Origin of the sequence: Bradyrhizobium sp. CCBAU 51765, from assembly GCF_015291725.1 — a bacterium.
Taxonomy (GTDB): domain Bacteria; phylum Pseudomonadota; class Alphaproteobacteria; order Rhizobiales; family Xanthobacteraceae; genus Bradyrhizobium; species Bradyrhizobium liaoningense.
Map to the genome: position 1 here is coordinate 7,974,796 of NZ_CP030038.1, position 113,863 is coordinate 8,088,658.

Here is a 113,863-nt window from a genome sequence, read left to right on the forward strand (position 1 = left end):
TGTCGACACGGCCGCAAAGTCCTTCGCGCAGCAGGAAAACAAGCGCTACACGGATCTCGCCAGGACCGGCTATGGCAGCGTGCAGAACGCGCAGCAGGCTCAGGCGCGCGACGCCGGCGCGGACGCAGCGATCGCGCGCGATAACGCCAACCTCATCTCCGCGCAAAAGCAGGTCGATCTCCTCAAGGCCGAGATCGCGCAAGCCAAGGCCGCCGCCGCGCGCGCAGCCGCGATCCGGCAGCAGGCGGAGCTCAATCTCGGCTACACCAAGATCGTCTCGCCGATCGACGGCGTCGTCGGCAATCGGTCCTTGCGCGTCGGCCAGTTCGTGCAGGCGGGCACGCAGCTGATGTCAATCGTGCCGACTGATGCCGCCTATGTCGTCGCCAATTTCAAGGAAACGCAGCTCACCCATGTGCAGGCGGGACAGGCCGTCGATATCGAGGTCGACATGTTCCCGGGCCAGGTCCTGCATGGTCACGTCGATTCCATCTCGCCGGCCAGCGGCCAGGAATTCGCGCTGCTGCCGCCCGACAACGCCACGGGCAATTTCACCAAGGTGGTGCAGCGCATCCCGGTCAAGATTGTGCTCGACGACAGGTATGGGCCTGCGATCGCGCTGCGGCCCGGCATGTCCGTGATCCCCACCATTGCAACACGTTCGACAGCGCCGGCCGCGAATGCGGCCGTGACGCCCAAAGCCAAGCTCGTCTCCGGAGGGTCGTGCCATGTCAAACAGCCTCTCAATCTCGACGCAAGCAACACCGGCCGCGACGCCTGATCGCTCCGCGAGCGATCCCAACCGCGCGAGCCTCGCAACCTGGATCGCCGTGCTCGCCGCCATGATCGGCTCGTTCATGGCGATCCTGAACATCCAGATCACCAATGCCTCGCTGGCCAATATCGAGGGCGGCATCGGCACCGGCGCCGACAACGGTTCCTGGATCTCGACGTCGTATCTCATCGGCGAAATCATCGTGATCCCGCTGACCGATTACTTGAGTCGCGTGTTCACGTTCCGCCGCTACATGCTGGCGAGCGCAACGCTGTTCGCGGCGTTCTCGGTCGCCTGCGCCTTCACTCATGATCTCCCGTCGATGATCGCGATGCGCGGCCTGCAAGGCTTTGCCGGCGGCGTGCTGATCCCGATGGCCTTCACGCTGGTCCTGACCAAGCTGCCGAAACCGCAGCAGCCGGTCGGACTCGCCATCTTCGCGCTGTCAGTCACCTTTGCACCGGCAATCGGCCCGACCATCGGCGGCTATCTCACCGAGACCTATGGCTGGCGCACCATCTTCTTCGTCAACGTGATCCCGACCGCCGTGATGGTCGCTGCACTCTATTTGACGCTGGAGCGGCAGAAGATGCAGCTTGGTCTCCTGAAGGAAGGCGACTGGGCCGGCATCGTCACCATGGCGATCGGCCTGTCGGCGCTGCAAGCGGTGCTCGAGGAAGGCAACAAGGACGACTGGTTCTCCTCCCCTTTCATCGTCAAGCTGGCGATCGTCGCAGCCGTCAGCCTGACGCTGTTCGTCGCGATCGAGCTCAGAATCGAGAAGCCGCTGATCCGGCTGCGCCTGCTGACGCAGCGCAACTTCGGCTTCGGCACCGTCGCGATGACCATGGTCGGCTTCGCGCTGTTCGGTTCGGTCTACATCCTGCCCGCCTATCTCGGCCAGGCGCAGGGCTACAACTCCGAGCAGATCGGCAACGTGCTGGCCTGGACCGGCCTGCCGCAACTCGTGCTGATCCCGCTGATTCCCAGGCTGATGCAGCGCTTCGACACGCGTTATATCGCCATCACCGGCCTTCTGATCTTCGCCTATAGCTGCTTCATGAACACGGCGATGTCGCCGGACTATGCCGGTGACCAGCTCTGGATTCCGAACATCGTGCGCGCGGTCGGCCAGGCCATGGTGCTGACGCCGCTGACCTCGGTGCTGTCAGGCGGCATCGCGCCGCAGGATGCTGCCGCGGCCTCCGGCATCAGCAACATGTTCCGCAACCTCGGCGGCGCGATCGGAACGGCGACGCTCGCGACGATCATCACGAAACGCGAGCAGTTCCATTCCAACATCATCGGACACTCGGTCACCCTCGGCCGCGAGGAGGTCCGCAGCCGCATCGCCCAGATGACGGACTATTTCATGGCCCACGGTGTCCCCGATCCAAACGCTGCACGCGAGCAAGCCATCATCGCGCTCGGCAAGTCCGTAAAACGCCAGGCCCTGGTGATGGGCTATTCCGACACCTTTGCGGTGATCGGCGCCGTGCTGGTCCTGGCCGCGATCGCAGTGCTGCTGACGCGGCGCGTGAAGACAGCCGGGGGGCCCGCGCATTAGCGGGAGGTCGTCGTGCCCGGGGCTTGTTCCGGGCATCCACGTCAGCCGTGCGGCGTGACAAGAGCGCGCCGGCCGCAGCGAGACCGGCCATGACGCGGCGGTGAGATCCATGCCTCACGGCGTACAGGTGAAGCTCGATGCCTCCGTCACCGCACCCACCTTGTAGTGCGGCCAGGCCGGCCAGCGGCACAGCGGCAGCGCGCGCAGCGTCGCGAACGACGGTGCCTCGACCTTCTGCTCGCGGACCTCGAGATCGCCGGGCGCCTTGCCGTTCTCGACCCAGTCGACCAGCACGCTCAGCATGTCGACATTGGCCGGCGCGCCGGAGCCGACATGGTCGACACCAGGCGCGGTGTAGAGCCGCGCGAATTCCGCCGTCTCGGCCTTGCCCATCTTGCGTTCGACGCTCTCGAAATAGCGGATGCCGGCATAGGGGCTCTGCGCATAGTCGGCCATGTGCTCGAGCATGATCAGACGGCCGCCGCGCATCCGGAAGCGGCCGAGGTCGGGATCGGTCGAATCCATCAGCTTCGAGACCTCGAGCAGCCGCGCCTTGTGGTGCTCCACGTTGTAGGTGGTGACATCGAGTTTCGGATCGCGCGCGAAGACATATTGAATGCCGCCGGCTCCGTAGATCCAGGCGATACCGTTGTTGGGCGCAGGCGGCTGCGCCGGCGGCGCGGTGCCGAGCCACCACGCGACCCAGCCGCCGGTCGGCCCGATCGCCGGCGTGTCCTCGCCCGACACGCCCCAGCCCGGATAGTCATCGAGACCATTGGCGAGCGCGAACGGGAATTTGTAGGTCGCGTGCAGCGTGTTGATCGCCTTGATCTGCGCATCGGTGAGACACTGATCGCCGCTCTGGCCCGCCGCGCAGCGCAGCGTCTCAACCTTGAATGCCGCCTTGCAGGCGACCGGATCCTGCACCAGCGCATCGTCGGAGCCGTCGGCCTTGTCGCAGGCCGCCCGCACGGCATCGCCGACCAGCTTCACCTGCGCCGGATTGATCCAGCCCTCCCCCATGGTCACCAGGCCCGAGCGCGTTCCGGCATGCTGCAGGCCGACCCAGTTGATGACGGGCACGCGGGCGAAGATGCCGTCGAAATCATCGGGGTAGCGCTGCGCCATGGTCAGGCCTTCGCGGCCGCCTTCGGACGAGCCCATGAAGTACATCTTGTCCGGCTTCCTGCCGTAGGCGCGCTGCATCAAGGCCACGGCCGCGTCGCGCACCTTCTTGTAGGCGCGATGGGCGAAGTTCTCGAAGGCCTCGTCGTTCAGCGCAAACAACTGCGGCGCCTCGCCCGGCCTGGATTCGTGGCCGGAGTCGGTGCCGTAGGTGACGAAGCCGCGCGCGAGCGGCGACGGCTTGTCGAAGGGATAGGCCGGCGGCAGTGCAAGGCCGGTGATCAGCACGCCGTTGAAACCGCCGCCGCCATATTGCAGCGAGCGCCCATTCCATTCGACGGGAAGGTTGACCTGGAATTTGATCGGCGGCGCCTTGGGGTCGGTGGGATCGATATGGCCGAGCACCTTGCAGAAGGCAGGATTGGCGGGCGTGATGCGCCCTGACGGCGTCGGGCCGCGCTCGGCAACAGCGAGAGTCGATGGCGACTGAAACGTCGCGGCATCGATCTTCACGGCATCGGTGCCGCCGACCAGCCCCTTGCAGACCGTCTCGGCATCCTCCGCCAGCGTCGCCGCCAACGCACCACTCGCGCTCATTGCGGCCGCAGCGCCGACGAGCCATGCACACAGTCTCGCTCTGTTTCGCTTCATCGTTTCCACCCGGCTTGTTCTGTTGCGTTCGGAAGTTGGCCGCATTCAATGCAACCTTCGCCCGTCCGTCAATCGCTGACGCCGGCTTTCCGTCAGAACGAGCCCAGCGCAGTGCCCAGGGCGATCACCGCCGCCAGCGCCAACAGCGAGCTCACGATGCCCACCATGACGATGTCGAAATAGCTGTCACGATGTGTCAGGCCGCAGATCGCGAGCAAGCTGACCACTGCGCCGTTGTGCGGCAGGATGTCGAGGGTACCCGCACCGATCACCGCCACGCGATGCATCAACGCAAGGTCGATGCCGGTCCGCGCGGCAAGCTCGACGTAGGTCGGGCCGAGGGCGTCGAGGGCGATGGTCAGGCCGCCCGATGCCGACCCTGTCAGGGCGGCCAGGATGTTGGTTGCGACGGCGAGCGAGACCAGCGGTCCCCCTTCGATCGCCAGCACCCAGTCGCGCACGATCGTGAACGCCGGCAGCGAGGCCACGACGGCGCCGAAGCCGACGAGGCTGGCGACGCTGAACGCAGGCAGGACCGACGCATTGGCCCCGGCGTCCATGGTCCGGCGCAGCGCCGGCAGGCGCGCCCAGTTCAGCGCGATGGTCGTGACGATGGCGGCAGCCAGCGCCACCGCGACCGACCACACGCCTGCAACGGCTGCAAGCGTCGTCTCACCAAAGCGTTGCTCGGCGAGATAGCTGACATCGAGCCGCGGCAGCACCACCAGCGACATCACCAGATTGACGGTCACGACGACGACGAGCGGCGCCATGGCGTTCAGCACGGGCGATGGCCGCTCGCTGCGATGACCGTGCTGTAGCTCCGCCGGATCGAACTCGCGGGCAGTCGTCGCGCGCTCGCGCACGAACTCGTCGGCAGCGGCCTGCTCGATCGTGCCCTCGGCATCGTCGCCATAGCCTTCTCCAGCGCGGCGCGCCGCAGCTTCAGCGCGATGCAGCCACCACAATCCGGTGCCGAGCATGATGAGCGAGGCGACGATGCCGAGGCCCGGCGCGGCAAACGGCGTCGTGCCGAAGAACGGCATCGGGATCGCATTCTGGATCGACGGCGTGCCAGGCAGGGCCGACATGGTGAACGTCGACGTTCCCAGCACGATCGCGGCCGGGATCAGACGACGCGGAATCGAAGCGGCACGAAACAGCGAGCGTGCCATGGGAACGATGACGAAGAACGCAACGAACAGGCTGACACCGCCATAGGTGACCAGCGCGCCGGCGAGCACGACCGCCAGGATCACGCGCCGTTCGCCGAGGCGCTCCGCCATGAAGCCGGCGACCGACGTCACCGCGCCACTGTCATCCATCAGCTTGCCGAAGACGGCGCCAAGCAGAAAGATCGGGAAGAACTGCGCCAGAAATCCCGCCGCGTTCACCATGAACACCTGGGTCAGGTTCGCGAGCAGCGGCTCACCGCCGAACAACGCGGCAATGAGTGCGGCGAACGGCGCGAGCAGCAGGACGCTCCAGCCGCGGAATGCGAACAGGACGAGCAGGCCGAGCCCGACGAGGAGGCCGAGGAGACCCATGCCTCAGCACTCCGACAGCAGGACATCGAAATCTGCGGTCGAACGACGGCCGATCTCCGCGCCGTGCTCGGCGAGGAAGTCGTCCGCGGCCGTGCGTCCCTCGGCGCGCAGCATCGAGACGAACTCCCACTCCGCGTTGAGCTTCGAGGAAGCCCCGAACTTCGCCAGCATGTCGCTCTTGATCCGGTGTGTGCGCATCTTCGCCCAGCGCGCGCCCTCGCCGCTGCCCGGATCGGCCGCCTGGCGCAGCAGCGCGATCATGCGCAGCTCCTTCATCAGCGGCGAGTTGAATGAGATTTCGTTGAGCCGGTTGAGAATCTCCGCAGCCGTCCGCGGTTCCTCCAGCCGCTCGGTCGGATTGATCTGGACGAGAATGGTGTCGTGCGCGTCGCTCTCCCGAACCAGCGGCGTGATCGTCGGGTTGCCGGCAAAGCCGCCGTCCCAATAGGGCTCGCCGTCGATCTCGATCGCGCGGAACATGGTCGGCAGGCAGGCCGATGCCAGCAGCACATCCGCCGTGATCTCCGCGTTGCGGAAGATGCGGCCGCGCCCGGTGCGCACCCGAGTCGCGGTGATGAACAGCTGGATCGGCGAGCGCGCGAGGCGTTCGAAATCGATACTCTCGGCCAGCACCGCGCGCAGCGGATTGTAGCCGGTCGGATTGAGGTCGTAGGGCGACAGCACGCGCGACATCAAATCGGTGAGGATGTAGAAGGGCGACGTATCGAGGGTCCAGCGCCCCATCAAGCGGTCGAGCGGAGAGCGTTGTAGCGGGCTGAAGGCCGCAGCCTTCGAGACACGGCGCCAGTATCGGTCGAGCGCCTCTCGCGCGCCCTCGGCGCCGCCGGCTGTCCAGCCGTCCGCCAGAACCGCCGCATTCATCGCGCCTGCGGAGGTTCCGGAGATTGCGGCGATCTCCAGCCATTTCTCCTCCAGAAGACGGTCGAGCACGCCCCAGGAAAAGGCGCCGTGCGAACCGCCGCCCTGAAGCGCAAGATCAATCAGTACGGCGTCCCGTTCCATGGCGGACACTCACGCAACTGAAGCTCAAATTCGACGCGATTTTTGACCGGGCCGAATTCGACGACAGTGTGGGAGCAGTTGCTACAAGTTGCAACCGGAACGTGGGGTAGTCTGGAGCTATTTCCGTTCTGATGCGATCGGAACGGAAATGGCTCTAGATTCTGGTTGGCGCGCTTTCTTCATGTCCACTTCGCTCGAAAACGCTTTAGTGCTCGAACACCAGCCGCGCGCCGATGGTGCCGTCAAGGGCGCGGATCTGCTGGAGCAGTTCGCCGGAATCCTGGCCGCCGAGATCGGCGTCGAGCACGACATAGCCGAGGTCGCCGGCGGTCTCCAGATATTGCGCGGCGATGTTGATGTCGCGCTGGAGGAAGACCTCGTTCAGCCGCCGCAGCATGCCCGGCACGTTGCGATGGACGTGGCTGAAGCGCGCGCCGGAGGGGCGAAGATGCAATTGCACTTCCGGGAAATTCACCGCGCCCATGGTCGAGCCGGTGATGAAATAGTCGACCAGCTTGCGCGCCACCTCGCCGCCGATGCGCTCCTGGGCCTCTTCGGTCGAACCACCGATATGCGGGGTGAGGATGACGTTCTCGAGGCCCTGAATAGGACTCTTGAAGCGATCGGAGTTCGAGGACGGCTCGACCGGAAACACGTCGACGGCCGCGCCGGCAAGGTGACCATCGCGCAGGGCGCCGGCGAGCGCGTCGAGATCGACCACGGTGCCGCGGCTGTTGTTGATCAGGAACGAGCCTGATTTCATCGCCCGCAGCTCCTTTTCGCCGATCATGCCCGCGGTCTCCGGCGTCTCCGGCACGTGCAGGCTGACGACGTCACTCTGCGCCAGCAGCTCTTCGAGCTTCTCGACCGGCTCGGTGTTGCCGTGACGGAGCTTGTCGGTGCGGTCGAAGTAGATCACGCGCATGCCCATGGCTTCGGCCAGCGTCGAGAGCTGCGAGCCGATATTGCCGTAGCCGACGATGCCCAGCGTGCGGCCGCGCACCTCGCGGCTGCCGGTCGCCGACTTGTCCCAGCCGCCCTGATGGGCCGACACCGAGCGCGGAAAGATCCGCCGCAGCAACATCACGATCTCGCCGATCACGAGCTCGGCGACGCTGCGCGTATTGGAGAACGGGGCATTGAACACGGGAATGCCACGCTTGCGCGCAGCCAGGAGATCGACCTGGTTGGTGCCGACGCTGAAGCAGCCGACGGCGAGAAGCTGGTCCGATGCCGCGAGCACCTCATCGGTGATCTGGGTCCGCGAGCGGATACCGAGCAGCGATACGCCCTTGATCGCCCGCCGCAAATCCTCGCCGTCCAGCGCCTTGGTCAGCCGCTCGACATTGGTGAAACCCGCACTCCTGAACAGGTCCACGGCACTGTCATTGACGCCTTCGAGCAGCAGCGCCTTGGCGCTTCGCTCGGGGCTTTGGCCTGGGGCTGACATGAAATCTCCGTAAGTCACAGCTTTGCCGCAGCTCATAGACCGTGGAGGATGTGCAGCACAATAGGGGTCGGATACGGGGAGAAGATGGCGAGGCGATGGGTGGACCTGGCATCCCACCAGCTCCGTCAAATCACAAAAAACCCATGCGTGCCGTCGCGGCGGAGCTGCTCGACGAGGCCGTATTCCCAGTCGAGATAGGCCTGCATCGCAGCTTCGGCCACATCAGTGCCTTCATAGGGCCGGCGGTAGCGGTGTGCCGGATCCGGCTTCGGCAGGACGTGCGGCCGTCCGACGTCGAGCGCACCGTCATAGCCGCCCTCGAGCACATAGACTTCCCAGCCCATCTGCGCCAGCCAGGACGCCGTCATGTCGGCGCGGATGTTCTTGTCGTCCGTCAGGAGAATGCGCGCGCCGCGCACGGGCGCGGCCATGTCGGTTTCCTGGACGAGTTGGCCGCCAGGATAGTGGCGGAAGCCGGGAAGATGGCCGGCCGCATAGTCCTCGGCGTCGCGCACGTCGAAACGATAGAGCGTGCGATTGGTCTGCGCGGCCAGCGCCGACATCTCGTTCGCACCGATATGGCGAACACCGGCGCGATAGGCGACGTCGCGGGCATTGGCGGGGCCGTCCTCGAACGGGCCGATCGCGCCGCGCCTGTCGGCGCCGCGATCGAGCGTATGCCGCGCCAGCGTCCAGCCGATCGTGCCATTGCGCAGTGCGCGCACCTTGTTCGGCACGCCGGCATTGATGAGCGACTGCGTGCCGATGATGGAGCGGGTGCGGCCGGCGCAGTTGACGATGATGGTGGTTTCAGGATCGGGCGCGGCCTGCCCGGCCCGCAGCACCAGCTCGGCGCCGGGCACGCTCACCGAACCCGGGATGTTCATGGTCGCATATTCGTCGAAACGGCGGACGTCGAGGATGGCGATGTTGGCTTTGTCGGCGATGAGCTTTGCCACCTCGTCGGCGCTGAGCGAGGGCGTGTGGCGGCGCGACTCGACCAGCTCACCGAACGCCTTTGAATAGGAATTGACGTCCTCGAACACCTCAAAACCCGCCGCGCGCCAGGCCGACAGCCCGCCGTCGAGTGCGCTGACATTGCTGTAGCCGAGTACAGCCAGACGCGCGGCGCCGGGCGCGACCAGCCCCTCCCCGTCATCATAGAGCACGATCGCCACGTCCTTGCGCGGCAGCCTGACCTCGGCCTCGACCGTGATCCGATCCACGGCCATGTTGGCGGCGAACAGCGGATGACCGGTGGCGAAGGCCGCCTCGTATCGGAGATCGAGCAGCGCAATTTCTTCGCGCAGAAGCAGGGCGCGGCGGATATCGGCGGGGCTGACGGTGGGAATCTTCATGGCATGGACCCTGGGAAGGACAGGCCATGGGCTTTTGAACGATTGAGAGCGCGTTGGCTAGCCTTCTCGGCTCACTCGCCCGGAACGAGTTGCCCGAGCGGCGGCTGCGCCGGGCGGCGCAGCTTGCGGCGCGACAGATAGAGCAGGATTCCCGTCACCGAGAACAAGGGCATCAAGACGGCGGCCATCATGAACGCGAGCTTGCCGGGCCATCCCAGGATCGCGCCGCGATGGACGTCGTAGATGGCCGCGATGATCTTCTCGCCGAAGGTCTTGTCGGCATAGCGCTCGGCGGAGACCAGCCGGCCGGTGACGGCATCAATGCGGAATTCATCGCGCGTGGTCTCGAGCAAGGACGCCTTCCCCCACGACCGGATGCGGATCGTCGTGCCCTGCGCCGGCAGCGTCAGCAACGCCTTGGAGAAGCGGTCGCCCTCCTCGCGCTGGAACGTCGTCCAAGCCTGATCGAATCCGATCGGCGGCGCCGGCTCGGAGCTGGCCGTACGCGGCGGCTTCGCCGGCATCTTAGGCTGCATCTTCCCGGCGGCGGCGTGCGGACGTGCGAGCAGCCAGGTCACGCCGTCCTTGTACCATTCGAAGGAGAAATACAGCCCGGTGAGCGTCATCGCCAGATAGATCGGCAGGACCCAGGTGCCGATCACGGCATGCAACGACCGGTGCAGTCCGCGGCCGCTGAGCCCGAGATTTGGCTTCAGCCACATCTTCACGCTGCCGGCCCGGCGCGGCCAGCGCAGCACGAGGCCCGAGACCAGCATGACGATCAGGCCGAATGCGATCGTGCCGGTGATCGGGCGTCCCCAGCCCTTGCCGTCGCCGGGAATGAGCAGCCAACGGTGCAGCCTGCGCACCGTTGCGAAGAACGCCTCGCCGCGCGGCGAGCCCAGCACGCGCGCATCGTAAGGATCGACAAAGAGCGAGGCCGGCCGACCACCGCTTTCGTCCCGCGCGAAGCGGACATGGGCCGCTGCCGCAGGATCGCTCGACAGCGTGACGGCCGAGACCTTGCCGACGTCCTGCGCCGCCTGCAGCCGCGCGACCAGCGCATCCGGCATCAGCGCCGGGATTTGCCGCGGTGCGACCTGCATGATCCCGGCGCTGAGTTGGTCGACGATCTCGTCCTCAAAACTCATGATCGCACCGGTCAGCGCGATCAGGGCGAGCACCAGCGCGAGCACGAGTCCGGCGATGGAATGGACCTGGAACAGGACGGCCTTGACCGTATGCCCGATCCGCACCGTCATCGCTAGAACTTCACCGTTGCCGACAGCGACACCCGTCGCGCATCGCCGATGGCGACGCCCAGATTGTTCTGGGCGGAGGTGTAGTAGACGGTGTCGAACAGGTTCTTGACGTTGAGCTGATAGATGACCGGCAGTGTCTGGTGCTTCGTCTCATACGTCGCGAAGACATCGGCGACGACATAGGACGGCAGCACGAACGTGTTCAACGCATCGCCGGGCCGGTCGCCGACATAGCGGGCGCCGCCGCCGAGCCTGAGCTGGCCGGGAAGCGCTGTGCCAAAATCGTAGACCAGATAGAGCGAGGCTGTGTTCATGGCCACGTTCTGCAACTGCTTGCCGGCATATATCGGATCCTCGGTCACCCGCGCATCGGTGTAACCATAGCTTCCGATCATGCTCCAGTTGTCGGATAGGCGGCCGGTGACGTCGAGTTCGACGCCGCGCGAGCGCGCCTTGCCGGCCGCGGTGTACACGTTGAGACCGGTTGCGGTGTTGAGCTGGCTGACCAGAATGTTCTGCTTCTCGATATCGTAAACCGCGAGCGTACCCGAGAGGCGCTTGTCGAGATCGAACTTCAGACCGGCTTCGTACTGCGTGCCTTCCTCGGGCGCGATGTTCGATCCGAGCACGACGCCGCCGCCGTTGCTGAGCGGAGCAATGGTCGAGTTCGGCTTCAGCGACTGGGTGTAGCTCGCATAGAGCGAAAGCTGGTCGGTGAGCTTGAGGATTGCGCCGCCGAGCGGCAGCACTGCGTCGGCGGACACGTTGGTGTTGGTGATGAAGGGCTTTCCGCGGCCGGCCAGCTGATCGTAATCCATGTAGCGCACCCCGCCGACCAGCGCGAAACGCTCAGTCAGATGCAGCGTGTCCTGGAAGAACAGCGACCACTGGCCGAGCTTGTCGGTCTGGGCGCTGTCGCTATTCGAAACCGTCGTGCCCGGCCCGATCAGGCCGTACACGGGGTCGTAGACATTGAAGGATGGAGCCGTCTGCCGGATTAGCTTGTCGCGGTAGATGGTACGATACTGGCCGTCGCCGCCGAACAGCACCTCGTTGCGCATGTCGCCGAGCCAGAACCCGCCCGATATATAGGACGTCCCATAGCTCGAATTGCTCAGCGAACCCTGCGTGCCGTCATTGCTGCGCGTCTCGACGCCGGTCTTCGCGTTGACGCCGGTGATGCGGAGCTGGTTCGCGCTGAAAGTCTCGGTGTTGTAGCTGTAGCCGGCAAAGAGCTTCCAGTCCTGGTTGATGCGATGTTCGACCGAGGCCTGGATCAGGTCGGACGTCCCCCACATGTTGTTGTAGGGCTCGTCGAGCCTGCGCGTCTTCGGGATCGCCAGTGGCGCACCGTTGATGAACGCCGTGCCGCGGTCAAACGGATAAATGAACTCGCGGTGCTCATAGGTGAGCTGGACCGTCGTGTCCTTTCCGTACCATGCCAGTGACGGCGCAACCAGCATCTCGCGGTGCCGGCCGAAGTTGCGCCAGTAATCCTCACTGACGCCATATCCGATGAAGCGATAGGCAAGACCCTGATCGCCGATCGGGCCGGTGACGTCGAGCGTGCCGTCGGCGCCGCTGCGATTGTTCGCGTAAGTCGAGCCGAGCAGCGTGACCGAGCCATGCTGGTAAAGCTCGGGGCGCTTGCTGATGGTGTTGACGATGCCGCCGGGATCCATGATGCCGTAGAGCAGCGAGGCCGGGCCCTTCAGCACCTCGACGCTCTCGACCGCGGCATTGAGGCTGCGGCCCTGCACCAGCGGCATGCCGTTGCGCATGATCGAGCCGTCGCGATTGTCGCCAAAGCCGCGGCGGATCACGGCGTCCTGGGTGCCGGCCAGGGTGTTGGTCTGGGTGATGCCCGAGATGTTGACGAGCGCATCGTCGATGTTGCGCGGCAGCTGATCCTTCAACACCTGCTCCGGCACGATGTTGACGGCCTGCGAGGTGTCGAGCGGCGAGGCGCCGCTGCGCAGCGTGGTCGCGCTCGGCATCGCGCGGTAGCCGAGCTTTGCGGCTTGCTGTGCGGCGGCTTCCGCAGCGGCGCGCTCCGAGAGCGTCGGCACCGCAGGAGCGGACGTGGCAGTGCGACTGCGCTGGCGCGCGGCGGCTTGCGGGCGGCGTGAAGACTGGTCCGATGCCCGCGCCGGCTTCGGCCGCTGCGCCGGCGCTTCCACCGTCACCGGCGGCAGTGCCGATTGCGCCTGCGCGGTCATCATGTTCGAGGGACATTCAGCGAGCAGCACGGCCGCTCCGATGAGAAGACGGGCACGGCTCTTGCCGGCACGAGTTTTATGGCCGCTGTCGCGGCCATCCGGATGAGCACGCACGTTCGATTCACTTCCAAGTCAGACACTGCATTGAAGCTGGCGCGTCTAACAGGCATGGAGCGCGAGCGGAACCGTAGGCGGGCTTGAATCGCTCTAGTATTGAATGGTTCTAAGAAGGGGTCGGCGCTGAACGGCAATCTCTAATGGCCGTCTCGCCGAGCGCGGCACGCAGCACGCGAATTCGCGGCGGCGCGTCGCGATCTTGCGCGGGCTCACGCGATGGCAGGCGCCATCAACGCGTCGAGCTTCCGCTTGAGCGCGGTGCCGTCGGACAACGCGCGAAGCGGGGGGCGCACGCGCAGCCAGCCTGTATCGCCTGTCTGCGCCGCGAGGATGGCCTTCAACGTCGCGACCAGGGACGGCGTCTTCACCACAACGTCCGCCACTGCCTGCATGCGCGCCTCGACATCCTTGCCGTCAAGCATGCCCTTGACCAGCTCCGGCACGATATTGGCCATGCCGCAAATGGTGCCGGCGCCGCCCGCGGCGACCGCGCGGGCGATGTCGGGCTCATTGCCGACGGTGATGGCGAGCTCGGGCGCGGCCGCGCGGAATGCCTGGAACTGCTTGAAGTCGCCGCTGGAGTCTTTCAAGCCGGCGACCTGCTTGCCGTAGCGCTTGCGCAAGTTCGCGGCGACCGTCGTCGGGATCGCGACGCCCGACACCTGCGGGATGTGATAGAGCGAGGCACGCAGCCGTTCGTCGGCAACACCATCGATGATCGCGGCAAAGGCATCCTCGATGCCCTCGGGCGTGACGTTGCGGTCGAAATAGGGCGGCAGCAGCAGCACGTGGCGCAGGCCGAGGCCGAGCACGGCGCGCGTCAGCGCGATGCTGTCGGTGATGGCGGGGAAGCCGCCGCCGATTCCGATGCGTTCCGGCGCTATGCCGGCCTTGAGCATGGCTTCGATCGTCGCGACGCGTTCGCCGGCATTGAACGAGGTGCCTTCGCCGGTGGTGCCGAACAGGACGACGCCGTCGACGCCCTTGCCGAAGAGTTGCCTGGCGTGGGCGGCGAGCCGGGCGTGATCCACGTTGCCATCGGCCGCCAGCGGCGTCGCCGACGCCACCCAGAACCCGCGAATTGCCTCCGTCATCACACCGCCCTTTGCTGCCGCCCCGAACTAAGCCGCTGATCTCCAACGATCTTCCGCGCTTACCGGGATCCTGTTTTTGCTTTACTTTCCACCTTGTACCTTACATACAAGAAGGATGCAAATCCCGGCGCCATGAGCGCAGCGGAAATATTGAGGAGGTCTCGCATGGACATGGTGACCCCCGCCGGACAGCGCGACCAGCTGCTCGGCGCGTTGCGCGACAGGCTCGGCGCGGCCGCGGTGCTGACCGGCAGCGAGGTGCCCGCCCGCAATTGCAACGACTGGAGCGCGAGCCTGCCGCAGACGCCGCTTGCGGTGATCCGGCCGCTCGATGCGCAGGGCGTGGCCGATGCGATTGCGACCTGCCGGCAGGCGCGGCTTCCCTTCGTGCCGCAGGGCGGCTTGACCGGGCTGTGCCGCGGCGCCTCGCCCGAAGCCGGCTGGGTGGCGATCTCGCTGGAGCGCATGACCGGCATCGAGGAGATCGACCCTGCCTCCGCGACGATGACGGTGAAGGCGGGCACGCCGCTGGAGACGATCCAGAAGGCTGCGGACGAAGCCGGCTTCTTCTTTCCGCTCGATCTCGGCTCGCGCGGCTCCTGTGCCATCGGCGGCAATCTCTCGACCAATGCCGGCGGCAACCGCGTCATCCGCTACGGCATGACGCGGGAGCTGGTACTTGGCCTCGAGGTCGTTTTGCCCGACGGCACCATCATCACCAGCCTCAACAAGCTGATGAAGAACAATGCCGGCTACGATCTGAAGCATCTCTTCATCGGCTCGGAAGGCACGCTCGGCATCATCACCCGCGTGGTGCTCAAGCTGTTTCCCAAGCCGCGCTCGACGATGGCGGCGCTCTGCGCGCTGAAGGATTATGCCGCGGTGGTCGCGCTGCTGGATGCGGCGCGCGGCGGGCTCGGTCCGCTGCTGTCGGCGTTCGAGGTGATGTGGCCGGACTATTGGGACGTGATCACGAATCGCGCCGGCGTGAAGCCGCCGGTCGCGGCAGGTCACGGCCTTTACGTGCTGGTCGAGGCGCAAGGCACCGACGAGAGCCTGGACGCACCGCGCTTTCAAAACTGGCTCGAGGAGCTGATGGAACGCGGGCTGCTCGCCGACGCCGCGGTGGCGCAGTCGCTGGCGCAGACGCAGTCCTTCTGGCGCGTGCGCGACATCTGCGCCGAGTTCGGCCAGGTGCTGGGACCGCACATCTCCTACGACATCGGCCTTGCGGTGGCGCGGATGGACGAGTTCGTCACGCGCTGCAAGGCCGCGCTGGCCTCCGGCATCAAGGGCTGCGAGAGCGTCTATTACGGCCATATCGGCGACGGCAACCTGCATCTCGTCTCCTGGGTCGCCGGCCTCTCGGTCGCGCAGCAGCCGAAGGAGGAGATGGACGCGATCATCTACGGTCTCGTCCGCGACATGGGCGGCAGCGTCTCCGCCGAGCACGGCATCGGCACGCTGAAGAAGCAGTGGCTGGGTCATGCCAGGAGCGAGGCCGAGATCGCGCTGATGCGGACGCTGAAGGCTGCGCTCGATCCCGAACAATTGCTCAATCCCGGCAAGGTGATCTGAGCGCGCCATGCGATCGCTCAGGCTCGATACGCCGAAATCGCTGTCGCAGCGGGTGATGCTGCGGCTGCGCCAGGCGATCATCGAAGGCGAGTTCGCGCTTGGAGCGGCCATCTCCGAGGAGATGGTGGCGAATTCCTTCGGCGTCAGCCGCACGCCGGTGCGCGAGGCGATGGGCCAGTTGCAGGCGCAAGGCCTCGTCGTGATCCGGCCGCAGGTCGGCAGCTTCGTGTTCACGCCGAGCGCCGAGGACATCGATGCGCTCTGCACCTTCCGCATCGCGCTGGAGCCCAAGGCGGCCGAGCTTGCCTTCCGCCACGATCGCGACGGTGCGATTGCGGCCATGAGCGCGGCCATCGCGGCGATGGAGCCGGCGGTCACGGCGAAGGACAACATCGCCTATGGCCGCGCCGACGCCGCCTTCCACGAGGCGCTGTTCGCCCATTGCGGCAACCGCTACCTCGCCGAATCCTACCAGCTCGTCTCCGGCCGCGTCGCCGCGCTCCGCACCAATCTGACCTCGCCGATCGACGTGCGCACCCGCACGTCGTTCGACGAGCATCGCAAGCTGCTCGATTTCTTCGCACGCGGCGACTTCGCCGCCTTCGACGGCCTGATGACGACGCACATCACCAATTCGGGAATCGTCTACGCAAAAGCGCTGAAAGTGGATTGAGCGTGTCTACCGGCCTTCCTTCGCTTCCGGCCTGTCCAGAAAATCCAGCGCGGTGTTGATCTGCTCGAGCTGGTGCTCGATTCTATCGCGGTCCTCGACCGACGGCGCCTTCTCGAGCTGTTCGACGAGCTTCTGCTTCCGCAACAGCAAGTTCTCTATGACCGTGCTCACAAATCCCCCATCGCCAGAGGCGACGTCAGCGGACGCCTGAATGATGCGGACGGGCGCGACGCAGGCCCGCGCCGAACCCTCAACAGAATGTTCGCAGGCGCGGTTGGTTCCTATGGCCGAGATTCGATCGGCGCCGTCGCGAGGATGGAACCTCCGGTTAGCGCATCGCGACGCCAGAACCATGGATTCCGCCCTCGAAAGCGAGGCGAGGATGGCAAGGGCTCGATCGATCGGTGTGTGGGACCGCGCCACGGTCCCGCACGGCATCACAATCGGCGGTGGCAGCACATCGATCGGTTGAATTCGCCGGTCCGGAGTCCTATGCGTAGGCGCCATGGACACCCAGATAATCACCGCCGAAAAGCCGCTGATGGCCCGGGCGCAACCGCGCAAGCCGGCACCGTTCCTGCCCATGAGCCGCGCCGAGATGGATGCGCTCGGCTGGGACGCCTGCGACATCGTGCTGGTGACCGGGGACGCCTATGTCGACCATCCGAGCTTCGGCATGGCGATCATCGGCCGGCTGCTGGAGGCGCAAGGCTTTCGGGTCGGCATCATCGCGCAACCGGACTGGCACTCGGCCGAGCCGTTCAGGGCGCTAGGCAAGCCAAAGGTGTTCTTCGGTGTCACCGGCGGCAACATGGACTCCATGGTGAACCGCTACACCGCGGACCGCCGCATCCGCAGCGACGATGCCTATACGGCGGGCGGCGAAGGCGGCAGGCGGCCGGACCGCTGCACCATCGTTTACGCGCAGCGCTGCCGCGAGGCGTTCAAGGACGTACCGATCGTGCTCGGCGGCATCGAGGCGTCGCTGCGCCGGATCGCGCATTACGACTACTGGTCCGACAAGGTGCGCCGCTCGGTGCTGGCCGACGCCAAGGCGGACTTGCTGCTCTACGGCAACGCCGAGCGCGCCGTCGTCGAGGTGGCGCAGCGGCTCGCCGCCGGCGAAGCGCCGCGCGAGCTCGACGACATCAGGGGCGTCGCGCTGTTCCGCAAGGTCCCTGCCGATTACACGGAGCTGCACGCCGACGATCTCGATTCCGCCGACGAAGGCGCATCGCGCCAACGCGGACCGACCGTGATCCGCCTGCCGGCGCTGGAGCAGGTCGAGCACGACAAGGAAGCCTATGCGCGCGCCTCGCGCGTGCTGCACCGGGAGAGCAACCCCGGCAATGCGCGGCCGCTGGTGCAGCGTCATGGCGACCGCGATCTCTGGCTGAACCCGCCGCCGATCCCGCTGACCAGCGAGGAGATGGACGCGGTCTACGACCTTCCTTACGCGCGCGCCCCGCATCCGTCCTATGGCGATGCCAAGATCCCGGCCTGGGACATGATCAAGTTCTCGGTCACGATCATGCGCGGCTGCTTCGGCGGCTGCACCTTCTGCTCGATCACCGAGCATGAGGGCCGCATCATCCAGAACCGCTCGGAAGGCTCGATCCTGCGCGAGATCGAGAAGATCCGCGACAAGACGCCGGGCTTCACCGGCGTCATCTCCGACATCGGCGGCCCCACCGCCAACATGTATCGGATGGCGTGCAAGGACCCGAAGGTCGAGGCGGCGTGCCGGCGGCCGTCCTGCGTCTTCCCCGAGATCTGCCCGAACCTCAACACCTCGCATGACGACCTGATCCGGCTCTATCGCAAGGTGCGCGAGACCAAGGGCATCAAGAAGGTGATGGTCGCCTCGGGCGTGCGCTACGACCTCGCGGTCGAGAGCCCCGAATACATCAAGGAGCTCGTCACCCATCACGTCGGCGGCTATCTGAAGATCGCGCCTGAACATACCGAGCGCGGACCGCTCGACAAGATGATGAAGCCGGGCATCGGCGCCTACGACAAGTTCAAGCGGATGTTCGACGCCGCGGCCGAGCAGGCCGGCAAGAAATATTACCTGATCCCCTATTTCATCGCGGCGCATCCGGGCACGACCGACGAGGACATGATGAACCTCGCGCTCTGGCTGAAGAAGAACCGCTATCGCGCCGACCAGGTGCAGACCTTCCTGCCCTCGCCGATGGCGACCGCGACCGCGATGTATCACACCGGCGTCAACCCGCTGCGGGGCGTACGCCGCGGCGGCAGCGACAAGGTCGAGGCGATCAAGGGCCTGCGCCAGCGCCGCCTGCACAAGGCCTTCCTGCGCTACCACGACCCCGACAACTGGCCGGTGCTGCGCGAGGCCCTGATCGAGATGGGCCGCCGCGACCTGATCGGCTCGCAGCCGCACCAGCTCGTCCCGGCGCACCAGCCGCCCGGCACCGGCAAGGCCGCCGGCACCAGGCGTCCGCTGCGGCCGGGCGGCAAGACGCAGCGGTTCACGACCAAGGGTCTGCGGGTGATGAAGTAGCGGGCGCCGCGCCTGCTAGATGCTGAGCACGACCGCCCCCGACACGGCATCGGTGACGCCGCGGCCGTTGCCCTGGTCCTCGAGCACAGACCTGAAACTGTCGAGGGTCTTGATCATCGCCGATCGTGCCGCGACCAGCGCGTCCTGACTGGACCAGGTGCCGATGAGGCAGAAGGTCTGCTCGCCGGTCTTGATGATGACGCCATGCTCCAGGCCCGGCCATTTGGCCTTCCCGTCCCGGTGCGCGTCGAGGAAGGCGGCTTCCGCGCCGGGCTTCACCCTGAACTTCACCACATTGTAAACCTGCATGATGGCCCTCCGAAAAATGGATGAATGAAAACGGGCGCCGCGCGAGGTCAGGACGAAACGTCCGCGGGTCGCCCCGACTGATTGTTGTCTCCGCGTGCGGCGGCGTCACCGTGACAAATCGGCATGGCGACACCGGTCGTTTCGGTCCGCTGAAACAAAAACGCGAAAACAACCCCATGCACAGTAGCCGGCCCTCGTGGGATCAATGGCTTAGCGGCATTGCCGAGACGATTGACCCGTCGGGCAGAAATCCGTTGCTGCGTCGGGCAAAACAGGAGCAGAATGCCAGCATCGGAAGGATCGGGATCGGGAGCCCCTTCCGTTGCTCAGTACTGGCGTCGTCGAGCTCGCGACCGCGTCCCGCGCACAATCCGTTCGGCGGCTCGTGGGGCTGCAGGCGGCGGTGCTCCTGATCGCTTGATCACCGGCAGCTCAGCAAGGGCCTGCGATACCCGCTGCGCGCTTTGCCCTGGCCGCACCGGGCTTAAGGTGCCCGGCTTGTGGCCCATCTGCGACGTTGCGTGGGGTCTGACGGAGGTCCGCTCGTCGCGGCAGCGCGGACCAGATTTGCTAAACTTAAGTTCTTCGCGTTTTGACCCAATGCGGCCCCTAACCCGCGCTTGGTTGGCGCGCCAAAGGGCTGCAATGAGGACTAAGCCGACAAGCGGTTGAAAAGCCTCGATGAAATCGATGCTGGTTTATGAGCAGGCAAGGAGTTGGCTGTGGACGTCAATCACGCCGGTCAGACGATTCGATCTTCGACGCGGCACCTACCAGTGTAGTATTGTGCTGTTCTGGAGGCTCAAAACAAAGCCGAGAAGATCAAATCCAAGGTGAGTGACTGTCTCGATCTCGCGCGATCGACCAATCTGCTCGACATAGATATGCGCGTTCTAAGTCCGCGCTAGCGTGACTCATGCCGCATAAATTTCCCCGAGACACATCGAGTTTCCCCACTTAAATCTAAGGTCTCAGCTGGTTGCGGGCAGCCGGGCCATCAGGCTCCCCAGCGATCGAGGGAGTCTCGCACGCATTATCTGTCGCCCCAGTTGGCTCTAGTGTTTCGGCTCCAGATGACGCACTCGCGTGCCGCACCCAGCGGCGAGCCATACGAAATTTGTTCGGCGTAACGTTTGACTCGTGACAGAAGAAGATAAAGTTTCCCTCGAATGTGACATCACCTCATCCCCGGTGTGGCGCATGACGAACGAGTTTACTGCAGTTGATTGAACCGGCCCATACTCAGGAAAATGCGATCAATCACCCTAAGGTGAAATTGCGCGGGAATCCAGAGAACGAGGCTTAGAAGTCCAATTGAGATTCGGCCCACATGTTCGCGAACCAATGGTGATGCCAGGGGAATAACAAGAATAGCCAGCGCAAATATTATCCACCCATTCACCGTAACAGTTACTCGGGGCGGGCCACCATCATAGATAAGCCACGCGGCTGTCACCACAATTCCAGTAGCGGCAAGAAGCAAGGTCATCAGGGGTAGAACACGGGACTGCGACCAAATTCGGAACATTCGGCTACCGGCATTTCTCAGCAGACGCAATAAGCGTCTATAGCTTGTATCCGAGGTTCTGGAATCTCGCAGCACCGACTCGATGGCCAGAAAGTCCCATTCGACACTTTCTTGCGTGTGCGTCGGCAGAACTTGAATTTGAGGTAAGTAGTGCTCGGTCATGCGATAGCCGCTTGCCATCAAGGCGTACGCCTCGACTTCGGAGAAGCTGTCAAGGTCTGTGCGAATTCCTGCAAGAAGTTCCTGAACCTCCTTCCGGACGCCGTATTCCGTGAACGGCTCGTTTGTCTGGTTCGAATCGTCACGCGGCTCTTCGCATCCCACCCAGTCGACCGGCACGACGTCGAGATCCTTCTTTAGGTGGATGAACATCGCGCCTTTGAGTAGCCCGCCCTTTTGCATGGTGTTTAAGCGGGCATATTGTTCCTGCCGCACGCGTTCCATGAGAATCGAATTGCTCCGCGTCAGCGGCGCCAGAGTACCCCCGCCAGGATCTGGCTCAAGCGCGGTTTGCCCTGAGGCGTCGCTCACTAGAACAACGCTGCAGCCTTGTTCGAAGAGGCTTGCGATCCCCTGGTTGTCATGCACACCGCCGTCGACGTGTCTCAATATGAGCGGCTCGGCCCTTCTACCTCTTTCTTCCAGACGGTATAGCCCATCGATTCTAATTGGCTCGAATAAACCGGGCACGCAGGCAGAAGCCACCACAGCCTGAGCTAGACGGGTCTCCCGGTGCTCCAGTGGCGCGTCACCATGGTACATTCTTCGGAGCCGGTTCGTGCCGTCCGCATTGGGATCGATTGCCCAAGGAGACTCACCCATAAAGCTCGTTGTGTATTGCCAAGCATGTCCCGTGTTGAGCGTCGTGGCATTAAGGATTAGCACCGGAACTTTCGTCTGACGGCGCCAATTGTGAATCTTCGGTTCGAAATCCTCTTCCCCTCCTAAAGGGTGGATTCTCAAATCTCTAAGAAGCAACGGACTCTTCGGTTTCCGCTCACTCGTAGCGTTCGTCCACACTCTCGCAAACAGTTCGGTCTCCAGGAGCTCTCCCAGCCGAACAGTTCGCGTGTAGGCGCGGTTAACGATCGAACGCAGAAGAGGAAGCGGGTTGGCAAACACACGCATCCGTATATTTGTCTGCACGCCAGCAAGAAAATCCGCAGCTACGCGCTGAACTAGCTCAATGTAGGCCTCGCGTAGTTCGACCTCGTTCAGTTTCTCGAGTTCATTAGTCTCCATTGCCTCCCGAAGTTGGAGGTAGTAGTAGGCGCCGATGATTGAGCCACCAGAAACACACGAAAGTACCTCGACACGGCGTAGAACATCGAGCTCGGCCAGTTTTGCAAGCACCCCGATATGAAAGAGCGAAGCACGAAAGCCCCCACCAGAAAGGGCAAGGCCGATCTTTCCAATGAACGCGCTTTCGCGTGCGGCGGCGGAGCCAACGAAAGCGTCAAGTGCTTTAGCAGCTTTCGCTACCACGGGCTCATTTGGTGATGGTATGCCTTGGTTTTGGAGCTGACAGAGCGTCGCAAGCTGTGTGGCAGTACTCCGGAATTCCCAGTCAGGGATGCTAGGGAGGGCTTTGGCCTCCAAGAGCCAGCTCTCGGCCTCGTCGTATCTGCCTAGTCCAAACAGCGCATCAGAAACCGTGACTAGATACCACCAGTTTTTGTTAAGCATGGGGTCTATGGTGCATAACGGCAACAGTTTCGCAACTACTGCCTCTCGTATCGCCCTTGCCTCCATTCGGCGTCCGTCGACTGACGGCATCCCTTCAGCAATCTCTATGTCGGCAAGTTGGTCCAAAACGAATGCGGCGTTGATCGCGCTATAGCCGTAATCTTTCTCCGGACCAAGATCGAAGCCACGACGGTAGTAGTGATAGGAACGTTCCAGTTGGTCCTTTTGGCCGGTGGCCTGCCAGCAGCGCTTGTAAATGGCGCCCAGAATACCGAGAGTCTCCTGATCAGAGGTATTCGCGATATCCAAGGCTCCTTTGAGGATAGCAAGCGATTGATCGAGGGCCTTTAACACGGGCAAATCAGGATCTTTGTAAGTGCACAGCGCGTGCTGCTGGGCAAACCAAGCACGAAGAGTAGCTTCAGGGGTTAGTCCTTCACGAACCCTCGCAAGGACTTTCCGTGCCGCGCCGAACCTGTCCTCATTCTTTAGGCGGATCACCAGGTCCTTCACTCGATCGGGCGGGAGCTCATGGCCTCGCAGGTAGTCCTGTGCTTCGTTGACCGAAGAGCGCGTCAGGATTACCCGACCTTCAAAGCCGACCTCGGCGGCTAATTTACGGAACTGAGCGGTTGCATCTCTCCCGGATCTGGCGGACCCCTCCCAGACAACTGCGGCGACGAGCCGATGCAGAGCGCCCCCTTGTGCAAGTTTCTTAGCCTCGGTTATGACCGCTTTGTTTACCGCGGCGTAGGCGTCATCATCATTGGGATAATTGTCAGAGAGCACAACAAGATCTCCTGCTGCTTGAGCAGCTGAGACGAGATGGTCAAACACTCGGCCCCAATCCCCCGGTCGATCGATCACTGAGGTTTCTCGAAATCGTTCCAGCGGAGCCGGCACGATGATGCGCCGACGTAGGCCGAGACGCTCCGCCTCCTCGAGCGCAAGGAGGTCAGCGCCGCAGGCTGCGGAGCTCACGAGGGCAACTGCGTGTTCGCTGGCGAACAGCTCGGCAAGCCGTCGCCGGACAACTGGGATGCTTTCAAGCGGAAAGCGAGAGAGATTGGTATCCGCGCCGTCGATCCGTCGTCCGGCGAGCGCTAGTACTGAGGATTTCTTGCGAAATATCGATCTCAGCAACTTCGCACCTTCGATTGGTTTAGATGACAGTCGATTTTTGCGGCGTTACTGCGCCTTTGGTTCTCTGCACAAGCACTACCGGCTTCAACGGATGCGGTTGCACGAGGGCTAGCGGGGCTGCTCTTTCCAGCCGCTGTCCGCCGAAGGGTCGTCCATATATGCATCTTGCACGTTGTCGAAGATCTGGCAGTTCCTTGCCTGTCCGCCCCCTTTCAAGAAGCTGAATGCCACGCACCGTCGGTCGTTGAAGCATAATGCCTGGCAAGCCTTCAGATCGGAGACGTTTTCGGCTGCAATTGGCTGCGCCAAGAAGCGATGCTTGTACACCGTTCTCAGTTGCACTGGCAGCGTCGAACGGTTCGGCAACGCGGAAGGTTTTTTGACTCCGATTGCGGAACGCGGCTCGAGCAGCGAGGTCACGATTGTCTTCTTGAGAAAGCACATTTTGTTCCAGCGATCGAAGCTAAATGCTGCGCACGACGGATTCCCGTCGCACTGCACGGCGCACGCATTAACGTCCGAACTACGGATGCCTACTTGGCCATCAGGCGCCACGATGTCTTGGCCATCGATGTCCTGGTTAACTTGAAGCGTATAGTTGTTGATTCCTCTCCCCCGAGCCTCCTCGTGGTCTGTCATCTTCTGTGCTTCCTTGATGTCTCCGTTCCGCTGACCTTCGACTCTCGCGGCCTCAACCTCCTTGCCGCCTCCGCTCTGCGCATATACGGGGCCATTCTCATCAACGATCGGGCTATCTCGCGGCCCCACGAACTGATATGCAAACACAGCCCCTATTACGATAATTGCGCCACCAATCGCCAGCGACCGTCGGGTGCGCCATTTCGGGAGCGGTGGCGGAGTTGGTGGTGGTCCTGCGGGGGGTGCCTCTTTGGGCGTCGACGGGGACCCGATGAGCCGCGAAATATCGTCAATCAACCTCTGGAACGCCTGGGTAGGCTCCGTCGCATTCCAATCCGACAGGTCCGCTGTCTGAATACTCCGAAATCCGATAGGAGGCTCAACACCTTCGATTAGCACCGGAACGAGTATCCCTCGTTTTTTTGCATCATCCGCCTCTTCCTGCACCCAGCCCGATGCGATTGAGGCCTTGGACCAGATCACGACGACACAGCGCGCCTCCTTAAGTTCTCGTCCGATAATCTCCCGCCATGTCTTGCCGATCGGGATCGTCCTATCCCAAAAGATTGACCAGCCGCGGCCCTCCAGTGCGCGTGCAAGCATCTGGGCCCATGCTCGGTCTTCGTTCGCATAACTGACGAAAACGTCGCTCATATCGACTTCCGATAGATTGGCATCAGCATCGAGATAAAAGCGCAAAAACGAGATCGCCGCTGGTGATCCCAAGGCCTTAAGCAGGAAAGCGGCCTGATTGGTCGCGGAATGCCGCTTAAGTATTGTCCATGTGGGCACTCTGTCAGCTAGTTCCAGACTAACCCCATTTAGAGCAGCCGCCCCGCACAGCCATTGCGCTAAATCAATATCAGCTGGTATTGCACTTTGAGGTTGTTCGACGGGCAGGTCCGGAAGTGGCCCTGAGCTGACCAATCGCGGCATCGTCCGCGATGGCAGTATTCGACCCTGGCTGTGTAAAAACTCAAAAATCGAAACGCAGCGAAGAATGATATTTTCCAGTTCGCCTCAAAGTTCAATCCGCTTGCGCGTTGAGCGACTAAGGCGGTCTGGGACCAATAACTTCTTCTACCGCGATAGAGCGTCTTCGCGTTTCTACACAACTAAGACCCATACCGGACGTCTTCATCTGACTAGTTGCTCAATCCGTCCCCTGCCTCACGCTCATGTGTCCAGAGAAGGCCGCCGCCGCCATTGAATTACGATCGTAATTTTATATTATGGACATAATGGCATTGGAGCTGAGACCTCTCGTCTACGGCAACAGTGAACTGCCGCACACGCTTTTCGTGAGGACCCCTATGAACGACCTTACCGCCGCTTCACGGCGCATGGCAGCGCAAGAACTTACGGATGACTCGTTGGGCGTCGTGTCCGCGGCAGCAGCTATTCGCAATGGCGAAATCACTTCAGAAGCTTACACCACAGGACTTCTGCAGCGTTCGCGAGCGCTTGCCGAACTCAATGCCTTTATCACCATCGACGAGGACGCGGTGCTGGCGGCCGCGAGGGATGCAGACAAAGCACGTGCTTCGGGATTGCAGGCTCCGCTGCTGGGTGTGCCGCTCGGGGTGAAAGACAGTTATTTGACGGAAGGGCTTGCTACCAGCCTGGGCCTCGCTAGCCTCGCCCATTTCGTGCCGCGCGAAGATGCGGTCGCTGTCCGTGCCATCAAGGATGCAGGCGCCATCGTCTTCGGGAAGAACAACCTTGTCGAGATGTCCTACGGCTTGACCGGCCATAACGCACGTTACGGCCAGGTGAAGAATCCGCACGCATGCGATCGTATGTCGGGCGGCTCATCGAGCGGCTCCGCCGCAGCGGTGGCCGCAGGCCTCGTTCCGGCGTCGCTGGGCGGTGACACCGTTGGGTCAATCCGGGTGCCCGCATCGTTCTGTGGTGTCGTGGGATTCAAGCCAACGACCGGACGTTGGCCGCGCGATGGCGTTGCTCCGATCTCCCATACCCTCGACACGACGGGCGCATTCGCGCGAAGCGTCGAGGACTGCATTTTGCTCGATCAGGTCATGACGGGTGAACGGGCGGCCGCCCAGTCCTCCAATGGCGGCCACGATCTCAAGGGAGCCCGACTGGCTTTTGCGCCCCGACAGTTTCTCGAACTGGTGGACCCGGATGTCGAGACCCGGTTCCGCGAGGTGGTCCGGCGGCTAGAGGACGCTGGCGCCGAACTGGTTGAGGTCGACCTTGGCGACGATTTCAACGCCCTGATCCAAACCGCGACATGGGGCATCTTCGCTCACGAGACGATGGGCGCGATTTCGGAGTTCCTTCGCCGCCATGACATTCCGACCACGTTCGAGGCGATCTATGACGGGCTCAAACCTCAACTTCGGCAGGCGTGGGGACACATCGCCTTACCGGGCGGTGCGGGTGCTATCTCGGCAGAGGCCTATCAGACTGCGCTTAACGTGAGCCGGCCTGAAATCCAGCGCCGTCTCGGCAGGGCGTTCGTCGCTCATGGAGCGGACGTCGTTCTGCAACCGACGACGCCATGCACCGCGCCGCCAATCGAGGAGCAAGCGATCGTCCATATCGCTGGGCAGGAAGTCAGCTATCTGGCCTTGGCAAACCACACCGTATCGGCGAGCAGCGTGGGGTTGCCGGGTGTCAGTCTTCCCGTCGGCCTTTCTCGCGCCGGACTGCCAATTGGCCTGGAGCTCGATGCTTCGCTAGGTAGCGACCGGACGCTTCTGGCCCTTGCATGCAAGATCGAAGGCGTTTTTGGTACCGGGCCGATCGCGATCTAGCGCCGTGACCCATAGTGGCTGCGGGATATTGGTGGAACGAGAAAATGCGCTTCGAGAAAGGTCACAAGGCGGAGACACGACGCCACATTGTCGACGTGGCATCGAAGTGCATGCGCCGGGACGGCATCTCTGCCGCCGGAATTGCGGGGATTATGGGCGAGGCCGGCCTCACCAAAGGAGCCTTCTCTCCGCACTTCGAGTCCAAGGACGCGCTTGTTCGCGAAGCGCTGGGCAGAGCGCTGCGTGAGCAGCAGCATTGCCTTGAGCAAGATCAGCTTAAGGGCACCGATCTCGAAGGCACGATCCGCCGATATCTGAACCGCGCTCACCTTGAAGGCGCCGCGGACGGGTGCCCTTCCGCGGCATTGCTTCCGGAAATCGCCCGTCAACCCCTGTCCACCAGGCAGGATTACGAGAAAGCACTGCACAGCTACGTCACGACTCTGGCCGCACTGCTTCCCGGCGAAGATTCCGTCAAAAGGCACCGGCGCGCGACGGCCATCTTCGGCCTCATGGTGGGCACCTTGCAGTTTGCGCGAGTAGTGCCTGACGCTGCCAAAGCGCGGCAGATCATGGAAGGTGGCGTGGAGGCCGCGTTGCACTTGGCGCGGGCTCCATCAACTTAACGTCAGGAACCGCGCGGAGAGGCCCAAGCCGGCATGCCGCGTGTCCCAAATACCTGAGTCCGCTTCTGACCCAACCCGGACATCGGGGGCTGCGCAGCCTCTACCGAGGGGGGCCCACGATCAACGGAATATGCCCCCGGATACGCCTTTGGACTCATCTCGGGCTGACGCTTATTCACCGGCTCACCCATTCAAAATTCCGAGTTGCGGGCGCATATTGTAGCGGTAGCGCGTCGCGAGGTGACTTAATGAAACGCCGCGATTTTGTCACTCTTCTCAGCGCTGCGGTAGTCGCCTTGCCCCTCGCAGCCCACGCGCAGCAACCAGCGGTGCCGCGGGTCGGCTACGTCTGGAGCGGCGCTCGCGGGACGGACGTGTACTACCAGACCGGATTCCGTCAAGGACTGGCAGACCTTGGATATGTAGTGGGGCGCAACCTGCTGCTCGAAGAACGTTACGCCGACGGAAAGCCGGAGCGCGTTCCTGCGCTGATCGCTGAACTCCTCAAGCTCAACGTCGATGTTCTCGTGACTCCAGGCACACCCACTTCGCAGGCTGCGCAACGTGCAACATCCACCGTGCCGATCGTCTGCATGAGCGGAGATCCCGTAAGAGCCGGTCTTGTGGCAAGCCTTGCCCGCCCAGGCGGCAACATCACCGGGCTGTCGCAGTTCTCCGGCGATTATGGCGTCAAGTGGCTGGAGCTGCTGAAGGAGGCGGCACCGAAAATGCGTCGTGTCGCCGTGTTGTGGAACCCTGACAATCCGACGACCGCCAACCAAGTCGAACTCATGCAAAACGCGGCATCCGGGCTCGGTCTCGAGTTGACAGCCCTCTCGGTGCGGCTCGCGGAAATCGAGAACAGCTTCACCGCGCTGGAAGGGAGCGGCCTCGATGGCGTCGTCGTCACCGACGATCCCTCGCTGATACCTCTCGTTCCCCGGCTGATCGCGCTCACCGCAGAGCGGCGCTTACCGACGATCTATCCATTCCGCGATTCGGCTCAGAGAGGAGGACTGATGTCGTACTCGGCCAATCTTTTCAAACTATGGCGACGCGCTGCAGCCTATGTTGATCGCATTCTCAAGGGGGCGCGTCCGGCGGAGCTTCCCGTCGAGCAGACGACGGAGGTGACCCTGAATATCAACCTCAAGACCGCTAAGGCGCTCGGTCTCGACATCCCAATGACGCTGCTCGCCCGCGCCGACGAGGTGATCGAATAGATGATTGCGGCGGTGCATGAGTCCGTTCTTGGCCCGGAGCCGCCGGTGAGGGCAGAGCAGAGCGCGTCCGCTCTGCCCCCAAACCCAGACGTCTACCTGTTCTGTTATCGCGAGGGCATCGTCGACCTCGATGCCGAGATATCGAACGGTGCTTTCGATCTTCGTATGGCCCAGAAGGAGCTGTACGGCTCGCAGATTACCGGTTCGGCGATAGATCAAGGTCGCCTTGGTGCCGCGAAGAGAATGCGTCCCGAACAAGTGGGGGTCCAGTCCGATGTCGGCGAGCCAAGAACGCCGAGCGGTTTTGGGGGCTGAGACGCGCCAGCTGTCGAGATCGTCTACACGATGAAGTCTGTCGCATGGAGGTCCGCCGTTTGGACCCCTTGCAGCGTTATCGTATCGCTGGCGGTCAGGTGGATCACAGCGTTGCCCGCGCCGTCGTCGCTGATCAGGCTCTTCAGCGCGGTCCAATCCGCGAAGCCGTAGTCTTGGACGTCGATCAGATCGTGCTCGGTCACCGTGCTGCCAACGGTGCTGTTGCCTTGACCGAAATCCTGGATGAGATCCTGGCCCGAGCCCTTGTCGAACACGAAGACGTCGCTGTTTGGTCCGCCCCACATCTCGTCATTGCCGCCCTTGCCGTTCAGGACGTCCCTGCCGCCCGTGATCGAACCGGGCGCGGCTGGGTAGTAGTGCCGGGCGTCACCCACCAGAATGTCGGCGTACGATCCGCCCGTGAGGACGTCGTTGCCGCCATGCGCGTTGCCGGACATGGAAAAGGCGTCGCCGACCATCAGGAAGGAATAGTAGTGAAGGTTGCCGTGGAGATCGACGACGGTCAGGGTATCGTTTCCACCACGTGCATCTCCTGAAAGCTCATGCGCATCGCCGTACAGGTTTCCGCCTCCGGTCTGCGCTTCGTTCCCGATCGTGAAGGTAAGGTCGTCATTGCCGCCCCGTGCGTGATCGGTGAGGCCGGGAGCATCGCCGTACAGAACTGCCGAGCCGGTCTGGCCGGTCTGATGAGCGGCCAGCGTGTCGTTGCCGCCATGAGCGTCCCCGGACATGATGCCGCCATCGCCGACCAGCGTGTTCAATGACCTGCCGCCGAACACGCCGATGACGGTGTCATTGCCGCCCTGTGCGTGGTCGGACATGGCACCCTCGGCATCGCCAAAGAGCGAAAAGCCGTTGCGTATCGAGTTCGTACTGTCGCCGATGACCGTGTCGTTGCCGCCTTTGGCATGGCCGGACATGGATTGCGCGTCGCCGTCGACGATGACGGTGCTGAGCGAGCCCGCGAGGTTCACCCTGAGTGTGTCGTTGCCGCCTTGGGACCGGTCCAGCAGGGTTGCCGTATCACCCACGAGAGTGAGAAACGTCATGCTCTCGACGTTGACGGTCATGGTGTCGTTGCCGCCACGCGCGTTGGCGGGGAAATCAGGATCGCCGAACAGGGTTTCGAAATTGATGTCCGGGAAGGACAGTGTGATCGTGTCGTTGGGCAAACGGCGCATGACAACTCCAACTTCAGGGCAGAGAGGACGTGAAGATGCGAGAATCGCTTCAACGGTCAAAGCTACTTCGGGTTGATGACCGAGATTCGCTCAGAATTGGACTTGATTGCTACCGCCGCGCAGCGTTCATCATTCCACATGTCGCCGGGGAACCGGCCATGTCGATCAACGAGTGGAGGTCTTGTCAGCTTGCGACGGAAATGCCTTGGCAGGCCAAGCTAGAATAGCATGCATATTACTCAGAGTGCTAGACCGGGCTGCGATTCAGCTGTCGCGTCGAGATGACTCCGCTTTCTAGCGGCCCTGATCCCTCGATCGATATGTCTGAAGGTGTGTCCACAGCGGAAGTGGTCTCGCGAATAAGTAAAGGCAGCTTGTGACCCTGAGCGGTCATTAACGCCGCTTGAACCCCTGGTCAGCGTCCCAGCCCGATCCACGATGTTATTCGCGTCCCCGAACGCGGCCCCTGCATGGGCCAGGCAAACGCTGCTTGGGGCAAGTGAAGCTCTCGCGATTACCGCCCACACGTCCGTAACAAAGTGCTAGGCTCCTCTTGCAGCGGCGTGGCTAGTCTGGTCGTTCGGAGGAGCTGTGACGGAGCAGCGGGTTCAGAGGCGGCTAGCGGCAATCTTGGCCGCCGACGTGGTCGGTTACTCCGCGTTGATGCAACGCGCCGAGGAAGCCACATACGCCGAGTTCGAGCGGCTCAAACAAGAATTGATTGAACCCAGCCTCTCCCGCAACGAAGGGCGACTTATCAAAACAACGGGTGATGGCGCGCTCGTCGAGTTCGCCAGTCCCTTGGCCGCCGTGAGATGCGCGGTTGAGATACAGGATGATCTCGCCTCGGGGACCAGTCCCTTCAGGTTACGCATCGGGCTCAACCTTGGTGACGTTATCGTAGGGCAGGACGGTGAACTCTACGGCGACGGGATCAACATTGCTGTCCGGCTGGAGGGGATTGCCGATCCGGGTGGCATACTGATTTCCGAGAAGGTGTACAGCGAAGTTGAAGGCAAGCTGGCGGTTAGCTTCGAGGATCGCGGCGAGCAGCAGCTCAAGAACATCTCCAGGCCGGTCCGCGCTTACGATGTCCGCGCTGGAGCGTCTGGCGCGCTGACCGAGAGACTAAATGCGGCTCCGCCGCTTCCAGACAAGCCGTCGATCGCCGTGCTGCCGTTCGAGAACATGAGCGGTGACCCCGAACAGGAATACTTCGCGGACGGGATGGTTGAGGAGATCACAACCGCGCTTTCGCGGTTCAAATCGTTGTTCGTGATCGCTCGCAATTCGAGCTTCACCTTCAAGGGCAAAGCCATTGACATCAAGGAAGTCGGGCGCAGGCTTGGCGTGCGCTATGTCCTTCAGGGAGCGGTGCGCAAGGCGTCCGGGAAAGTTCGCATCACGGCCCAGTTGATTGAAGTGGCTACGGCCGCACACATTTGGGCGGAAAGGTTCGAGCGTGACATGACGGACATTTTCGCGTTGCAGGACGACGTTACGCTCGCCGTTGTCTCCGCTATTCAGCCTAGGTTGTTTCAAGCAGAAATTGCACTGGCGAAGCGACGGCGACCGGAAGATCTCACCGCGTATGATCTTTATCTCCGGGCTATACAGCGGGCCTTCCGAGCGACCCGCGAAGGGTTGGCCGAGGCACTCCGACTGGTCCAGCGCGCCTTGGAGATTGATCCTGAATTTGCTGCTGCCGCTGGTCTGGCAGGTGCTTGTCACGCGGAAAATGTGGTCAGGAGCTTTGCCGTCGATGCCCAATTCGAAAGCCGGGAAGCCGTTCGGCTTGTACGCGTGGCATTGAAACTCGACCATGACGATCCAGAGACGTTAGCAAATGCTGCATTGATCTCGGCACTTTTGGTCGGTGATTGGGAGACAGAGATCGAGATGTCCGACCGGGCGGTTACGCTCAACCCAAATTCATATCGCGCATGGAATTGCAGAGGTTGGGTCTACAAGGTTGCGGGTCAGCCGGAAGAAGCGATCCGGAGCTTTGAACGTGCCGTGCGAATGAGCCCCTTAGACCCGCAACAATACATAGTCCTAACCGGAATGGGATTTGCCCTTATTGAGCTTCGTCGCTTTGACGAGGCCATCAGTGCAGGGAAGAAAGCCCAGCGTCACAACCCCTCCTATCCAGGACCATACCGCTGCCTCGCATCCGCTCTCGCCCATCTTGGGCGCGACGCTGATGCCCGTGAGGCGGCGGCTCGTATGCTTGAGATCGACCCCGCTTTCACAATATCGGCCTGGATCTCTCGGAGCCGGCTATCAATAAATGCGAAGCTGATGATCGAGGGTTTTCGGAAAGCGGGATTGCCCGAATGAGCCCGTGCGCGTCCTCGTCGACGGGCTGATCAAAATAGGGCTAAATTTACCGCGGCGCATGAGTCTGCTGTTGGCCCTCAGCTGACCAATCACGGCATGGTCGGCGATGGCTGCATTTGCCCCAGGGCGGACGTTAAATTTACAGCGATCGAATGTCCGTTACTGGCGCGTCCGAAACTATGGACGGCGTCGAGTAATGCTGGCTCCGCCTTGCCGCCGTGCGAAGTCGACGAACGCCTTGAACGCGGCGGTCGGGTTGCGCCGGCTCGGATAGTAGAGACTCAACGGCGACAGAGTGGGCGTCCAATCTTCAAGCACGGGCACAAGGCGGCCTGCCTCGATGTCGTCTCGCACGTCGGACTCCATCGCCAGGGTGAGACCGACGGAAGCGAGGGCCGCGGTGCGCGCGAGGCTCGCTTCGTCGAGGGTGATGGGGCCCTCAACGTCGATATGGACCGATTGTCCATCCTTCTCGAATGGCCAGCGGTAGATTGCACCATCGGGAAGCCGCACGCGGAGACAGGAATGCGCCGCGAGATCCTGGGGGATCAGGGGCGTCCCGTGCGCTTTCAAATAGCTCGGTGTTCCCACCACAACATTGCGCCGCGCGCCCCCCAATGGGAGTGCGATCATGTCGGCCGGCACAAGGCCTGAGCTACGGACGCCGAGATCGAAGCCACCTGCGACAATGTCCACCAGGCGACCCTCTGTGACGATGTCGATGTGGACGTGAGGATAGATGCCCAGGAACGGCAGGACGAGCGAAGTGAAGATCTCCCGCGCCGCTGTCGGAAAGGCGTTGATGCGCAACGTGCCAGAAGGGGTGGCCTGTTGAGAGCGCGCAACCTCCATCGCCTCATGAATGTCCTGCACGGCCGGACCGACTTGCGCGAGGAACCGCTGACCTGCCTCCGTCAACGAGACACTTCGCGTCGTCCGGTTGAAGAGCCGTACGCCGAGCGTGCGCTCCAGCTTTCCGACCGCGTTGCTGAGCGCGGTCGTTGAAACCCCGAGCTCAAGCGCAGCCGTGCGAAACTTGCCCCGGCGCGCGACCATGAGAACTGCGTCTAATTCCGTCAGGCTGCTTTGCACGATTATCCCGTCTTTCGTGATGAAACATCCCGAATTGTCCTGATTATCGCGCCAGATGTCCATCGCTATCTTGGCTGGCAGGCGCACTTGCAGCCGCTCCCGGCTGCGGCCGCATCAAGCAGGACAAGAACCAATGACGCTGGAGCTTCCACCCCCGATTGCCGCGTTTGTGGCCGCGAACGCCCGTCTCGACGTAGAGGGAATGTTGAGCCCCTTCACGCGCGACGCGATCCTTTTTGCTGATGGAGGCCGTCACGAGGGCTACGCCGGAATGCGCGCCTTGTTCGAAGAAGCGGTGATCCCGGTCAAGGCGATCTTCACGCCGGATGCCGTTCGCCACGAGAACGGCCAGGTCGTGGTCGAAGGCCCCGCCCATGGCGACTTCAAGGGCAGCCCGATCCGCTTCACCTACCGCTTCACCCTCGACCACGACGCCATCAAGGCCTTGGAGATCACGGCATGACCATCAAGGCTGATCCGAACGAATTCGCAGGAAAGCGCGTGCTCATCAGCGGCGGCACCAAGGGCCTGGGCCGCGCCACCGTCGACCGCTTTCTGGCTGGCGGCGCCCGGGTGATCACTGCCGCCCGGGGAGCCGCCAAGCCCATCGAGGGCGCCGAGCTTATCCAGGCGGACCTGACCACGGCCGAGGGCGGAGAACGCCTGGCCAAGGCGGCCCTTGATCGCTTTGGCGGGATCGACATTCTGGCCCATAATCTCGGGGGATCGGCTATGCCGCCCGGCGGCTTTATGGCTCTGACAGACGACCTCTGGCTCTCGGAACTAAACTTGAACCTTCTAGCGACGGTTCGCCTTGATCGCCTCCTGATCCCGCAGATGATTGAGCGAGGCAATGGCGCGGTGGTGCACGTGACCTCGACCCAGTCGGTGCTGCCTCTGCCCGAGTCAACCACCGCCTACGCCGCCGCCAAGGGGGCGCTGAGGACCTACAGCAAATCCATTTCCAAAGAACTGGGTCCAAAGGGCGTCCGGGTCAACATCGTCTGTCCCGGCTGGATCATGACCGAGGGTGCCGTCGACCTGGTGAAGAATATGCAGGCCGCCAATGGCGGCACGTTCGAGGAAGCACGGCAAGCTGTCATGGCCTGGATCGGCGGAATCCCGATCGGGCGTGCGGCCGAACCTTATGAGGTCGCCGACCTCATCGCCTACCTGGCCTCGGGTCGCGCCGCCGCGATCCACGGCGCTGAGTTTGTTATCGACGGCGGCACTGTCCCGACCGTCTGATCAAAGTGACACCTCCACGCTTGGCCGGGCTGGCCTGGCGTGGAACAGACGCATGCCATGGCCTGATCGTCTCAACTTTTGCTCTCCGGCCTCCGTGCGGCTGTCCGCTGCTGGCCCACAAGCGACATTGTCGGTAGCGCCGGCATCGCTACGTAGTCGCACGATGCCGGCGTTCACGTCAGGTCGGCGACTTCTTGTGCGTCAGAGGTCCGGATGCTGGTCCCGCACGGTGCTCACGCTTTCGAGCAGCGACGCAAGATGCAGGATGGTCGACTCGGCGAGCCAGCTTCCGACGAGCTGCACGCTGATCGGCAATCGTTCCTTGCTGGTGCCGAACCGCATCGACAGGCCGGGCAAGCCAGTGATGTTGAGCGGCACGGTCGCGCCCTGGAGGTAGGTGGCATCCACCTTCTGACCGTTGATGAGGAACTCCACGACGCCATGTTTGTGGGCGGGGATCGGCAGTACCGGGGTGATCAGCGCGTCGTATTTCTTGAAATACTCGGCATAGCCGTCACGCAGCCGCTCCGCCGCCTGCTCGGCGTCGATGTAGTCCTTCATGGACGTGTCGGGCAGCGAGAGCATGGTCTTGGACATCTTGTACATTTCGTCCTCATGGCCGGCCGTCGCCTCGGCGAACGCGGGCTTCATCTCCATCACGTGGAGGCGGTTGAACACGTCGAGGGCGAAATCGCGCTCCAGCGCCGGGATGCTCACCTGCTCAACGAATACGCCGACGTCCTTCAGGGCCGCGGCCGCGGCCTTGACGGTCGCCGCCACCTCGGGATCGATTGGCCCGAAGCCGGGTCCGACCATCCAGCCCACGCGGAGTTGGCGGTATGGCTGGCGGCCGATGCCCGCATCGAACTGGCCAATGCTGGTGGCAAACGCGTCCTGGCCATCAGGCCCGGCCAGTTGCGAGAAGGCGAGCGCGATGTCGCGAACCGAGCGGGCCATCGGCCCGACATGCCAGAATCGGCGCGGCGCGCGCGGCCAGATGCCGGTCATGGGTACGCGGCCATGGGTCGCCTTCATTGAGGTGATGCCGGTTTGCGCGGCCGGGCCGCGCACGGAGATCGCGAGGTCGGTGCCGAGACCGATCGGCGACATGCCCGCCGCAATAGCCGCCGATTCACCGCCGCTCGAGCCGCCCGGAGTGCGGGTCACGTCCCAAGGGTTGTTCGATCGGCCGGAGAGCAGGTTATCGCTCTCAATCCAGTAGGAGAATTCGGGAAGGTTGGTCTTCCCCAGCAGGATGCCGCCTGCCTTCTTGAGTCGCGCGACGCTCGTCGCGTCGACGTCGGGAACGCGCCCCTTGAAGATCGGCGAGCCGCGCTGGGTCGCCACGTCCGCAGTGTCGATCGAGTCTTTCACCGTGAAGGGGACACCGTGCAGCGGGCCGAGTTCATCGCCCGCCAACACCGCGGCCTCCGCCGCCATTGCGCCTTTGAGCGCACCGTCCGCGAGCGTGACGATCGCGTTGATCTTCGGGTTCACCGCCGCGATGCGATCCAGGTGCGCCTGCACGACCTCGACCGGCGAGACCTCCTTGGTGCGGATCAGCTCGGCCAGCTTGGTTGCGTCGGAAAAAATGATCTCTTTGGTCACGGCTGTATCCCTACTGTTGGGGGGGCGGCAGGACCTACCTGCCACTTGGTAGGCTGCACATAGGCCTTTATTTTTCTCGGTCAAGTCCCTATCTGTCACTTGGTAGGTAGTTGACGAATTGGTTCCCGGTGAAGCGGTAAGGCATTGAAATGAGTTCAAGTTCGAAGGAAGCCATCCTGGCGGCAGCTAGACAGACCGCGCAGGCGCATGGCTACAGCGGCTTGAGTTTCCGCGATCTCGCGGACCAGGTGGGCATCAAGGCCGCGAGCATCTACCATCATTTCCCGAGCAAGGCTGAACTCGGCGCAGCGGTCGCGAGGCGCTATTGGGAAGATACGGCTGCGGATCTGGATGCCATGTCGTCCGAATTCGCGGATCCGCTGCGCCGTCTGCAAGAATATCCCAGCATCTTCCGAAGATCGCTCGAGAGCGGCAACCGTTTGTGCCTCTGCAGCTTCATGTCCGCCGAATATGACGACCTGCCGGCGGAGGTGCAGAAGGAGGTCCAGGCCTTCGCTGACGTCAACGTCGTGTGGCTGAGCAGAAATCTTGTCGCGACGGGTTTGGTCGGACGCAAGGAGAGCGAAGCCCGAGCCCGCTCGATCTTCGCGGCAGTTGCGGGTGCACAGCTCATGGCACGGAGTCGCTCGGACATCTCTCTCTTCGATGCACTCATCGATGGCTACCGGGCGGCCGGTCTCCTGCCGCGCGGAAAGCAAGGATCTCGTCGGGCATAGAGCCCGCGCGTCAGATCTACATGTCGGCTCTTAGCCCATAGCTGACCTTGCCGCGCTGCCCGGCCAGCGTCAGCTTTTGACCGAAGGCGACATCGACCAGACGTCTCATCGGCCCTTCAACTCACCTGTGTGTCCTTGTGTTATTGTATCCCTTTCGAGACCTCGATGGAGGGAAGGATGGACATTCGATCGAAATTGATGGCGCTGTGTGAAGCGTTCAACGCGCACGACTTGGATTCCATCATGGAGTTCTTTGCTGACGATTGTGTCTTGGAGATGCCGAGGGGAAGCGAACCTTGGGGCTCCCGCTTCGAGGGCAAACGCAACGTACGAGACGGGCTCGCGACGCGCTTTGAAGGCCTACCGGATGTTCACTACGGCGACGCCGAGCATTTTGTGGATACGATGGCAAACACGGGCATTTCAAAATGGACGCTGACGGGCACTACAGCCGAAGGAAAGAAGATCGAGGTCCGAGGATGTGACTTTTACACTTTTCGCGCGGACGAGGTGATCCGCAAGGACTCGTATTGGAAGATCGTTGAAGGACCTTCGTCAGCCTAACGACGCACATGTCCGAATGTGGCCCTGAGCCGTCCAATCGCATGACCATTCGAGCGTCGGTTGTCAGACGGATACCGGAAGTGGCAATCCGCACGGACACCAGAGAGGCTGGTAGGATGGGTAGAGCGCCAGCGAAACCCATCAATCCCCCGCCTGTGGCAAACATGATGGGTTTGGCAAGGGCTCGACCCATCCTACGTGCTGGGCTTTGCTGGCAGTAACTGGTTAGTCTGCTGTTGGATCATCGGCGAAGCTGCGGCTCGCCCCCTTGAGGTCCGCCTCACGGGGTCTAGCGGACTGGAATTGCTCGCGTTGAGCTTTTCTTAAAGTGCCCCAACAGACCTTCCGATGCCTGTTTGATTCAGCGAGCGGTTCGCAGTTACCGGCCCGCCTCGATGCAGCCGAAGATTCCAGGAGCCACCCAGCTGTTCTGGAGTTGGCGCGTCGTGTGAAGCACTTCACATCAGGGCCCCTGGGGTTCGATTACTCTGATTGCGGAAGTCGCGGCGCATATCTCTTTGCTTGCTTAAAGGAGATTGCAGTGACGGAGACAATTCTGACGACCGCCATCAGGGCGGTAATCGTACTGCTGGCGTGGTCCTTCGCGGCGCACGCGCATGATCAGAGCCGCCCCGAACTCAACAGCTGGTTTGAGAGCCTAGAAAGCGGCAGGGGTCCATGCTGCTCCGGCGCCGACGGCACGGCGCTGTCCGACGCCGACTGGGAGGTGAAGGACGGCCACTACCGCGTGCGCATCAAGAGCCAATGGTGGGACGTACCGGACGAGGCCGTGATCAGGGGGCCGAATCGCGCCGGTCGCACAATGGTCTGGCCCTTCTACGATTGGACGCTCGGCGAGGCGCGGATCGAGATCCGTTGTTTCATCCCCGGAGCCATGATGTGACCGACATGGCGTTTCAAACGAAGCATGTCCTGCACCTGGCCGTCGTTGCTGGCCGAAGCTGTTCCGGCGGAACGATACTGAAGCAATTTTCTGATCGTCGATAAGCGCGCGCCTTGCACAAGGGAGGCTGCTATGGGCGTAATTTTTCATCAGGAAGTTGATTGCCGCGTACGACACGATCCCGCGACAAGCGGGCATCGTAGCCACCGTCTTGTTTGCGCGATGCTCTGCGTGGCGTGCATATTCCAATTCGCGCGTGAAGCTCGGGGGCAATGCACCGCACGAGATGTCCTGCAGAACCATTTGACGCTCAAGAAAGCTCCTTCGGCCGGCGTGCCGCAGGTGCCGGTCAGATCCGCCACCGACGTCCCAACGTGGAAGACGATTGCACTGGGAACTTTTGTAGACTCGTTCGCTCTCCGTAACGCGCTGGACAAGAAAGGCTGCGGCGTCGGAGGGCTGGCTGCGGAAATTCTCGCTCGACCGGCCTTTGTCGTTGGCTCTACGAAAACAGTCGTGGAGCTCGTCGCTGTATCGGCGGTCGATCTCGGCTTCAGAGCCGATGTTGTCACTCTGGCTGCGATCTATGCGCGTGCTCAGCTATTCGGTTTTGAACTGGCGGCTGCGGAGGTCGGTCCACAACTGAGGCTTCAGTATCCAGACCAGCCTATGGGTGAATTTCTCATCATCGGAATGGAGCCAATCAAGAGGTGGAGCGGCGAGCCGGTCATTCTAAATGTAGGTAATGGCGGGGCCGGACTTATCCTCATTGGTCAGGATGGCCGACCTGACGCAGAAATAGCAGCAATCTCCCGCATTGTATTCGTACGGTCCAACAGACCCGTGCCCGCTGACGAACTTGCGAAGGCAGCAGCACTCCCGCCGCCGCCCTGAACACGATACGCCGGCAGCGCAGGATGCCTTTCAAGCCGGCCGCAGTGTGCGACCGGCGGCATATTTCCGCACTTCGGTCGGCCCTCAGGATCGAACTCCATGTCCGCTGGCCGTCGGCATTCAAGGCAAGATTCGTTTTGGTGTTCCAGGCTGACCCTGGCGGTTGTTGGGGCCGCTTCAGAGCGTCAGCCACCGGTGCGCACACCGGCTGATGACCACTCAGCCGTGGTACCGCTCGAGCAGGCTTCTTTCGACCTTGCAAATGTAGGTGTACTTCGGATTGACCACCTGCGTGCAGCGGGCTTCTGCGATCTGGCCGAGCAGCATGTAGCCTTCGGCTGCTGGAATCTTCCAGTCGTCCTCCATCCAGTAGACCATCTCCTCGAAAGCCATGCGCATCGCGTCTTCGAGCGGGCGGGCGCATCCCAGCGTGCAGATGTGGGTCGCGGTCTCGATGCGCGGATGATTCAGCCTCGCGGGGGCCTTGGCCAGCGAGACCTTGACGGTGAGATTGGCCGCGATCTCGATCGCGCCCATTCCGTTGCATTCGCCGTCGCCCTGGATGGCGTGACAGTCGCCCAGGAAGAGATGCGCGCCGTCCTTGTTGACGCGGAAGAAGATGCTGTTGCCCGTGGTGATCTCCTGGACGTCCATGTTGCCGCCATGCGTCCCGTTGTCGACGGTGAGAACCGCTCCGTGCACAGGGGCGACACCGGCCACGCCGATCATCGGCTTGACCGGCAGGCGCAGATGCTCGTTCCAATGCACGTGGCCGTCCTTGACCTCGACGACGCGTGTCTGGATGCCGAATTCCTTGCGCCTGACCCAATCGGGAAACATGCCAATGCCCGGCCAGAGCGCCGTGAAGCCGAGTTTGTCGAGCTCCATGTTCACCACGTCGAGACGCAGCATGTCGCCCGGCTTTGCGCCGCGCACCTCGATCGGTCCGGTGGCACCGTTGACGAACGGCATCGTCACGTCCGCCTCGGTCAATTGCTGTCCGAGATGACGGATGGTGCCGTCATTGGCGTTGATGGCGCATTCCACCACGAAGGTTTCGCCGGGCTCGACACTAGCGATGAACTTGTCGTCGCCGGACAGCGCGTATTTGATGTTGCCGGCCTTGCTGATGCGCTTGGACATGGTCTCTCCATGGACATTTGCGGATGTGATGAGGTTGACGCGCGAAGCGGATGAGAGTCGCAGACGATCTTCCCTAGGCCCGCCGGCGCCAGGGCATCAGCAGCCGTTCGATCTTGCCGACCAGCCAGGTGAGAACCAGCGCGAGCACGATCGTCACGACCAGCGCGGCGAAGACCTTGGGGATGATGTAGAGCGATCCGGCTTTGAAGATGGCGTGTCCCAGCCCCTCGGACGACGACATGAACTCGCCGACGATGGCCCCGATCAACGCGAAGCCGACCGTCAGCTTCAGCCCTGCGAAGATATCGGTGAGCGACGCCGGGATCACGAGCTTCCGGAAGATCTGGAATTTCGAGGCGCCGAGCGTCTTCATCAGATAGATCTGGTCGCCGTCGACGCCGACGGCTCCCTTGTAGGACGTTACCAGCGCGACGATCACCACCGACAGGGTCGACATTGCAACCTTCGAGACCAGTCCGGTGCCGAACCAGATGATCACGATGGGCGCGAGCGCGATGATGGGGATCGAGCCGAGCGCGATGACGAACGGTTCGACGACCCGGGACACGAAACGCGAGTACCAGAGCGACAGGCCGAGCAGGGTGCCGACCAGGTTGCCCATGAAGAAGCCGAGCAGCGTCTCCGTGCCGGTGACCGCCGCATCACGCCACAGGCTGCCGTCCTGTGCCATCTGCACCAGGAAGCCCGCGATCGCCGACGGCGATCCGAACATGAAGGCGGCCGGGCTGCCCTTCGGCGTGGCGCGTTCCCAGACGACAAGAAGAGCGGCCAGAACGAGAGCTTGAGTCGCCAGCACGGCGATGCCGAAGCGCGCGCGCTTCCACTTTGCACGGGCCACCGGCGACGGAACGCTTCCGGCGGGCTTCGACGCGTCAACCATGCTGGTCTCGATATCCGTCGTCATTGGATCGCAACGTCGAGATCGGCCCAGATGCGCCGGACGTAGCGGCTGAAATCCGGGTTTTCGCGCAGCGAGATGACGTCGGCGCGATCGGAGCCGAGTTCGATCTCGTAAGTCGCCTTCACCGCAGTCGGCCGCCGCGTCAGCACGATGACGCGATCCGCGATCGAAACCGCCTCCTCAATGTCATGGGTGATGAGCAACATCGAGCGCCCGCCTTTGCGGACCAGACTGACCATGTCACTCTCGATGAGCAGCTTGGTCTGAAAATCGAGCGCGGCGAACGGCTCGTCCAGGAGCAGCACGTCCGGGTCATTCACCAGCGTGCGCGCCAACGCGACCCGCTGCCGCATACCGCCCGACAACGTCGCGGGATAGTGGTCCGCGAACCCATGCAGTCCAAGCTGGTCGAGCATGGCCCGGCTGCGGTCTTCGGCCTCGGCAGCAGGAACACCCCGGATCTCCAGGCCGAGCATGGTGTTGGCGAGCGCCGTGCGCCACGGGAACAGGAGGTCCTTCTGAAGCATGTAGCCGACGTTCTGAGGCTGACCAACGACCTGACGGCCGTGCCAGCGGATGCGGCCGGCATCGGGCGCCAGCAGACCGCAGAGCGTGTTGAGCAATGTGGTCTTGCCGCAGCCGGAGGGACCGACAATGCTGACGATCTCACCCTTGCGCAGCGTCAGGCTGAGATCGGCAATCACCGGCACGACCTGCCCGTTGAGGTCGTAGCCTTTTGCGACGTGCTCGACGACGAGCGGAAGAGCAGTGCCGTTCACGGCCTCGCCCTGACCAGGCCTTGCGTGTGTGGCAGCCTCAACGCTCATTTCAGGCTGGCAATCGCCTTTTCGGCAAACGAGTTGTCGATGATCTGATCGAACGGGACTGATCCCTTGGCGTTGCCGAGGTAGATCTGCATGTCCATCAGGTTCTTCCACTGATCCTGCTTGGTGATGACCGACTGCGCCGGGATGAGATATTTCAGCTCGGCGTCGATCGCCTTGTCGACGACGTCGCCGGGAAGATCGGGGAATTCCTTGCGGGCGACCTCCTTGGCGAAAGCGGGATCGGCGTAGGTCTTGCGCGAGGCCTCCTCGAAGGACGTGACCAGCGCCTGCACCATGGCAGGGTCCTTCTGGAGCGTCGAGGGCAGCACCATGATGCCGGTATTGCAGAACGGCCCGACATAGTTCGAGAAGTCGAACACGACCTTGGCGCCTTGAGCCTCCGCCGCGGCGACGCTCGGCTGATAGGCGACCGCCATGTCGGCCTGCCCGGCCAGCATCGCCGCGATCTCGGTGCCGGGATTGACCGGAACGATCGTGGCGTCGGTGCCCAGCTTCAGGCCGGCTTTCTCCAGCATCCGCTTGGTGACGCTGAAATTGGTGTTGGGCTCGGGCGAAGTGACGATCTTGAGACCCTTGAACTCCTTCGGGTCGGTGATCGGTTTGAGCGTCTTGGACACCCCAAAATAGTGCGCACGCTGCACGACCGTACCGACCACGACGCCGGGGCCGCCGTTCTCGCGGGAGATCTGCGCCATGGTCGCATCGCCAATCGCGAAATCTGCGGAGCCGCCGAGCACGGCCGCAAAGGTCTGGGTGTCGCCGCCGGCGGCGGTCACCTTCATGTCGAGACCGTTCTTCTTGAAGATGCCGGCATGCATGCCGACGTAGAGGTTGATGTAGCCCAGATTGTGCACGGCCTCACTGAAGCGAACGGTCTTGAGCTCGGCGGCGGAGGCGATGCGGGATCCGAGCAGCGGCACGGCGCCGATTCCGGCGGCGACAACGGACGAGGCGGCAAGGAAGGTGCGGCGACTGAGCGCGCGGCTGCTCGGCGGAGCGGGACGAACATGGTCGGTCATGGCGCTGACTTCTCCAGGGGATGCTGACGGGGCAGCCCAAAGACTAGGCGCCGACTGCACCGCATCAAGCCGAAATAAGCGACGCGATTTGCTTGCGATTTGGCGCGGCCCCTCAATATGTCACGCCATTGACGCAGAGTGCCGGTGCATGGCCTGCAGACGCGGCTTTGCTGCCCGCCGCATCATCGCGCTGCCGAATTCAGCACCGCGCGCGAATGGTTTTCGTCATTTCTGACATTTTGACTGCATAAAAGATTTGCAGGCCGCGTAGTGTGTAGCCACGCCGTCCGCGACGGCCGCACGCGACTACGGATTGACGCGCACCGAGGAGAAGCGGCCAGTCAAGGCCCCTCCGCATTTTTCGGCCGCGATGCGGCTCGCCCGGGTCGGCTCGCGCGGCGGCGCCGGGGACTGCAAAGGAACCTCGTCCTTCCTGACGCCGCCATCCGCCTTGCGCAGAAGTTCGAAGAGATTATTGACCAGCCCGCGCAAACGCAGATTCTCCGATTTCAGATCGTTCATCCGCTGGACGGCGGGAACATCGAGCGTGCCGAAGTTGCGACGCCACCGGTAGAAGGTACGTTCCGTGATGCCGGCGGCCTTGCAGATTTCTGCAATGGACACCCCGGAACTCGCCTCGGCGAGCAGATGAATGATCTCATTCTCGGTGAATCGGGATCGCCTCATCGTTCTCTCCATCGGCCCGTCATTTGCAGAGGCTCGAACGCCGGCCCCGCGCTGGGCCTGAGGTCAGTATAGCCGAAGGATTGCCGGCGCCTAGAATATCCGAGGACGATTTTGCCGATCGCAGCCGTGGCGATCCGGGGCGGATTGCTCTTGGAGCCAAAATGCCGAATCGCTACGCCTGGAGTTGTCCAATGCAGCGCCGCCACGAGATACCCGCCACGCCCGAAAACATGGTGTGGGGCTATTTGGACTGCAACACGCCGCCTGTCCTCGAGGTCAATTCCGGCGACAGCGTCACACTGCATAGCTTCCCGGCCGGAGGAAAGGAGACGCTGCCGGACGATCGGTCTTTGGTCCCCGAAGACTACCTGCTCGCCCTGGATACCATGCAGCCCGGGCCGGGGCCTCACTTCATTACCGGGCCTATCCATGTGCGCGGTGCCAATGTCGGCGATGCGCTCCAGGTCGACATCCTCGACGTCAAGGTGCGCCAGGACTGGGGCTTCGTGTCGGTCCTTCCCTTGCTCGGAACGCTGCCGGACGAGTTCACGGACTATGAAACGATCCATCCCAGGATCGACCGCAAGCGCGAGGTCTGCATCATGCCGTGGGGCACTGAGATCCCACTCGCTCCCTTTTTCGGCATCATCGCCACTGCCCCGCCACCGAGTTGGGGCCGCTGCGGCTCCCCCGTTCCGCGCTCGTTCGGCGGCAACATGGACAACAAGGAGCTGCGGGCCGGCACAACGCTGTATCTGCCGGTGTTCAACGAGGGCGCATTGTTCTTCGCCGGCGACGGCCACGGCGTGCAGGGCGACGGCGAAGTCTGCATCACCGCGCTCGAGACCGGCGTGACCGGGACATTCCGCCTGACCGTGCGCAAGGACATGGATATCAAATGGCCCTTTGCCGAGAGCGCGACACATCTCATGTCGATCGGCCTCGACGAGGATCTCGACGATGCCGCCAAGCAGGCGGTCCGGGAAATGGTCAAGCATGTCTGCGCACGGACGAACCGAACGCGCAACGAGGCCTACATGTTGTGTTCGCTGGCTGGCAATCTGCGCGTCACGCAACTCGTCGACGGCAACAAGGGCATCCATATGCTGTTGCCGAAGGCGCTGCTATAGCGGCCCGCCCAGGCACCGAAAATCAGTCTTAAAGCACGGGCTATCGCCGCTGTCCCCGCCATGCGTCGCCAGCAGCTTGACCTTCGCCCAATTATGTAACATATAAAGTTACATGAGACGCGACTCCCGCCTATCCGGCGTGCTCCACGTGCTGCTCCACATGGCGCAGCAGCCGGGTCCCTTCACATCCGAGACTCTTGCCAGAGCGATGGACACCAATCCGGTGGTGATCCGGCGCATCATGGCGGGGCTGCGGGACCTTGGTTACGTGAGCTCCGAGAAGGGGCATGGCGGCGGCTGGATGCTCGCCTGCGACCTCTCGAAGGTGACGCTGCGCGACGTCTATGCCGCGCTCGGCAGCCCGTCGCTGCTGGCGATGGGCAACCGGACCGAGGCGCCCGGCTGCCTCGTCGAGCAGGCGGTCAATGCCGCGCTCGACCAGGCCTTTCACGATGCGGAGGCACTTCTGCTGCGGCGCCTCGGCGAGGTGACGCTGGCGATGCTGGGCGAGGACCTGCGCAAGCGGCTCGGGCCTCGCAAGATCCACGACATCAGCGCGCATCGCGCGTGAACGGCTCCAGTCACGGGGACACCATCATGACCGACATTCAAGCCGCATTCTCCGATCCGCAATTCGTGGCGAGGTACACGGAGGGGCCGCGGCGCTTCGTGCCGGGCTATGAGTCCATGCAGGCCATGACGGCAATTCTGCTGGCCGAGCGCGCGCGTGACGATGCGCGGGTCCTCGTGCTCGGCGCCGGCGGCGGCCTGGAGCTGAAGACGTTTGCGCAGGCGCATCCCGGCTGGCGCTTCGACGGCGTCGACCCGTCCGCGGCGATGCTGGCGCTGGCCGGGCGGACCCTGGGAGAGCTCGCGCCACGCGCACGCTTTCACGAAGGCTATATCGACGATGCCCCGGAGGGACCGTTCGACGGGGCCACCTGCCTCTTGACCCTGCACTTCGTCGATGTCGCCGAGCGCCGCCGCATCGCCTCGGAGGTCCGCCGCCGCCTCAAGCCGGGCGCAGCCTTCGTGATCGCGCATCTGAGCGCGCCGGATGGCGAGACCGAACGTCCGCGATGGCTGTCGCGGTACTCCGCGTTCCTGGCGGCGTCCGGCGTCGAGCCCGAGCAGGCAGCGGCTGCGAAGGATGCTGTCACCAATCATCTGCGCATTCTGGCGCCCGCGCAGGACGAGGCGATCTTGCGCGAGGCCGGCTTCTCCGAGCCGACACTGTTCTACACCGGTTTCGCCTTCCGCGGCTGGGTGGCGTACGCCTGAGACGTCACAGCCTTCCTCAGCGATCGACCGGCACGCCAGGGCCGAGATGATACCGACTCGAGAAGAACACCAGCGGCGTGGAGTCACGGTGGTCGCAGCCCGAGACTTCAGCGATGATGAGCGTGTGGTCGCTGACCTCGACGTGCCGTGTGACCTCGCAGGCGAACCAGGCCATGCAGCCGGACAGGCGCGGCAGGCCGTCAACGATCTCGTAATGCGGTGCCGCGCCGGTGTTCGGCTGGCTCGCGAAATGCCGCGACAGATTCCGGCCGTGATCCGGCAGGACGTTGACGCAGTAACGTCCCGTCGCCGAGATCGCCCGAAGCATGCGGCCGGGCATGACGGAGACCAGCACGGTTGGTGGCGAAAGGCTGACGGTGACGAAACTGTTCGCGGTCATGCCACAGACAGAACCGTGCTCGTCCAACGCGGTCAGCACGGCGACGCCGGTCGCAAAGCGCGATGCGGCCTCGCGGAACGAGGCGGGATTGACGCGGGGCATGTCGCTTCTTGACTGCATCGAACTTCACGCAATCGCCCTGACCGACTCTGGCGGCGCCGACATGCGTTCGATCCAGGCCTGGATGCGCTGCGGCGTGGAGATGCGGTCCCACTGCCGGTCCGGATAGTTGAAATTCTCCGTGAACTCGTTCGCCAGTGCCGGATTCTGGCTCATCGCGCCGATCAGCATGCCCAGCGCTTCCGTCGGCGGCTGCAGCATCACATTGGTCCAGCGCGAGGCCGCCAGCACGCGGTCCTGCCGCTTCAGGTCGATCTTCTCGCAGAGGCGCGCGTCGAGCGCATCGGCGTTGACGATCTCTTCGCCGAGCACGAAGGCCGCATAGGAGGCGACATTGGCGCCCTGGCCCATCATGGGATCGACGATGGCATGGACGTCGCCGAGCGCGATCGCGCATTTGCCGTCGTCGAATTCGACCACCGTGTTGCGCACCGTCGGGACGACGCCCCCTTGCAGCAGATCCTGCGGCTGCGCGAGATCGAAGCGGGCGGTATCGATGCGGTCGTAAGTGGTCGGGTGATGCTTCTCCAGCTTGCCCAGCAATACCTTCAGGAAGTGCTTCGGGTTGTCGTCGTAGCTGAGCGTCGCCAGCTCCTCCATGTCGCCACCAGGGACATTCTCCATCAGCAGCGCGTTGGCAATCCCGCCGAACGTAATGGTCGGGATCACGATCATCTCGCCATGCCCGGGAGAGACCGAAAGCGTGACGTTCATGGGATCGGGCTGCCGCACGCCGGTGTAGAGCCCGACGCACAGCCGCCGCTGCGGCTGCGAATAGGGCGTGTGCTCCGGCCGGTAGGTGAACAGCTGGCCCAGCGGCCCCTTGCCGGTGGAGACGACCAGGAGGTCGAAGCGCGCGACCAGCGAACGGATGTCGCGCTCCTCGATGCGGCGATATTCGAGCCTGCCGCCGCGCGTCGTGAAGTCCTGCATCAGGGCGGGAAGATAGATCCGGTAATCGACGGCGCGGCTTGGCTTGGAGAAGTCGCCGCGAAAGCGCAGCGGCTGCGGAAAATTGAAGACGTGGTCGTGGTAGTAGTAATGGTCTTTCGGATCGGGCCAGTGATTGACGCCGAGATAGCCCTCGCGTGCGAGCGTCACGTGGTGATGCGCGACGGTGTTGAGCAGCCGGATGTTGCGGTAGTCCTCGGGCGGCCGGTCGGTGATGACCGTGACGTCCACGCCATGCTTTTGCAGGTAGAGCGCGAGATGCAGGCCGGCGATGCCGGCGCCGACAATTCCGATATGGCTTGCCACGTGACTCCCCCCCGATTGCTTGTTTTGAGGGAGCCTAGCGGCCCGACCTGTTGCGCACTACGGAATATATGGGATATCATTTATTCCGGATCGGAATGAATTATGGACCGGATCGATTGCCTGCGCGCTTTCGTTCGCACCCTCGAAGGCGGCAGCTTCTCGGCGGCGGCCAAGGAGCTCGGCATTGGCCAGCCCGCGATCAGCAAGCGCATCGCGATGCTGGAGAGCGAGTTCGGCACGCAGCTGTTCTCGCGCACGACGCGCACGCTCAAGCCGACGGCCGAGGCGCACCGGATCTACGATCTCGCGCGGCAGATCCTCGACAATTTCGACATGGCGCGGTCGAGCGTCGAGCAGGCGGCGCCCCGCCCGACCGGCACGCTGCGGATCGGCGTGCCCTCGTCGTTCGGGCGGCGCTACATGATGCCCGTCATCGCCGAATATGTGCGTCACTATCCGGAGGTTCGGGTCGACATCCGCTTCAGCGAGCGGTTCGTCAATCTGGTGGAGGAGGGCATCGAAATTGCCCTGAGGATCGGTAACCTGGAGGCGAGCACGCTGGTCGCCCGCCGGCTCGGCACCGTGCAGCGCTACCTGGTTGCGACGCCCACCTATCTGCACGGCCGCCCGATGCCGCGGACGCCCGACGATCTCGGTTCGCACCAGTGCATCGTCTATTCCAGGATGTCGCCGGCGCATCAATGGGCCTTCGAATCCGAGCACGGCCGTCACGTCGCGTCCATCAACGGACCCATTCATGTCGACGATGCCGATGCGATGCAGGAGGCGACGATGCATCATCTCGGCATCGCGGTCCTGCCCGACTGGAATGCCGCGGACGGCCTTCGCAGCGGCGAGCTCGAACATGTGCTGCCGGACTACACGATCGCGGCGCTGCCGCTGCACGCGGTCTATCCGGAGACGCAGTGGATGTCGCCACGCGCGCGAACCTTCCTGGATCTCCTCGTGGAGCGCGCCGAACATTTCGCAATGTCCTGGCCGCAGGGCACCGGCATCCGTGCAGACGGTTGACGCCGTCCCGTGCGTCATTAAATGACGCCCATGAAAAAGATCGGATTCCTCTCCTTCGGGCACTGGACGCCCTCGCCGCAATCGCAGACCCGCTCCGCCGGCGACACGCTGCTGCAATCGATCGAGCTTGCCGTTGCTGCGGAGCAGCTCGGCGCAGACGGCGCCTATTTCCGCGTCCACCACTTCGCGCGGCAGCTGGCCTCGCCCTTCCCGCTGCTTGCGGCCGTCGGCGCCAGGACCAGCAGGATCGAGATCGGCACGGCCGTGATCGACATGCGCTATGAGAACCCGCTCTACATGGTGGAGGACGCAGGCAGCGCCGATCTCATCGCCGGCGGCCGGCTGCAGCTCGGCATCAGCCGCGGCTCGCCGGAGCAGGTGATCGACGGCTGGCGCTATTTCGGCTATCAGCCGGCCGAGGGCCAGAGCGATGCCGACATGGGCAGGCGCCATGCGGAGGTCTTCCTCGACCTGCTTCGCGGCGAAGGTTTTGCCCAGCCTAATCCGCAGCCGATGTTTCCGAACCCGCCGGGCCTGTTGCGCCTGGAGCCGCATGCGCAAGGCCTGCGCGAACGCATCTGGTGGGGCGCCGGCTCGAACGCGACCGCGGTGTGGGCGGCGAAGCTCGGCATGAACCTGCAGAGCTCGACGCTGAAGAACGACGAGACCGGCGAACCTTTCCATGTGCAGCAGGCCGCTCAGATCCGAAGCTTTCGCGCGGCATGGAAAGAGGCCGGCCACACCCGAGAGCCGCGCGTGTCCGTCAGCCGCAGCATCTTTGCGCTGATGAACGATCGCGACCGCGACTATTTCGGCGGAGAGCGCGGCGGCGAAGACCAGATCGGCTTCATCGACCCGCAGACCCGGGCCATCTTCGGCCGCTCCTATGCCGCCGAGCCGGATGTGCTGATCGAGCAACTCCGCCAGGACGAGGCCATCGCCGAAGCCGATACCTTGCTGCTGACGATCCCGAACCAGCTTGGCGTCGCCTATTGCGCGCATGCGATCGAGGCGATCCTGACGCACGTGGCGCCGGCGCTGGGGTGGCGGTGACATGGACCGGCGCGGCACGACCAGAAGTCGCGATTGACTTCGTGCACCACCCCCGCCAATGATCCCTTGGGGACTGTTGGACTGAATCAGGGGTTGGGGATGGGCTTGCGTCCGGGAATCTTCGTTGCGGCTTTCTTGCTTGCGGGGTGTGCGTCAGGGCCGATGGGCAGCGCGGCTCTGACAGATAACGTCAATGCAAAAACCGCACGGCTGGTGGTCTATCGCTCATCCGCCCTGGGTTTTGCAGTCCAGCCAAGCTATGCGGTCGATGGACGCGTCATTGGCGGCAGTCAGGCTGCGGGGTTCGTCGCCTGCGAGCTGCCTCCGGGCCGCCACGAGGTTGCAGTCAACAATCTTCCACTGAGCAGCAACCTGTTCGGGCAAGGAAGTGAGAAGGTGAGCCTCGATCTGCGTGCCGGCAGCACCACCTACCTCTCCGCCCAACCGCAGATGGGAATCGTCACGCCCGGCGCAATCACGTTGATCCAGGTCACGGAAAGCCAGGGCCGTGCCGACGTGGCCAGCTTGCATCAGAGCAACAGCTCATGTGGCAAGGCTTGATCTGAGACGCTCCGCGTTTCCTGAGGAGCCCGCTTCAGCGGGCGTCTCGAATGGCCGCACGAGACTGCTCTCAAGTTTGGTTTGCTATCCGCCAGTCTCACCCCGTCTTCGTGCCGGTGATGACGGCCAGCGCCTCGACGAAGCGGTCGAGGTCGGCCTCGTCAGTGTAGAGAGCGGGCGTCACGCGGATGCATTGGCCTTTGGCGACGCCGGCCCGGCGCACCGTCATGATCTTGTAGCTGTCCCGAAGCTTCGCCACGATGGCTTCGTTGTCGACCTTGCTGGTCTTGCCGGCGAGGCGGAAGGACGTGATCGCGCCATATGAGCCGGCTTCATCCGGCGTCAGAATCTCGATGTCCTTGAAGCCGCGGACGCGGCTCACCCAGTAGTCGCGCAAATAACGCAGGCGGGCCTGCTTGGCCGCCGCGCCGATCTGCTGATGCAGCGCCACGGCCGTCGGCACCGTCAGCACCGTGGCGAAATTGACCGTGCCGGTATGCACCCGCGAGCGGATGTCGCTGTCCGGAAAATCCTCGTCGCCCATGTCGCGATCGATGGCCGCGAGGCGGTCCTTCCTGATGTAGAGGAAGCCCACGCCGAGCGGGGCGCCGATCCATTTGTGCAGGTTGAACCCGACGAAATCGGCGTCGAGCTCGCCCACCCGGAAGTCGATCTGTCCCCAGGAATGGGCGGCGTCGACGATGACGTCGATGCCCTTGGCCTTCGCCATGGGGGCGATCTCGGCGACCGGCATGACGAAGCCGGTGCGGTGGCCGACATGGGTCAGGAGGAGAAGTCTCGTCTTCGGGTTCGCCTCGATGGCACGGGCGTAGGCGTCGAGCACCGCCTGGCGGGTGGCGGACTCCGGCACGTCGAACTTGACTACGTCGACGCCGCGGCGCGCCTTCAGCGCGTTCATCGCATACTGCATCGAATCATAGTCGAGATCGGCATAGAGCACGCCGTCGCCGGGCTTCAGCCTGTTGTAGCCGCCGATGAGGAGCTGAAGCGCTTCGGTCGCGCCGCGGGTCAGCGCGATCTCCTCGGGCAGCGCGCCGACCGCCTCCGCCACCCTGGCGCGCACGGCCTCGAAATCCGTCCCCGCACGCAGCCGCGCGTAATAGGTGTTCTGATAGTTGACCATGTCGGACTGGCGGATGAACTCGCGCCTGACAGGCTCGGCCATGATGCCCCAATAGCCGTTCTCGAGATTGACGACATCAGGCGTGACGGCATAGAGCCCCTTCACAGCCGCCCAATAGGCCTTGTCGGTGGCGACAGCGGCCATCGAGCCGGTCGGCTGCGCCGGAAGGCCTTCAGCCGCCATCGCCGGTGCCGCAAGCGGCACCACGGCTGCTGCCGCGAGGCCCTTGAGGACCAGCCGGCGGTCGGCCGAAATCGTCTTGATCAGTTGCATGTCAGCTCTCCCCAGAGCGTTCCCGAGCGAGCTGACGTCCGGCTCGCGTCAGGAAAACGCGTCAAGCAATCATCCAGAGCTCCGTTCCGATGTCATCGGAACGGAAGAGGCTCCGGAGCGCCGGGAAAGAAGCAACGGACCATGCAGCTGAGATGACCGGAGCATGACAATGCGATGATCGAGCAAAGCAGATTGCAGGATCAGGCTGCCGCCTGCTTCGTTGCGGCTCGCGCGTCTTGAGAGGACGGGATCAGACGGTCTGCAGACGCGTCCGGCACGAGCGGAACAAGGTCGTCCACCGCGCTCTCGACCCGATTGCGGCCGAGCGCCTTCGCCGTGTAGAGCGCCTTGTCGGCGCGTTCGCATAAGGCCTCGATGCCGGCGGGCGCGCTATCCGCATGTGCGAGGCCGACGCTGACCGTGGCTGCGACCGCAACACCGTCCATGACACGCGCGGCCGCCGCGAAGCTCTCGCGGACGCGCTCGGCGGCAGCGATCGCCGCCTGCCGGTCCGGCCCCTTGAGGATCGCGGCGAACTCCTCGCCGCCGAGCCGGCCCGCAACGCCGCCTCGCGGCAGAGAGGCGGACAGTGTCTGCGCGAACAAGCGCAGCACGCGGTCGCCCATCGCATGGCCATGGGTGTCGTTGATCGATTTAAACAGGTCGAGATCGAACAGCAGGAACGCGATCGTCCCGTTTGCGGGCGCTTTCAGGCATCGCTCGGCGAATTCCAGGAAGGCGCGGCGGTTGGCGAGACCGGTCAGCGCGTCCGTCATCGAGGCGCGCTTGTGCACGAGCTCGCTCCGTTCCTTGGTGAGCGCAAGAAACAGATAGCTGATGGCGATGATGAAGAGCAGGGTAAACGTGCTTACGATCGCGAACCAGAACGACTGCAGCGCCTCGAAGCTCGTGACCGGCGCCGCGGCGAGCGGATGCGCCACGGCGAGCGGAATGCGCACGAGAAACAGGCCACCGCCGAGCGCGGTCAGCACGATCAGCGGCCATCGCGACAGCAGCGGCTCCGCGCGGCCGGTCCACAGCACGTAGGCGCAGCCGAGCGAATAGAAGCCCATGGCCGCCGAGACGACGATCATGCGCGCCGTGGCGGACTCGTACAGCGCCGGGACCTGGCAGACTGCGATCCATGTCACCGCGCCGGCGAGCAGGAGAAACGGGCTCGCCCGCCGGCCTTCGAAGCAACGCGCCCCCTCCAGCATCAGAGCGCAGGCCGTGAACAGGACGACGTAGGCGAGATCGACCGAGTAGACATCCGGGATCACGCCGCGCAGGCAGAGCAGGCCAAGCGCGGCTGCCATGACCAGCACGGCGCCGCCCCACCAGCCAAGGGCGCGAACCGCGCGATTTTGCAGCCACGCGAAAACCGTCAGCGCACCGAGCAGCACCATGACGGCCAGCATCAGCACGTAGATCGTCGGGACATAGAGCAGCGGCATGGTTCTCACCCTGTCGCCGGCGCTATACCAAGCCGCCGCTACGATTTGCTTGCGATGATTGGTAAACGCGGTGGTAACGGCCGTGGCGGCGCCGAGCTGCGTCACAGTCTGGCAGACAGCAGCATCGCCGCGACCAGCAGACCACGGCGCAACGCCGTCATCGTCAAACCGCAAGGCCCAATGCGCCACCCTCGGGCTGAGGCGCCACTGAACCGGCGGGCACATGATTGACGACGAGGCCGGTCGGCACCGCCGCATGTTTTGACAGCGCCGCGGTCACCCTGCGCATCGCGGCCGAACCGAGCTCGCCGGCGCGCGCCACCAAGACGATCAGGTCCGCATGCGCGGCCAGGGCGATGGCGTCGGGCTGCAAAGCGAGATTGCCGGCGTGGACGATGATCAGGTCGAACTCCGAACGAATGTCGTCCTCGGGCTTCGCATCGGGCTTTCGGCCGGCGCTCAGCAGCTCCTCGATCGATTGAAGGCCCGCCGTGGTCGAACCGTCGTGCCATTCGGTCACCGGCGGCTGGTGACTTGCGAATTCCGGCTGGAGGCGGATCAGCACGCTCATCATGCCCCGATTCACGGCGGCGCGATTGAGGGAGCGCGCAACCGTGTTGCCGCCGGCGCTCTTGCCGACCGACAACACCAGCGCGACCTTGCAGCCGCGCACCGGCACGCGGTCGATGCGTTCGAGCAGCGGCCGCAGATGAGTGCCGACATCGAGCTCGGCCGAGGTGGCAACCGGTTTTTGCCAGACGGTGCTGATCCCGGCTCCGGATGCCAGCTCAGGGATACGAACCCAGACAGGAAGGCTGGGCATCGGCTCGGGCCGGGGCACGGCGGCGGGCGGTGGCTGGGCTTGCCGGTTGGGTGCCTCCTCGGCATCCACAGATGCTGGCGCCCGAACGGACGCGGGCTCGTCGGCGGACACGCTCGTCATCACCGCAACGGCGCCGGTCGACGTCAACAGCGAGCCGATCGCCAGCGCCGCGAGCAGCAGGGCGAGCGGCGGACGCGTCGAGCGCACCGGCGGAATGGCGATCGAGGCGACCTTGGTCTGGGACGCCTGCAGCTGACGCTGCTCGCTGGTCGTCTTGAACCTCGACAGGAACTGCTCGTAGATGTTCCTGTTGGCGTCGGCGTCGCGCTGCAGCTCCTGCAGCTTCACGAGAGCCTGGCCGTCGACCAGCATCTTCGTCTCGACGGCCTTGAGCTGCTTCTCCAGCGCGTTCTGCTGCTCGCGCTGGGCCTCATATTCGGACTTGGCCGTGTCGATGTTCTTCTTCCGCTCGATCTCGATCTGCCGGTTGATGTCGGCGAGCTGGCTGTAGGAGATCGCGAGGTCGGGATGGCGATCGCCATACACCGCCTTCTTCTGCGCGATCTGGTCATTCAAGGTCGAGCGCTGCGCGCGCAGCATGCTCAGCAGATCCTGCTTCACCGGCCCTTCGACATTGGCCTTGAGGTCGCGTTGCACCTGCTCGTAGCGCGCCTTCGCTTCCTCGGTGCGCGCGCGGGCGGCGGAGACCTGCTGGGTCAGATCGGTCACCCGCAATTGCTGCGTGGTGGATTCCTTGCCGGCATTGACGATGTTGTGCTCGAGCCGGAACGCGGCAACGGCATCTTCCGAGGCGCGCAGGCGCTCGTTCAGCGCCTTCAACCGGTCCTTGAGCCAGTCGGCGGCCTCGTCGGTTGCCTCGGTGCGAACACGGCCCTGGCTGGCAACGAATGCCTCGGCGATCGCATTGGCGTAGTAAGCGGCGCGCTCGGGGCGGTTCGAGGTGAAGGAAATCGCAATGACGTAAGTGAGCCCGCGGCGGGTGATCTCGAGGCGGTTGCGGAATCTTTCGAGCAGGCGCGTCATGTCGGTATAACCGCCGGCGACATCCTCGTCGTCCGCGATCTTGAGCTGCTCGATCAGGGGACGGAGAAAGCCGTCGGATTTTGCGATCTCGATCTGGCTCTGAAGCGCCGCGGCATCCTGGCCGATGCCCGGCAGCACCTCCTGATCCGAGGTCACGCGCAGCTCGCGGGGATCGAGCACCACCAGGGCCGTCGCGGCGTAGCGGACCGGAAGAACCACCAGGACGACGATGCCGAGGGCGAACAGCGCCGCGGCCAGCGTCAGAATGCGCCGGCCGTTCTCGCGCAGAAAGGAGAGTGTACCGAAGGCGGTCAGCGATCCCTTGATCAGGGCGGGCCCGGTGCCGTCAGGCTTCACCTTCGCAGCCCGCGGCGCTTCCCACGAAGCCGCTTGCTCCGTCGGGGCGATGCTTCGCGGAGATGCGCTTCGACCGAACGCCATGGGGTTGGACTCGAAATCAACTGACAGGCCTGGAGGCTTGCCGCACCGTAAATATCCATGGTTAACCGGCGGTTACGGCTGGGCTGGGCTTGGGCGGTGAACGATTCGTTAACGAGACGCGGCCAGCCATTCAGGCCGCGGCGCGCATCGGCGGCGCCTGCCTGCGCTCTTCTCGATGTGCGACCGCTCACAAGCCGATGACATAACCGTCCCGCCGGGGATCGGCAGCGCCCGTCATCACGCCGGTTACCGGATCGAGCGCGACGGCCTGCATGCCTCCGCAGAGCATGGTCCATCCGGTGTCCAAAATCTCGATCTCGTGGCCCCGGCGCTTCAGTTCGGCGATGGTCTCCGGCGCGATGCGGTTCTCTGCCTGAATGAAGCGGCCGTCCAACAGCCGTGAACGCGGCGCCTCGATCGCCTGCTGCAGCGGAAGGCCGAACTCGATGTGCTGCACATAAGCCTGGGCCTGGGTTTGCGGGATGCCGTAGCTGCCGGGCGTCCCCAGCCCGAGCACCGGACGGCTGCCGCGCGTCGCAATCGACGGTGCCAGCGTCACCGGCAACGCGTCGCCCGGCCTGGCGAGGTTCGGGCTTCCCGGCTGCACGTCGGCCCAATGCAGATGATTGTTGAGGCAAACGCCCGTCCCCGGCACCACGACGCCGCTGCCGAACGGGCTGCCGAGACTTTGCGTAATGCAGACCAGATTGCCTTCGGCGTCGGCGATCGAGAACGAGGTGGTGTGGCCGGGATCGGCACGATCCTGAGGCATCCATTGCTCTGTCGGGCCCGTGATCGGCCGGCCGTCGCTGACACGCTGGCGAAGCCGCGCGATCGTCGCGTCGGACATTGCTCCAGCGGCTTGATCCGGTCCCGGATTGCCACGGGCGATGCGCTCGCCGGCCGCGAGACGGATCGCGCGATAGACCGTATCGAGATGATCGGCGCCGTCCTTCGGCAGACGCCCGAGGTCAAAGCCTTCAAGGATCTTGAGGGTCAGGGCGAACTGGAAGCCGCCGCATTGCTGCGCCGGGACGTGAAGCTCGAGCCCCCGATAGGACACGGTCAGGGGATCGAACCAATGCGGCTTGACGGCGATGACATCGTCCAGCGTCAGGCTGCCGCCGAGCGTGGCGAGATAGTCCACGATCCGCCGGCCGAGCTTGCCGCCATACAGATGCTCTGGCCCCAATTCGGAGATCTCGGCAAGAGTCTGCGCGAGATCAGGCTGCGCGACGATGCTGCCGAGCTTCACCGGCATTCCATCCAGGAGATAGTTCCTGACCAGCGCGGCGTGCAGCTCCGGCCAGGGGTCGAGCAGCGGCACCTGCTCGTTGATCTCATCGACACCGAAATCCGAGAGCGCAAAGCCGTCGCGCGCCAGCGTGATCGCCGGCGCAAAGACGTCTGGAAGCGATTTGCGTCCATACCGCGAGAGCAGCTCGCACCAGCCCGCGAGATTGCCGGGCGTCGAGGCCGCCTGCGGACCGCGCTCGAGCTCGAATCTGCTGGTGTATCTGCCGACCGGGAAGCTTGCGGGCATCGGCGGCGCGAAGTCGAGCACGCGAACGCGCTGCTCGCTTGCGACCCAGACGGTGGCCAGTCCAAACCCGGCAAGCCCCGACATGAACGGCTCGACCACGTTGAGGGCGGCCGCCGTGGCGACGGCCGCATCGAACGCATTGCCGCCCTGCATCAGGATTCGTGCACCGGCCTGTGCCGCGAGCGGATGCGCGGCGGCGACCATGCCATGCCGCGAGAACAGCGTCGGACGCCCATATGTCCTGGCGAGTTGCATCCGGTCAGGCCTTCCGGTCAGTGCGCCGTCGCAGCAGCCTGGATCGCCTCCGACATGATCTCGAGACCGCGATCGATTTCGGCCTCGGATACCGTGAGCGGCGGCGCGATGCGGAAGACGCCGCCCATGCTGGGCAACTTGACGATGTTCATGCTGAGACCGCGACGCATGGTCTCCTCCATGATCCGCGCGCCGAGTTCAAACCCCGGCGTCTTGGACTGCCGGTCGACGACGATTTCGAGACCGAGCAGAAGTCCGCGGCCCCTGACGTCGCCGACGCATTCGAACCTTTGTTGCAACGACAGCAATCCATGCCGGAGCCGGTCGCCCCTGGCGGTCGCCTGCGCCACCAACCCGTCGCGCGCGACCACGTCGAGCACCGTGACGCCGATCGCGGCGGGCAAGGGATCGGAGACATGCGTGGTGTAGAACAGGAAGCCGCGCTCGAACGCGGTCTGCTCGATGGCCTTTGTCGTCATGACCGCGGCGAGCGGCAGGCCGGCGCCGAGCGTCTTCGACAGCGTGAGAATATCGGGCACCACGCCGTCGCGCTCGAAGGCAAACATGTGCCCGGTGCGTCCGATTCCGGTCTGAGCTTCGTCGAGGATCAGCAGCATGCCGCGCTGCTCGCATTTTTGCTTCAAGGCGGCGAGATAGCCAAGCGGCAGTTCCAGTATGCCGCCGCTGGAGAGGATCGGCTCGGCGATGAAGGCCGCCAGATTGCCGGTCGACTGGCTGTCGATCAGTGCGAACGCATCGTCCAGCTCGGTCTGCCAGTCGTTGCTGCCGTCGACGTTCCTGAAGCGCGGCCGATAGGCGTTCGGCGCGGGAATGACGAACGATCCGACCGCGGCCGGTCCATAGCCGCGCCGGCCCGCGCTGTAGGTCGCCGACGCCGCCGCGCCGGTCATGCCGTGCCAGCTTTGCGCAAAGGCGACGATTTCGTGCCTGCCGGTGACGAGCTTGGCCATCCGGATCGCCGCTTCATTGACTTCCGCGCCTGTCGTCAGCAGCTGCACGCGGTCGAGACCGGGCGCAAGCGCAGCGAGACGCTCGGCCAGCGTCACCACCGGACGCGAGAGCATGCCGCTGAAGAGATGAGCAACCGCACCCATTTGCCGTGCGACCGTGGCGACGATGTCGGGATGCGTGTGCCCGAGCACGGCGCTCATCTGACCCGAGGTGAAGTCGAGAATGGCGCGTCCGTCGGCGTCGTAGACGAAACTGCCGGCCGCACGCTCAATGATGACGGGCTCGAAACTCGGCCCGTAGCGGGTCAGATGTGTGTTGGCGGAGGCCCAGAAATCGGGATCGGCATTCAAGGTCATGACAGCCACCTGCGCTTGGACGTCTGACCTCTAGTCAAGAATTTGACTTCAGGCTAATTGATATAATTCAATCTGGATATCAATCTTCCTGATGTCGATGCTGGATCTCACGCTTCTGAGGAATTTCGTCGTCGTGGCCCGCACCGGCTCGATCAGCCTGGCGGCCTTGCAGATTGGCCGGACACAGTCCGCGCTCAGCATGCAGATGCAACGGCTGGAACAGACGATCACGCAGCCGCTGTTTCACCGCAGCGGATCCGGCATGAGGCTGACCGCGGCCGGCGAGAAACTGCTCGCCCACGCCGAGACGCTGCTGGCGCAGCACGACGAGATTCTCGCCGACATGAGCGGCGAGAGTCTGAAGGGGACGCTGAGCCTCGGCTGCCCGGAGGACTATTCGATCGCTTTCCTGCCGGCGCTGCTGAAGGGGTTCTGCGCGCTGCATCCCAATGTCGAGCTGCGCATGGTCTGCGCACCGACCTCCGAACTGCGCCCGATGCTGGTGCGGCGCCAGATCGACATGGCGCTGGTCTCGCTGTCCGATGCCGGAGCGCGCGAGGTGATCCGCGAGGAGCGCTTCGTCTGGGTCGCGAACGAGGCCGAGCCGAAAATACTGACGCAGGATGTGCTGCCGCTGGCGCTGGCGGCGCCGATGAGCCTGGACTACCGCGCCGCCTGCGCCGCGATGGACGCGGTCAATCGGCGCTACAGGGTCGCCTACGCGAGCAACAGCCTCGCCGGACTGATCGCGATCGCGCGATCCGGTCATGCGATCAGCGTCCTGACACGAACCGCCGTTCCGTTCGATCTTCACGTCGTCTCGGCCGGACTGCCACTGCTTCCGACCATCGGCATCGCGCTCGAATTCTCGGAGGCGAGGCCATCGCTGCTGGCGATGACGCTGGCCGAGCACGTCCGCACCGTGTTGCCCGGACTGAAGACCAAGGCGGAGATCGATTAGTGAGCTATTGCACCTCGATGTTCGCGTCCTTGGGCGGCGACGGCGCCTTGGTCTTGGCCGGAGGCCCGAGCTCGACATGGCCAAGCAGGCAGGACCGCAGCGTCTCGATCTCCGGACAATCGGCGGTGCCGAGCGGGCCGATCAGGAAGCCGCTGTCCAGAGGCTCACACCTGTAGCCTGGATGGCGCTGCACCCGGTCGGCGATCACGACGTCGACCTTGCCTTCGAGCAGTTCGTGCAGCCCGGCCGGCTGGCTGATGCGAACGGCGATCTGGGGCTGGGCCCTGCGGAATCGTGAAAGACGCGCCCGCAACCCATCGACGGCAAAGCTCGCGTGGAGCCCGATATGCAGCAAGCTGGTGACGCCCTCGGGCTTGAGCTCGGCAGTGGCCTCGGCGAGGCCGCGAAACGCCTGACGCACCCGCGCCAGATAGGTTTCGCCACCGGACGTCAGGATGATCTGCCGCGTCCGTCGCTCGAACAGCTGCACGCCCAGCCGCTCCTCCAGCAGGCGGACTTGCTGGCTGACGGCGCCCGCCGTGACGTGCAGCTCGTGAGCGGCCTGCTTGAAGCTGAGATGGCGCGCCGCGGCCTCGAAGGCGCGCAGGGCATTGAGTGGCGGCAGCAGATACGTCATGGCCGGCTCCGGACGATGCAGGAAGGTTCGGAAAGATGCATGAGTTTCGTTCGCGCGACAAAAGAGAAATCCTGCTTTGTCACCGCTGACGGCAGGCGATACCCCCGGGGCCAACCTCCAAGCAGTCCGAGGAAACCTGCCCCAGTGCCGCCTGACATGCCGTCGATCGAAAATTCCTATTCCTGGATTCGTCTCGCCGCCTCCATCATCCTCAGCACATTGGGCTGCGTCGGGATGTGGTCCCTGATCGTCGCCTTGCCGGCGGTGCAGGCCGATTTCGATGCGCCTCGCGCCGAGGCGACCTTGCCCTACACGCTCGCCATCATCGGCTTCATGATCGGCGGGATCATCGTCGGCCGGTTGGCGGATCGCTTCGGCATCCTGCCGCCCCTGGCCGGCGGCACGATCCTGATGAGCCTCGGCTACGTGCTCACAGCCTTTGCTCCGAGCCTGTCCGTCTTCGCGACCATCTGCGGCCTCACGATCGGCCTCGGCGGCGCGGCGAGCTTCGCGCCCCTGGTGGCCGATGCCTCGCTGTGGTTCGACAGGCATCGCGGCCTCGCCGTTTCCCTGGCGACGGCCGGCAGCTCCCTGGCCGGAGTGGTCTGGCCGCCCGTCGTCCAGCATGCCATCGCCGCACACGGCTGGCGGCAGACCCATATCGGCATCGGCCTGTTCTGCCTCGCAACGATGCTGCCACTCTCCCTGGTTCTGCTGCGGCGGCCGGCGTTCCACAAGGCGACGCGCGCAGCCGCGAGCAGCGGCAACACGATGCAGGCCATAGGCCTTTCTCCGGGGGCCACGCAGGGCCTGCTCGCCCTTGCCGGGATGTGCTGCTGCGTCGCCATGTCGATGCCGCAGGTGCACCTGGTCTCCTATTGCGGCGACCTCGGCTACGGCGCGGCGCGCGGCGCCGAGATGCTGGCGGTCATGCTCGGCTTTGGCGTCGCGAGCCGGCTGATCTTCGGCTGGGTGTTGAACCTCATCGGCGGCCTGCCGACCTTGCTGCTGGGCTCGGCAATGCAGGCCGTGGCACTCGCGCTTTATCTGCCGTTCGACGGCCTGGTCTCGCTTTACGTGATTTCCGCCGTCTTCGGCCTGGCGCAGGGTGGCATCGTGCCGAGCTATGCGGTGATCATCCGTGAGCTGTTCCCGGCGCAGGAGGCCGGCTTTCGCGTCAGCCTCGCCATCTCGGTCACTCTCGCCGGCATGGCGCTGGGAGGCTGGATGGCCGGTGCGATCTACGACTGGACCGGCTCCTACGCTTCCGCGCTGATCAACGGCATCGCCTGGAATATCGTGAACATGGCGATCGCAGCCTGGCTGCTGGAGCGCCAGCGCCGGCGTGTTATCGGCACGTGCGCGGCCGCCTAGAACAGAATGGTCTTAGGTTGGATCGATTGCCGCGGGCTCGGTGCAACCTCTCCCGCTTGCGAGAGCTTTGCATATTCGCGAATCTGCGATTCCCTAGACCGCTGAGGGAGGACGGGAATGGCCCTGCGACCTCGCCGCCGCGCTCAGCTGATGTTGAGCAGGATCCGTCCCGATGTGCCGCTGCGCATCAAATCCAGTGCGTCGTTGATGTCGTCGAGCGCGAACTCGTGGGTCACGATGCCGCGGTAGCTCACCTTGCCGGCATCGCTGAGGCGAACCAGGCGCGGGATATCGCGCGCGGGCTGGCATTGCCCGCCTTCCGAGCCCTTCAGCACCTTCTCGAAGTGCAAGGGCAGCGTGTAGATTTCGGCCTTCTCGCGGGGAACACCGACAAGGATGCAGCGGCCTTTCTTCGCCGTGATCTCGTAGGCAAGCTCGATCAGATTCTTGACGCCGGTGGTCTCGACGACCTTGTCGGGTCCGTCGACCCCCGTGATGGAGCGAACCTCGGCGGCCACATCCTTCACCGCCTCGGAGTTGATGGTGTGGGTGGCGCCGAAATCCCTCGCCATCGCCAGCTTGTTGTCGAGGCGGTCGATCGCGATCACGGGCCAGGCGCCGACCATCGCGGCGAATTGCACGATGTTCAATCCAACGCCGCCGACGCCGAACACCACGACAGCTTCGCCGATGGCGATCTGCGCATCGTTATTGACGACGCCGAGCGCGGTCGTCACCGCGCAGCCGAGCAGCGGCGCGCTGGTGCGGTCGATCGAAGCGGGAACGGGCGTGACGCGGTTCTCCGAGACCACGGCATATTCATTGAAGGTGGTGACCCAGCCCGCATTGAGACGCTTGCCGCGCCAGGAATAGGCCGGCGTGTTGGACTGGATGCCCTTGCCCGGCCGCCAGTGCATGACAACGGTGTCGCCCTGCTTGCAGGAGACGACACCGGGGCCGGTTTCGACGATGGTCGCCAGCGCCTCGTGCCCCAAAAGGTGCGGCAGGAACTTGTCGACGCCTTTGACGGCGTCGATCTCGTTGATCTGCGCGCCGCAGATGCTCGAGGTGTGCACATGCGCAAGCACCTGGCCGTGTTCGAGCGTATCAGGCAGGGTGAACTCGTCGACGACCAGCGGCTTGCCGGATTCGACGAGAATGGCCGCCTTGGCAGTCTTGATATCCATCAGCAGCGCCCGGTCACTCGAAATAGATGAATTCGTAATCGCCGGTGTAGCCGAGCTTGCCGTACAGCCAGATCCATTCCGACGTATGCAGGATGGACTCCGCCGTCAGCGCCCAGCATTCGAGGTTGTGCATTTCGGCGACGTTCCGGTAGCCCTCGACCATGATGTACTTGTTCTTCCCGACCCGCTCGATCTCCTTGACCGCCGCATCGAGCTCATACAACCTGAGATTGTGCAGGGTGCCGAGCGAGATGACAAGATCGAAACTGTCGTCGCCATAGGGATAGACGTTCTGGGCGCGATAGTTGAAGAGGTACGGTTTCACCCGCTCGTGCGCATGTTCGAGACCGTGCCGGGAGATATCGAAGCCGACGACCTTCAAGCCGGGCAGGATCTTCTGCATTTCGTAAAGCAGGAAGCCCTTGCCGCAGCCGACATCGAGCACGCTCGACCCATCCTTCAGACCATAGGTCTCGATCAGCGCCTTGGCGACCGGCGCCCAGCGCCCCTCGATGAAGCGGTAGCCGCCATAGCCGAAGCGGCGGTCGCCATCCCAGTAATCGGCCTCGTATTCCCGCGCTTTCAGCGAGCAGGCGATCTTGTCGTCGTTCATGCGGGCCATGTAGTCGCGCTTGGTCGCCGTATGCAGCGGCGTCACAATATTCAGTAGTCGTCCCATCGAGCCCTCGGATTCCATCACGGTGCGGAGATTGTCTTGTACTGGCCTGGGGAGCCTTGCGCCGTGATCTGCGACTCGCCCTAGCATCTGGCCCGCGCGCCATCATTGTTTCAGATCAATGACCGGCGAATCATGCCGCTGCGGCGGCGCCGATCCGCCGCCGAACACGGAGAGGCTGCGGCACATCGCGGGCGACCGGCACCAGGCTCCCGGTGCGGCCGCCGGAAAACATGACGTCGAAGCGCATGCAACCAGAATGCGAACATCGCGTTCTTGCTGAAGAGAAGGATTGCCGATCCCGCGCCCAGGATATTCGTCATTGCCGCAAGGGAGCCCACCATGCCGACCAAACCGACCATCGCCCGCATCTGGCGCGGCCGGACCCGCCGCGACCTTGCTGACGCCTACCAGGCCTATCTGCAGGCCGAGGGCATTCCGCCGCTGCTGAAGACCGCGCTCGGTGTGCAGCAGTTGCGCGAGGACCGTGCCGAGGAGACCTGGTTCACGACCATCTCCTATTGGCCGGACATCGAGGCCATGACGGCCTTCACCAGGGGCGAGCCGACCAAGGTCCATCATCTCGCGCGCGACGCGGAATTCCTGATCGAGCTGCCGGAACGCATCGAGATCCACCGCATTCTGATCGATGAGCGGGGCCTGCAGTGAAAGGCTCAGCTCCATATTGTTCCGCCTGCATCCTCGGGAGAGTTCATTTTCCGCGGCCTTCTGGCGCTCGCCTTGCGCGGATGGAACCGAGTGGGCAACCCGCCGTTGCTCTACCCTCGACAATATGGAGCGCGACATGACAATGCGTAAAACTTTCGTCGTCCTCGCGGCCGCCGGAGCGATGCTCTCGACGGCTGCCTCGCCGGTGCTTGCGGCGCCGCTGCCGATCGGCAATCCCGGTCCCGACTCAGGCGTGCAGCAGGTGCAGTACCGGCATGGGTACGGACATGGATACGGATATAGGCATGGCTACGGCCACAGGCACCATCACGGCCATTACGGCACCGGCGCAGCCGTACTCGGCGGCCTCGCAGCGGGCGCGATCATCGGCGGCGCAATCGCCAACAGCCAGGCTCAATCCAATGCCGCCTCCTACTGCGCGCAGCGCTATCGCTCCTACGATCCCGGCTCGGGGACCTATCTGGGCAACGACGGTCTGCGTCACCCCTGCCCGTGACGCGCGCATGAGCTTGCGGCAGCCTCATCGCACAGCGAGAGGCTGCCGACACTCGGCATGCACTCGCGAAGCGGCGGACGTGTCTTGATTTCGCACTCCGCCGCGCTATACGTTTCGATCATGATGTTCACGTCCACATTCTTCCCGCTGATCTGAACGGCAAAGAGTCGTTCCGGCGCATCTGCGCCAATCGGATCAACCGGCTGCGCTTGATGCGGTAGCCGAGCGGAGAATGTGCAATGCCCAAGACCGAACAGGTTGGCCTGACGCCCCGTCAGGTCCAGAACTTCATCAACGACGGTTTCGTCAAGATCGAGAATGCCTTCAGCACCCGGCTTGCAGAGCAATGCAGGGACGAGCTGTGGGCGGATATTGGTCTGTCGCCGGACCACCCCGAAAACTGGACGCAGCCCGTTGTCCGAGTGGGATCCAAGGCTTCGCCCCCATTCGTTGAAGCCGCGAATGCGCCGTCCCTGCACCGAGCCTACGATCAACTCGTGGGCGAAGGGCGCTGGCTTGCGCCGAGCGGCCTCGGGACCTTTCCGATCCGCTTTTCCTCGGCCGAATCCCCTGGTGATGATGGCTGGCACGTGGACATGAGCTTCGGCACCACCGATCCGGATTTCATGGAATGGCGTGCCAATGTGAAGAGCAGGGGACGCGCATTGCTGATGCTCTTCCTGTTCTCGGATGTTGGCCCGGACGATGCACCCACGAGGATCCGGAAAGGCTCGCACGCTGCCATCGCGCGGGAGCTGCTGCCCTACGGCGAGGCAGGCGCGACGCTCCGGCAGCTCTCTGCCGAGAACTACGCCTCGACGGCGGATTGCGAGGTTGAACTGGCGACCGGCGCGGCAGGCAGCGTCTATCTGTGCCATCCGTTCCTGGTTCATGCCGCGCAACCTCATCGCGGGAAACGGCCGCGCTTCATGGCACAGCCTCCGCTGTTGCCGAAGGGTGAGTTCGATCCGGCGTTGCCACCTTCGCCGGTTCAGATCGCGATCCGGCAGGCCTGCGGGCTGACGGTGTAGGCGGAGGACATCCGGGACCGAGCCCGGATTGATCACGTTCTGATCCTGCAAAGCAAAGCACTCGGGGGTCGGCGCGACGCCGTCACAGCTTCCCATACACCCGCGCGGCAACCGCCTTCAGGCGCTCGACCGAACCGGACTCCGGATGCGGCTTGACCGGCGCGAACAGGATCGAAGCCTGCCTGCCGTTCTTCCAGACATAGATGTTGACGGCGTTGCCGTTGCCCTTGGTGCAGGAATGCTCGCCGAAGGCTTCGCTGCCGAGCTCAGGGATCGCCACGTGCTTGCATGGCCCCGCGCGCTTCATCATGCCGGCGGCGGTGTCGCGCGAGGTCGCGATCACCGCGACGGTCATGGTGTTGGCCTCGCGATCGAACATCATGCAGCTGTCGGCGCCGGTGCGCTGCACCGTCAGCGCGCCGTTGTCGAGAAAGCCGTCGGCATCGGCGGCCGTGAGCCACTCGCAATTGCCGAACCGCTCGCTGCTCTTGCTCACGCTTGCGATGGCAATGCGTGCGGCTTCGGTGACGGGTCCGAGCAGCGCATCGTCGGCGCGCCGGCCGACCGGATAGACGCTGATCTGCAGGATGTAGTCGCCGGCCAGAGCGACGACCGAGGCCTCCTGGCGCTCCGCGCCCGCCGCGCTCGTTCCGCCCTGCCCTTCCTCACCGATGTCAGCCACTGCGCTCAGCTTCATGCGCTCGCCGAGAGTCTTGACGAAGGTCGCGTACAATTCCCTGGCGCGGTCCTTGTCGGGATTGCGGAACACGGTCAGCATCATCGTGTCGCCGCGCCCGGCCCGGTAGATGCAGCCGCGGCCGTCCTGATTTGAAATCAACGACCATTTGAGCGCCGGCATCGCAGCGGCGAGCTCTTTCGCGCTGATGAACGGGCAGGTTTCGGCCCCGCGTGCGGGAAGCACCGGGGCGGCTGCGATGGCAAGGAAGAGGGCGAGGGAGGAGAACAGGCGGCCGATCGTGCGCATGGGACGGTACCTACTACCGAATTGGCCCGCCGCGCCGGACGTTTTCGTCGTCAGTTCGAGAACTGTACTTAATCATCTGGACGATTGATAATAGGAAAGCCGAACAATCTATGGATCGTCCAAGTGGACCCACTCAGCGATGTGATTGCCCTGCTTCGGCCAAGCACGGCGATTTCCAAACCCATCTCTGGTCGGGGTGCTTGGGCCGTGCGCTATGCCGCCCACGACGCCCCCGGCTTTACGATCATTCTGAGAGGTGAATGCTGGATTGCATTTGACGGTGAGCCCCCGCTGAAGCTCGAGACAGGGGCCTTCCTGCTTCTGCCCACCACGCCAGCCTTCACCCTTAGCAGTCATCCCGGCATGGCCGGGACGCCGCGAGATCCGATGGATGTACCTGTTCGTCATGGCGAGCAGGAGGGTGAAGCGGATTTCGAGGCGCTGGGCGGCACGTTTTGCATCGAAACGGCGAATGCGCCGCTGCTGCTCGCCCTGTTGCCGCGCATGATCCATGTGCCGCCGCCCGAGGGGCGATCGGTGCGGCTCGGCCGGCTGATCAATCTCATCGCAGAGGAATGCCGTGGCAATGAACCCGGCAAGGACATGATCCTCCAGCGCATGTTGGAAGTTCTTCTTATCGAGGCCCTTCGCTCGCATGGCACGACGATGGATGAGGACCGCGCCGGTCTTCTGCATGGCATGCGAGATCCGGCTTTGGCACGGGTCCTTGCGGCCATGCATGCTGATGTGCGCGCCGACTGGACGGTGGCCAGCCTTGCGCGCATCGCCGGCCAATCGCGTTCCGCCTTTGCCGCGCGGTTTGGCGCGGTGCTCAGCTGCGGCCCGATCGAATATCTCGCCCGATGGCGGATGGCGCTGGCGAAAGACGCGCTATTGCGCGGGACAAAGACGCTCGACCGGATCGCCGACGACATCGGCTACGAATCCGCTAGCGCCTTCAGCACCGCCTTTCGCAAGCGGCTCGGCTGTCCGCCGGGGCAATTTGCCCGGATCAACGGCAGCAGCGATCACGCCTGAGACCAAAGCACCAATCTGGACGATTGAACAATATAAATAGACCATAGATTATAGATCGTCTCGAAGACCAAGCCTATCAAAGGACCATCCGAAATGAATGATGGTCCCCATGCAAACGATCCTGATTACCGGCACATCCTCTGGCTACGGCCTGGAAACGGCGCTGCATTTCCTCGACAAGGGCTGGAATGTCATCGCCACGATGCGGCGCCCCGACGCCAGTCTTTTTCCTGCGTCACCGAGGCTGCGTCTCGTGCCGCTCGACGTGACGAGCGACGAAAGCATCGCGGCAACCGTCGCATCGGCCGGGCCGATCGACGTGCTGGTCAATAATGCCGGCATCGGCGTTGTCGGCGCATTTGAGGCGACGCCAATGGCGCATATCCGCAAGGTCTTCGCCACCAACACGTTCGGCGTCATGGCGATGTGCCAGGGCGTGATTCCGCAGATGCGCGAACGCCGGTCCGGCATGATCGTCAACGTGACCTCAAGCGTGACGTTGGCCGCCATGCCGCTAGCGGCCGCCTATACGGCCAGCAAGCAGGCGATCGAGGGCTTCACCGGCTCGCTCGCGCATGAGCTTGGCTATTTCAATGTCCGCGCCAGGCTGGTGGAACCAGGTTATGCCCCGACGACCCGCTTCGCGCAGAATACGGACATACGGATCGAGGATCTGATTCCGCCTGCCTATGTTGGTTTCGCGGCCCCCATCTTCGAGGCCTTCGCCCACCCTGCCATGACGACAAAGGAAACCGATGTCGCCGAGGCCATCTGGGCCGCCGTTCACGACACGTCCAACCGGCTCCAGTTTCCGGGCGGTGCCGACGCGGTGGCGCTCTATGAAGCCCGTCAGGGGTAAGCTCAAACGGCCTGTCGATTACACATGCCAGTCGCAGCGCGGCATTGGTTCTCACGCCGGTGCCGGCTGTTCTCGATCATCGTTTCCATTCGGAGACGCGAACTTGCCGGACGCAACGCAGGGCCGTCGTCACTGCCCGTTATATTCGGCCCAACAATCCGCTGTTTCATAGACGCGGACCGCCCACAGTTGCTGAAGGCTCGGCTTCAGCCGGTCCCAGATCCAGACCGCGATGTTCTCGGCGGTTGGATTCTCGAGTCCTTCGACCTCATTCAGGCATTGGTGGTCCAGCGCGCCCATGATGTCGGCGAAGCATTTTTCGATATCGAAGAAGTCCGCAACGAAGCCGGTGTGCGGGTCCACCGGACCATCCAGCTGGACCTCGACCCGATAGGAATGGCCATGCAGCCGGCTGCACCGGTGAGTTTCGGGCACGTTTGGCAGCCGATGCGCCGCCTCGAACTTGAACGCCTGCGATATCCTCATCCAGCTCCCCACACGGCGTGGCCATCCGGTCTCGGCCCGGTCTGGCGACCAGATGCTGCCTTGCCTAACCTTCCGTCGAAGAATGGCGCGCCCGGAACGATTCGAACGTCCGACCCTCAGATTCGTAGTCTGATGCTCTATCCAGCTGAGCTACGGGCGCATTTTCGCAAACAGCGATAGCGGGCATGACCCGCGACGCAGCTCCCGGAGGACCGGGAGGGGTGCGAAAGAGCGCTCTGACTAACCGCTCTTGTCCCGATTGGCAAGGTCCGGCTTGCCGGTATTTTGGGGCATTTCCGCACCTCTGTTCGTCATTCCGGGCCCGACCCTTCGGGTCGTCCCGGAATGACGGAAGGCATGGAGATCGCCCCGCTCGTTCACTCGGCCGCTGGCCGACTACGCCCTGGCCCGCTCGTTGCGGATGGAAAGCAGTTCCACGGGACGATCGGGGATGACGATCCGGAAGGTGGCGCCGATGGTGCCTTCGACCAGGTGGATGTCGCCGCCATGGGCGCGGACCAGCTCGGCTGCGATGGCGAGGCCAAGGCCGCTGCCGCCGGGGCGGCCGGAGGTCTGGAAGGCCTCGAACAGGTGCTCCCGGGTCTTCTGGGGGACGCCGGGGCCGGTGTCGGAGACCTCGATGATCGCGACGGCGCCTTCGCGCTTCCCGGTGATCCGGATCTGCTGGACGCGGCCCTCACCCGACGCGTGGCTTTCGAGTGCCTGGGCGGCGTTGCGGACGAGGTTGAGCAAGACGCGGAACAGCTGGTCGGGATCGGCATCGATCGCAAGCCCGCGCTCGATCGCGGCGACCCAGGCGATCGAGGCATCGTTGGCGAGCCCCGCGGTCTCGCGCACCTCGAGCACGACCGGCTCGATCAGGATCATGCGGCGGTCGGGCGCGGCCTCCTGGGCGCGGCCGTAGGACAATGTCGACTGACAGAAGGCGATGGCGCGCTCAAGCGAGCGCACGAGCTTGGGCGCAAAGCGCTGCACCCGCGGATCCGGCACGCTGGCGAGCTGATCGGAGAGGAGCTGGGCCGAGGCGAGCAGATTGCGCAGATCGTGATTGATCTTGGAGACGGCGAGGCCGAGGGCGGCGAGCCGGCTCTTCTGATGCAGCATCGACATCAGATCGCGCTGCATGTCCGACAATTCGCGCTCGGCCACCCCGATCTCATCGCTGCGTTGGCTCGGCACGATGATCCCGGCCGAACTCTCGGGATTCTCATGGAAGCCGACCAGGCTCGCCGTCAGCCGCCGCATCGGCCGCACGAAGAGATAGTGGAGCGCGAGATAGACGAGGCCCGCCGTCAGCACCGCGATGATCAGCGCGACCACCACGAGGTTGCGGGAGAAGCGGTACATCTGCTGCCGCAGCGGCAGCTCGTCGGTGACGATCTCGATGAACTGGGCATTGCCGACCCCGGGTCCGACGATGCGGATGGCCTGGTTGCCGGTCTCCAGCATCATCCGGAACGAGCCGGTGATCGCCTCCCAGGCCGTCATGTCGCGCAGGTCGATGTCATGCTCGAGGGCGGACGGGATGTTGTCGCTGGCGAGCAGACGGCGCTGCTGGCCCATCTTGATGGCGACGGCACGGGCATTGATGCTTTTCAGGATCTGGCGCGACAGCGAATCGGGAACCATGCCGAGCGGCGCCGCATCCAGCACCAGTGCCGCCGTGTTGGCCGCCGCAACGCGGTCGTTCAGCCGGTTGACCCAGAAGTTGGCGATGGCCGGCACGTAGAGCAGCACCGCGGCGATCATCACCAGGGGAATGGTCAGCAGCAGCAGCTTGCCAGACAGCCCGAGCCCGCGCGTCCCGCGGGGGCGCATCGCCGGCTGCTCCGGCTGATCCAGATCCTGGATCGGCTGGCGATCTGTGGCTACCACGAAATTCGCCCCTGTTGGCCTTGGCTGATGGAGGATGCGGCCCGCCCGGAGTCCGGTCAAATTACGGATCGCTAATCTACCAAGGTGGGATGTATGTGCTGATATCGCGAGTCGCCACCTCAAGGGTTAAAAACGCCGCACAAACAGCGATATTCACCGGAATCGCGCGCTTGTGCGGCGTTGACGAAGAGAAGGCGCTCGCTTATAAGCCGCGCAAATTGTCCGCGATGACCCGGTGCGACACCGGGAGCGGCTCTCTTGGGGCCGGAAAAAGGCCCGTTTGGGGCCGCATCTTCCGGACTTTACCTTCACTTCTACAGGCAAATTGCCCGGTCAGCGGAGAAAAACCCGTGAAGCGGACTTATCAACCCAGCAAACTGGTGCGCAAGCGCCGTCACGGCTTCCGCGCCCGCCTCGCCACTGCCGGCGGTCGCAAGGTCCTCGCCGCCCGCCGCGCCCGTGGCCGCAAGCGTCTGAGCGCCTGAGCCGGCCCCCTTTTGGGATTTCATCATGGATCGGCTGAGGCAGCGGGCGGATTTCCTCGCCGTTGCCAATGGCGCGCGGGTGAATAGTCCCGCGTTCGTCCTGCAGAGCCGTCGCCGCGATGACTTTGGTCCGATCCGGATCGGCTTCACCGTCACCAAAAAGAACGGCAACGCCCCAGAGCGCAATCGCATCCGGCGCCGGCTTCGCGAATTGGTGAAGCGGCTCGATCCGGTGTCGATGCAGCCTCATCATGACTATGTGCTAGTCGGACGAAGGGACGCGCTCTCGCGCGACTTCGCCACCATGCTCGACGATCTGCGCATAGCGTTCACGAAGCCCGCGCGGCATACGGCCAAAGCGCGCGGCCAGAGGCCCGGCCCCGCTCCCGCTGCCAGCCGCAAACCGGATTGATGACGAGACATTCGAGATGACCGATAATCGCAATACCATCCTCGCCGTCATTCTGTCCGGCCTTGTGCTGATCGCCTGGCAGTATTTCTACAACGTGCCGCAGATGGAGAAGCAGCGCGCGCAGCAGGCGCAGACCGAGCTTCAGAAATCCACGCCGCAGCCGACGGCCTCCGCGACTCCCGGCACCGCGCCGCAACCGGGCAGCGTGACCCAGCCGGCGACACCGGGCGCGGGCCAGCAGGGCCAGCCGGTCGTCGCCCGCGAGGCCGCCATTGCAGCAAGCCCGCGCGTGAAGATCGAGACCCCGCGCATCGCCGGCAGCATCTCGCTGAAGGGCGGCCGGATCGACGACATTGCGCTGGTGCAATTCCGCGAAACGGTCGATCCGAAGTCGCCGCCGATCGTCCTCTATTCGCCCTCGGGCACGGCTGAGCCCTACTATGCCGAGTTCGGCTGGGTGGCGGCGACGGGCGTGACGGCGAAGATGCCCGATGCCCAGACCGTCTGGCAACAGGACGGCAGCGGCAGCCTGACGCCGACGACGCCGGTGGTGCTGAAATGGGACAATGGCGAGGGCCTCACCTTCCGTCGCACCATTGCGGTCGACGACCACTATCTCTTCACCGTCAAGGACGAGGTGAGCAATGTCGGCAACGTGCCGGTCACGCTCTATCCGTTCGCGCTGATCTCGCGCCACGGCGCGCCGCAGGTGTCGGGCTATTACATCCTGCATGAAGGCCTGATCGGCTATCTCGGCGACCAGGGCTTGCAGGAATACGCCTACAAGAAGATCGACGAAGCCAAGGCGGTGAACTTCAAGGTCACCAATGGCTGGCTCGGCATCACCGACAAGTACTGGGCCTCGGCGCTGCTGCCGGACACCAATGCCCAGCTCCAGGCGCGCTTCTCGTCGAACCCGGTCGGCAACGTCCACACCTACCAGACCGACTACCTGCTCGATCCCGTCACCGTCCCCATCGGCGGCACCGGCACGGCGAACGCGCGGCTGTTCGCCGGCGCCAAGGAAGCCGGCGTCGTCGGCGTGTTCCCGTTCGCCGGGCTCGGCGGCTACAACAAGGAGCTCGGCCTCAATCATTTCGATCTGCTGATCGACTGGGGCTGGTTCTACTTCATCACCAAGCCGATGTTCCTCGGGCTGGACTTCTTCTTCCGTTTCTTCGGCAATTTCGGCATCTCGATCCTGCTCGTGACCGTGATCGTGAAGCTGCTGTTCTTCCCGCTGGCGAACAAATCCTACGCCTCCATGGCGAAGATGAAGTCGATCCAGCCGCAGCTTCTGGCGCTGAAGGAGCGCTATCCCGACGACAAGGTGAAGCAGCAGCAGGAGATGATGGAGATCTACCGCAAGGAGAAGATCAATCCGGTCGCCGGCTGTCTTCCCGTGCTGATCCAGATCCCGGTGTTCTTCTCGCTCTACAAGGTGCTGTTCGTCACCATCGAGATGCGGCACGCGCCGTTCTACGGCTGGATCAAGGACCTCTCGGCGCCGGATCCGACCAATTTGTTCAACCTGTTCGGGCTGCTCCCGTTCGATCCGACCACGATCCCGGTGTTCGGCCATTACCTCGCGCTGGGCATCTGGCCGATCATCATGGGCATCACGATGTGGTTCCAGATGAAGCTGAACCCGACGCCGCCGGATCCGACGCAGCAGCTCATCTTCAACTGGATGCCGCTGATCTTCACCTTCATGCTGGCGGGCTTCCCGGCGGGCCTCGTGATCTACTGGGCCTGGAACAATCTGCTCTCGGTGATCCAGCAGAGCTACATCATGCGCCGCAACGGCGTGAAGGTGGAGCTGTTCGACAATCTCAAGGCGACGTTCGCGCGGAAGGCGACGTAGTTTGCGCACGAGCGTGCCCGGTCATGCGGGCACACATGCCTCCATATCGTCATGCCCGGGCTTGTCCCGGGCATCCACGTTTTGGAGGGTGCCACGAGGACAGACGTGGATGGCCGGGACGAGCCCGGCCATGACGAGAGGATAGATCCTTCTCATGGAAGAGAAGAAAGACGACAAGCTGATCGAGGCCGGGCGAAAGCTGTTTGCCCGCGACTGGCAGTTCATCTGGGCCTCGCCCTCGATCGCCACGCTGCCGCCGATGGCGGGACTGGAGATCGCCTTTGCCGGCCGCTCCAATGTCGGCAAGTCCAGCCTGATCAACGCGCTGACGGGGCGCAACGGCCTGGCGCGCACCTCGCATACGCCGGGCCGCACCCAGGAGCTGATCTTCTTCGAGGTGCCCGGGAAAAGCGACCTGCGCCTCGTCGACATGCCCGGCTACGGCTATGCCAAGGCGCCGAAGAGCCAGGTCGCGTCCTGGACCGAGCTGATCCACAAATTCCTGCTCGGCCGCGCCTCGCTGGCGCGCGTCTACGTGCTGGTCGACGCGCGGCACGGCCTCAAGGACGTCGATCTTGAAGTGCTTGGGACGCTCGACCGTTCCGCCGTCAGCTACCAGATCGTGCTGACCAAGGCCGACCAGGTGAAGGCCGCCGAGCTGCAGGCGCGCATCGCCGAGAGCGAGGCTGCGCTGGCCAAGCATCCGGCCGCGTTTCCGACCGTGCTCGCGACCTCGTCACGCAGTTCGACCGGCATGGAGAGCTTGCGCGCCGCGATGGCGAAACTCTTGGAAGAGCGGAGCAAGTAATGGTGGCCCATCGCCTCCTGCTCGGGCTTGCCGGATTGATGGGCGCCGCCGGCGTCGCGCTGGCCGCGGCCTCCGCCCACGGCGCGGATGCGAGCCGGCTTGCGTCGGCGAGCGCCATGCTGCTGTTTCATGCAACGGCCATACTCGCCGCCGGCGCGCTGCTCGCGCGCGGCCTTCTGCACGGCGGAATTGGACTCGTTGCGGCGTTCGGCTTCGTGATCGGCGCCGCGCTGTTCGCGGGCGACCTCACCTTGCGGCAGTTTGCCGGCCATTCGCTGTTTCCGATGGCGGCACCGACCGGCGGGACGGTGATGATTGCGAGCTGGCTGGCGGTGACGCTGGCGGCGGTGGTGGCGAGGAAGTGACGCTCCCTCTTACCCTCCCCTGGAGGGGGAGGGTCGGCTCATATTGAGCGCAGCGAAATGTGAGGCGGGGTGGGGTGATCTCTCCACTCGGGCACCATCTCGGGCGGATAGACTGTCACCCCACCCCGCTACGCATTTCGCTTCGCTGCATGCGTAGCGACCCTCCCCCTCCAGGGGAGGGTAAGAGCGAACACCACACTTTGCGCCCTGCCCGCCAATCGGATAGAACGCGCTCCGACCGTCCCGCCAGCGAGACCGCGACATGACCGACATCTCTCCGCTCGACCAGGCCCGCATCCTGTCCGAAGCGCTGCCGCACATGCAGCAATATGACGAGGAAACCATCGTCATCAAATATGGCGGCCATGCCATGGGCGACGAGGCGACCGCGAAGAACTTTGCCCGCGACATCGTGCTGCTGGAGCAGACCGCGATCAATCCGGTGGTCGTGCATGGCGGCGGCCCGCAGATCGCGACCATGCTCAAGCGCCTCGGCATCGTCTCGGAATTCGCCGCCGGCCTGCGCATCACCGATGCCGCGACCATCGAGATCGTCGAGATGGTGCTGGCCGGCTCCGTCAACAAGCAGATCGTCGGCTACATCAACGAAGCGGGCGGCAAGGCCGTCGGGCTGTCCGGCAAGGACGGCAACATGGTGAAGGCGTCGAAGACGACGCGCACCATCGTCGATCCGGGCTCGAACATCGAGAAGGCGATCGATCTCGGTTTCGTCGGCGACCCGGAGAAGGTCGACCTCACGCTGCTCAACCAGCTGATCGGCTACGAGCTGATCCCGGTGCTGGCACCGCTCGCGACCTCGCAGGACGGCCAGACGCTGAACATCAACGCCGACACTTTCGCCGGCGCCGTCGCGGGCGCGCTGAAGGCCAAGCGCCTGCTGCTGCTCACCGACGTGCCGGGGGTGCTCGACAAGTCGAAGAAGCTGATCCCGCAGCTCTCGGTCAAGGACGCGCGAAAGCTGATCGCCGACGGCACCATTTCGGGCGGCATGATCCCGAAGGTCGAGACCTGCATCTACGCGCTGGAGCAGGGCGTGCAGGGCGTCGTCATCATCGATGGCAAGATGCCACATGCGGTGCTGCTCGAGCTCTTCACCAACCAGGGCACGGGCACGCTGATCCACAAGTGAGAGACGAGCGGCGAAGAAACGAGGGCGTCATGCCCGGGCAAAAGCGCGAAGCGCGTCTTCGCTCAGAAGTCCCGGGCATCCACGTTCTTTCTTTGCGGAAACAAGACGTGGATGGCCGGGTCAAGCCCGGCCATGACGAATGGAGAGAGCGACGAGCCAACCGCTCGCCTCTCGCCCGCTTCCTGATGACGCTGCCGGCAGCGATCGTCTCGTTCCTGTTCTCCTCCGCGCCAGCCTTTGCCGACCTCAAGATCTGCAACCGCATGTCCTATGTCGTGGAGGCCGCGATCGGCATCGACGACAAGGCGGCGACCGCGACGCGCGGCTGGTTCAGGATCGATCCCGCCACCTGCCGCGTGGTGGTGCAGGGCACGCTGACGGCCGACCGCATCCTGCTCAATGCCCGCGCGCTCGGCGTCTACGGCGCTTCCCCGCTTCCGCAAAGCGGCAACGACATGCTGTGCGTGGCGCAGGACAATTTCGTCATCGCCGCGGCGCGGCAATGCCGCAGCGGCCAGACGCAAGTCCCGTTCACGCAAGTGACTCCGACGCAAGGCGCGGATGGCAACCTCGTCGCCTATCTCGCCGAAGACTCCGAATATGACGACGAGCAGGCGCGCCTCGCCGGCATCCAGCGGCTGCTGGTGATCGCAGGCTACGACGCAGCGCCGATCGATGGCGTCGACGGGCCGAAGACGCAAGCGGCGCTGGCCGCCTTCCTGAAGAGCCGCGGATTGTCGTCGGACGTCGTGGCCTCGCCGAACCTGTTCAAGACCATGGTCGACGCCGTGCAGACGCCCTCTGCGACCGGCCTCACCTGGTGCAACGACACGCCGCACAAGGTGATGGCCGCGATCGCGACCGATGACGGCAAGTCCGTGACGAGCCGCGGCTGGTATCGCATCGATCCCAAGACCTGCCTGCACCCCGATGTGACCGGCCAACCCAAGCAGATCTTCAGCTTCGCTGAGGCGGTCGACGCCGACAACCGAATCGTCAAGCTGAAGGACCGGCCGCTGAACTGGGGCGGCGACAGGCAGCTCTGCACGCGCGAGACCAAGTTCGAGACGAGCGAGCAGACCGATTGCGGCGCGCGCGGATTTGCGCCGACGGGCTTTGGCGCCGTGGACATGTCGAGCGGCGGCAAGACGCTGCGCTTTGCAGTGCCGTGAGTGAGAGAGTTTTGATGAACCCACCCCGCACCTTCGCGCATGTCGACACCTGGGTGTTCGACCTCGACAACACGCTCTATCCGCATCACGTCAATCTGTGGCAGCAGGTCGATGCACGGATCGGGGAGTTCGTTTGCAACTGGCTGAATGTCGGCCCGGAGGAGGCGCGGGCGATCCAGAAGGACTATTACCGGCGTTTCGGCACCACGATGCGGGGCATGATGACCCTGCATGGCGTCTCCGCCGACGACTATCTCGCCTACGTCCACAAGATCGACCACTCACCGCTGGAGCCGAATCCGGCGCTCGGCGCTGCCATCGCAAAGCTGCCGGGCCGCAAGCTGATCCTGACCAACGGCTCGGTCGACCATGTCGACGCGGTGCTGGCGCGGCTCGGCTTCGCCTCGCATTTCGACGGCGTGTTCGACATCATCGCCGCCGAATTCGAGCCCAAGCCGGCGCAGCAGACCTACCAGAAATTCCTCAGCCAGCATGCGGTCGATCCGACCCGCGCCGCCATGTTCGAGGACCTCGCCCGCAATCTCACCGTCCCGCACCAGCTCGGCATGACCACGGTGCTGGTCGTGCCTGACGGGACGAAAGAGGTGGTGCGCGAGGATTGGGAACTGGAAGGCCGGGATGCCGCCCATGTCGACCACGTCACGGATGATCTGGCGGGGTTTTTGGGCAGGTTATCGCCCAAGTAACCACTGTCGTCCCGGGGCGCGAAGCGAGCCCGGGACGACGGCGACTATACCTTGACTCCGTCGCCTCAAATCCCGAAAAAGCGCTCCAATTCACACGAAACCACGCCTTCCCCAGAGGAAATCCCGATGTCGCTTGCAGCCCTCGAATCCACCATCAACAGCGCCTTCGAGGCGCGCGACGGCATCTCGACCACGACCAAGGGCGAGGTGCGCGAGGCCGTGGAGCAGTCGCTGGAGATCCTGGACAAGGGCGAGGTGCGCGTTGCCGAGCGCGGCGCCGACGGCAAGTGGAAGGTCAACCAGTGGCTGAAGAAGGCCGTGCTGCTGTCCTTCCGCCTCAACGACATGGGCGTCATTCCCGGCGGCCCCGGCAAGGCGACGTGGTGGGACAAGGTGCCCTCGAAGTTCGAGGGCTGGGGCGAGAACCGTTTTCGTGACGCCGGTTTTCGCGCGGTGCCGGGCGCCATCGTCCGCCGCTCGGCCTTCATCGCCAAGAACGTCGTCTTGATGCCGTCCTTCGTCAATCTCGGCGCTTACGTCGATGAGAGCACCATGGTCGACACCTGGGCCACCGTCGGCTCCTGCGCGCAGATCGGCAAGCGCGTGCACATCTCGGGCGGCGCCGGCATCGGCGGCGTGCTCGAGCCGCTGCAGGCCGAGCCCGTCATCATCGAGGACGATTGCTTCATCGGCGCGCGCTCCGAGGTCGCCGAAGGCGTGATCGTGCGCAAGGGCGCGGTGCTGGCGATGGGCGTGTTCCTGGGCGCCTCGACCAAGATCGTAGACCGCGAGACCGGCGAGATCTTCATGGGCGAAGTGCCGGAGTATTCCGTCGTGGTGCCCGGCGCGCTGCCCGGCAAGCCGATGAAGAACGGCCAGATCGGCCCGAGCACCGCATGCGCCGTGATCGTCAAGCGCGTCGACGAACGCACGCGGTCCAAGACCAGCATCAACGAGCTGCTGCGGGATTGATCCGACGCGCATGACCGATGCTCTCTCCATTGCCCGCGATCTCATCCGCTGCCCCTCGGTGACCCCGGCCGATGCCGGCGCGCTGGGGGTGCTTGAAAAAGCCCTGAATGCGGCCGGCTTCACCTGCCACCGCGTCACCTTCAGCGAGCCGGGCACTGCCGACGTCGAAAATCTCTACGCGCGGATCGGCACGGAGGGGCCGCACATCACCTTCGCGGGCCACACCGACGTGGTGCCGCCGGGCGACGAGAGTGCCTGGAGCGTCGGGGCATTCTCGGGCGAGGTAAAGGACGGTATCCTGCACGGCCGCGGTGCCGTCGACATGAAGGGCGGCATCGCCTGCTCGGTGGCTGCGGTGCTGGAGCATCTCGCGGCCAATGGCGGCAAGCCATGTGCGGACGGAAAAGGTTCGATCTCGTTCCTGATCACGGGCGACGAGGAAGACGTCTCCGTCAACGGCACCGTCAAGCTGCTGAAATGGGCCGCCGAGCGCGGCGAAAAATTCGATCATTGCGTGCTCGGCGAGCCCTCCAATGTCGAGACGCTCGGCGACACCATCAAGGTCGGCCGCCGTGGCTCGCAATCCGGCACGCTCGTCGTCGACGGCGTGCAGGGCCATGTCGCCTATCCGCATCGCGCGTCCAATCCGGTGCCTGACATTTCGCGGCTGATCGTGGCGATCTCCGACGAGCCGCTCGACCATGGCAGCGCGCAGTTCCAGGCCTCCAATCTCGAATTCACGTCAGTGGACGTCGGCAACAAGGCGTTCAACGTCATCCCCGGCGAGGCCCGCGCAAGATTCAACATCCGCTACAACGACAACCACACCCAGGCGAGCCTGCGCGAGCTGGTCGAGACGCGTCTCACCAAAGCCTGCGGCAACCGCATCAAGGCCCGCATCGTCTGGGAGCCGTCGAACTCCAACGTGTTCGTGACCAAGCCCGGTCCGTTCACCGATCTCGCGGTGTCCGCGATCGAGGAGGTGACGGGCCGCAAGCCGGAGCTGTCGACGTCAGGCGGCACGTCGGACGCGCGCTTCATCTCGAGCTACTGCCCGGTGATCGAGTTCGGGCTGGTCGGCCAGACCATGCACCAGGTCGACGAGCGCGTGCCAGTGGCAGATCTGGAAAAGCTGACGCGGGTGTATCGCGGGATTTTGGCAAGGTATTTTGGCTGAGGCGGGACTGCGGCCTCAACCTCCGCTGTCATCGCCCGGCTTGACCGGGCGATCCAGTATTCCAGTGGCGGCCGTAGTTGAGTCGAGAGGCCGCGGCGTACTGGATTCCCCGCTTTCGCGGGGAATGACACCGAAGGTGTGGCGATAGCGCGCGCGATCTCTTCGCTCTCATGCTTGCCCCTCAATAATCCACCTTCATCAGATACAGTCCCTCCGGCGGAGCGACGATGCCGCAGGCGGCGCGGTTGCGGGCTGCCAACGCGGCAGAGAGATCGTCGGCGGTCCAGCGCCCTTCGCCGACCCAGACCAGCGAGCCCACCATCGAGCGTACCTGGCTGTGCAGGAAGGAGCGCGCCGAAGTGAGAATCGTGATCTCGCGGCCGTCGCGCAGCACGTCGAGCTGGTCGAGCGTCTTTTCCGGCGACTTGGCCTGACACTCGGTGTCGCGGAAGGTCGTGAAATCATGCTTGCCGAGCAGGCGGTGCGCCGCCGCATGCATCGCGTCGGCATCGAGCTTGCGCGGCACGCGCCAGGCGTGGCCGGCGTCGAGCGCGAGGTTGGCGCGGGTGTTGACGATGCGATAGCGGTAGTGGCGCTTGACCGCCGAGAAGCGCGCCTCGAAGCTGTCGGGCACGATCTCGGCCTCGAGCACCGCGATCGGATGCGGGCGCAGATGCGCGTTGAGCCCGTCGCGAAAACGGCCCGGTGGAAACTGCTTGTCGACGTCGACATGCGCGACCTGTCCGCGCGCATGCACGCCGGCATCGGTGCGGCCGGCGCCGTGCACGCGCAAATCCGCCCCGGTCATCGCCTTCACCGCAGCCTGCAGCGCGCCCTGGACCGACGGCAGCGTCTCCTGCACCTGCCAGCCGAAGAACGGCGCGCCGTCATATTCGATGGTGAGCTTGTAGCGGGGCATCAACCGAACCGCATCGGCGGGCTCACGGGCACGCCGCGCAAGAAGTCGGCGGCCTGCATCCGGCCCTTGCCCTCGCGCTGGAGCTCGATGATGCGGATCGCGCCCTCGCCGCAGGCAATGGTGAGATGATCGTCGAGCACCGCGCCCGGCTCGCCCGCACCTTGCGCGAGCTCGCAGCGCAGGATCTTGACGCGTGCATCGTCAAGCTCACTCCAGGCGCCGGGAAACGGCGACAGGCCGTGGATGTGGCGCAGCACGGCGCGCGCCGGCCTGGTCCAGTCGATCCGCGCCTCGGCCTTCTCGATCTTGGCGGCATAGGTGACGCCGTCCTCGCTCTGCTTCCTGAGCTGGAGCCCGCCGCGTTCCAGCGCGGCCATGGCGCGCACCATCAGGTCGGCACCCAACCGGGACAGGCGATCGTGCAGATCGAGCGCGGTCATGCTGTCTGATATCGCGATGCGCTCGGCCATGGCGACGTCGCCGGTGTCGAGGCCGACATCCATCTTCATCACCATCACGCCGCTCTCGGCATCGCCGGCCATGATCGCGCGGTTGATGGGCGCGGCGCCGCGCCAGCGCGGCAACAGCGAGGCGTGCAGATTGTAGCAGCCGAGCTTTGGCGCATCGAGGATCGCCTGCGGCAGGATCATGCCGTAGGCGACGACGACGGCGGCATCGGCCTCGAACGCGCGAAACTCCTGCAGCGCTTCCGGTGTCTTCAGCGTCTTCGGCGTCAGCACGGGAATGCCGAGTTTTCGCGCGGCCTCCTCGACCGGCGTCGGCTGCAATTGCAGGCCGCGCCGCCCGCCGGGCTTCGGGGCGCGGGTGTAGACCGCCACGATCTCGTGGCCGTGCGCGACGAGCTCGAGCAGCGTCGGCACGGAGAAATCGGGCGTGCCCATGAAGATCAGGCGAAGGGGCATGGGAACGAACCTGCGGGAGGACACAATCAGTGACAGTCATTCCGGGGCGGCTCGCAGAGCCGAACCCGGAATCTCGAGGTTCCGGGTTCGATGCTTTGCATCGCCCCGGAACGACGGCGATCCTACTCCACCGCGCGCTTGGCGGCTTTCTCGAACTTCTTCATCACGCGGTCGCGCTTGAGCTTCGACAGGTAGTCGACGAACAGCACGCCGTTGAGATGGTCGATCTCGTGCTGGATGCAGGTGGCGAAGAGGCCTTCGGCGTCCTCCTCGTGCACCTTGCCGTCGAGATCGGTGAAGCGCACGCGCACCTTGGCCGGGCGCTCGACCTCCTCGTAATATTCGGGGATCGACAGGCAGCCTTCCTCGTAAACCGACAGTTCCTCGGACGAGGCGATGATCTCGGGATTGATGAAGACGCGTGGGAGCGGTTTGGTCTCGCCGTTCTCGTCGCGCTTGGCGAGGTCCATGGTGATCAGCCGCAAGGGCTGCGCGACCTGGATCGCCGCGAGGCCAATGCCGGGCGCGTCGTACATGGTCTCGAACATGTCGTCGGCAAGCTTGCGGATCTCCGACGTGACCTTCTCGATCGGCTTGGAGACCAGGCGCAGCTGCTTGTCCGGCAGGATGATGATTTCTCGTAGGGCCATGGCGGCGATTTAAGCCGCGCGCCGGATGCGGTCAATGCGGCCAGGAACCCCGTTAACCCTCCGCTAACCATAAAACTTCAGGTTTCGTTAACCGTAAAAATTAACGGAGCATTCACCATAAATGTTCGCTATTCGTTCGTGTACCCCGGCGAATCGGCTAGAAGAGTCGGCATGAACGACATCATCTTCATGCTCGGCGAGTGGCCGGTGCGCGTCGTGGACGCGCTGATCGGCTTTGGCGCCCTGGTTCTCGTCCTGCTGGTGGTGATTGCGGTCGTGATCGCGCGATCCGGGCGGCGCGGCGCGGAACTCGCCATGGCCAACGCCATCCGGGCCGACGAACTCGAGGAACGTCTGAGCGAGGTGCTGCGGGCGCAGAGCGAGTCGTCGGGCCGGGTCGATGCCATGACCCAGGCGCTGGCCGGCCGTCAGGCCGAGATGGCGCGGGCGGTGAACGAGCGGCTGGATTCGGTGACCCACCGCGTCGGCCAGTCCATGGAACACTCCACCCGCAACACCATGGAGAGCCTGCGCGCCCTGCACGAGCGGCTCGGCATCATCGACAGCGCCCACAAGAACCTCACCGACCTCACCACCCAGGTGACCACCTTGCGCGACGTGCTCGCCAACAAGCAGTCGCGCGGCGCCTTCGGCCAGGCGCGGATGGAGGCGATCGTCCAGGACGGGCTGCCGAAGGGTGCCTACGAGTTCCAGTTCACGCTCTCCACCGGCAAGCGCCCGGACTGTGTCGTGTTCCTGCCCGATCAGCGCCCGCTTTGCATCGACGCGAAATTCCCGCTGGAAGCGATGACGGCGCTGCACGACGCCCGGACCGACGAGGAGCGGCGAGTCGCCACGCAGCGACTGCGCGGCGACGTGATGAAGCATGTCAGCGACATCGCAGAAAAATACCTCGTCGCCGGCGAGACCCAGGAGATGGCGCTGATGTTCGTGCCGTCGGAATCCGTCTACGCCGAGATCCATGACGGGTTCGATGACGTGATCCAGAAGGCCTATCGCGCTCGCGTCGTGCTGGTGTCGCCCTCGCTGCTGATGCTCGCGATCCAGGTGATGCAGCAGATCATGAAGGACGCGCGCATGCGCGATGCCGCCGACCAGATCCGCACCGAAGTGATCAAGCTCGGCGACGATCTCGGCCGCCTGCGCGATCGCGTGCTGAAGCTGCAAAAGCATTTTGCCGACGTGAACGAGGACGTCCGCCAGGTGCTGATCTCCGCCGACAAGATCGAGAAGCGCGCGGGACGAATCGAGGAGCTCGATTTCAGCAAGACCGATGCGCCGGAGGCTCCGCGGCTGGTTGCGACAGCCGCGCCGGAGCTGTTCCCGCGGAAGCTCCAGGCGGGGGAGTAGGACACACTGTCATGCCCCGCGAAGGCGGGGGATCCAGTATTCTGCAGCTCGTGTGATTGAGCCGAGACGCCGCGGAGTACTGGATCGTCCGCCTTCGCGGACGATGACATCGAGAGGGTGGAGAGAGCATCCGCCCCACTGAGCTCGCAAGAGTCTTTTCCCCCAGAATCTGCTAACACCCTGCCATGACTGCACCCGACGCGACCTCCTCCGCCGACGCCCCCGCGCCTGCGCCCTCCTGGCGCGACGGCCTTGCCGTTTACCTGCAGCCGCGGGTGCTGATCGTGCTGTTCCTCGGCTTTTCCTCGGGGCTTCCGCTGGCGCTGTCGGGCTCGACGCTGCTGGTATGGATGGCCGAGGCGGGGGTCGATCTCGGAACGATTGGGCTCTTTGCACTGGTTGGAACGCCGTACACGCTCAAGTTCCTGTGGGCGCCGCTGGTCGATGCGCTGCATGTGCCGTTCTTCACGCGCGCCTTCGGCCGCCGGCGTGGGTGGCTGGTGTTTTCGCAGCTGCTGCTGATCGGCGCGATCCTGCTGTTGGCGCTGACCGATCCGGCGCGCTCGCCGCTGTTCGTCGCGCTTGGTGCGCTCCTGGTCGCGACGATGTCCTCGACGCAGGACATCGTCGTCGATGCATTCCGCGTCGAGAGCCTGCCCGAAAGCGAGCAGGCGGCCGGCATGGCCGCCTATGTCGCGGCCTATCGCATCGGCATGCTGGTATCGACAGCGGGCGCCTTGTTCATCGTCACCGGCTTCGAGGCGATCGTCCCGCGTGGCGCCGCCTGGATGTGGGGCTATGTGGTGATGGCGGCTCTGGTGCTGATCGGCACGGTGACGGCGCTGGCCGCCACAGAGCCCGCACAATCCAAGCGCGCCGAGGCTGCGACGCAGAACGAGGACGCGCTCATGCGGGTGTTCCATGCCGCGATGGGCGCGTTCTCGGAATTCATGCGACGCAAGGAAGCATGGGTCGTGCTCGCCTTCGTCGTGCTGTTCAAGTTCACCGACGCGTTCTCCGGCAACATGACCGTGCCGTTCGTGATCGACATCGGCTTCACGCGGAACGACTACGCGGTGATCGTGAAGGGCGTCGGCATCGCAGCGACCCTGGCCGGAGGGTTTGCCGGCGGCTTCGTGGCACGGCGCTATTCGCTCGCAACGAGCCTGTGGATCGGCGGCATCGTACAGGCAATCTCAAACCTGTCGTTCTCGTGGCTGGCACTCGTCGGCGTCAATGAGTGGGCGCTGACCCTCGCAATCACCTCCGACAACTTCTGCAACGCCATCGGCACCGTGATCTTCGTCGCCTATCTCTCCGCGCTGTGCCAGAACCCGTTGCACACCGCGACCCAATATGCGCTGCTGACGGCGCTCGCCGCCGTGGGACGCACCTATCTGTCGTCGGGTGCGGGCTATCTGGCGAAGGCGACGGGCTGGCCGATGTTCTTCGCAATCTCCGTGCTCGTCGCCATCCCGAGCCTGATACTGCTGGCGTATTTGCAGAGGCGCGGGCATTTCGAGACGCTGGAGCCGGCGCGGGTGTGAGCTGACGCTCTCGCCATCGTCATTGCGAGCGAAGCGAAGCAATCCAGACTGTCACCGCAGGGGCTGTCTGGATCGCTTCGTCGCGAGGGCTCCTCGCAATGGCGGCCGCGCAGACGCCCTTACTGCTTCTTGATCAGGCTCCACTTCGTGATCACGGCCTCGCTCATCTGGCCGGCATCGCTGGCGCAGGCGATCTCGTCGACCTTCACGGAGATTTCCTTGCCGACGAACGATTTCAGCTGCGTGGTCTGCGCTTCGCTGGAGGTGACGAGCTGGAAGGTCTCCGGGCCGGTCTCGAGATTGCACAGCCCGTTCGGCGGCGGCAGGCGCCGCGGCTCGGAGGTGATCTGGTAGGTCGCGACGCGCTTGCCGTTCTTGACGTCGCGGACCTTCATCGCGTTCAGCTCGCCTGAGAGCACGTCGCCGGTGTTGATCGGCTTGCCGGGCTTGGACGGCGGCGGCATCTCGTCGCCCTGCTGCGCGGACATGGCCGGGGTCACCAGCATCATCATCATCGCGACCAAAGCCGATCGTGTGGCGAAAAGTTTCGTCATGTCGTCCGTTCCGTGAAGTCTGGATGGCTAGAACAGGGTGCGCTGCCGCATCGCAGCCGATAGCGTACCTTCATCGAGATAATCAAGCTCGCCGCCGACAGGAACACCATGGGCGAGCCGCGTCACCTTCACATTGGCGTCCTGAAGCAGGTCGGTGATGTAGTGCGCCGTGGTCTGGCCGTCGACAGTCGCATTCAGCGCCAGGATGATCTCGTGCACCTGCGGATCGTGCGCGCGTGCCACCAGCGAATCGATGGTGAGATCCTGCGGACCGACGCCGTCGAGCGGCGACAACGTCGCGCCCAGCACGTGATAGCGCCCCTGGGTGGCATTGGCCCGCTCCAGCGCCCAGAGGTCGGCGACATCGGCGACGACGACGATGATGGAGGGATCGCGCTTCGGATCGGTACAGACCGTGCAGGGATTTTGCGTGTCGATGTTGCCGCAGGTCTTGCAGACCTGGACCTTGTCCAGCGCGACCTGGAGGGCGGAAGACAGCGGCATCATCAGCGCTTCGCGCTTCTTGATCAGATGCAGCGCGGCGCGCCGCGCCGAGCGCGGACCGAGGCCCGGCAGCCGCGCGAGCAGCTGGACCAGCCGCTCGATCTCAGGACCCGCGACAGCGCCCATATTACTGGCCGAACAACCCCGGCGGCAGGCCGAGCCCGCCCGTGAGGGCCTGCATCTTCTCCTGCATGGCGGTCTCGGCCTTGCGGCGGGCATCGCTGAGCGCGGTGACGAGCAGGTCTTCCAGCACCTCGCGCTCTTCCGCCTTCATCAGCGAGGGATCGATCTTGATGCCCTTCACGTCCATCTTCGCGGTCATGCGCACGGCGACGAGGCCGCCGCCGGAGATGCCTTCGACCTCGACGTTGGCGAGTTGCTCCTGCATCTCCTGCATCTTGGATTGCAGCTGCGCCGCCTGCTTCATCATGCCGAGAAAATCAGCCATGGGTTGCGTGTCCTTGAAAGATTGGCTCAGAGATCGTCGCCATCGGAACCGTCAGGCGGATCGTCACTGCCATAGTCGGCGTTAATATTGGTTTCCGGCGCCTCGGGGGCAAGCCTGCGGACCTCGACGACCTTTGCTCCGGGGAAGCGCGACAGCACCTCCTGGACGCGCGGATCGGCTTCCGCGGTACGGGCATGCTCCTGCTTGGCCGCCTGATTCACCGAGCGCAGCGTCGGTTGGCCCTGCTCGTTGGAGACGATCACAGTCCAGCGCCGGCCGGTCCACAGCTCGAACTTCTTCGCAAGCTCCGAGATCATGGTCTTGGAAGCGTTGGGCTCGAGCGCGACTTCCAGCCGGCCCTCCTCGAAGCGGACGAGGCGCATGTCGCCTTCGAGCGCGCTCTTGGTCATGATGTCGCGCTTCTGCCCGGCGAGCGCGACGAGCTGGGTGAAGCTGGTGACGCGCAGCTGCGGTGCCGCGGCTTGCGGATCCGGCGCGGGTGCCGCCATCTGCGGCCGGGCCGCGCCACCGCCGAACGAAGAGGGCGAGGCGGTCGGCATGCGAACAGGCGCTGCGGACGCAACCGGCGCGGAAGGCGCGCTGCGTGCCGCACTGCCGCCGCTCACGACTGGGGAGCCGCCGCCGTTCTGCTCCAGCATCCTGATCGCTTCGTCCGGCGTCGGCAGATCGGCGACATAGGCAATGCGGACCAGAACCATTTCCGCCGCGGCTGCGGGGCGCGTTGCGGCCTGCACCTCGGTGATGCCCTTGAGCAGCATCTGCCACATCCGCGACAGCACGCGCATCGAGATCTTCGCGGCGAAGTCCCGCGCCCGAACCCGCTCGGTCTCGCCATAGGCGACGTTGTCGGCGGTCGCCGGCACGATCTTCACGCGGGTGACGAAATTGACGAATTCGGCGAGGTCCGAGAGCACGACGATGGGATCGGCGCCGACGTCGTATTGCTCGCGGAACTCCTTGAATGCCGTGGCGATGTCGCCGCGCACCAGCGAATCGAAGAGGTCGATGACGCGGGTGCGGTCGGCGAGCCCCAGCATCTGCCTGACCGCGTCGGCCTTCACCTGGCCGGCCGCATGGGCGATCGCCTGGTCGAGCAGCGACAGCGAATCACGCACGGAGCCTTCGGCGGCGCGCGCGATGATGCCGAGCGCCTCCGGCTCGATCTCGACATTCTCCTTGGCTGCAATGTTGGCGAGGTGCTTCATCAGCACGTCGGCCTCGACCCGGCGCAGGTCGAAGCGCTGGCAGCGCGACAACACGGTGACCGGGACCTTGCGGATCTCCGTCGTCGCGAACACGAACTTGGCGTGCTCCGGCGGCTCCTCCAGCGTCTTCAGGAAGGCGTTGAACGCCGCTGTCGACAGCATATGAACTTCGTCGATGATGTAGACCTTGTAGCGGGCGCTGGCGGGGGCATAGCGCACGCTGTCATTGATCTGTCGGACGTCGTCGACGCCGGTGTGCGAGGCGGCGTCCATCTCCAGCACGTCCATGTGCCGGCTTTCCATGATCGCCTGGCAGTGCACGCCCAGGGTCGGCATGTGGATGGTCGGGCCCTTCACCGAACCATCAGGCATCTCGTAGTTGAGCGCGCGGGCGAGGATGCGCGCCGTGGTGGTCTTGCCGACACCGCGGACGCCGGTGAGGATCCAGGCCTGCGGAATGCGCCCGGTCTCGAACGCATTGGAGACGGTGCGGACCACCGCCTCCTGGCCGATCAGATCGTCAAAAGAGGAAGGGCGGTATTTGCGCGCCAGGACCCGGTAGGGCGCGTTGCCGGCGCTGTCGGGATTGGGAGGGGCGCCAGCGTCGGTCATCGGTCGATCCGCAATGAAATGTCTCTTGGCCGGCTCTTGCGGAAAGGAGCGCGCTGGCGGGACGACCGCCGGCGCAATTCGCTCGAAAAAACAGGTAGGAGACTGACGAGCGACCCGATCCGGACCTCGTTAGGGCTGCTTCCTTCCGGACCTGACCCGGTTGGCGAGTGGCTCGTCCACCGCCAATCTCCCGGTCCCTATTTGGGGCCAAAGGGAGCGGAAAGCAAGCGGGTATCGGATTGAACCAGATCGAGTTTGCCCAGTATCCGGGCAATTCCCGGCCTGCCTAGCCGACAGGCTGTGCTTTCACCGTGCGGACCACCTTGCTAAGAACGCCTGCCCGGAACTCCATCCAACCAGAAAAGCGATTGGTCCCAATGGTTACACGTCGTGATGTTGCATCGATTGTCGGATTGGGCGCGGTGACAGCGGCCGCGCTGGCTTCGCCGGCCGTGGCCCAGACAGCCGATCCGACCGAATCGACCTTCGCCCGCATCCGCCGGACCAAGAAGGTGCGGATCGGCGCGGTCGGCGGCGGCGCGCCCTATTACATGAAGGACCTCGCCTCCGGCCAGTGGAAGGGCTTCTACATCGACATCGCCAAGGGCCTCGCCGACGACATGGAGGCCGAGCTCGAGATCACCGAGACCACTTGGGGCAATTCGGTGCTCGACCTGCAGGCCAACAAGATCGACATCTTCTTCGGCCTCAATCCGACCCCGAAGCGCGCGCTGGTGGTGGACTTCTCGGTGCCGGTCTTCAACAACGCGTTCGCCATCCTCTGCAAGAAGGACTTCAAGCCGAAGAGCTGGGCGGAATTGAACTCGCCCGACATCAAGATCGCGGTCGACCAGGGCTCCTCGCACGACCAGGTGGTCAGCCGCCTGACGCCAAAGGCGCAGATCACGCGGCTGAAGACCGCCGACGACGCCACCGCCGCGCTGCAGACCGGCCGCGTCGACGCGCAGTGCCTGATCACCATGCTGTCGCTGACCGTGCTGAAGAAGAACCCCTCGCTCGGCCAGCTCGTGCTGCCGACGCCGATCTTCGCCACCACGTCCAATGCCGGCTTCCGCCGCGAGGCCGACAAGACCTGGCGCGACTACGTCAACACCTGGATCGACTTCAACAAGGGCCTCGGATTCATCCGCAACGCGATCATCACCAACATGGAGCTGGTGGGCGTGACCGAGGCGGACATTCCGCCGGGCGTGTCGCTGTAAGAGCGCCCGACGCATCCACACCGTCATGGCCGGGCTTGTCCCGGCCATCCACGTCTTACCCGCGGCACCAAGAACGTGGATGCCCGGGACAAGCCCCGGGCATGACGAGTTTCCGAGCTGACATCGGGTACGAGTAAAGCACGCATGTATCAGTGGGACTTCGGCATCCTCTGGAGCTATCGCTGGCTCTTTCTCAACGGGCTCGGCGTCACCGTCGGCTTCACCATCGTCATCGTCGTATGCGGATTGCTGTTCGGCCTGTTGGGAGCGTTCGGCAGCCTGTCGCGCTTCAAGGCGTTGCGCCTTCTCGCCCTCACCTTCATCGAGGCGTTCCGCTGCACGCCGATCCTGGTGCAGCTGATCTGGTTCTATTACGCGCTACCGATCCTCGCCGGTGTGGAGATGACGCCGATTACCGCCTCGGCGCTGGCGCTGGCGCTCTATGGCGGCTCGTTCTATTCGGAGATCATCCGCGGCGGCATCGTCTCGATCGACAAGGGCCAGTCGGAAGCCGGCGCCGCACTCGGCATGACTCCGAGCCAGAGCATGCGGCGCATCGTGCTGCCGCAGGCGATCAAGCGCATGATTCCGGCGCTGATGAACCAGTCGATCATCCAGTTCAAGAACACCTCGCTGGTCTCGGTGCTGGCGGTCCCCGATCTCGTCTATCAGAGCCAGGTCGCGGCCCATGACAGCTACCGGCCGCTGGAAACCTACACCGCGGTTGCGGTCGCCTATGCCGCGATCCTGATTCCGCTCACCATCCTTGTTCGCCGCGGCGAGAAGCGACTGGCGGTCGGCGAATGAGCGAGACGTCCAAAATCGAGATCCGGGCTCTGCGCAAGCGCTTCGGCAGCAACGAGGTCCTCAAGAACATCAATCTCGACGTCGCCAAGGGCGGCGTCGTGGCGCTGATCGGCCCGTCGGGTTCCGGCAAGTCGACGCTGCTCCGCTGCATCAATCTGCTGGTCGTGCCCGACGGCGGCAGCGTTCGTGTCGGCGATACGAGGTTTGCGTTCGGTGATGGTACGAAGCTTCCTGATACGAAGACTCTGGCAAAATTTCGCGCCACCACCGGCATGGTGTTCCAGCACTTCAACCTGTTTCCGCACATGACGACGCTGCAGAACGTCATGGAGGGGCCGGTCACGGTGCGGCGCATGGCCAAGGCCGACGCCGAGAGGCTCGCGCGGGCGCAGCTGGCCAAGGTCGGCCTCGCCGAAAAGGCAGATCAATATCCGCTGACGCTGTCCGGCGGCCAGAAGCAGCGCGTCGCCATCGCGCGGGCGCTCGCCATGGAGCCAGATGTCATGCTGTTCGACGAGGCGACCTCGGCGCTCGACCCTGAATTGGTCGGCGAGGTGCTCAACGTGATCCAGCAACTGGCGTCCGAAGGCATGACCATGGTGATCGTGACCCACGAGATTGCGTTCGCCCGCGAGGTCGCCGACCGCCTCGTCTTCATGCGCGATGGTATCGTCGTCGAGGAAGGCCCGGCGCGGCAGGTGATCGATAATCCCCAGGAGGCCGCGACACGTGCCTTCCTCAGCCATTTCCACCGCACCGGCGCGCTGCCGCCGGCAAATACAGTATCGTGATGTCCGAAATCAATCGCGTCTATCTCGTCACCGGCGCCGCCAGCGGCATCGGTCGCGCCACTGCAAAACTGCTCGCCGCGCCCGGCATCGGGCTTGTGCTGCACACGCGTTCCAACGCAGAAGGCCTGGACGCCGCCGCGGCGGAAGCCGAAGCCAAAGGTGCCGTCGTCGCAAAATGCCTCGGCGATCTCGCCGAGGAAGCGGCCGTCACCGACGCCATCACCGCCGCGCAAACAGCCTTTGGCCGCCTCGACGGATTGGTCCTCGTCGGTGGCCATGCCCGCCGCGGCAGCGCGATCGGCACGCCGGCGGACCAGTTTCGCCAAGCGATGGATGAATCGGCGGTGGCATTCACGCGGATGGTCGAGGCCGCGCTTCAGCTGCTGCGCGCGGGACGTGACGCGCGGATCGTTGCAGTCTCCTCCTTCGTGGCACATGCGATCCGCCCCGAATTCGCGCCGTTTGCGGCCACGGCTGCGAGCCGCTCGGCGCTGGAAGCCCTGGTGCGGCTGACCGCAGTCGAACTCGCCAGCGACGGCATCACCGTCAATGCGGTGGCGCCCGGCCTCATCGTCAAGGACAAGCCCAGCGAGAGCCGGCTCTCGCCCGAGCAGATCGCTGCCACCGAGGCGTTGATCCCGATGCGCCGGCGCGGGCGGCCGGAGGAAGTCGCCGAGATCATCGCGTTCCTCGCATCCCCCAAAGCATCCTACGTCACCGGCCAGGTCTGGCACGTCAATGGAGGCCTGACATGACCGAAGCAACGATCGAGCGCCTCAGGCTGTTCCTGATCGAAAGCCCGATCAAGATGGCGCGCCTGCAGGGCGTCGGCAACGTCAAGGGTACGGTGAAGCGCGTCCTGATCGAGCTGACGTCGAGCGACGGCGTGGTCGGCTGGGGCGAGGCCGCGCCGTGGGAGGTGTTCACCGGCACGCCCGAGGCGGCGTTCTCGGCGATCGACATCTATCTGCGACCCATCGTGCTCGGCAAACCCGTGCGCCGCATCCGCGCGCTGATGGCCGAGCTGGACCGCGCGCTGGTCGGCCATGCCGAAGCCAAGGTCGCGATCGAAATGGCGCTGCTCGACATCGTGGGCAAGTCGTCGGGACTTTCGGTTGCCGACCTGCTCGGCGGCCGGGTGCGCGACACGATCCCGCTTTCCTTCTCGATTGCCGATCCCGATTTCGCCGCCGATCTCGAGCGCATGCGAACGATGATTCCGGACGGCAACGTCATCTACAAGGTCAAGACCGGCGTGAAGCCGCATCGCGAGGACCTCGCGCATCTCGAGGCGATCCGGAATGAATTCGGCGACAGGGTCGATCTGCGCGTCGACTACAACCAGGCGCTGGCGCCGTTCGGCGCCATCAAGATCCTGCGCGACGTCGAAGAGTTCGCGCCAACCTTCATCGAGCAGCCGGTGCCGCGCAAATATCTCGACGTGATGGCTCAGCTCACCGCGGCGCTGGAAACGCCAGTGCTGGCCGACGAGAGCTGCTTCGACCGTCGCGACATGATGGAGGTGGTGCGCCGCGAGGCGGCCGACGCCATCTCGATCAAGCTGATGAAGGCTGGCGGCCTGTTCGAGGCACAGGCCATCATGGCGATCGCCGACATCGCCGGCCTGCCCGGCTATGGCGGCACGCTGTGGGAGGGCGGCATCGGGCTTGCCGCTGGCACGCAGCTGATCGCGGCAACGCCCGGCATCTCGCTCGGCTGCGAATTCTACATGCCGCATCACGTGCTGACCGAGGACGTGCTGGAAGAGCGCGTTGCGAACCGAGCCGGCCACGTCGTGGTCCCCGACGGCCCGGGCCTCGGCATCCGCGTCAGCGAGGCCTCGATCCGTGCCAATGCCCGAGTGCTGGCGGAGGCGTGAGGGGCCGCCGGCACCGCCAGAAACTCGGTCGTCGTCCCGGGCAAGCGTTAGCGCAGACCCGGGATCCACAACCACAGGATTGAGTTTGGCGAAGATTCGGAGTTGCCAGCTCGCGCAATATCCACTCCCTGTGGTTATAGGTCCCGGATCTGCGTGCGCTCGGGCGCGCTTGTCCGGGACGACGAGCGTGTATGCAGTTGCCATCCTTCCCCTATCGGAATCGCTATCGTATGGTCGGGCCAAACAAGCCCGCTCCCATCGGGCCATCCGGAAACGCATATGCCCGAACCCGCCTGGTCGCTGCACTCCCGCCTGAAAGAGGACACCATCGACATCGGCGATCTGCCGCTGTCGAAAGTGCTGGTCATCAAGGACGCGCATTATCCCTGGCTGCTGCTGGTGCCGCGACGGGCCGACGCGGTCGAGATCATCGATCTCGACGAGGTGCAGCAGGCGCAGCTGATGACCGAGATCTCCCGTGTCTCGCGCGCGCTGAAGGAGATCACCAGATGCGACAAGCTCAACATCGCCGCGCTCGGCAACCTCGTGCCGCAGCTTCACGTCCACATCATCGCGCGCCGGACCAGTGACGCGGCCTGGCCGCGGCCGGTGTGGGGCGTGATGCAGCCGCTGGCGCACGACGCCACCGAGGTGCAGAATTTCATCAGCGCGCTCCGCCGCAAGATCTGGTTGGGTTGAAAGAACGAGAAATGTCAGCATTCGACGCGTTTCCGCTGGGACAGCCGGCCTTCGTCACCAACATCCTCGACCGCGCCGCGCATCTGCGCCGCGACGACGAGAAGCTGTTCGCGCTCGAGCAGAAGCCGTCATCGCGCGCCTATGTGGTCTATCGCGACTCGCTGCTGGTGAAGCGCGAGGGCGAGACGGTGCGCGCGCTGCTCTCGATCGACGAGGCGCTGAAGTGCGGCGCCAATCCCGGCACGATCTTCTTGGGCCTGCGCGATGGCGCTGCCGTGTTCGGGATGGGGATATCGCAGGCCGCCGCCGAGAAGCTGGTCGGCCGGGAGGACTACACCGTAACCGAGTTGCGCGGCATGGCGATGCAGGGGGCGCTTCCGCCACAGGAACTGTCGGCGATCGCGATGGCGAAGTCGATGGTGAGCTGGCATCAGCGCCACGGCTATTGCGCCAATTGCGGCACGCGGAGCGCGATGAAGGAAGGCGGCTGGAAGCGCGACTGCCCGGCCTGCAAGGCCGAGCATTTTCCGCGCACCGACCCCGTCGTGATCATGCTGGTGGCGTCCGGCGACAAATGCCTGCTCGGCCGTCAGAAGCAGTTTCCGCCCGGCATGTATTCCTGCCTCGCCGGCTTCGTTGAGGCGGCCGAGACCATCGAGGACGCGGTGCGCCGCGAAATCCTGGAAGAGTCGGGCATTCGCTGCACCGACGTGCAGTACTACATGACCCAGCCCTGGCCCTATCCGTCATCGCTGATGATCGGCTGCAGCGCACGGGCGCTGAACGAGGACATCGTCGTCGATCGCATGGAGCTGGAAGACGCGCGCTGGTTCACGCGCGAGGAGGCGGCCCTGATGCTGACGCGGACGCATCCCGACGGACTCGCCGGCCCGCATCCCTTCGCGATCGCTCACCATCTGCTCGGGCGCTGGGTGCACGACAAGAGCAGCACCTGAGCCGGGACCATCGATAGCCGGGATCGCGCCGCGCATTCTCCTCCATGGCGCCTTCACGCTCCGGCTTGCCGAGGGCGAGGGGGCACGCGAGGCGGTGCGGCCGCCGCAGCACTGAAATGCGCCCGCCATGGCAGCGGCCTTGCCGTCCCGCAACGCATTGAAGCTGAAGAGCTTTTGCTCAACCGGCCCTAGAGCAGTTCCACTGCGCCGCGAAGATTATAGGCTTGTCGTGGAAGGATTTTCTCTATATCAGGGGAATCAGCTCCTTAAATGAAACAAAGTTCTTCAAATGACTGATGTCGCTGTCCAGGTTCCCGAGTCCAGCCGCCGCCTCGATGCCATCGACCGCAAGATCCTGATGGTCCTTCAGGAGGATGCCTCCCTGTCGGTCGCCGAAATCGGCGACCGCGTCGGCCTGTCCTCGACCCCCTGCTGGAAGCGCATCCAGCGCCTGGAGGCCGACGGCGTGATCATCAAGCGCGTGGCGCTGGTCGACCAGAACAAGATCGGCCTCGGCATCTCCGTGTTCGTGTCGGTCGAGAGCGCCGATCACTCGGACGCCTGGCTCAAGCGGTTCGCCGAAGCCGTCAGCGCCATGCCGGAGGTGATGGAGTTCTATCGCATGGCCGGCGACGTCGACTACATGCTCCGCGTCGTGGTCGCGGACATGCAGGCCTATGACGTGTTCTACAAGAAGCTGATCAGCGCGGTGCCGCTGAAGAACGTCACCTCGCGCTTCGCGATGGAGAAGATCAAGTCGGTGACCGCGTTGCCGATTCCCGCGGTGGTGACGGCCTGACGCCGATTCTCATTTTGACGCGTTTTCTTCACGCGAACCGGTATTCACTTCGCTCAAGAACGCTTCAAGCCGGCCGAAATACCGGCAGGGTGACGCTGACGCGCGTGCCTCCGCCCGGCGCCGCGCCGATCTCGATCGTCCCGCCATGGGCCTCGACCAGGCTGCGGACGACGGCGAGACCAAGACCGGCGCCGCCGGTTGCGCGATTGCGCGACTTCTCCAGCCGGTGGAACGGCTCGAGCACGGTCTGACGCTGATCGGCGGGAATTCCGGGTCCCTCGTCGCCGATCGACACGACGACGGCACCGTCCTTCAGGGCCGTGCGCACATGCGCGGCATGGCCATAGGCGAGTGCGTTGTCGATGATGTTGGCGAAGACCCGCCGCAGGGCGAGCCGGTCGCCGAGGACGACGACGTCGCGCGCACGCTCGTCCGTGACCAGATCGACCGCCGCGCCCTGAGCATGCCGGTCGTTCACCTCGACGGCCACCAGCGCGGCGAGCTCGACCATCTCCTGTGACAGACCGCCCGCACCCGCCCGCGTCGAGAGCAGCGCGTCATCGAGCAGGCGGATCATGTCGTCGATATCGGCGATCGCCCGCCGCCGCTCGGCATCGTCGGGAATGTGCTCGACCCGCAGCCGCAACCGTGTCGCAAAAGTCCTGACATCGTGGGCGATGCCGCCAACCAGCGTCATGCGCGCACGCAGCATCTCGGCAAGCCGCCCCTGCAAGCGGTTGAAGGCGGCGATGACGGCGCGGATCTCCGGCGCGCTGCGCCTTGCATCCGGCAGCGGCGGCGGATCGGCCGACAGGTCGACACGATCGACGGCGGCGGCGAGCCGCGCCAGCGGCCGCGTCTCGCGCTGCATGACCAAAAGCGCCAGCAGCGCAACGATCGAGCCGAACAAGCCCGCGCCGAAACCCACCGGCAGCCCGAACTGGGTCACCGGCAGGCGGGTATAGGCATCGATGACCAGCAGATCGCCGTTGCGCAGGCCAATGCGGAATTCGATCGCATTGGCCATCAGCCGCGCGAGGCGGGGAAACAATCGACTGGCGCGGTGATCGGGCGGCGACACAATCTCCACGGGGCGGCCTGCAAGGCCGGCCGCATAGGTCTCGCGCAATTGTCGCTGCCGCTCCGGCGTCTCGCCGTCGACCGGCGCCCCCGACGGCACGATCCGCGCCATGAATTGCGGCGACGACACTGCGTCGAGGACGGCCTGCCGTGCGTCGCCGACCGTGCCCTCGAGCAAGGTTGCAAGCGCATCCAGGCGCGCAGGCGATGGCCGCGTGAGCTCGTTCTCCTGCAGCGTCGTGCGGTAGAAGATCCCCACGAGCACGGTAACCACCACGATGAAGCCGACCAGTCCGATCAGCGCCAGCCGCGCGGCAAGCGTCACGCGCAGCATCACGACACCTGCTTGACGGTCGCGGTGAACAGGTAGCCGCCGTTGCGCACCGTCGTGATCAGGTTGGAGCCGGGACTTGCACCGTCGAGCTTGCGGCGCAGCCGCGAGATCAGCATGTCGACGGTGCGGTCGAACGGCTCGGCCGAACGTCCGCGGGTCCAGTCGAGGATCTGGTCGCGCGTGAGCACCCTTCGCGGCCGCTGCACGAAGCAACCGAGCAGGTCGAACTCGGCGCTGGTTAATTGCAGCTCCGGCGCCTCGGCCCCGGTCGTCTCGACACTGCGCGCATCGAGATCGATCACGAAGCGGTCGAACGCGAAGCGCCGGACCAGCGGCTTGGCCGGAGTCCCGTTGGCACGGCGCAGGATGGCGCGAACCCGCGCCAGCAGCTCGCGCGGACCGAACGGCTTCGTCAGGTAATCGTCCGCGCCCATCTCGAGGCCGACCACGCGATCGATCTCGTCGCTCTTGGCGGTCAGCATCAGGATCGGGATAGCATCGTCGGCGCGCAGGCGGCGGCAGATCGACAGCCCGTCCTCGCCCGGCAGCATCAAATCGAGGATGACGAGGTCGGGCCGCAGGCGCTGGAGCATGGAATCCATCGCCTTGCCGTCGGGGACACAGGCGACCTCGAACCCCTCGCGCCGCATGAAGTCGGCAACGAGGCGGCTGATCTCGGGATCGTCCTCCACCATGAGAATCGTGGCTGCTTGCGCGTTCATGGCTGCATTGTGGGCAACGGCTCGCGTCAGGCAAGGGCGCGGGCGCTGTTGTTACATAGTGTTACACGGGTCGGACAAAGCCATAACAATCGTTTCGTTCCGGCAATGCGCCGCACACGCAGCAACTCCAGTCTCCTCCGCACGGCTCCCGCTCACGGCAGCCCCCAGAAGGAGACGACGACCATGACCAAGCTTTTCCTCACCTCCCTCGTCATCGGCACCCTGTCGGTCGCCGCGGCGGCCGACGCCAATGCCTGGACGCGGTCGGCAACGGCGAGCGGGCCGCGCGGCACCTCCAGCGTCACCGCGACCGGCGGCTGCGCCAACGGAAGCTGCACGCGCAACGTCACCCGCACCGGCCCGGCTGGCAACACCTACACCCGCTCCGGCACGATCTCGCGCTGAGCGGGCCGGACCGTCGCCGCACCCGGCCCCGGGCGGCGACGGTCCATCACTTCAGACCAGAAAGGAACAGCATCGTGTCATCGATTTTCCGTGCCCTGTCGCGAACTGCAGCCATCGTCGCGCTCGGCGTTTCGACGTCCGCATTCGCCCAGAGCCAGCTGCAAACCCAGATCACGCCGCAGATGCGCAGCGAGGCACGAGCGACCATGCAGGCCTGCCGCGCCGATTATGAAAGCCTTTGCAGCGACGTCGCGCCGGGCGGCGGGCGCATCCTCGCCTGCCTGCAATCCCACGCCGGCCAGCTCACCTCGGTCTGCGCACGAGCCCTGCCCCGTGCGCAGGCACTGAGGGACAGCGCCGTCACCACCGGCGCCGCCCCAAAATAGGAGGACACCGTGGCTTATGCTTCTCTCCTGCTCGACCCAACGCTCCGGTACATGGTGCTGGCGACGGCGATCGGCCTGATGCTGCTCGAATACGGCATCGGCCGGCTTGCCCATCGCGAGACCCACGACTGGCGCGAGAGCGCTGCCTCGTTCGGCGTGGCCCTCGGACAGAACCTGCTGCGCGCGGTCGAGGCAGGCATGCTCGCGATGCCGTTCGCGTTCCTGTACGAGCACCGCCTGTTCGACTTCGCACAGACCGGTCCGCTCGCGCTCGCAGGATTATTCCTGGGCAGCGAGTTCCTGTATTATTGGCAGCATCGCGCCTCGCATCGCATTCGCTGGATGTGGGCGACGCATGCAGTGCATCACTCGGCGACGCGACTGAATTTGACTGCGGCGATCCGGCTCGGCTGGACCGGAAACGTCTCGGGCAACTTCCTGTTCTTCCTGCCACTGGCGCTGATCGGATTTCATCCGTTCGCGATCGTGGCAATGCTCGGCATCAACCTGCTCTACCAGTTCTTCATCCACAGCCAGTTCGGGCCGAAGCTCGGCATCCTGGAATGGGTGCTCAACACGCCGAGCCACCATCGCGTGCACCATGCCTGCAATGAGCCGTGCCTCGACAAGAACTACGGCGGCATCCTGATCGTGTTCGACCGCCTGTTCGGGACCTTTGCCGAACATCCCTCCGACCAGCCGCTCCGGTTCGGCCTCGTCGGCGGCGTGCAATCCTTCAACCCGATCCGGATTGCGCTCGGCGAATGGATCGCGATGCTGGGCGACGCCTGGAAGGCACGGGGTGCAGGCGCGAAGCTCCGCACCCTGTTCGGCCCGCCCGGAGGCTGAGCGCGTTAGCGCTCAGATCTTCTGGTTGTACTCGCCGACCTCGGGATGCGTGCGCAGCACGCTGTTCACCATCTCGAACATGTCGTGCATGCGCTGCTCGGAGACCGGGCTCTCGACCACGACGACGAGCTCGGGCTTGTTGGAGGAGGCGCGCACCAGGCCCCAGCTGCCGTCCTCGACCGTGACGCGGACGCCGTTGACGGTGACGAGATCGCGGATCGCCTGGCCGCCGATCCTGGCGCCCTTCGCCTGCAAGCCCTCGAAGTGCTTCACCACCTTGTCGATGACGCCGTATTTGACCTCGTCGGCGCAATGCGGCGACATGGTCGGCGACGACCAGGTCTTCGGCAGCGCGTTCTTCAGGTCAGCCATCGACTTGCCGGGCGCGCGGTCGAGCATGTCGCAGATCGCGATCGCCGAGACCAGGCCGTCGTCATAGCCGCGTCCATACGGCTTGTTGAAGAAGAAATGGCCGGACTTCTCGAAGCCCGCCAGCGCGCCCGTCTCGTTGGTGCGGCGCTTCATGTAGGAATGGCCGGTCTTCCAATAGGCGGTCTTCGCGCCCTGCTTCTGCAGCACGGGATCGGTGATGAAGAGGCCGGTCGATTTCACGTCGACGATGAACTGCGCGTCCTTGTGGATTGCCGACATGTCGCGCGCCAGCATCACGCCGACCTTGTCGGCGAAGATCTCCTCGCCGGTGTCGTCCACGACGCCGCAGCGGTCGCCGTCGCCGTCGAAGCCGAGGCCGACATCGGCCTTGTGATGCAGCACCGCGTCGCGGATCGCGTGCAACATCTCCATGTCCTCGGGGTTCGGGTTGTATTTCGGGAAGGTGTGATCGAGCTCGGTATCGAGCGGGATCACCTCGCAGCCGATCGCTTCCAGCACCTGCGGCGCGAACGCGCCGGCGGTGCCGTTGCCGCAGGCTGCGACGACCTTGAGCTTGCGCTTGAGCTTCGGACGATTGGTGAGGTCGGCGATGTAGCGCGCCGGATAGTTCTCGTGGAACTGGTAGGAGCCGCCTGCCTTGTTCTTGAACTCCGCGTTGAGCACGATCTCCTTCAGCCGCGTCATCTCGTCGGGGCCGAAGGTCAGCGGGCGGTTGGCGCCCATCTTCACGCCGGTCCAGCCATTATCGTTATGCGAGGCCGTGACCATGGCGACGCAGGGCACATCCAAGTCGAACTGCGCGAAATAGGCCATCGGCGTCACCGCGAGGCCGATGTCATGCACCTTGCAACCCGCGGCCATCAGACCGGAGATCAGCGCGTATTTGATCGAGGCCGAATAGCCGCGGAAATCGTGGCCGGTGACGATCTCCTGCCTGACGCCGAGTTCGGCGATCAGCGCGCCCAGCCCCATGCCGAGCGCCTGCACACCCATCAGGTTGATTTCCTTCTGGAACAACCAGCGCGCGTCGTACTCTCGAAAGCCCGTCGGCTTCACCATCGGCTCTGATTCGAAGGCGTAGGTGTTTGGCAACAGTACGGATTTCGGCTTCGGGAACATTGAGACGGTCTCGCGAAAGGGGGGCGGGATTTGCTGCAGCCTTAGCGAATGCCCGGCCGCAGCGGAAGGCGGGATTGAAGGCTTATGGCCGATAATTGCGGCAGATTGGTAACGAAGAGACGTTACCGCGAGGGCGGCCAGAGCAAAGATATTTTCTCGAGATGGACGGTCGCGCGATCGTGCGGGCTGGCTCTACTGCTCCAGCACCATCTGGCCGTTGGAATATTCGAAGCGCCTCAGGCGCGACAGGAAGGAGAGACCGAGCAGGTTCTCCGACAAGGCCGCATCCGGCAGCACCATGGCATCGACGTCGCGCACGATGAGGCCGCCGACGTCGAGCATGGCGATACGGGTGCGCGCGGCCTTGATGGTGCCGTTGGCCGTGGAGACGGTGGCGGTGTATTCGCCGCGCGAGGGACGCAGGCCGAAGCGGGCGGCCGAGGTCTCGTTCAGCGCAACGACGGAGGCGCCGGTATCGATCATGAAGCCGATGCGCTGGCCGTCGATCCGGCCCTCGGTCTGGAAATGACCGCGGCCGTCGCGCGAAATGCTGAGGCTGCGGCCGCCGGCCGGGGCGGTGGAAGCAACGGCCACCGTCGTGCGCGGGACCGAGGTGGCGGAGGCGGAGCCCATCTTGTCCGCCATCTGGGCCATGAAGGTGCCGAGGCCGATCATCACGGCCGCGAAGATCATAATGTTACGCATCACACCACTTCCGAGCCGGAAAGCTCGATTTCATCACGCAGCGTGCCCGGCGGCGAGCGAAGCCGCGGTCAGAGAGCTGCTATTTTGACGAAAAGCATGAGCGGACGGTTAATGCGCGATCGAACTTTCACGTCCCGCGCGGCTTTGCCCGCCGGGTCGGCAGCGCATTGGCAGGATCGTCCGGCCAGGGGTGGCGCGGGTAACGGCCGCGCAGGTCGGAGCGCACGGCGGCGTAGCTGCCGCGCCAGAAGCCGGGCAGATCCCGCGTCACCTGCACCGGACGCTGGGCCGGCGACAGCAATTCCAGCACCAGCGGCACCTTGCCCGCGGCGATCGAGGGATGGGTGTTGAGACCGAACAGTTCCTGCAGCCGCACCGCGATGGTCGGTCCCTGCTCGGCCTCGTAATCGATCGCGAGCGCGCTTCCGGTCGGCGCTTCGAAATGGGTCGGTGCCTCGCGATCGAGCCGCGCGCGCATGTCCCAAGGCAGCAACGCCATCAATGCGTCGGAGAGATCGCCCGCTGAGACGTCCTTGAGCGCGATCTTGTCGTAGAGCGCCGGCACCAGCCAATCCTCGCGCCGCGCGATCAACCCGTCGTCGGAGAGATCGGGCCAGGCCTCGCCCTCGGCCTTGCGCAGGAACATCACGCGGTCGCGCCATTGTTTTGCGGTCTTCGACCAGGGCAGCCGGTCGAGGCCAGCGGCGATCAGCCCATCGGCAAGGATGCGCGCGGTCTCCTCCGAGGGCGACACGGCAAGTGTCGCCTCGGACAGCGTGATCGCATGCAGCACGCGCCTGCGCCGCGCGCGCAGCGCCATCGCACCGCGATCGAAGGAGATCTCATCGGCGGTCTCGATATGCTCGGCGAAATGCCGCTCGATCTCGTCCTGGGTGATTTGCGCGGCGAGCAGGATGCGTCCGCTCGCCGCCGTCCCCGTCATCTCGCCGATCGCGATATAGGGCGCGCGGGCGAGCGAGGAGGTCTGCTCGACGGAAGCGCCGCGGCCGTTGGCGAGCACGAAACTGCCATTGCCGCGGTTGCGCGCGACACGGTCCGGAAAGGCATAGGCGAGCATCAGGCCGGTCGAGAGATCTTCCTGCGGCCCGGCTTTCTCCGACGCCGCGACCTGCGAGGCCCAGCGCCGCGCCAGATCGCGCGCGCTCGTCGCTCGCGGCGAGCGATCACGGCGGAACTGGTCGCGCCGGTGCTCGAGATCGACGCTGTCGCCCCCTAACCCGCGCTCGGTGATGATGGCGGCGATCTCGGCGGCGGCCTCGCCGCCGCCTGCACGATGCGAATCCACGATCATGCGCGCCAGCCGCGGCGGCAGTGCCAGCGAACGCAGGCTCTTGCCTTCCACGGTGATCCGACCGTCGCCATCGAGCGCGTTGAGCTCAGTCAGCAGGCTCTTCGCCTCCTTCCAGGCGGGTTGCGGCGGCGGATCGAGGAACGACAGCGCTGCGGGATCGCTGACGCCCCATTGCGCGAGATCGAGCACCAGCGAGGACAGATCGGCGCTGAGGATTTCCGGCTGGGTGTAGGCTGCAAGCGAGGCGGTCTGCGGCTCGTCCCAAAGCCGATAGCAGACACCGGGCTCGGTGCGGCCGGCGCGGCCGCGGCGCTGGTTCACCGCCGCGCGCGAGGCGCGCACGGTCTCGAGCCGGGTCAAGCCGATGTCGGGCTCGTAACGCGGCACGCGGGCAAGACCGGAATCGACCACGATGCGCACGCCCTCGATGGTGAGCGAGGTCTCGGCGATCGAGGTCGCCAGCACCACCTTGCGGGAGCCCCTGGGCGCCGGCGCAATGGCGCGGTCCTGCACGGCGGCATCGAGCGCGCCAAACAGCGGCACGATCTCGATGGAGGCGTCGTGCACGCGCTCGCCGAGAAAGTTCTGGGTGCGTCGGATCTCGGCGGCGCCCGGCAGGAACGCCAGCACCGAGCCGCTGTCGGCGCGCAACGCAGACGCAATCGCATCCGCCATCTGCCGCTCGATCTGCGCATCGGCCTTGCGGCCGAGATAGCGCGTCTCGACCGGAAAGGCACGGCCCTCGCTTTCGACGACGGGTGCATCGCCGAGCAATTTGGCCACGCGCGCGCCGTCGAGCGTGGCCGACATCACGAGGATGCGGAGATCCTCGCGCAGGCCGGTTTGCGCATCACGCGCCAGCGCGAGGCCGAGATCGGCGTCGAGCGAGCGCTCGTGGAATTCATCGAAGAGGATCGCGGCAACGCCCGACAGTTCGGGGTCGTCGAGGATCTGGCGGGTGAAGATGCCCTCGGTCACCACCTCGATGCGCGTCGCGCGCGAGATCTTCGAGCCGAAGCGAACGCGATAGCCGACGGTCTCGCCGGCCCGCTCGCCGAGCGATTTGGCCATGCGATCGGCACTGGCCCGCGCCGCGATGCGCCGCGGCTCCAGCACGATGATCTTCTTATCTTTCGCCCAGGGCGCATCGAGCAGCGCCAGCGGCACGCGCGTGGTCTTGCCGGCGCCGGGCGGCGCCACCAGCACGGCGGCGTTGTTGGCCTCCAGCGTGCGCGACAAATCGTCGAGCACGGCATCGATCGGGAGGGGCGTGTCGAAGCTGCGGGGCAAGGTCTATCCACTCATCATGCCCGGCCTTCTCGCCGGACATCCACGTTCTTTCAGGCGAGAGTGAACAAGACGTGGATGGCCGGGACCCGACTCCGCGAACGCTGCGCCGGGCTTACAGGCATTTGGCCGGCGAAGCTTAGGCGAAGACGGCAAGCACGGCCATGACGGAATTATTGGCGGCAGCGAATCGTCAGCCCTGCACAGGGGGCCGGCCGACGCTCTCGTAGGTGAAGCCGGCGGCTTCCATGTCTTCGGGGCGATAGATGTTGCGGAGATCGATGAGGACGGGCTGCGCCATGGTCTGTTTCAACCGATCGAGATCGAGCGCGCGGAACTGAACCCATTCGGTGACGATGACGAGCGCGTCCGCGCCTTCCGCGCAGGAATAGGCGTCCTCGCAGTAGGTGATGCTGGGCAGCTCACTTTTTGCCTGCTCCATGCCGACGGGATCGAACGCCTTGACGGTCGCACCCATGTCGATCAGGCCTGTCACCAGCGGGATCGACGGCGCATCGCGCATGTCGTCGGTGTCGGGCTTGAAGGTGAGGCCGAGCACGGCGATGGTCTTGCCGCGCAGCGAGCCGCCGAGCGCCTGGCTCACTTTCCGTGCCATCGCGCGCTTGCGGTTCTCGTTGACCGCCAGCACGGATTCGACGATGCGCAAGGACACGTCGTAATCCTGCGCGATCTTGATCAAGGCCTTGGTGTCCTTCGGGAAGCACGAGCCGCCGAAGCCGGGACCTGCATGCAGGAATTTTGTGCCGATGCGGTTGTCGAGGCCGATGCCGCGCGCGACCTCCTGAACGTTGGCGCCGGCTTTTTCCGAGAGATCGGCGATCTCGTTGATGAAGGTAATCTTGGTCGCGAGAAACGCGTTGGCGGCGTATTTGATCATCTCGGCGGTGCGGCGCGCAGTGAACATCAGCGGCGCCTGATTCAGCGATAGCGGGCGGTAGATGTCGCCCATCACCTTGCGGCCGCGCTCGTCCGAGGTGCCGACCACGATGCGGTCGGGGAATTTGAAATCGCGGATCGCCGCGCCCTCGCGCAGGAACTCGGGGTTCGAGGCGACGACGACGTCGGCCGCAGGGTTCGTCTCGCGGATGATGCGCTCGACCTCGTCGCCGGTGCCAACCGGCACGGTCGACTTGGTCACCACGACGGTGAAGCCGGTGAGCGCTTGCGCGATCTCGCGGGCGGCGGCGTAGACGTAGGACAGGTCGGCGTGGCCATCGCCGCGGCGCGAGGGCGTGCCGACCGCGATGAACACGGCATCGGCGTCCGCGACCGGCCTGGTGAGGTCGGTAGTGAAGTCCAGCCGCTTGGCCTTGACGTTGGTCGCGACCAGTTCGTCGAGGCCTGGCTCGTAGATCGGGATCTCGCCGCGGTGAAGCGCCGCGATCTTCTTCTCGTCCTTGTCGACGCAGGTGACGTCATGGCCGAAATCCGCAAAACAGGCCCCGGACACCAGTCCCACATAACCCGTGCCGATCATCGCGATGCGCATGAAAAATCCTGTCCCAGCTTGGTTAACAAAAGCCCAATTCGCGGCGGTTTAGCATTTTCCCGAGGTCATGGAACAGTCCGGATGCAAAAACCGGCCCGCGATTTGAACCGGTAAAGAAGTCGGAAACCACTGGGCCCCAAACTGCCCCGCACCCATACAGGGACGGGCGGAACACGCCTCGAAAAGGGACATCATGGCACGATCAGGCACAATCGCGGCGGCCGGGCTTTCCAGGGCCCCTTCTGCCGCGCGTGTCGACTGGGTCGACTACGCCAAGGGCATCTGCATCGTCATGGTGGTGATGATGCATTCGGTGCTGGGGGTCGAGCTCGCCGCCAGGCAGACCGGTTTCATGCATGTTGTCGTGGCCTTCGCAAAGCCGTTTCGGATGCCGGACTTCTTCCTGATTTCGGGCCTGTTCCTGTCTCTGGTGATCGATCGGGACTGGCGAACCTATCTCGACCGCAAGGTGGTGCATTTCGCTTATTTTTATGTCGTCTGGGTGACAATCCAGTTCGGCTTCAAGGCGCCCGCCTTTGCGGCGGAGTCAAGCTGGCGCGACGTCGGCCTCTTGTACCTCGAATCCTTCATCGAGCCGTTCGGCACGCTGTGGTTCATCTATCTGCTGCCGATCTTCTTCGTCGTCACAAAACTGACACGCAAACTCCCGCCGCTCGCGATCTGGCTTCTCGCCGCCGCGCTGGAGACCGCACGGATCACGACCGGCTGGACCGTCATCGACGAATTCTGCTCGCGCTTCGTCTATTTCTATTCGGGCTACCTGTTCGCGCCTTACGTGTTTGCCCTTTCGGATCGTGCGCGAAAGCATCCCCCGCTCGCGCTCGGAGCGCTCGCGGCCTGGGCATTGATCAATGCCGGCCTGGTCGCGCAAGGGGCCAGCGAATGGAAGATCGTCTCGCTCGTGCTCGGCTTTGCCGGCGCCTGCGCCATCATCACGACGGGCACGCTGCTCGCGCGCGCGCAGTGGCTCAATTTCCTCCGCTTCTGCGGCGAGCATTCGATCGTGATCTACCTCGCCTTCTTCCTGCCGATGGCGGCGACGCGGACGCTGCTGCTGCGCACGGGCGTCATCCCCGACATCGGCACGGTGTCGCTGATCGTCACCATCGCCGGCGTGGTCGGCGCGCTGGCGATCTGGCAGGTGGCGCTGCGGCTCAATGCGCGCTTCCTGTTCGAGCGGCCCGATGCGTTCTGGATCGCACCGAAGAAGGCGGGACCGGTGTTGCAGGCGGCGGAGTAGCACGCCGTCGTCGCGCGGCTTGACCGGGCGCCCAGTATTCCCGAGACAGTTGTGATCGTGCGATGGGCGGCGGCGTACTGGTTTCCGCGCCTTCGCGGGGAATGACAGTGGGGATAGTGCCCCAAAAATCCGCCTCCCAAGGCTGTCAAAGGCCGCAAAAAATCCATACATTGCGGCCATGCCCAAAACCTCCCCGAAGACCTCCGCCAAAGCTGACACCAAGGCCGCACCGAAGGCGGTCGCCGAGAGCAAATCCACTGCGACAGCTGCTGCCAAACCGGTTGCTGCGAAGGCGGCCGGCAAGGGCGATCATGTGTTCCTGGTCGACGGTTCCTCCTACATCTTCCGCGCCTATCACGCGCTGCCGCCGTTGAACCGCAAGTCCGACGGGCTGCAGGTCAATGCCGTGCTCGGCTTCTGCAACATGCTGTGGAAGCTCTTACGCGAGATGCCCGAGGACAACCGGCCGACGCATCTGGCGATCATCTTCGACAAGTCGGAGATCACCTTCCGCAACAAGATCTATCCGGACTACAAGGCGCACCGGCCGCCGGCTCCCGACGACCTGATCCCGCAATTCGCGCTGATCCGCGAAGCCGTGCGCGCCTTTGACCTGCCGTGCCTGGAACAGGCCGGCTTCGAGGCCGACGATCTCATTGCGACCTATGTGCGGCAGGCCTGCGAGCGCGGCGCCAGCGCCACCATCGTGTCCTCCGACAAGGACCTGATGCAGCTCGTGACCGACTGCGTCACCATGTACGACACCATGAAGGATCGCCGCATCGGCATCCCGGAGGTGATCGAGAAGTTCGGCGTGCCGCCGAACAAGGTGGTCGAGGTGCAGGCTTTGGCCGGCGATTCCACCGACAACGTGCCCGGCGTGCCCGGCATCGGCATCAAGACCGCAGCACAGCTGATCACCGAATATGGCGATCTCGACCAATTGTTGTTCCGCGCCGGCGAGATCAAGCAGCCCAAGCGGCGCGAGGCGCTGCTCGAGAACGCCGAGAAGGCGCGCATCTCGCGGCAGCTCGTGCTGCTCGACGACAAGGTCGACCTGGATGTGCCGCTGGACGACCTCGCCGTCCACGAGCCGGACGCGCGCAAGCTGATCGCCTTCCTGAAGGCGATGGAGTTCACAACGCTGACGCGGCGCGTCGCCGAATATGCGCAGATCGATCCCGCCAATGTCGATGCCGACCCGGGCTATGCCAGCGGCGCCAGCGTGTTCACGACGCTGCCGCCCTCGGACGTCGTGCCCGCACCGGGAACCGGCACGCCGGCGCAAGCCGCACCGGGCAAACCCAACAAGTCGGCCGGCAAGGAGGACAAGGCTGCGAGCCCGAAGGGTGCGCCGATCTCGCTCGCCGCCGCGCGCGAAGAGGCTCTGCGCAAGCTTCCGGTCGATCGCAGCAAATACCAGACCATCAAGACGCTGAAGGAGCTCAACGCCTTCATCGCGCGGATCCATGATGCCGGCCATGTCGCGATCGAGACGAGAGCAAACTCGATCGATCCGATGCAGGCCGATCTCTGCGGCATCGCGCTGGCGCTGGCGCCGAACGAGGCCTGCTACGTGCCGCTGGCGCACAAGCAGTCCGGCGGCGGCGCCGGCCTGTTCGATGCCGGCCTCGCGCCGGACCAGGTCAAGCATGCGGAAGCGATCGAGGCGCTGCGGCCGGTACTGGAATCATCAGGCGTTCTCAAGATCGGCTTCGACGTCAAGTTCACCGCCGTGATGCTGGCGCAGCACGGCATCACCCTGCGCAACATCGACGATGCGCTCCTGATCTCCTACGTGCTCGACGCCGGCCGCGGCTCGCAGGCGCTGGAATCGCTGTCCGAACGCTGGTTCGGCCATGCCATGCTGAAGGAAAGCGAGCTGCTCGGCAGCGGCAAGGGCAAGATCACCTTCGACCAGGTGCCGATCGACAAGGCCGCGGCACTGTCGGCCGAAGGCGCCGACGTCGCGCTGCGCATCTGGCGCGTGCTGAAGCCGCGCCTCGTCGCCGAGCACATGACCGCGGTCTACGAGACCCTGGAGCGGCCGCTGGTCGCGGTGCTTGCACGCATGGAGCGGCGCGGCATCTCGATCGACCGTCAGGTCCTGTCGCGCCTCTCCGGCGACTTTGCCCAGACCGCCGCGCGCGTCGAGGCCGAAATCCAGGAGATCGCCGGCGAGCCGGTCAATGTCGGCAGCCCCAAGCAGATCGGCGACATCCTGTTCGGCAAGATGGGACTGCCCGGCGGCACCAAGACGAAAACCGGCGCGTGGTCGACCACCGCGCAGGTGCTGGACGAGCTCGCCGAGCAGGGTCACGACTTCCCGAAGAAGATTCTGGAGTGGCGCCAGGTCTCCAAGCTGAAATCGACCTACACCGACGCGCTGCCGACCTATGTCAACCCGCAGACCCATCGCGTGCACACGACCTATGCCCTGGCCGCGACGACGACGGGGCGGCTGTCGTCCAACGAGCCGAACCTTCAGAACATTCCGGTGCGCACCGAGGATGGCCGCAAGATCCGCCGTGCCTTCATCGCCGCGCCGGGACACAAGCTGGTTTCAGCCGACTATTCGCAGATCGAGCTGCGGCTGCTCGCCGAGATCGCCGATATTCCCGTGCTGAAGCAGGCGTTCCGCGACGGCCTCGACATTCACGCCATGACAGCGTCGGAGATGTTCGGCGTGCCGATCAAGGGCATGCCGAGCGAGATCCGCCGCCGCGCCAAGGCGATCAATTTCGGCATCATCTACGGCATCTCGGCGTTCGGCCTCGCCAACCAGCTCGGCATCGCGCGCGAAGAGGCCTCCGCCTACATCAAGAAGTATTTCGAGCGCTTCCCCGGCATCCGCGCCTATATGGACGAGACGCGCGACTTCTGCCGGAATCACGGCTATGTCACCACGCTGTTCGGCCGCAAGTGCCACTACCCCGACATCAAGGCCTCCAACGCCTCGGTGCGCGCGTTCAACGAGCGCGCCGCGATCAACGCGCGGCTCCAGGGCACCGCCGCCGACATCATCCGCCGCGCCATGACGCGTGTGGAGGATGCGCTGGCCGAAAAGAAGCTGTCGGCGCAGATGCTGCTCCAGGTGCATGACGAATTGATCTTCGAGGTGCCGGACGCCGAGGTCGAGGCGACGCTTCCCGTCGTGCAGCACGTGATGCAGGACGCGCCGTTCCCGGCCGTGCTGCTCTCGGTGCCGCTGCATGTGGACGCGCGCGCGGCGAACAACTGGGACGAGGCGCATTGAGGCGCTTCGCCTAGCCGAATTCAATTGTCCTCCGAGCAATTGCGTGATGGCATCCGGACCGCCGCGCATATTAGAATCGTTGCGTCCTCCGCACCGGTTCATCCATGCCCCATACCTCCGCCCTGCTCGGCTTTGCCCTGGTCAGCCTTGGTCTCGTGCTCACGCCGGGACCGAACATGATCTATCTGATCTCGCGCTCGATCACGCAGGGGCCGGCGGCCGGCATCGTCTCGCTCGGCGGCGTGGCGCTCGGCTTCGTGTTCTACATGCTGTGCGCGGCATTCGGCATCACGGCGCTGCTGCTCGCCATTCCATTCGCCTATGACGCGCTTCGCTTTGCCGGCGCCGGATATCTGCTGTGGCTCGCCTGGCAGGCGGTGAAGCCGGGTGGACGGTCGCCGTTCCAGGTGAAGAAGCTCGCGGTCGACAGCCCACGCAAATTGTTCGCGATGGGCTTCGTCACCAACCTGCTCAACCCGAAGATCGCGATGCTGTATCTGGCGCTGCTGCCGCAGTTCATCGATCCCAAGGCCGGTAGCGTGCTGGCGCAGTCGGTGGCGCTGGGGACGATCCAGATCGCGATCAGCGTCAGCGTGAATGCGATGATCGCGCTCGCGGCGGGATCAATCGCATTGTTCCTGGCCAACCGGCCGAGCTGGATGCTGGTGCAGCGCTGGCTGATGGGCACGGTGCTGGCCGGGCTCGCAGTGCGGATGGCAGTGGAAGCGAAGAAGGTGTGAGGGCTTCTTACCTTCCTTTGGAGGGCAGGGCTGTCGCATATGAGATGTGGGCTATGGGCGCCGACTGTCTCCACAGCGTCATGGCCGGGCTTGTCCCGGCCATCCACGCCTTTCCACGCAGCGCAAAGAACGTGGATGCCCGGGACAAGCCTGGGCATGACGACCTCTGCAAAATTCAAATGCGATTGCCCTGCCCTGGAGGGGGAGGGTAAGCGAAGCTCAATCCAGCTTGGCTTCCATCCCGCGCTTCACCGCGGGGCGCGCCATCAGCGCCTCGTACCAGCGCTTGACGTTGGGGAAGTCGGCCAGATCAACCTTGTGGCGAGGGTGGCGCCAGGCCCAGCCCAGGATAGCAAAATCGGCAATCGAGAGCTCGCCGGCAACGAAGTCGCGTCCCTCGAGCCGACGGTCCAGCACGCCGTAGAGCCGACGCGTCTCCGCCATGAAGCGCTTCAGGCCGTAAGCGCGCTCCTGCTCATTCTCCAGCGCGATGAAATGGTGCACCTGGCCCGGCATCGGGCCGAAGCCGCCCATCTGCCACATCAGCCATTCGTAGACGGGGATCCGCTCGCTCAGCGATTTCGGCAGGAATTTGCCGGTCTTTTCGCCGAGATAGAGCAGGATCGCGCCTGATTCGAAGATGCTGACGGGCTTGCCGTCGGGCCCCTCGGGATCGACGATCGCGGGAATCTTGTTGTTGGGGGAGTGCTTGAGGAACTCGGGGGCCATCTGCTCGCCCTTGGTGATGTTCACCGGGATCACCTTGTAGGGCAGCCCCATCTCCTCCAGCGCGACCGAGATCTTGCGGCCGTTCGGCGTGTTCCAGGTGTACAGCTCGATGGTCATTCCGTTTCCTTCCCCAGGAGGCTTGCCCCCTCAACTACTCCAGAAGGTTGCGCCCCCACAACCTGCGGTCCGGGATGGCCGATCCCTGTTGACGGGAGGCGCCCCCTCTGGAATGTCGCGACGGTGCCGGATAAATTCCGCCTCCACCAAAGACGCTGTTCGAGGGACCGCCGTGTCGAAATCTGCCTCCCGCGCCCGCCTGTTCGAAATCATCCGCCGGCGCTCATTCGGCCGCGGCGAGGTGACGCTCGCGTCGGGCCGCAAGAGCGATTTCTATTTCAACCTCAAGCCGACCATGCTCGACCCTGAAGGCGCGACGCTGCTCGCCGAGCTGACCTATGAGGCGCTCAAGGACGACCAGCTCGATTTCATCGGTGGGCTTGAGATGGGCGCCGTGCCGCTCGCCGGCGCGCTGGCGCAGATCTCCTGGATCAAGGGCCATCCGATCGCGGCCTTCTTCGTGCGCAAGAAGCCGAAGGAGCACGGCGCCAAGCTCGCGATCGAAGGCCTGCCCAAGGGCGAGACGCTGGCGGGCAAGCGCGTCGTGATCGTCGAGGACGTCACCACCACGGGCGGTTCGGCGATGAAGGCGGTGGAATCGGTGCGCGAGGCCGGCGCCAATGTGGTGCTGGTGCTCACCATGGTCGACCGCGAGGAAGGCGCCACGGACACCTTCGGTGCGGCCGGCCTGCCGTTCCGCTCGCTGTACAAGGCGTCGGAGTTCCTGAAGGCGTAAGAGAGGACGATTGATTCTCCGTCG

At 64.4% G+C, this 113,863-nt stretch carries 102 protein-coding genes, 1 tRNA gene, 1 other RNA gene and 1 pseudogene (1 of these 105 cut by a window edge); 55 read left to right on the top strand and 50 right to left on the bottom strand.

From position 1 onward, the window contains the following. Both XH96_RS37005 and XH96_RS37010 read left to right on the top strand, forming a co-directional pair. Positions 1–781, top strand: the 3' portion of a protein-coding gene (locus XH96_RS37005) for an HlyD family secretion protein (RefSeq protein WP_194390191.1). 467 nt of this gene lie to the left of the window's left edge; only the last 781 of its 1,248 coding nucleotides appear in the window; the start codon falls outside the window, past its left edge; its stop codon occupies positions 779–781. After that, a complete protein-coding gene (locus XH96_RS37010; RefSeq protein WP_194390192.1) occupies positions 729–2,342 on the top strand; it encodes a DHA2 family efflux MFS transporter permease subunit in 1,614 nt (537 codons plus the stop codon). The genes XH96_RS37005 and XH96_RS37010 overlap by 53 nt, the downstream gene beginning before the upstream one ends. Before the next feature lie 114 nt (positions 2,343–2,456). Here XH96_RS37010 and XH96_RS37015 read toward each other — a convergent pair whose 3' ends face one another. From XH96_RS37015 to XH96_RS37050, 8 genes are all read right to left on the bottom strand, one after another. Continuing rightward, positions 2,457–4,118, bottom strand: a complete 1,662-nt coding sequence (locus tag XH96_RS37015) for a tannase/feruloyl esterase family alpha/beta hydrolase (protein WP_194390193.1) — start codon at positions 4,116–4,118, stop codon at positions 2,457–2,459. Between the two features lie 92 nt (positions 4,119–4,210). Next, positions 4,211–5,665, bottom strand: coding sequence for a GntP family permease (locus XH96_RS37020; protein ID WP_194390194.1), 1,455 nt, complete (start codon positions 5,663–5,665; stop codon positions 4,211–4,213). A 3-nt stretch (positions 5,666–5,668) separates the two neighbouring features. Next, positions 5,669–6,688, bottom strand: coding sequence for a patatin-like phospholipase family protein (locus XH96_RS37025; RefSeq protein ID WP_194390195.1), 1,020 nt, complete (start codon positions 6,686–6,688; stop codon positions 5,669–5,671). Positions 6,689–6,893: 205 nt separating this feature from the next. After that, positions 6,894–8,138 carry a phosphoglycerate dehydrogenase gene (gene serA / locus XH96_RS37030; RefSeq protein ID WP_194390196.1) on the bottom strand — a complete coding sequence of 415 codons (1,245 nt, stop codon included), beginning with the start codon at positions 8,136–8,138 and terminating at the stop codon, positions 6,894–6,896. A gap of 125 nt (positions 8,139–8,263) precedes the next feature. Further along, positions 8,264–9,496 (bottom strand): rhodanese-like domain-containing protein, encoded by a 1,233-nt coding sequence (locus XH96_RS37035; protein WP_194390197.1) that lies wholly within the window; start codon positions 9,494–9,496, stop codon positions 8,264–8,266. A 71-nt stretch (positions 9,497–9,567) separates the two neighbouring features. Then, complete coding sequence (locus XH96_RS37040) at positions 9,568–10,758, bottom strand: PepSY domain-containing protein (RefSeq protein ID WP_194390198.1); 1,191 nt, start codon at positions 10,756–10,758, stop codon at positions 9,568–9,570. A 2-nt stretch (positions 10,759–10,760) separates the two neighbouring features. Then, positions 10,761–13,091: a TonB-dependent siderophore receptor gene (locus XH96_RS37045; protein ID WP_194390199.1), complete on the bottom strand. Its 2,331-nt coding sequence runs from the start codon at positions 13,089–13,091 to the stop codon at positions 10,761–10,763. Positions 13,092–13,303: 212 nt separating this feature from the next. Next, complete coding sequence (locus XH96_RS37050) at positions 13,304–14,188, bottom strand: dihydrodipicolinate synthase family protein (RefSeq protein WP_194390200.1); 885 nt, start codon at positions 14,186–14,188, stop codon at positions 13,304–13,306. Between the two features lie 165 nt (positions 14,189–14,353). On the opposite strand from XH96_RS37050, the gene XH96_RS37055 reads away from it, so the two are divergent. Further along, the gene (locus tag XH96_RS37055; protein WP_194390201.1) at positions 14,354–15,766 is read left to right on the top strand and encodes an FAD-binding oxidoreductase; all 1,413 of its coding nucleotides are present in this window, start codon (positions 14,354–14,356) and stop codon (positions 15,764–15,766) included. Positions 15,767–15,773: 7 nt separating this feature from the next. Continuing rightward, positions 15,774–16,439, top strand: coding sequence for a GntR family transcriptional regulator (locus XH96_RS37060; protein ID WP_194390202.1), 666 nt, complete (start codon positions 15,774–15,776; stop codon positions 16,437–16,439). A gap of 6 nt (positions 16,440–16,445) precedes the next feature. Here the strand turns inward: XH96_RS37060 and XH96_RS37065 are convergent, their stop codons facing one another. Further along, a complete protein-coding gene (locus XH96_RS37065; protein WP_194394426.1) occupies positions 16,446–16,793 on the bottom strand; it encodes a hypothetical protein in 348 nt (115 codons plus the stop codon). A 151-nt stretch (positions 16,794–16,944) separates the two neighbouring features. Here XH96_RS37065 and XH96_RS37070 point away from each other — a divergent pair, with 151 nt between their 5' ends. After that, positions 16,945–18,966, top strand: coding sequence for a YgiQ family radical SAM protein (locus tag XH96_RS37070; RefSeq protein ID WP_194390203.1), 2,022 nt, complete (start codon positions 16,945–16,947; stop codon positions 18,964–18,966). Between the two features lie 15 nt (positions 18,967–18,981). Here the strand turns inward: XH96_RS37070 and XH96_RS37075 are convergent, their stop codons facing one another. The 3 genes from XH96_RS37075 to XH96_RS37085 all read right to left on the bottom strand — a co-directional run bounded on the left by XH96_RS37075 (position 18,982) and on the right by XH96_RS37085 (position 25,063). Then, positions 18,982–19,275, bottom strand: coding sequence for a DUF718 domain-containing protein (locus XH96_RS37075; RefSeq protein ID WP_194390204.1), 294 nt, complete (start codon positions 19,273–19,275; stop codon positions 18,982–18,984). Positions 19,276–20,488: 1,213 nt separating this feature from the next. Next, positions 20,489–23,470, bottom strand: coding sequence for a tetratricopeptide repeat-containing protein (locus tag XH96_RS37080; protein WP_194390205.1), 2,982 nt, complete (start codon positions 23,468–23,470; stop codon positions 20,489–20,491). Positions 23,471–23,740: 270 nt separating this feature from the next. Beyond that, complete coding sequence (locus tag XH96_RS37085; RefSeq protein WP_194390206.1) at positions 23,741–25,063, bottom strand: TIR domain-containing protein; 1,323 nt, start codon at positions 25,061–25,063, stop codon at positions 23,741–23,743. Between the two features lie 521 nt (positions 25,064–25,584). On the opposite strand from XH96_RS37085, the gene XH96_RS37090 reads away from it, so the two are divergent. The 3 genes from XH96_RS37090 (at position 25,585) to XH96_RS37100 (ending at position 28,900) form a co-directional block, all read left to right on the top strand. Further along, positions 25,585–27,051 carry an amidase family protein gene (locus tag XH96_RS37090; RefSeq protein WP_194390207.1) on the top strand — a complete coding sequence of 489 codons (1,467 nt, stop codon included), beginning with the start codon at positions 25,585–25,587 and terminating at the stop codon, positions 27,049–27,051. Positions 27,052–27,095: 44 nt separating this feature from the next. Then, positions 27,096–27,677 (top strand): TetR/AcrR family transcriptional regulator, encoded by a 582-nt coding sequence (locus XH96_RS37095; protein WP_194390208.1) that lies wholly within the window; start codon positions 27,096–27,098, stop codon positions 27,675–27,677. 248 nt (positions 27,678–27,925) lie between these two features. After that, positions 27,926–28,900: an ABC transporter substrate-binding protein gene (locus tag XH96_RS37100; RefSeq protein WP_194390209.1), complete on the top strand. Its 975-nt coding sequence runs from the start codon at positions 27,926–27,928 to the stop codon at positions 28,898–28,900. Between the two features lie 87 nt (positions 28,901–28,987). Here the strand turns inward: XH96_RS37100 and XH96_RS37105 are convergent. Beyond that, positions 28,988–29,188, bottom strand: a pseudogene (locus tag XH96_RS37105) (tyrosine-type recombinase/integrase); the annotation flags it as partial. Between the two features lie 50 nt (positions 29,189–29,238). Further along, on the bottom strand, positions 29,239–30,417 hold the full coding sequence (locus tag XH96_RS37110; RefSeq protein WP_194390210.1) for a hypothetical protein: 1,179 nt from the start codon (positions 30,415–30,417) through the stop codon (positions 29,239–29,241). Positions 30,418–31,047: 630 nt separating this feature from the next. Between XH96_RS37110 and XH96_RS37115 the strand changes: the two genes are divergently transcribed. Then, the gene (locus XH96_RS37115; RefSeq protein WP_194390211.1) at positions 31,048–32,757 is read left to right on the top strand and encodes an adenylate/guanylate cyclase domain-containing protein; all 1,710 of its coding nucleotides are present in this window, start codon (positions 31,048–31,050) and stop codon (positions 32,755–32,757) included. 177 nt (positions 32,758–32,934) lie between these two features. On the opposite strand, the gene XH96_RS37120 is transcribed toward XH96_RS37115, so the two are convergent. Next, positions 32,935–33,813, bottom strand: coding sequence for a LysR family transcriptional regulator (locus XH96_RS37120; RefSeq protein ID WP_371740197.1), 879 nt, complete (start codon positions 33,811–33,813; stop codon positions 32,935–32,937). 169 nt (positions 33,814–33,982) lie between these two features. On the opposite strand from XH96_RS37120, the gene XH96_RS37125 reads away from it, so the two are divergent. Further along, the gene (locus tag XH96_RS37125) at positions 33,983–34,312 is read left to right on the top strand and encodes a nuclear transport factor 2 family protein (RefSeq protein ID WP_194390212.1); all 330 of its coding nucleotides are present in this window, start codon (positions 33,983–33,985) and stop codon (positions 34,310–34,312) included. Further along, the gene (locus tag XH96_RS37130) at positions 34,309–35,097 is read left to right on the top strand and encodes an SDR family oxidoreductase (protein ID WP_194390213.1); all 789 of its coding nucleotides are present in this window, start codon (positions 34,309–34,311) and stop codon (positions 35,095–35,097) included. Before XH96_RS37125 ends, XH96_RS37130 begins: the two co-directional genes overlap by 4 nt. 201 nt (positions 35,098–35,298) lie before the next feature. Here the strand turns inward: XH96_RS37130 and XH96_RS37135 are convergent, their stop codons facing one another. After that, a complete protein-coding gene (locus tag XH96_RS37135; protein WP_194390214.1) occupies positions 35,299–36,705 on the bottom strand; it encodes an amidase in 1,407 nt (468 codons plus the stop codon). Between the two features lie 149 nt (positions 36,706–36,854). Between XH96_RS37135 and XH96_RS37140 the strand changes: the two genes are divergently transcribed. The 4 genes from XH96_RS37140 to XH96_RS37155 all read left to right on the top strand — a co-directional run bounded on the left by XH96_RS37140 (position 36,855) and on the right by XH96_RS37155 (position 39,804). Further along, positions 36,855–37,442, top strand: a complete 588-nt coding sequence (locus XH96_RS37140) for a TetR/AcrR family transcriptional regulator (RefSeq protein WP_194390215.1) — start codon at positions 36,855–36,857, stop codon at positions 37,440–37,442. Positions 37,443–37,619: 177 nt separating this feature from the next. Beyond that, a complete protein-coding gene (locus XH96_RS37145) occupies positions 37,620–38,006 on the top strand; it encodes a nuclear transport factor 2 family protein (protein ID WP_194390216.1) in 387 nt (128 codons plus the stop codon). Between the two features lie 541 nt (positions 38,007–38,547). Beyond that, a complete protein-coding gene (locus tag XH96_RS37150) occupies positions 38,548–38,910 on the top strand; it encodes a hypothetical protein (protein WP_194390217.1) in 363 nt (120 codons plus the stop codon). A 303-nt stretch (positions 38,911–39,213) separates the two neighbouring features. Beyond that, the gene (locus tag XH96_RS37155; protein WP_371739920.1) at positions 39,214–39,804 is read left to right on the top strand and encodes a hypothetical protein; all 591 of its coding nucleotides are present in this window, start codon (positions 39,214–39,216) and stop codon (positions 39,802–39,804) included. A gap of 219 nt (positions 39,805–40,023) precedes the next feature. Here XH96_RS37155 and XH96_RS37160 read toward each other — a convergent pair whose 3' ends face one another. The 5 genes from XH96_RS37160 to XH96_RS37180 all read right to left on the bottom strand — a co-directional run bounded on the left by XH96_RS37160 (position 40,024) and on the right by XH96_RS37180 (position 44,423). Then, positions 40,024–40,947: an acetamidase/formamidase family protein gene (locus XH96_RS37160; RefSeq protein ID WP_194390219.1), complete on the bottom strand. Its 924-nt coding sequence runs from the start codon at positions 40,945–40,947 to the stop codon at positions 40,024–40,026. Positions 40,948–41,020: 73 nt separating this feature from the next. Beyond that, positions 41,021–41,872 (bottom strand): ABC transporter permease, encoded by an 852-nt coding sequence (locus XH96_RS37165; protein WP_194390220.1) that lies wholly within the window; start codon positions 41,870–41,872, stop codon positions 41,021–41,023. Next, positions 41,869–42,696, bottom strand: coding sequence for an ABC transporter ATP-binding protein (locus tag XH96_RS37170; protein WP_246789887.1), 828 nt, complete (start codon positions 42,694–42,696; stop codon positions 41,869–41,871). Before XH96_RS37170 ends, XH96_RS37165 begins: the two co-directional genes overlap by 4 nt. After that, complete coding sequence (locus XH96_RS37175) at positions 42,693–43,736, bottom strand: ABC transporter substrate-binding protein (protein ID WP_194390222.1); 1,044 nt, start codon at positions 43,734–43,736, stop codon at positions 42,693–42,695. The genes XH96_RS37170 and XH96_RS37175 overlap by 4 nt, the downstream gene beginning before the upstream one ends. Before the next feature lie 306 nt (positions 43,737–44,042). Then, the gene (locus tag XH96_RS37180) at positions 44,043–44,423 is read right to left on the bottom strand and encodes a transposase (protein ID WP_194390223.1); all 381 of its coding nucleotides are present in this window, start codon (positions 44,421–44,423) and stop codon (positions 44,043–44,045) included. A gap of 191 nt (positions 44,424–44,614) precedes the next feature. Here XH96_RS37180 and XH96_RS37185 point away from each other — a divergent pair, with 191 nt between their 5' ends. The 3 genes from XH96_RS37185 (at position 44,615) to XH96_RS37195 (ending at position 46,834) form a co-directional block, all read left to right on the top strand. Beyond that, on the top strand, positions 44,615–45,553 hold the full coding sequence (locus XH96_RS37185) for an acetamidase/formamidase family protein (protein ID WP_194390224.1): 939 nt from the start codon (positions 44,615–44,617) through the stop codon (positions 45,551–45,553). A gap of 112 nt (positions 45,554–45,665) precedes the next feature. Beyond that, positions 45,666–46,124, top strand: coding sequence for an Rrf2 family transcriptional regulator (locus tag XH96_RS37190; protein WP_194390225.1), 459 nt, complete (start codon positions 45,666–45,668; stop codon positions 46,122–46,124). Positions 46,125–46,150: 26 nt separating this feature from the next. Continuing rightward, complete coding sequence (locus tag XH96_RS37195) at positions 46,151–46,834, top strand: class I SAM-dependent methyltransferase (RefSeq protein ID WP_194390226.1); 684 nt, start codon at positions 46,151–46,153, stop codon at positions 46,832–46,834. A 16-nt stretch (positions 46,835–46,850) separates the two neighbouring features. On the opposite strand, the gene styB is transcribed toward XH96_RS37195, so the two are convergent. Both styB and styA read right to left on the bottom strand, forming a co-directional pair. Beyond that, positions 46,851–47,336, bottom strand: a complete 486-nt coding sequence (styB, locus tag XH96_RS37200; RefSeq protein WP_194390227.1) for a styrene monooxygenase NADH-dependent flavin reductase subunit StyB — start codon at positions 47,334–47,336, stop codon at positions 46,851–46,853. A 24-nt stretch (positions 47,337–47,360) separates the two neighbouring features. Next, positions 47,361–48,611: a styrene monooxygenase subunit StyA gene (styA, locus tag XH96_RS37205; RefSeq protein ID WP_194390228.1), complete on the bottom strand. Its 1,251-nt coding sequence runs from the start codon at positions 48,609–48,611 to the stop codon at positions 47,361–47,363. Between the two features lie 102 nt (positions 48,612–48,713). Here styA and XH96_RS37210 point away from each other — a divergent pair, with 102 nt between their 5' ends. From XH96_RS37210 to XH96_RS37220, 3 genes are all read left to right on the top strand, one after another. After that, positions 48,714–49,643: a LysR family transcriptional regulator gene (locus XH96_RS37210; protein WP_194390229.1), complete on the top strand. Its 930-nt coding sequence runs from the start codon at positions 48,714–48,716 to the stop codon at positions 49,641–49,643. 30 nt (positions 49,644–49,673) lie between these two features. Next, on the top strand, positions 49,674–50,696 hold the full coding sequence (locus XH96_RS37215) for an LLM class flavin-dependent oxidoreductase (RefSeq protein ID WP_194390230.1): 1,023 nt from the start codon (positions 49,674–49,676) through the stop codon (positions 50,694–50,696). 99 nt (positions 50,697–50,795) lie between these two features. Then, a complete protein-coding gene (locus XH96_RS37220) occupies positions 50,796–51,257 on the top strand; it encodes a DUF2846 domain-containing protein (protein WP_028176331.1) in 462 nt (153 codons plus the stop codon). A gap of 97 nt (positions 51,258–51,354) precedes the next feature. On the opposite strand, the gene XH96_RS37225 is transcribed toward XH96_RS37220, so the two are convergent. From XH96_RS37225 to XH96_RS37245, 5 genes are all read right to left on the bottom strand, one after another. Then, complete coding sequence (locus XH96_RS37225; protein ID WP_194390231.1) at positions 51,355–52,674, bottom strand: aminotransferase class V-fold PLP-dependent enzyme; 1,320 nt, start codon at positions 52,672–52,674, stop codon at positions 51,355–51,357. A 200-nt stretch (positions 52,675–52,874) separates the two neighbouring features. Then, positions 52,875–54,128 carry a diguanylate cyclase gene (locus XH96_RS37230; RefSeq protein ID WP_194390232.1) on the bottom strand — a complete coding sequence of 418 codons (1,254 nt, stop codon included), beginning with the start codon at positions 54,126–54,128 and terminating at the stop codon, positions 52,875–52,877. 163 nt (positions 54,129–54,291) lie between these two features. Further along, a complete protein-coding gene (locus XH96_RS37235; protein ID WP_194390233.1) occupies positions 54,292–56,436 on the bottom strand; it encodes an exopolysaccharide transport family protein in 2,145 nt (714 codons plus the stop codon). Positions 56,437–56,623: 187 nt separating this feature from the next. Beyond that, complete coding sequence (locus XH96_RS37240; protein WP_194390234.1) at positions 56,624–58,234, bottom strand: gamma-glutamyltransferase family protein; 1,611 nt, start codon at positions 58,232–58,234, stop codon at positions 56,624–56,626. Positions 58,235–58,251: 17 nt separating this feature from the next. Further along, on the bottom strand, positions 58,252–59,562 hold the full coding sequence (locus tag XH96_RS37245; RefSeq protein WP_194390235.1) for an aspartate aminotransferase family protein: 1,311 nt from the start codon (positions 59,560–59,562) through the stop codon (positions 58,252–58,254). Between the two features lie 97 nt (positions 59,563–59,659). Between XH96_RS37245 and XH96_RS37250 the strand changes: the two genes are divergently transcribed. Continuing rightward, complete coding sequence (locus XH96_RS37250) at positions 59,660–60,523, top strand: LysR family transcriptional regulator (protein WP_194394403.1); 864 nt, start codon at positions 59,660–59,662, stop codon at positions 60,521–60,523. A gap of 4 nt (positions 60,524–60,527) precedes the next feature. Here the strand turns inward: XH96_RS37250 and XH96_RS37255 are convergent, their stop codons facing one another. Next, positions 60,528–61,160 (bottom strand): LysR family transcriptional regulator, encoded by a 633-nt coding sequence (locus XH96_RS37255; RefSeq protein WP_246789888.1) that lies wholly within the window; start codon positions 61,158–61,160, stop codon positions 60,528–60,530. 156 nt (positions 61,161–61,316) lie between these two features. Here XH96_RS37255 and XH96_RS37260 point away from each other — a divergent pair, with 156 nt between their 5' ends. Further along, positions 61,317–62,534: an MFS transporter gene (locus XH96_RS37260; RefSeq protein WP_194394404.1), complete on the top strand. Its 1,218-nt coding sequence runs from the start codon at positions 61,317–61,319 to the stop codon at positions 62,532–62,534. 143 nt (positions 62,535–62,677) lie between these two features. Here XH96_RS37260 and XH96_RS37265 read toward each other — a convergent pair whose 3' ends face one another. After that, complete coding sequence (locus XH96_RS37265) at positions 62,678–63,721, bottom strand: zinc-binding dehydrogenase (RefSeq protein ID WP_194390236.1); 1,044 nt, start codon at positions 63,719–63,721, stop codon at positions 62,678–62,680. A 13-nt stretch (positions 63,722–63,734) separates the two neighbouring features. Beyond that, positions 63,735–64,400 carry a class I SAM-dependent methyltransferase gene (locus XH96_RS37270; RefSeq protein ID WP_194390237.1) on the bottom strand — a complete coding sequence of 222 codons (666 nt, stop codon included), beginning with the start codon at positions 64,398–64,400 and terminating at the stop codon, positions 63,735–63,737. A gap of 339 nt (positions 64,401–64,739) precedes the next feature. Here XH96_RS37270 and XH96_RS37275 point away from each other — a divergent pair, with 339 nt between their 5' ends. The 3 genes from XH96_RS37275 to XH96_RS37285 all read left to right on the top strand — a co-directional run bounded on the left by XH96_RS37275 (position 64,740) and on the right by XH96_RS37285 (position 66,614). Continuing rightward, a complete protein-coding gene (locus XH96_RS37275) occupies positions 64,740–65,066 on the top strand; it encodes a hypothetical protein (protein ID WP_194390238.1) in 327 nt (108 codons plus the stop codon). Positions 65,067–65,202: 136 nt separating this feature from the next. Next, positions 65,203–65,583 carry a BA14K family protein gene (locus XH96_RS37280; RefSeq protein WP_194390239.1) on the top strand — a complete coding sequence of 127 codons (381 nt, stop codon included), beginning with the start codon at positions 65,203–65,205 and terminating at the stop codon, positions 65,581–65,583. 239 nt (positions 65,584–65,822) lie between these two features. Then, the gene (locus XH96_RS37285) at positions 65,823–66,614 is read left to right on the top strand and encodes a phytanoyl-CoA dioxygenase family protein (RefSeq protein WP_194390240.1); all 792 of its coding nucleotides are present in this window, start codon (positions 65,823–65,825) and stop codon (positions 66,612–66,614) included. An 82-nt stretch (positions 66,615–66,696) separates the two neighbouring features. Here the strand turns inward: XH96_RS37285 and XH96_RS37290 are convergent, their stop codons facing one another. After that, entirely contained in the window at positions 66,697–67,599 is a 903-nt protein-coding gene (locus XH96_RS37290; protein WP_194390241.1) for a hypothetical protein, read from the bottom strand. 123 nt (positions 67,600–67,722) lie between these two features. Here XH96_RS37290 and XH96_RS37295 point away from each other — a divergent pair, with 123 nt between their 5' ends. Both XH96_RS37295 and XH96_RS37300 read left to right on the top strand, forming a co-directional pair. Continuing rightward, positions 67,723–68,637 carry an AraC family transcriptional regulator gene (locus tag XH96_RS37295; RefSeq protein ID WP_194390242.1) on the top strand — a complete coding sequence of 305 codons (915 nt, stop codon included), beginning with the start codon at positions 67,723–67,725 and terminating at the stop codon, positions 68,635–68,637. Positions 68,638–68,746: 109 nt separating this feature from the next. Beyond that, positions 68,747–69,496, top strand: a complete 750-nt coding sequence (locus tag XH96_RS37300; RefSeq protein ID WP_194390243.1) for an SDR family oxidoreductase — start codon at positions 68,747–68,749, stop codon at positions 69,494–69,496. Positions 69,497–69,625: 129 nt separating this feature from the next. Here the strand turns inward: XH96_RS37300 and queD are convergent, their stop codons facing one another. From queD to XH96_RS37315, 3 genes are all read right to left on the bottom strand, one after another. Further along, positions 69,626–69,982, bottom strand: a complete 357-nt coding sequence (gene queD, locus XH96_RS37305) for a 6-carboxytetrahydropterin synthase QueD (protein WP_194390244.1) — start codon at positions 69,980–69,982, stop codon at positions 69,626–69,628. Positions 69,983–70,065: 83 nt separating this feature from the next. After that, a tRNA-Arg gene (locus XH96_RS37310) sits at positions 70,066–70,142 on the bottom strand. A gap of 236 nt (positions 70,143–70,378) precedes the next feature. Continuing rightward, positions 70,379–71,821, bottom strand: coding sequence for an ATP-binding protein (locus XH96_RS37315; RefSeq protein WP_371740198.1), 1,443 nt, complete (start codon positions 71,819–71,821; stop codon positions 70,379–70,381). A 407-nt stretch (positions 71,822–72,228) separates the two neighbouring features. Here XH96_RS37315 and rpmH point away from each other — a divergent pair, with 407 nt between their 5' ends. The 10 genes from rpmH to dapE all read left to right on the top strand — a co-directional run bounded on the left by rpmH (position 72,229) and on the right by dapE (position 80,990). Further along, complete coding sequence (rpmH, locus tag XH96_RS37320) at positions 72,229–72,363, top strand: 50S ribosomal protein L34 (RefSeq protein ID WP_008542748.1); 135 nt, start codon at positions 72,229–72,231, stop codon at positions 72,361–72,363. Positions 72,364–72,388: 25 nt separating this feature from the next. After that, complete coding sequence (gene rnpA, locus XH96_RS37325; RefSeq protein ID WP_061879588.1) at positions 72,389–72,775, top strand: ribonuclease P protein component; 387 nt, start codon at positions 72,389–72,391, stop codon at positions 72,773–72,775. Positions 72,776–72,791: 16 nt separating this feature from the next. After that, the gene (gene yidC / locus XH96_RS37330; RefSeq protein WP_194390246.1) at positions 72,792–74,639 is read left to right on the top strand and encodes a membrane protein insertase YidC; all 1,848 of its coding nucleotides are present in this window, start codon (positions 72,792–72,794) and stop codon (positions 74,637–74,639) included. 154 nt (positions 74,640–74,793) lie between these two features. Further along, the gene (yihA, locus tag XH96_RS37335; protein ID WP_194390247.1) at positions 74,794–75,447 is read left to right on the top strand and encodes a ribosome biogenesis GTP-binding protein YihA/YsxC; all 654 of its coding nucleotides are present in this window, start codon (positions 74,794–74,796) and stop codon (positions 75,445–75,447) included. Continuing rightward, entirely contained in the window at positions 75,447–75,812 is a 366-nt protein-coding gene (locus tag XH96_RS37340) for a DUF423 domain-containing protein (RefSeq protein ID WP_194390248.1), read from the top strand. Before yihA ends, XH96_RS37340 begins: the two co-directional genes overlap by 1 nt. 262 nt (positions 75,813–76,074) lie before the next feature. Beyond that, positions 76,075–76,962, top strand: coding sequence for an acetylglutamate kinase (argB, locus tag XH96_RS37345; RefSeq protein ID WP_028176345.1), 888 nt, complete (start codon positions 76,075–76,077; stop codon positions 76,960–76,962). A gap of 185 nt (positions 76,963–77,147) precedes the next feature. Beyond that, positions 77,148–78,134, top strand: coding sequence for a DUF1036 domain-containing protein (locus XH96_RS37350; protein WP_194394405.1), 987 nt, complete (start codon positions 77,148–77,150; stop codon positions 78,132–78,134). 14 nt (positions 78,135–78,148) lie between these two features. Beyond that, complete coding sequence (locus tag XH96_RS37355) at positions 78,149–78,841, top strand: pyrimidine 5'-nucleotidase (RefSeq protein WP_194390249.1); 693 nt, start codon at positions 78,149–78,151, stop codon at positions 78,839–78,841. 126 nt (positions 78,842–78,967) lie between these two features. After that, a complete protein-coding gene (dapD, locus tag XH96_RS37360) occupies positions 78,968–79,813 on the top strand; it encodes a 2,3,4,5-tetrahydropyridine-2,6-dicarboxylate N-succinyltransferase (RefSeq protein WP_194390250.1) in 846 nt (281 codons plus the stop codon). 10 nt (positions 79,814–79,823) lie between these two features. Further along, positions 79,824–80,990 carry a succinyl-diaminopimelate desuccinylase gene (gene dapE / locus XH96_RS37365; RefSeq protein WP_194390251.1) on the top strand — a complete coding sequence of 389 codons (1,167 nt, stop codon included), beginning with the start codon at positions 79,824–79,826 and terminating at the stop codon, positions 80,988–80,990. Positions 80,991–81,171: 181 nt separating this feature from the next. Here dapE and truA read toward each other — a convergent pair whose 3' ends face one another. From truA to def, 3 genes are all read right to left on the bottom strand, one after another. Further along, positions 81,172–81,909, bottom strand: a complete 738-nt coding sequence (truA, locus tag XH96_RS37370) for a tRNA pseudouridine(38-40) synthase TruA (protein ID WP_194390252.1) — start codon at positions 81,907–81,909, stop codon at positions 81,172–81,174. Beyond that, the gene (fmt, locus tag XH96_RS37375) at positions 81,909–82,832 is read right to left on the bottom strand and encodes a methionyl-tRNA formyltransferase (RefSeq protein WP_194390253.1); all 924 of its coding nucleotides are present in this window, start codon (positions 82,830–82,832) and stop codon (positions 81,909–81,911) included. Before fmt ends, truA begins: the two co-directional genes overlap by 1 nt. Before the next feature lie 122 nt (positions 82,833–82,954). Next, positions 82,955–83,482: a peptide deformylase gene (gene def / locus XH96_RS37380; RefSeq protein ID WP_035669190.1), complete on the bottom strand. Its 528-nt coding sequence runs from the start codon at positions 83,480–83,482 to the stop codon at positions 82,955–82,957. Positions 83,483–83,653: 171 nt separating this feature from the next. Between def and XH96_RS37385 the strand changes: the two genes are divergently transcribed. Both XH96_RS37385 and XH96_RS37390 read left to right on the top strand, forming a co-directional pair. Continuing rightward, positions 83,654–84,853: a DNA recombination protein RmuC gene (locus tag XH96_RS37385; protein ID WP_194390254.1), complete on the top strand. Its 1,200-nt coding sequence runs from the start codon at positions 83,654–83,656 to the stop codon at positions 84,851–84,853. Positions 84,854–85,038: 185 nt separating this feature from the next. Then, a complete protein-coding gene (locus tag XH96_RS37390) occupies positions 85,039–86,400 on the top strand; it encodes an MFS transporter (RefSeq protein ID WP_194390255.1) in 1,362 nt (453 codons plus the stop codon). A 119-nt stretch (positions 86,401–86,519) separates the two neighbouring features. Here XH96_RS37390 and XH96_RS37395 read toward each other — a convergent pair whose 3' ends face one another. From XH96_RS37395 to ffs, 5 genes are all read right to left on the bottom strand, one after another. Then, positions 86,520–86,954, bottom strand: a complete 435-nt coding sequence (locus tag XH96_RS37395) for a hypothetical protein (protein ID WP_194390256.1) — start codon at positions 86,952–86,954, stop codon at positions 86,520–86,522. 27 nt (positions 86,955–86,981) lie between these two features. After that, positions 86,982–87,584: a recombination mediator RecR gene (recR, locus tag XH96_RS37400; protein ID WP_194390257.1), complete on the bottom strand. Its 603-nt coding sequence runs from the start codon at positions 87,582–87,584 to the stop codon at positions 86,982–86,984. Between the two features lies 1 nt (position 87,585). After that, the gene (locus XH96_RS37405) at positions 87,586–87,906 is read right to left on the bottom strand and encodes a YbaB/EbfC family nucleoid-associated protein (RefSeq protein WP_028176358.1); all 321 of its coding nucleotides are present in this window, start codon (positions 87,904–87,906) and stop codon (positions 87,586–87,588) included. Between the two features lie 26 nt (positions 87,907–87,932). Further along, positions 87,933–89,744, bottom strand: a complete 1,812-nt coding sequence (locus XH96_RS37410) for a DNA polymerase III subunit gamma/tau (RefSeq protein ID WP_194390258.1) — start codon at positions 89,742–89,744, stop codon at positions 87,933–87,935. 94 nt (positions 89,745–89,838) lie between these two features. Next, an RNA gene (gene ffs / locus XH96_RS37415) (signal recognition particle sRNA small type) lies at positions 89,839–89,935 on the bottom strand. Positions 89,936–90,121: 186 nt separating this feature from the next. Here ffs and XH96_RS37420 point away from each other — a divergent pair. From XH96_RS37420 to XH96_RS37455, 8 genes are all read left to right on the top strand, one after another. Then, the gene (locus XH96_RS37420) at positions 90,122–90,967 is read left to right on the top strand and encodes a transporter substrate-binding domain-containing protein (RefSeq protein ID WP_194390259.1); all 846 of its coding nucleotides are present in this window, start codon (positions 90,122–90,124) and stop codon (positions 90,965–90,967) included. Positions 90,968–91,111: 144 nt separating this feature from the next. Next, positions 91,112–91,774, top strand: coding sequence for an amino acid ABC transporter permease (locus XH96_RS37425; protein ID WP_194390260.1), 663 nt, complete (start codon positions 91,112–91,114; stop codon positions 91,772–91,774). Then, positions 91,771–92,565, top strand: a complete 795-nt coding sequence (locus XH96_RS37430) for an amino acid ABC transporter ATP-binding protein (RefSeq protein ID WP_194390261.1) — start codon at positions 91,771–91,773, stop codon at positions 92,563–92,565. The genes XH96_RS37425 and XH96_RS37430 overlap by 4 nt, the downstream gene beginning before the upstream one ends. Continuing rightward, positions 92,565–93,320, top strand: coding sequence for an SDR family NAD(P)-dependent oxidoreductase (locus tag XH96_RS37435; protein ID WP_194390262.1), 756 nt, complete (start codon positions 92,565–92,567; stop codon positions 93,318–93,320). Before XH96_RS37430 ends, XH96_RS37435 begins: the two co-directional genes overlap by 1 nt. Then, complete coding sequence (locus XH96_RS37440; protein WP_194390263.1) at positions 93,317–94,444, top strand: muconate cycloisomerase family protein; 1,128 nt, start codon at positions 93,317–93,319, stop codon at positions 94,442–94,444. Before XH96_RS37435 ends, XH96_RS37440 begins: the two co-directional genes overlap by 4 nt. Positions 94,445–94,723: 279 nt before the next feature. Then, positions 94,724–95,143 carry an HIT domain-containing protein gene (locus XH96_RS37445; protein ID WP_194390264.1) on the top strand — a complete coding sequence of 140 codons (420 nt, stop codon included), beginning with the start codon at positions 94,724–94,726 and terminating at the stop codon, positions 95,141–95,143. Between the two features lie 11 nt (positions 95,144–95,154). After that, on the top strand, positions 95,155–96,099 hold the full coding sequence (gene nudC, locus XH96_RS37450; protein WP_194390265.1) for an NAD(+) diphosphatase: 945 nt from the start codon (positions 95,155–95,157) through the stop codon (positions 96,097–96,099). A gap of 289 nt (positions 96,100–96,388) precedes the next feature. Next, entirely contained in the window at positions 96,389–96,898 is a 510-nt protein-coding gene (locus tag XH96_RS37455) for an Lrp/AsnC family transcriptional regulator (RefSeq protein WP_194390266.1), read from the top strand. Between the two features lie 64 nt (positions 96,899–96,962). On the opposite strand, the gene XH96_RS37460 is transcribed toward XH96_RS37455, so the two are convergent. Continuing rightward, positions 96,963–98,312, bottom strand: a complete 1,350-nt coding sequence (locus XH96_RS37460) for a cell wall metabolism sensor histidine kinase WalK (RefSeq protein WP_194390267.1) — start codon at positions 98,310–98,312, stop codon at positions 96,963–96,965. Then, complete coding sequence (locus XH96_RS37465) at positions 98,312–99,034, bottom strand: response regulator (protein WP_194390268.1); 723 nt, start codon at positions 99,032–99,034, stop codon at positions 98,312–98,314. Before XH96_RS37465 ends, XH96_RS37460 begins: the two co-directional genes overlap by 1 nt. A 183-nt stretch (positions 99,035–99,217) precedes the next feature. Here XH96_RS37465 and XH96_RS37470 point away from each other — a divergent pair, with 183 nt between their 5' ends. From XH96_RS37470 to XH96_RS37480, 3 genes are all read left to right on the top strand, one after another. Then, positions 99,218–99,439, top strand: a complete 222-nt coding sequence (locus XH96_RS37470; protein ID WP_131871821.1) for a hypothetical protein — start codon at positions 99,218–99,220, stop codon at positions 99,437–99,439. A 74-nt stretch (positions 99,440–99,513) separates the two neighbouring features. Beyond that, positions 99,514–99,825, top strand: a complete 312-nt coding sequence (locus tag XH96_RS37475; RefSeq protein WP_246789889.1) for a cysteine rich repeat-containing protein — start codon at positions 99,514–99,516, stop codon at positions 99,823–99,825. Positions 99,826–99,834: 9 nt separating this feature from the next. Further along, complete coding sequence (locus XH96_RS37480; RefSeq protein ID WP_194390269.1) at positions 99,835–100,674, top strand: sterol desaturase family protein; 840 nt, start codon at positions 99,835–99,837, stop codon at positions 100,672–100,674. A 12-nt stretch (positions 100,675–100,686) separates the two neighbouring features. Here the strand turns inward: XH96_RS37480 and XH96_RS37485 are convergent, their stop codons facing one another. The 4 genes from XH96_RS37485 to XH96_RS37500 all read right to left on the bottom strand — a co-directional run bounded on the left by XH96_RS37485 (position 100,687) and on the right by XH96_RS37500 (position 107,000). Beyond that, a complete protein-coding gene (locus tag XH96_RS37485; RefSeq protein WP_194390270.1) occupies positions 100,687–102,186 on the bottom strand; it encodes a phosphomannomutase/phosphoglucomutase in 1,500 nt (499 codons plus the stop codon). Between the two features lie 192 nt (positions 102,187–102,378). After that, the gene (locus XH96_RS37490; protein ID WP_194390271.1) at positions 102,379–102,891 is read right to left on the bottom strand and encodes a TIGR02281 family clan AA aspartic protease; all 513 of its coding nucleotides are present in this window, start codon (positions 102,889–102,891) and stop codon (positions 102,379–102,381) included. 127 nt (positions 102,892–103,018) lie between these two features. Further along, positions 103,019–105,493: an ATP-dependent helicase HrpB gene (hrpB, locus tag XH96_RS37495; protein ID WP_194390272.1), complete on the bottom strand. Its 2,475-nt coding sequence runs from the start codon at positions 105,491–105,493 to the stop codon at positions 103,019–103,021. A gap of 190 nt (positions 105,494–105,683) precedes the next feature. Next, entirely contained in the window at positions 105,684–107,000 is a 1,317-nt protein-coding gene (locus tag XH96_RS37500) for a UDP-glucose/GDP-mannose dehydrogenase family protein (protein ID WP_194390273.1), read from the bottom strand. Positions 107,001–107,193: 193 nt separating this feature from the next. On the opposite strand from XH96_RS37500, the gene XH96_RS37505 reads away from it, so the two are divergent. The 3 genes from XH96_RS37505 (at position 107,194) to XH96_RS37515 (ending at position 112,257) form a co-directional block, all read left to right on the top strand. Continuing rightward, the gene (locus tag XH96_RS37505) at positions 107,194–108,261 is read left to right on the top strand and encodes an acyltransferase family protein (protein WP_194390274.1); all 1,068 of its coding nucleotides are present in this window, start codon (positions 107,194–107,196) and stop codon (positions 108,259–108,261) included. Positions 108,262–108,439: 178 nt separating this feature from the next. After that, on the top strand, positions 108,440–111,517 hold the full coding sequence (polA, locus tag XH96_RS37510; protein WP_194390275.1) for a DNA polymerase I: 3,078 nt from the start codon (positions 108,440–108,442) through the stop codon (positions 111,515–111,517). A gap of 104 nt (positions 111,518–111,621) precedes the next feature. Further along, positions 111,622–112,257 (top strand): LysE family translocator, encoded by a 636-nt coding sequence (locus XH96_RS37515; RefSeq protein WP_194390276.1) that lies wholly within the window; start codon positions 111,622–111,624, stop codon positions 112,255–112,257. 219 nt (positions 112,258–112,476) lie between these two features. On the opposite strand, the gene XH96_RS37520 is transcribed toward XH96_RS37515, so the two are convergent. Then, entirely contained in the window at positions 112,477–113,103 is a 627-nt protein-coding gene (locus tag XH96_RS37520) for a glutathione S-transferase family protein (RefSeq protein ID WP_194390277.1), read from the bottom strand. A gap of 172 nt (positions 113,104–113,275) precedes the next feature. On the opposite strand from XH96_RS37520, the gene pyrE reads away from it, so the two are divergent. After that, positions 113,276–113,839: an orotate phosphoribosyltransferase gene (gene pyrE / locus XH96_RS37525; protein WP_028176382.1), complete on the top strand. Its 564-nt coding sequence runs from the start codon at positions 113,276–113,278 to the stop codon at positions 113,837–113,839. Positions 113,840–113,863 lie beyond the last annotated feature (24 nt).

What these genes read in the sequence shown, in the direction of transcription:
- XH96_RS37010 (WP_194390192.1), top strand. Translation starts at nt 729, where the DNA reads ATGTCAAACAGCCTCTCAATCTCGACGCAAGCAACACCGGCCGCGACG.
- XH96_RS37015 (WP_194390193.1), bottom strand. Translation starts at nt 4,118, where the DNA reads ATGAAGCGAAACAGAGCGAGACTGTGTGCATGGCTCGTCGGCGCTGCG.
- XH96_RS37020 (WP_194390194.1), bottom strand. Translation starts at nt 5,665, where the DNA reads ATGGGTCTCCTCGGCCTCCTCGTCGGGCTCGGCCTGCTCGTCCTGTTC.
- XH96_RS37025 (WP_194390195.1), bottom strand. Translation starts at nt 6,688, where the DNA reads ATGGAACGGGACGCCGTACTGATTGATCTTGCGCTTCAGGGCGGCGGT.
- serA (WP_194390196.1), bottom strand. Translation starts at nt 8,138, where the DNA reads ATGTCAGCCCCAGGCCAAAGCCCCGAGCGAAGCGCCAAGGCGCTGCTG.
- XH96_RS37035 (WP_194390197.1), bottom strand. Translation starts at nt 9,496, where the DNA reads ATGAAGATTCCCACCGTCAGCCCCGCCGATATCCGCCGCGCCCTGCTT.
- XH96_RS37040 (WP_194390198.1), bottom strand. Translation starts at nt 10,758, where the DNA reads ATGACGGTGCGGATCGGGCATACGGTCAAGGCCGTCCTGTTCCAGGTC.
- XH96_RS37050 (WP_194390200.1), bottom strand. Translation starts at nt 14,188, where the DNA reads ATGACGGAGGCAATTCGCGGGTTCTGGGTGGCGTCGGCGACGCCGCTG.
- XH96_RS37055 (WP_194390201.1), top strand. Translation starts at nt 14,354, where the DNA reads ATGGACATGGTGACCCCCGCCGGACAGCGCGACCAGCTGCTCGGCGCG.
- XH96_RS37060 (WP_194390202.1), top strand. Translation starts at nt 15,774, where the DNA reads ATGCGATCGCTCAGGCTCGATACGCCGAAATCGCTGTCGCAGCGGGTG.
- XH96_RS37065 (WP_194394426.1), bottom strand. Translation starts at nt 16,793, where the DNA reads ATGGTTCTGGCGTCGCGATGCGCTAACCGGAGGTTCCATCCTCGCGAC.
- XH96_RS37070 (WP_194390203.1), top strand. Translation starts at nt 16,945, where the DNA reads ATGGACACCCAGATAATCACCGCCGAAAAGCCGCTGATGGCCCGGGCG.
- XH96_RS37075 (WP_194390204.1), bottom strand. Translation starts at nt 19,275, where the DNA reads ATGCAGGTTTACAATGTGGTGAAGTTCAGGGTGAAGCCCGGCGCGGAA.
- XH96_RS37090 (WP_194390207.1), top strand. Translation starts at nt 25,585, where the DNA reads ATGAACGACCTTACCGCCGCTTCACGGCGCATGGCAGCGCAAGAACTT.
- XH96_RS37095 (WP_194390208.1), top strand. Translation starts at nt 27,096, where the DNA reads ATGCGCTTCGAGAAAGGTCACAAGGCGGAGACACGACGCCACATTGTC.
- XH96_RS37100 (WP_194390209.1), top strand. Translation starts at nt 27,926, where the DNA reads ATGAAACGCCGCGATTTTGTCACTCTTCTCAGCGCTGCGGTAGTCGCC.
- XH96_RS37110 (WP_194390210.1), bottom strand. Translation starts at nt 30,417, where the DNA reads ATGCGCCGTTTGCCCAACGACACGATCACACTGTCCTTCCCGGACATC.
- XH96_RS37120 (WP_371740197.1), bottom strand. Translation starts at nt 33,813, where the DNA reads ATGGTCGCGCGCCGGGGCAAGTTTCGCACGGCTGCGCTTGAGCTCGGG.
- XH96_RS37125 (WP_194390212.1), top strand. Translation starts at nt 33,983, where the DNA reads ATGACGCTGGAGCTTCCACCCCCGATTGCCGCGTTTGTGGCCGCGAAC.
- XH96_RS37130 (WP_194390213.1), top strand. Translation starts at nt 34,309, where the DNA reads ATGACCATCAAGGCTGATCCGAACGAATTCGCAGGAAAGCGCGTGCTC.
- XH96_RS37140 (WP_194390215.1), top strand. Translation starts at nt 36,855, where the DNA reads ATGAGTTCAAGTTCGAAGGAAGCCATCCTGGCGGCAGCTAGACAGACC.
- XH96_RS37145 (WP_194390216.1), top strand. Translation starts at nt 37,620, where the DNA reads ATGGACATTCGATCGAAATTGATGGCGCTGTGTGAAGCGTTCAACGCG.
- XH96_RS37160 (WP_194390219.1), bottom strand. Translation starts at nt 40,947, where the DNA reads ATGTCCAAGCGCATCAGCAAGGCCGGCAACATCAAATACGCGCTGTCC.
- XH96_RS37165 (WP_194390220.1), bottom strand. Translation starts at nt 41,872, where the DNA reads ATGACGACGGATATCGAGACCAGCATGGTTGACGCGTCGAAGCCCGCC.
- XH96_RS37170 (WP_246789887.1), bottom strand. Translation starts at nt 42,696, where the DNA reads ATGAGCGTTGAGGCTGCCACACACGCAAGGCCTGGTCAGGGCGAGGCC.
- XH96_RS37175 (WP_194390222.1), bottom strand. Translation starts at nt 43,736, where the DNA reads ATGACCGACCATGTTCGTCCCGCTCCGCCGAGCAGCCGCGCGCTCAGT.
- XH96_RS37180 (WP_194390223.1), bottom strand. Translation starts at nt 44,423, where the DNA reads ATGAGGCGATCCCGATTCACCGAGAATGAGATCATTCATCTGCTCGCC.
- XH96_RS37185 (WP_194390224.1), top strand. Translation starts at nt 44,615, where the DNA reads ATGCAGCGCCGCCACGAGATACCCGCCACGCCCGAAAACATGGTGTGG.
- XH96_RS37190 (WP_194390225.1), top strand. Translation starts at nt 45,666, where the DNA reads ATGAGACGCGACTCCCGCCTATCCGGCGTGCTCCACGTGCTGCTCCAC.
- XH96_RS37195 (WP_194390226.1), top strand. Translation starts at nt 46,151, where the DNA reads ATGACCGACATTCAAGCCGCATTCTCCGATCCGCAATTCGTGGCGAGG.
- styB (WP_194390227.1), bottom strand. Translation starts at nt 47,336, where the DNA reads ATGCCCCGCGTCAATCCCGCCTCGTTCCGCGAGGCCGCATCGCGCTTT.
- XH96_RS37210 (WP_194390229.1), top strand. Translation starts at nt 48,714, where the DNA reads ATGGACCGGATCGATTGCCTGCGCGCTTTCGTTCGCACCCTCGAAGGC.
- XH96_RS37215 (WP_194390230.1), top strand. Translation starts at nt 49,674, where the DNA reads ATGAAAAAGATCGGATTCCTCTCCTTCGGGCACTGGACGCCCTCGCCG.
- XH96_RS37220 (WP_028176331.1), top strand. Translation starts at nt 50,796, where the DNA reads ATGGGCTTGCGTCCGGGAATCTTCGTTGCGGCTTTCTTGCTTGCGGGG.
- XH96_RS37225 (WP_194390231.1), bottom strand. Translation starts at nt 52,674, where the DNA reads ATGCAACTGATCAAGACGATTTCGGCCGACCGCCGGCTGGTCCTCAAG.
- XH96_RS37230 (WP_194390232.1), bottom strand. Translation starts at nt 54,128, where the DNA reads ATGCCGCTGCTCTATGTCCCGACGATCTACGTGCTGATGCTGGCCGTC.
- XH96_RS37235 (WP_194390233.1), bottom strand. Translation starts at nt 56,436, where the DNA reads ATGGCGTTCGGTCGAAGCGCATCTCCGCGAAGCATCGCCCCGACGGAG.
- XH96_RS37240 (WP_194390234.1), bottom strand. Translation starts at nt 58,234, where the DNA reads ATGCAACTCGCCAGGACATATGGGCGTCCGACGCTGTTCTCGCGGCAT.
- XH96_RS37245 (WP_194390235.1), bottom strand. Translation starts at nt 59,562, where the DNA reads ATGACCTTGAATGCCGATCCCGATTTCTGGGCCTCCGCCAACACACAT.
- XH96_RS37250 (WP_194394403.1), top strand. Translation starts at nt 59,660, where the DNA reads ATGCTGGATCTCACGCTTCTGAGGAATTTCGTCGTCGTGGCCCGCACC.
- XH96_RS37255 (WP_246789888.1), bottom strand. Translation starts at nt 61,160, where the DNA reads ATGACGTATCTGCTGCCGCCACTCAATGCCCTGCGCGCCTTCGAGGCC.
- XH96_RS37260 (WP_194394404.1), top strand. Translation starts at nt 61,317, where the DNA reads ATGCCGTCGATCGAAAATTCCTATTCCTGGATTCGTCTCGCCGCCTCC.
- XH96_RS37265 (WP_194390236.1), bottom strand. Translation starts at nt 63,721, where the DNA reads ATGGATATCAAGACTGCCAAGGCGGCCATTCTCGTCGAATCCGGCAAG.
- XH96_RS37270 (WP_194390237.1), bottom strand. Translation starts at nt 64,400, where the DNA reads ATGGGACGACTACTGAATATTGTGACGCCGCTGCATACGGCGACCAAG.
- XH96_RS37275 (WP_194390238.1), top strand. Translation starts at nt 64,740, where the DNA reads ATGCCGACCAAACCGACCATCGCCCGCATCTGGCGCGGCCGGACCCGC.
- XH96_RS37280 (WP_194390239.1), top strand. Translation starts at nt 65,203, where the DNA reads ATGACAATGCGTAAAACTTTCGTCGTCCTCGCGGCCGCCGGAGCGATG.
- XH96_RS37285 (WP_194390240.1), top strand. Translation starts at nt 65,823, where the DNA reads ATGCCCAAGACCGAACAGGTTGGCCTGACGCCCCGTCAGGTCCAGAAC.
- XH96_RS37290 (WP_194390241.1), bottom strand. Translation starts at nt 67,599, where the DNA reads ATGCGCACGATCGGCCGCCTGTTCTCCTCCCTCGCCCTCTTCCTTGCC.
- XH96_RS37300 (WP_194390243.1), top strand. Translation starts at nt 68,747, where the DNA reads ATGCAAACGATCCTGATTACCGGCACATCCTCTGGCTACGGCCTGGAA.
- queD (WP_194390244.1), bottom strand. Translation starts at nt 69,982, where the DNA reads ATGAGGATATCGCAGGCGTTCAAGTTCGAGGCGGCGCATCGGCTGCCA.
- XH96_RS37315 (WP_371740198.1), bottom strand. Translation starts at nt 71,821, where the DNA reads ATGCGCCCCCGCGGGACGCGCGGGCTCGGGCTGTCTGGCAAGCTGCTG.
- rnpA (WP_061879588.1), top strand. Translation starts at nt 72,389, where the DNA reads ATGGATCGGCTGAGGCAGCGGGCGGATTTCCTCGCCGTTGCCAATGGC.
- yidC (WP_194390246.1), top strand. Translation starts at nt 72,792, where the DNA reads ATGACCGATAATCGCAATACCATCCTCGCCGTCATTCTGTCCGGCCTT.
- yihA (WP_194390247.1), top strand. Translation starts at nt 74,794, where the DNA reads ATGGAAGAGAAGAAAGACGACAAGCTGATCGAGGCCGGGCGAAAGCTG.
- XH96_RS37340 (WP_194390248.1), top strand. Translation starts at nt 75,447, where the DNA reads ATGGTGGCCCATCGCCTCCTGCTCGGGCTTGCCGGATTGATGGGCGCC.
- argB (WP_028176345.1), top strand. Translation starts at nt 76,075, where the DNA reads ATGACCGACATCTCTCCGCTCGACCAGGCCCGCATCCTGTCCGAAGCG.
- XH96_RS37350 (WP_194394405.1), top strand. Translation starts at nt 77,148, where the DNA reads ATGACGCTGCCGGCAGCGATCGTCTCGTTCCTGTTCTCCTCCGCGCCA.
- XH96_RS37355 (WP_194390249.1), top strand. Translation starts at nt 78,149, where the DNA reads ATGAACCCACCCCGCACCTTCGCGCATGTCGACACCTGGGTGTTCGAC.
- dapD (WP_194390250.1), top strand. Translation starts at nt 78,968, where the DNA reads ATGTCGCTTGCAGCCCTCGAATCCACCATCAACAGCGCCTTCGAGGCG.
- dapE (WP_194390251.1), top strand. Translation starts at nt 79,824, where the DNA reads ATGACCGATGCTCTCTCCATTGCCCGCGATCTCATCCGCTGCCCCTCG.
- truA (WP_194390252.1), bottom strand. Translation starts at nt 81,909, where the DNA reads ATGCCCCGCTACAAGCTCACCATCGAATATGACGGCGCGCCGTTCTTC.
- fmt (WP_194390253.1), bottom strand. Translation starts at nt 82,832, where the DNA reads ATGCCCCTTCGCCTGATCTTCATGGGCACGCCCGATTTCTCCGTGCCG.
- def (WP_035669190.1), bottom strand. Translation starts at nt 83,482, where the DNA reads ATGGCCCTACGAGAAATCATCATCCTGCCGGACAAGCAGCTGCGCCTG.
- XH96_RS37385 (WP_194390254.1), top strand. Translation starts at nt 83,654, where the DNA reads ATGAACGACATCATCTTCATGCTCGGCGAGTGGCCGGTGCGCGTCGTG.
- XH96_RS37390 (WP_194390255.1), top strand. Translation starts at nt 85,039, where the DNA reads ATGACTGCACCCGACGCGACCTCCTCCGCCGACGCCCCCGCGCCTGCG.
- XH96_RS37395 (WP_194390256.1), bottom strand. Translation starts at nt 86,954, where the DNA reads ATGACGAAACTTTTCGCCACACGATCGGCTTTGGTCGCGATGATGATG.
- recR (WP_194390257.1), bottom strand. Translation starts at nt 87,584, where the DNA reads ATGGGCGCTGTCGCGGGTCCTGAGATCGAGCGGCTGGTCCAGCTGCTC.
- XH96_RS37405 (WP_028176358.1), bottom strand. Translation starts at nt 87,906, where the DNA reads ATGGCTGATTTTCTCGGCATGATGAAGCAGGCGGCGCAGCTGCAATCC.
- XH96_RS37410 (WP_194390258.1), bottom strand. Translation starts at nt 89,744, where the DNA reads ATGACCGACGCTGGCGCCCCTCCCAATCCCGACAGCGCCGGCAACGCG.
- XH96_RS37420 (WP_194390259.1), top strand. Translation starts at nt 90,122, where the DNA reads ATGGTTACACGTCGTGATGTTGCATCGATTGTCGGATTGGGCGCGGTG.
- XH96_RS37425 (WP_194390260.1), top strand. Translation starts at nt 91,112, where the DNA reads ATGTATCAGTGGGACTTCGGCATCCTCTGGAGCTATCGCTGGCTCTTT.
- XH96_RS37430 (WP_194390261.1), top strand. Translation starts at nt 91,771, where the DNA reads ATGAGCGAGACGTCCAAAATCGAGATCCGGGCTCTGCGCAAGCGCTTC.
- XH96_RS37435 (WP_194390262.1), top strand. Translation starts at nt 92,565, where the DNA reads ATGTCCGAAATCAATCGCGTCTATCTCGTCACCGGCGCCGCCAGCGGC.
- XH96_RS37440 (WP_194390263.1), top strand. Translation starts at nt 93,317, where the DNA reads ATGACCGAAGCAACGATCGAGCGCCTCAGGCTGTTCCTGATCGAAAGC.
- XH96_RS37445 (WP_194390264.1), top strand. Translation starts at nt 94,724, where the DNA reads ATGCCCGAACCCGCCTGGTCGCTGCACTCCCGCCTGAAAGAGGACACC.
- nudC (WP_194390265.1), top strand. Translation starts at nt 95,155, where the DNA reads ATGTCAGCATTCGACGCGTTTCCGCTGGGACAGCCGGCCTTCGTCACC.
- XH96_RS37455 (WP_194390266.1), top strand. Translation starts at nt 96,389, where the DNA reads ATGACTGATGTCGCTGTCCAGGTTCCCGAGTCCAGCCGCCGCCTCGAT.
- XH96_RS37460 (WP_194390267.1), bottom strand. Translation starts at nt 98,312, where the DNA reads ATGCTGCGCGTGACGCTTGCCGCGCGGCTGGCGCTGATCGGACTGGTC.
- XH96_RS37465 (WP_194390268.1), bottom strand. Translation starts at nt 99,034, where the DNA reads ATGAACGCGCAAGCAGCCACGATTCTCATGGTGGAGGACGATCCCGAG.
- XH96_RS37470 (WP_131871821.1), top strand. Translation starts at nt 99,218, where the DNA reads ATGACCAAGCTTTTCCTCACCTCCCTCGTCATCGGCACCCTGTCGGTC.
- XH96_RS37485 (WP_194390270.1), bottom strand. Translation starts at nt 102,186, where the DNA reads ATGTTCCCGAAGCCGAAATCCGTACTGTTGCCAAACACCTACGCCTTC.
- XH96_RS37490 (WP_194390271.1), bottom strand. Translation starts at nt 102,891, where the DNA reads ATGCGTAACATTATGATCTTCGCGGCCGTGATGATCGGCCTCGGCACC.
- XH96_RS37500 (WP_194390273.1), bottom strand. Translation starts at nt 107,000, where the DNA reads ATGCGCATCGCGATGATCGGCACGGGTTATGTGGGACTGGTGTCCGGG.
- XH96_RS37505 (WP_194390274.1), top strand. Translation starts at nt 107,194, where the DNA reads ATGGCACGATCAGGCACAATCGCGGCGGCCGGGCTTTCCAGGGCCCCT.
- polA (WP_194390275.1), top strand. Translation starts at nt 108,440, where the DNA reads ATGCCCAAAACCTCCCCGAAGACCTCCGCCAAAGCTGACACCAAGGCC.
- XH96_RS37515 (WP_194390276.1), top strand. Translation starts at nt 111,622, where the DNA reads ATGCCCCATACCTCCGCCCTGCTCGGCTTTGCCCTGGTCAGCCTTGGT.
- XH96_RS37520 (WP_194390277.1), bottom strand. Translation starts at nt 113,103, where the DNA reads ATGACCATCGAGCTGTACACCTGGAACACGCCGAACGGCCGCAAGATC.